Origin of the sequence: Alistipes sp. AM16-43 (assembly GCF_003435745.1) — a bacterium.
GTDB classification, from domain to species: domain Bacteria; phylum Bacteroidota; class Bacteroidia; order Bacteroidales; family Rikenellaceae; genus Alistipes; species Alistipes onderdonkii.
Map to the genome: position 1 here is coordinate 1 of NZ_QTUQ01000003.1, position 109250 is coordinate 109250.

The 109250-nt window shown below is 59.3% G+C and carries 98 protein-coding genes and 1 pseudogene; 48 read left to right on the forward strand and 51 right to left on the reverse strand.

The genetic code is table 11. The annotated features are described in order from the left end of the window. The 13 genes and pseudogenes from DW189_RS14740 to DW189_RS06065 all read right to left on the reverse strand — a co-directional run. Nucleotides 1-53: sugar phosphate nucleotidyltransferase (locus DW189_RS14740; protein WP_220398824.1), on the reverse strand; the 53-nt coding region annotated here is incomplete at its 3' end. Between the two features lie 65 nt (nucleotides 54-118). Further along, a pseudogene (locus DW189_RS06005) lies at nucleotides 119-1290 on the reverse strand (glycosyltransferase family 4 protein). Nucleotides 1291-1370: 80 nt separating this feature from the next. Further along, entirely contained in the window at nucleotides 1371-2276 is a 906-nt protein-coding gene (locus DW189_RS06010) for a hypothetical protein (RefSeq protein ID WP_117507199.1), read from the reverse strand. A 56-nt stretch (nucleotides 2277-2332) separates the two neighbouring features. Further along, nucleotides 2333-2878: a UpxY family transcription antiterminator gene (locus DW189_RS06015; protein WP_117507200.1), complete on the reverse strand. Its 546-nt coding sequence runs from the start codon at nucleotides 2876-2878 to the stop codon at nucleotides 2333-2335. 469 nt (nucleotides 2879-3347) lie between these two features. Then, nucleotides 3348-4559: a tyrosine-type recombinase/integrase gene (locus DW189_RS06020; RefSeq protein ID WP_117507201.1), complete on the reverse strand. Its 1212-nt coding sequence runs from the start codon at nucleotides 4557-4559 to the stop codon at nucleotides 3348-3350. 428 nt (nucleotides 4560-4987) lie between these two features. Beyond that, nucleotides 4988-6274 (reverse strand): YeiH family protein, encoded by a 1287-nt coding sequence (locus tag DW189_RS06030; RefSeq protein WP_117507203.1) that lies wholly within the window; start codon nucleotides 6272-6274, stop codon nucleotides 4988-4990. 23 nt (nucleotides 6275-6297) lie between these two features. After that, nucleotides 6298-7347: a porin gene (locus DW189_RS06035; RefSeq protein ID WP_117507204.1), complete on the reverse strand. Its 1050-nt coding sequence runs from the start codon at nucleotides 7345-7347 to the stop codon at nucleotides 6298-6300. A 241-nt stretch (nucleotides 7348-7588) separates the two neighbouring features. Further along, entirely contained in the window at nucleotides 7589-8269 is a 681-nt protein-coding gene (locus tag DW189_RS06040; RefSeq protein ID WP_117507205.1) for an ABC transporter ATP-binding protein, read from the reverse strand. A 41-nt stretch (nucleotides 8270-8310) separates the two neighbouring features. Further along, entirely contained in the window at nucleotides 8311-10746 is a 2436-nt protein-coding gene (locus DW189_RS06045) for an ABC transporter permease (RefSeq protein WP_117507206.1), read from the reverse strand. A gap of 5 nt (nucleotides 10747-10751) precedes the next feature. After that, nucleotides 10752-13112: an ABC transporter permease gene (locus DW189_RS06050; RefSeq protein ID WP_117507207.1), complete on the reverse strand. Its 2361-nt coding sequence runs from the start codon at nucleotides 13110-13112 to the stop codon at nucleotides 10752-10754. A gap of 14 nt (nucleotides 13113-13126) precedes the next feature. After that, nucleotides 13127-15508 (reverse strand): ABC transporter permease, encoded by a 2382-nt coding sequence (locus DW189_RS06055; protein ID WP_117507208.1) that lies wholly within the window; start codon nucleotides 15506-15508, stop codon nucleotides 13127-13129. Nucleotides 15509-15550: 42 nt separating this feature from the next. Further along, entirely contained in the window at nucleotides 15551-16813 is a 1263-nt protein-coding gene (locus DW189_RS06060; protein ID WP_055212046.1) for an efflux RND transporter periplasmic adaptor subunit, read from the reverse strand. A gap of 18 nt (nucleotides 16814-16831) precedes the next feature. Then, complete coding sequence (locus DW189_RS06065) at nucleotides 16832-18310, reverse strand: TolC family protein (RefSeq protein WP_232045712.1); 1479 nt, start codon at nucleotides 18308-18310, stop codon at nucleotides 16832-16834. A 206-nt stretch (nucleotides 18311-18516) separates the two neighbouring features. Between DW189_RS06065 and DW189_RS06070 the strand changes: the two genes are divergently transcribed. Together DW189_RS06070 and DW189_RS06075 are read left to right on the forward strand one after the other, a co-directional pair. Beyond that, entirely contained in the window at nucleotides 18517-19872 is a 1356-nt protein-coding gene (locus DW189_RS06070) for a sigma-54-dependent transcriptional regulator (protein WP_117507210.1), read from the forward strand. Further along, on the forward strand, nucleotides 19869-21173 hold the full coding sequence (locus tag DW189_RS06075) for a sensor histidine kinase (protein ID WP_117507211.1): 1305 nt from the start codon (nucleotides 19869-19871) through the stop codon (nucleotides 21171-21173). The genes DW189_RS06070 and DW189_RS06075 overlap by 4 nt, the downstream gene beginning before the upstream one ends. Before the next feature lie 126 nt (nucleotides 21174-21299). On the opposite strand, the gene DW189_RS06080 is transcribed toward DW189_RS06075, so the two are convergent. The 3 genes from DW189_RS06080 to prmA are packed head-to-tail and all read right to left on the reverse strand — an operon-like array spanning nucleotide 21300 to nucleotide 23315. Next, entirely contained in the window at nucleotides 21300-21710 is a 411-nt protein-coding gene (locus tag DW189_RS06080; protein WP_232045710.1) for a hypothetical protein, read from the reverse strand. A gap of 48 nt (nucleotides 21711-21758) precedes the next feature. Then, nucleotides 21759-22487 (reverse strand): DNA repair protein RecO, encoded by a 729-nt coding sequence (gene recO / locus DW189_RS06085; RefSeq protein ID WP_117507213.1) that lies wholly within the window; start codon nucleotides 22485-22487, stop codon nucleotides 21759-21761. Next, on the reverse strand, nucleotides 22488-23315 hold the full coding sequence (gene prmA / locus DW189_RS06090; protein ID WP_117507214.1) for a 50S ribosomal protein L11 methyltransferase: 828 nt from the start codon (nucleotides 23313-23315) through the stop codon (nucleotides 22488-22490). Nucleotides 23316-23385: 70 nt separating this feature from the next. On the opposite strand from prmA, the gene xerD reads away from it, so the two are divergent. Next, a complete protein-coding gene (xerD, locus tag DW189_RS06095) occupies nucleotides 23386-24282 on the forward strand; it encodes a site-specific tyrosine recombinase XerD (protein ID WP_022332539.1) in 897 nt (298 codons plus the stop codon). Between the two features lie 184 nt (nucleotides 24283-24466). After that, nucleotides 24467-26275 (forward strand): glycoside hydrolase family 2 protein, encoded by a 1809-nt coding sequence (locus DW189_RS06100; protein WP_022332538.1) that lies wholly within the window; start codon nucleotides 24467-24469, stop codon nucleotides 26273-26275. Nucleotides 26276-26392: 117 nt separating this feature from the next. On the opposite strand, the gene DW189_RS06105 is transcribed toward DW189_RS06100, so the two are convergent. The 13 genes from DW189_RS06105 to DW189_RS06170 all read right to left on the reverse strand — a co-directional run bounded on the left by DW189_RS06105 (nucleotide 26393) and on the right by DW189_RS06170 (nucleotide 39466). Continuing rightward, complete coding sequence (locus tag DW189_RS06105; RefSeq protein WP_117507215.1) at nucleotides 26393-27541, reverse strand: amidohydrolase family protein; 1149 nt, start codon at nucleotides 27539-27541, stop codon at nucleotides 26393-26395. Then, a complete protein-coding gene (locus tag DW189_RS06110; RefSeq protein WP_117507216.1) occupies nucleotides 27501-28328 on the reverse strand; it encodes a DUF4296 domain-containing protein in 828 nt (275 codons plus the stop codon). Before DW189_RS06110 ends, DW189_RS06105 begins: the two co-directional genes overlap by 41 nt. A gap of 2 nt (nucleotides 28329-28330) precedes the next feature. Beyond that, entirely contained in the window at nucleotides 28331-29536 is a 1206-nt protein-coding gene (locus DW189_RS06115) for an FtsX-like permease family protein (protein WP_117507217.1), read from the reverse strand. 18 nt (nucleotides 29537-29554) lie between these two features. Beyond that, nucleotides 29555-29905, reverse strand: a complete 351-nt coding sequence (gene rbfA, locus DW189_RS06120; protein ID WP_117507218.1) for a 30S ribosome-binding factor RbfA — start codon at nucleotides 29903-29905, stop codon at nucleotides 29555-29557. Nucleotides 29906-29916: 11 nt separating this feature from the next. Further along, the gene (locus DW189_RS06125) at nucleotides 29917-30723 is read right to left on the reverse strand and encodes an outer membrane beta-barrel protein (protein ID WP_055201731.1); all 807 of its coding nucleotides are present in this window, start codon (nucleotides 30721-30723) and stop codon (nucleotides 29917-29919) included. Nucleotides 30724-30727: 4 nt separating this feature from the next. Further along, nucleotides 30728-32773 (reverse strand): Ig-like domain-containing protein, encoded by a 2046-nt coding sequence (locus DW189_RS06130; RefSeq protein WP_117507535.1) that lies wholly within the window; start codon nucleotides 32771-32773, stop codon nucleotides 30728-30730. A 5-nt stretch (nucleotides 32774-32778) separates the two neighbouring features. Then, on the reverse strand, nucleotides 32779-33738 hold the full coding sequence (locus tag DW189_RS06135; RefSeq protein WP_237957299.1) for a hypothetical protein: 960 nt from the start codon (nucleotides 33736-33738) through the stop codon (nucleotides 32779-32781). A 13-nt stretch (nucleotides 33739-33751) separates the two neighbouring features. After that, nucleotides 33752-34249, reverse strand: a complete 498-nt coding sequence (gene folK / locus DW189_RS06140) for a 2-amino-4-hydroxy-6-hydroxymethyldihydropteridine diphosphokinase (RefSeq protein WP_117507220.1) — start codon at nucleotides 34247-34249, stop codon at nucleotides 33752-33754. Between the two features lie 3 nt (nucleotides 34250-34252). Continuing rightward, the gene (locus DW189_RS06145; protein ID WP_117507221.1) at nucleotides 34253-35398 is read right to left on the reverse strand and encodes an ATP-binding protein; all 1146 of its coding nucleotides are present in this window, start codon (nucleotides 35396-35398) and stop codon (nucleotides 34253-34255) included. Between the two features lie 5 nt (nucleotides 35399-35403). Beyond that, the gene (locus tag DW189_RS06150; RefSeq protein WP_022332529.1) at nucleotides 35404-35592 is read right to left on the reverse strand and encodes a hypothetical protein; all 189 of its coding nucleotides are present in this window, start codon (nucleotides 35590-35592) and stop codon (nucleotides 35404-35406) included. Nucleotides 35593-35668: 76 nt separating this feature from the next. Further along, nucleotides 35669-37138, reverse strand: a complete 1470-nt coding sequence (locus DW189_RS06155) for a lipopolysaccharide biosynthesis protein (protein WP_117507222.1) — start codon at nucleotides 37136-37138, stop codon at nucleotides 35669-35671. Between the two features lie 500 nt (nucleotides 37139-37638). Beyond that, the gene (locus DW189_RS06165; protein ID WP_018695508.1) at nucleotides 37639-38622 is read right to left on the reverse strand and encodes a CorA family divalent cation transporter; all 984 of its coding nucleotides are present in this window, start codon (nucleotides 38620-38622) and stop codon (nucleotides 37639-37641) included. 70 nt (nucleotides 38623-38692) lie between these two features. Next, nucleotides 38693-39466 carry a menaquinone biosynthetic enzyme MqnA/MqnD family protein gene (locus DW189_RS06170; protein ID WP_055201722.1) on the reverse strand — a complete coding sequence of 258 codons (774 nt, stop codon included), beginning with the start codon at nucleotides 39464-39466 and terminating at the stop codon, nucleotides 38693-38695. Between the two features lie 248 nt (nucleotides 39467-39714). On the opposite strand from DW189_RS06170, the gene DW189_RS06175 reads away from it, so the two are divergent. The 16 genes from DW189_RS06175 (at nucleotide 39715) to DW189_RS06250 (ending at nucleotide 54311) form a co-directional block, all read left to right on the forward strand. Continuing rightward, nucleotides 39715-40119, forward strand: a complete 405-nt coding sequence (locus DW189_RS06175; RefSeq protein ID WP_055201721.1) for a hypothetical protein — start codon at nucleotides 39715-39717, stop codon at nucleotides 40117-40119. Nucleotides 40120-40256: 137 nt separating this feature from the next. Further along, nucleotides 40257-41234: a hypothetical protein gene (locus tag DW189_RS06180; protein WP_055201720.1), complete on the forward strand. Its 978-nt coding sequence runs from the start codon at nucleotides 40257-40259 to the stop codon at nucleotides 41232-41234. Further along, nucleotides 41225-43585, forward strand: coding sequence for a hypothetical protein (locus tag DW189_RS06185; protein ID WP_117507223.1), 2361 nt, complete (start codon nucleotides 41225-41227; stop codon nucleotides 43583-43585). The genes DW189_RS06180 and DW189_RS06185 overlap by 10 nt, the downstream gene beginning before the upstream one ends. After that, complete coding sequence (locus DW189_RS06190; protein ID WP_022332781.1) at nucleotides 43582-43845, forward strand: hypothetical protein; 264 nt, start codon at nucleotides 43582-43584, stop codon at nucleotides 43843-43845. The genes DW189_RS06185 and DW189_RS06190 overlap by 4 nt, the downstream gene beginning before the upstream one ends. Nucleotides 43846-43848: 3 nt before the next feature. Continuing rightward, entirely contained in the window at nucleotides 43849-44724 is an 876-nt protein-coding gene (locus DW189_RS06195) for a Clp protease ClpP (protein ID WP_117507224.1), read from the forward strand. A gap of 42 nt (nucleotides 44725-44766) precedes the next feature. Further along, nucleotides 44767-45747 carry a hypothetical protein gene (locus DW189_RS06200; protein WP_117507225.1) on the forward strand — a complete coding sequence of 327 codons (981 nt, stop codon included), beginning with the start codon at nucleotides 44767-44769 and terminating at the stop codon, nucleotides 45745-45747. 2 nt (nucleotides 45748-45749) lie between these two features. Continuing rightward, nucleotides 45750-46247 carry a hypothetical protein gene (locus DW189_RS06205; protein WP_117507226.1) on the forward strand — a complete coding sequence of 166 codons (498 nt, stop codon included), beginning with the start codon at nucleotides 45750-45752 and terminating at the stop codon, nucleotides 46245-46247. Then, complete coding sequence (locus DW189_RS06210; RefSeq protein WP_032134589.1) at nucleotides 46244-47473, forward strand: phage portal protein; 1230 nt, start codon at nucleotides 46244-46246, stop codon at nucleotides 47471-47473. The genes DW189_RS06205 and DW189_RS06210 overlap by 4 nt, the downstream gene beginning before the upstream one ends. A gap of 80 nt (nucleotides 47474-47553) precedes the next feature. Continuing rightward, the gene (locus tag DW189_RS06215) at nucleotides 47554-48027 is read left to right on the forward strand and encodes a hypothetical protein (protein WP_117507227.1); all 474 of its coding nucleotides are present in this window, start codon (nucleotides 47554-47556) and stop codon (nucleotides 48025-48027) included. Then, entirely contained in the window at nucleotides 48002-48427 is a 426-nt protein-coding gene (locus DW189_RS06220) for a phage holin family protein (RefSeq protein WP_022332775.1), read from the forward strand. Before DW189_RS06215 ends, DW189_RS06220 begins: the two co-directional genes overlap by 26 nt. Next, entirely contained in the window at nucleotides 48420-48839 is a 420-nt protein-coding gene (locus DW189_RS06225) for a structural protein (protein WP_018695520.1), read from the forward strand. The genes DW189_RS06220 and DW189_RS06225 overlap by 8 nt, the downstream gene beginning before the upstream one ends. A gap of 139 nt (nucleotides 48840-48978) precedes the next feature. Next, nucleotides 48979-50457, forward strand: a complete 1479-nt coding sequence (locus DW189_RS06230; protein WP_117507228.1) for a ComEC/Rec2 family competence protein — start codon at nucleotides 48979-48981, stop codon at nucleotides 50455-50457. After that, complete coding sequence (locus DW189_RS06235; RefSeq protein WP_117507229.1) at nucleotides 50454-51605, forward strand: class I SAM-dependent methyltransferase; 1152 nt, start codon at nucleotides 50454-50456, stop codon at nucleotides 51603-51605. The genes DW189_RS06230 and DW189_RS06235 overlap by 4 nt, the downstream gene beginning before the upstream one ends. An 88-nt stretch (nucleotides 51606-51693) precedes the next feature. After that, nucleotides 51694-52998 (forward strand): YihY/virulence factor BrkB family protein, encoded by a 1305-nt coding sequence (locus tag DW189_RS06240; RefSeq protein WP_117507230.1) that lies wholly within the window; start codon nucleotides 51694-51696, stop codon nucleotides 52996-52998. Nucleotides 52999-53016: 18 nt separating this feature from the next. Continuing rightward, nucleotides 53017-53790, forward strand: a complete 774-nt coding sequence (locus tag DW189_RS06245; RefSeq protein WP_117507231.1) for a Rossmann-like and DUF2520 domain-containing protein — start codon at nucleotides 53017-53019, stop codon at nucleotides 53788-53790. Continuing rightward, nucleotides 53766-54311 (forward strand): KdsC family phosphatase, encoded by a 546-nt coding sequence (locus DW189_RS06250; protein WP_018695525.1) that lies wholly within the window; start codon nucleotides 53766-53768, stop codon nucleotides 54309-54311. The genes DW189_RS06245 and DW189_RS06250 overlap by 25 nt, the downstream gene beginning before the upstream one ends. Nucleotides 54312-54386: 75 nt before the next feature. Here the strand turns inward: DW189_RS06250 and DW189_RS06255 are convergent, their stop codons facing one another. The 3 genes from DW189_RS06255 to DW189_RS06265 form a co-directional block, all read right to left on the reverse strand. After that, nucleotides 54387-55883 carry a BACON domain-containing protein gene (locus DW189_RS06255; protein ID WP_117507232.1) on the reverse strand — a complete coding sequence of 499 codons (1497 nt, stop codon included), beginning with the start codon at nucleotides 55881-55883 and terminating at the stop codon, nucleotides 54387-54389. Between the two features lie 133 nt (nucleotides 55884-56016). Beyond that, complete coding sequence (locus DW189_RS06260) at nucleotides 56017-57024, reverse strand: GNAT family N-acetyltransferase (RefSeq protein WP_055212017.1); 1008 nt, start codon at nucleotides 57022-57024, stop codon at nucleotides 56017-56019. 22 nt (nucleotides 57025-57046) lie between these two features. Beyond that, entirely contained in the window at nucleotides 57047-57880 is an 834-nt protein-coding gene (locus tag DW189_RS06265; protein WP_022332766.1) for a hypothetical protein, read from the reverse strand. Between the two features lie 93 nt (nucleotides 57881-57973). Between DW189_RS06265 and rsmH the strand changes: the two genes are divergently transcribed. Genes rsmH through DW189_RS06305 form a run of 8 tightly spaced genes read left to right on the forward strand, consistent with a single transcriptional unit; the run spans nucleotide 57974 to nucleotide 67568 of the window. Then, nucleotides 57974-58876: a 16S rRNA (cytosine(1402)-N(4))-methyltransferase RsmH gene (gene rsmH, locus DW189_RS06270; RefSeq protein WP_022332765.1), complete on the forward strand. Its 903-nt coding sequence runs from the start codon at nucleotides 57974-57976 to the stop codon at nucleotides 58874-58876. 7 nt (nucleotides 58877-58883) lie between these two features. Then, nucleotides 58884-59399 carry an FtsL-like putative cell division protein gene (locus tag DW189_RS06275; protein ID WP_022332764.1) on the forward strand — a complete coding sequence of 172 codons (516 nt, stop codon included), beginning with the start codon at nucleotides 58884-58886 and terminating at the stop codon, nucleotides 59397-59399. A gap of 6 nt (nucleotides 59400-59405) precedes the next feature. Then, nucleotides 59406-61673 carry a penicillin-binding protein gene (locus tag DW189_RS06280; protein ID WP_022332763.1) on the forward strand — a complete coding sequence of 756 codons (2268 nt, stop codon included), beginning with the start codon at nucleotides 59406-59408 and terminating at the stop codon, nucleotides 61671-61673. Nucleotide 61674: 1 nt separating this feature from the next. Then, the gene (locus DW189_RS06285) at nucleotides 61675-63132 is read left to right on the forward strand and encodes a UDP-N-acetylmuramoyl-L-alanyl-D-glutamate--2,6-diaminopimelate ligase (protein ID WP_117507233.1); all 1458 of its coding nucleotides are present in this window, start codon (nucleotides 61675-61677) and stop codon (nucleotides 63130-63132) included. A gap of 16 nt (nucleotides 63133-63148) precedes the next feature. Further along, on the forward strand, nucleotides 63149-64393 hold the full coding sequence (mraY, locus tag DW189_RS06290) for a phospho-N-acetylmuramoyl-pentapeptide-transferase (RefSeq protein ID WP_022332761.1): 1245 nt from the start codon (nucleotides 63149-63151) through the stop codon (nucleotides 64391-64393). Nucleotides 64394-64395: 2 nt separating this feature from the next. Continuing rightward, nucleotides 64396-65745, forward strand: a complete 1350-nt coding sequence (murD, locus tag DW189_RS06295) for a UDP-N-acetylmuramoyl-L-alanine--D-glutamate ligase (protein WP_117507234.1) — start codon at nucleotides 64396-64398, stop codon at nucleotides 65743-65745. Nucleotides 65746-65749: 4 nt separating this feature from the next. Further along, complete coding sequence (locus DW189_RS06300) at nucleotides 65750-67165, forward strand: FtsW/RodA/SpoVE family cell cycle protein (protein ID WP_117507235.1); 1416 nt, start codon at nucleotides 65750-65752, stop codon at nucleotides 67163-67165. A gap of 7 nt (nucleotides 67166-67172) precedes the next feature. After that, a complete protein-coding gene (locus DW189_RS06305; protein WP_055201792.1) occupies nucleotides 67173-67568 on the forward strand; it encodes an RNA-binding S4 domain-containing protein in 396 nt (131 codons plus the stop codon). 283 nt (nucleotides 67569-67851) lie between these two features. Here DW189_RS06305 and pth read toward each other — a convergent pair whose 3' ends face one another. Both pth and DW189_RS06315 read right to left on the reverse strand, forming a co-directional pair. Further along, nucleotides 67852-68415 (reverse strand): aminoacyl-tRNA hydrolase, encoded by a 564-nt coding sequence (gene pth, locus DW189_RS06310; RefSeq protein ID WP_055201702.1) that lies wholly within the window; start codon nucleotides 68413-68415, stop codon nucleotides 67852-67854. 10 nt (nucleotides 68416-68425) lie between these two features. Continuing rightward, the gene (locus tag DW189_RS06315) at nucleotides 68426-68995 is read right to left on the reverse strand and encodes a 50S ribosomal protein L25/general stress protein Ctc (RefSeq protein ID WP_018695540.1); all 570 of its coding nucleotides are present in this window, start codon (nucleotides 68993-68995) and stop codon (nucleotides 68426-68428) included. Nucleotides 68996-69202: 207 nt separating this feature from the next. Between DW189_RS06315 and DW189_RS06320 the strand changes: the two genes are divergently transcribed. From DW189_RS06320 to DW189_RS06330, 3 genes are read left to right on the forward strand one after another with little or no spacing between them, the layout of a single operon-like run. Continuing rightward, complete coding sequence (locus DW189_RS06320) at nucleotides 69203-69763, forward strand: RNA polymerase sigma factor (RefSeq protein WP_055201701.1); 561 nt, start codon at nucleotides 69203-69205, stop codon at nucleotides 69761-69763. Continuing rightward, nucleotides 69760-70086 (forward strand): hypothetical protein, encoded by a 327-nt coding sequence (locus tag DW189_RS06325; protein ID WP_055201700.1) that lies wholly within the window; start codon nucleotides 69760-69762, stop codon nucleotides 70084-70086. Before DW189_RS06320 ends, DW189_RS06325 begins: the two co-directional genes overlap by 4 nt. Nucleotides 70087-70099: 13 nt before the next feature. Then, entirely contained in the window at nucleotides 70100-71758 is a 1659-nt protein-coding gene (locus DW189_RS06330; protein WP_117507236.1) for a GIN domain-containing protein, read from the forward strand. 85 nt (nucleotides 71759-71843) lie between these two features. Here DW189_RS06330 and galE read toward each other — a convergent pair whose 3' ends face one another. Then, complete coding sequence (gene galE / locus DW189_RS06335) at nucleotides 71844-72872, reverse strand: UDP-glucose 4-epimerase GalE (protein WP_117507237.1); 1029 nt, start codon at nucleotides 72870-72872, stop codon at nucleotides 71844-71846. Nucleotides 72873-73211: 339 nt separating this feature from the next. On the opposite strand from galE, the gene kbl reads away from it, so the two are divergent. Both kbl and DW189_RS06350 read left to right on the forward strand, forming a co-directional pair. Next, on the forward strand, nucleotides 73212-74399 hold the full coding sequence (gene kbl / locus DW189_RS06345; RefSeq protein WP_117507238.1) for a glycine C-acetyltransferase: 1188 nt from the start codon (nucleotides 73212-73214) through the stop codon (nucleotides 74397-74399). Nucleotides 74400-74410: 11 nt separating this feature from the next. Then, entirely contained in the window at nucleotides 74411-74884 is a 474-nt protein-coding gene (locus tag DW189_RS06350; protein WP_018695546.1) for an Lrp/AsnC family transcriptional regulator, read from the forward strand. Nucleotides 74885-75061: 177 nt separating this feature from the next. On the opposite strand, the gene DW189_RS06355 is transcribed toward DW189_RS06350, so the two are convergent. From DW189_RS06355 to DW189_RS06390, 9 genes are all read right to left on the reverse strand, one after another. Beyond that, a complete protein-coding gene (locus DW189_RS06355) occupies nucleotides 75062-75349 on the reverse strand; it encodes a hypothetical protein (protein ID WP_022332750.1) in 288 nt (95 codons plus the stop codon). Between the two features lie 216 nt (nucleotides 75350-75565). Beyond that, nucleotides 75566-76918, reverse strand: a complete 1353-nt coding sequence (locus DW189_RS06360; RefSeq protein ID WP_117507239.1) for a sigma-54-dependent transcriptional regulator — start codon at nucleotides 76916-76918, stop codon at nucleotides 75566-75568. Nucleotides 76919-76920: 2 nt separating this feature from the next. Then, nucleotides 76921-79410, reverse strand: coding sequence for a hybrid sensor histidine kinase/response regulator (locus tag DW189_RS06365; RefSeq protein WP_117507537.1), 2490 nt, complete (start codon nucleotides 79408-79410; stop codon nucleotides 76921-76923). Nucleotides 79411-79638: 228 nt separating this feature from the next. Further along, nucleotides 79639-80958: an ABC transporter permease gene (locus tag DW189_RS06370; RefSeq protein ID WP_032134602.1), complete on the reverse strand. Its 1320-nt coding sequence runs from the start codon at nucleotides 80956-80958 to the stop codon at nucleotides 79639-79641. 4 nt (nucleotides 80959-80962) lie between these two features. Further along, entirely contained in the window at nucleotides 80963-81133 is a 171-nt protein-coding gene (locus DW189_RS14415) for a hypothetical protein (protein ID WP_162508132.1), read from the reverse strand. Nucleotides 81134-81139: 6 nt separating this feature from the next. After that, nucleotides 81140-82060: an ABC transporter ATP-binding protein gene (locus tag DW189_RS06375; RefSeq protein ID WP_018695552.1), complete on the reverse strand. Its 921-nt coding sequence runs from the start codon at nucleotides 82058-82060 to the stop codon at nucleotides 81140-81142. 176 nt (nucleotides 82061-82236) lie between these two features. Beyond that, on the reverse strand, nucleotides 82237-84228 hold the full coding sequence (locus tag DW189_RS06380) for a M13 family metallopeptidase (RefSeq protein ID WP_055211978.1): 1992 nt from the start codon (nucleotides 84226-84228) through the stop codon (nucleotides 82237-82239). Between the two features lie 128 nt (nucleotides 84229-84356). Next, nucleotides 84357-85619, reverse strand: coding sequence for a phosphoglycerate kinase (locus DW189_RS06385; RefSeq protein ID WP_055201692.1), 1263 nt, complete (start codon nucleotides 85617-85619; stop codon nucleotides 84357-84359). A 132-nt stretch (nucleotides 85620-85751) separates the two neighbouring features. After that, entirely contained in the window at nucleotides 85752-88079 is a 2328-nt protein-coding gene (locus DW189_RS06390; protein ID WP_055201691.1) for a patatin-like phospholipase family protein, read from the reverse strand. Nucleotides 88080-88163: 84 nt separating this feature from the next. Between DW189_RS06390 and pheS the strand changes: the two genes are divergently transcribed. From pheS to DW189_RS06405, 3 genes are read left to right on the forward strand one after another with little or no spacing between them, the layout of a single operon-like run. Continuing rightward, nucleotides 88164-89189 carry a phenylalanine--tRNA ligase subunit alpha gene (gene pheS / locus DW189_RS06395; RefSeq protein WP_055201690.1) on the forward strand — a complete coding sequence of 342 codons (1026 nt, stop codon included), beginning with the start codon at nucleotides 88164-88166 and terminating at the stop codon, nucleotides 89187-89189. 12 nt (nucleotides 89190-89201) lie between these two features. Then, complete coding sequence (locus DW189_RS06400; protein ID WP_117507240.1) at nucleotides 89202-90980, forward strand: tetratricopeptide repeat protein; 1779 nt, start codon at nucleotides 89202-89204, stop codon at nucleotides 90978-90980. A gap of 5 nt (nucleotides 90981-90985) precedes the next feature. After that, on the forward strand, nucleotides 90986-92110 hold the full coding sequence (locus tag DW189_RS06405; RefSeq protein WP_022332738.1) for a murein hydrolase activator EnvC family protein: 1125 nt from the start codon (nucleotides 90986-90988) through the stop codon (nucleotides 92108-92110). A 270-nt stretch (nucleotides 92111-92380) separates the two neighbouring features. On the opposite strand, the gene DW189_RS06410 is transcribed toward DW189_RS06405, so the two are convergent. Continuing rightward, nucleotides 92381-93175: a fibronectin type III domain-containing protein gene (locus tag DW189_RS06410; protein ID WP_117507241.1), complete on the reverse strand. Its 795-nt coding sequence runs from the start codon at nucleotides 93173-93175 to the stop codon at nucleotides 92381-92383. 371 nt (nucleotides 93176-93546) lie between these two features. Between DW189_RS06410 and ybeY the strand changes: the two genes are divergently transcribed. The 3 genes from ybeY to mnmG are packed head-to-tail and all read left to right on the forward strand — an operon-like array spanning nucleotide 93547 to nucleotide 96783. Then, the gene (gene ybeY / locus DW189_RS06415; RefSeq protein ID WP_117507242.1) at nucleotides 93547-93990 is read left to right on the forward strand and encodes an rRNA maturation RNase YbeY; all 444 of its coding nucleotides are present in this window, start codon (nucleotides 93547-93549) and stop codon (nucleotides 93988-93990) included. Between the two features lie 4 nt (nucleotides 93991-93994). Further along, complete coding sequence (locus DW189_RS06420; RefSeq protein WP_141417802.1) at nucleotides 93995-94903, forward strand: hypothetical protein; 909 nt, start codon at nucleotides 93995-93997, stop codon at nucleotides 94901-94903. Next, a complete protein-coding gene (gene mnmG, locus DW189_RS06425) occupies nucleotides 94900-96783 on the forward strand; it encodes a tRNA uridine-5-carboxymethylaminomethyl(34) synthesis enzyme MnmG (RefSeq protein ID WP_117507244.1) in 1884 nt (627 codons plus the stop codon). The genes DW189_RS06420 and mnmG overlap by 4 nt, the downstream gene beginning before the upstream one ends. Before the next feature lie 97 nt (nucleotides 96784-96880). Here the strand turns inward: mnmG and DW189_RS06430 are convergent, their stop codons facing one another. From DW189_RS06430 to DW189_RS14700, 6 genes are all read right to left on the reverse strand, one after another. Further along, nucleotides 96881-97894: a branched-chain amino acid aminotransferase gene (locus DW189_RS06430; RefSeq protein ID WP_117507245.1), complete on the reverse strand. Its 1014-nt coding sequence runs from the start codon at nucleotides 97892-97894 to the stop codon at nucleotides 96881-96883. A gap of 88 nt (nucleotides 97895-97982) precedes the next feature. Continuing rightward, nucleotides 97983-100025, reverse strand: coding sequence for a methionine--tRNA ligase (gene metG / locus DW189_RS06435; protein WP_117507246.1), 2043 nt, complete (start codon nucleotides 100023-100025; stop codon nucleotides 97983-97985). 218 nt (nucleotides 100026-100243) lie between these two features. After that, nucleotides 100244-102358, reverse strand: coding sequence for a S46 family peptidase (locus DW189_RS06440; protein WP_117507247.1), 2115 nt, complete (start codon nucleotides 102356-102358; stop codon nucleotides 100244-100246). Between the two features lie 12 nt (nucleotides 102359-102370). Further along, nucleotides 102371-103312 (reverse strand): quinolinate synthase NadA, encoded by a 942-nt coding sequence (nadA, locus tag DW189_RS06445; protein WP_117507248.1) that lies wholly within the window; start codon nucleotides 103310-103312, stop codon nucleotides 102371-102373. 376 nt (nucleotides 103313-103688) lie between these two features. Continuing rightward, nucleotides 103689-104741 (reverse strand): Mrp/NBP35 family ATP-binding protein, encoded by a 1053-nt coding sequence (locus DW189_RS06450; protein WP_117507249.1) that lies wholly within the window; start codon nucleotides 104739-104741, stop codon nucleotides 103689-103691. Between the two features lie 248 nt (nucleotides 104742-104989). Then, nucleotides 104990-105202, reverse strand: a complete 213-nt coding sequence (locus DW189_RS14700; RefSeq protein ID WP_007567577.1) for a hypothetical protein — start codon at nucleotides 105200-105202, stop codon at nucleotides 104990-104992. Between the two features lie 106 nt (nucleotides 105203-105308). On the opposite strand from DW189_RS14700, the gene DW189_RS06460 reads away from it, so the two are divergent. The 9 genes from DW189_RS06460 (at nucleotide 105309) to DW189_RS06505 (ending at nucleotide 109226) form a co-directional block, all read left to right on the forward strand. Continuing rightward, the gene (locus DW189_RS06460; RefSeq protein WP_004291538.1) at nucleotides 105309-105719 is read left to right on the forward strand and encodes a hypothetical protein; all 411 of its coding nucleotides are present in this window, start codon (nucleotides 105309-105311) and stop codon (nucleotides 105717-105719) included. A gap of 161 nt (nucleotides 105720-105880) precedes the next feature. Continuing rightward, nucleotides 105881-106096: a hypothetical protein gene (locus DW189_RS06470; protein ID WP_004291535.1), complete on the forward strand. Its 216-nt coding sequence runs from the start codon at nucleotides 105881-105883 to the stop codon at nucleotides 106094-106096. An 11-nt stretch (nucleotides 106097-106107) separates the two neighbouring features. Further along, nucleotides 106108-106329 carry a hypothetical protein gene (locus DW189_RS06475; protein ID WP_004291534.1) on the forward strand — a complete coding sequence of 74 codons (222 nt, stop codon included), beginning with the start codon at nucleotides 106108-106110 and terminating at the stop codon, nucleotides 106327-106329. Between the two features lie 13 nt (nucleotides 106330-106342). Further along, nucleotides 106343-106759, forward strand: coding sequence for a PcfK-like family protein (locus DW189_RS06480; protein WP_004291533.1), 417 nt, complete (start codon nucleotides 106343-106345; stop codon nucleotides 106757-106759). After that, on the forward strand, nucleotides 106756-108087 hold the full coding sequence (locus DW189_RS06485) for a PcfJ domain-containing protein (protein WP_004291532.1): 1332 nt from the start codon (nucleotides 106756-106758) through the stop codon (nucleotides 108085-108087). The genes DW189_RS06480 and DW189_RS06485 overlap by 4 nt, the downstream gene beginning before the upstream one ends. 24 nt (nucleotides 108088-108111) lie before the next feature. Continuing rightward, the gene (locus DW189_RS06490; RefSeq protein WP_004291531.1) at nucleotides 108112-108369 is read left to right on the forward strand and encodes a hypothetical protein; all 258 of its coding nucleotides are present in this window, start codon (nucleotides 108112-108114) and stop codon (nucleotides 108367-108369) included. Between the two features lie 19 nt (nucleotides 108370-108388). Next, nucleotides 108389-108622 (forward strand): DUF3873 domain-containing protein, encoded by a 234-nt coding sequence (locus DW189_RS06495; RefSeq protein ID WP_004304291.1) that lies wholly within the window; start codon nucleotides 108389-108391, stop codon nucleotides 108620-108622. After that, nucleotides 108619-108864 (forward strand): DUF6956 domain-containing protein, encoded by a 246-nt coding sequence (locus DW189_RS06500; RefSeq protein ID WP_004291529.1) that lies wholly within the window; start codon nucleotides 108619-108621, stop codon nucleotides 108862-108864. Before DW189_RS06495 ends, DW189_RS06500 begins: the two co-directional genes overlap by 4 nt. Nucleotides 108865-108917: 53 nt before the next feature. Further along, entirely contained in the window at nucleotides 108918-109226 is a 309-nt protein-coding gene (locus DW189_RS06505; protein ID WP_004304290.1) for a hypothetical protein, read from the forward strand. The last annotated feature ends 24 nt before the right edge of the window (nucleotides 109227-109250 follow it).

Sequence of the window (109250 nt, forward strand, 5' to 3'; positions counted from 1 at the left end):
GTGATCGGGTACAACCGTGTTCCGCTGCCACCCGCCAAGATGATGCCTTTCATTTATCAGTAAGTTAAATCTATTTTATAGAAATGCGTCCCGAACATACAGGGTCGCGAACAAAAAATCAAACCTTATCCATGACCTGCTGCAACCAGAAAAAAATCCGGTACGGCTGATATGAGTCTTGTAACCCAGCCGGCGAATAACGCCCATGAATTTCGTGTCGCGGCGGATATGCCACTGCATGAAATGATACAACCCGAACGTGGCCAGAAGACCCATGCCGACGACCGCATACAGTTGGACGGAGATGGAAAAACCGGCCGCTTCGAACACCCACCAGCATAATACGACCGCCGTATTCAATCCCAAGATAGCCAATGTCGTCGCGACATGGGAACAACCCATCTCGATGAACATATGGTGCAAGTGCGTCTTATCGGGACGGAATGGCGACGAGCCCTTCAGCATACGCGTCGACATCACGCGCAGCGTATCGAACACGGGAACCGACAACACCGCCAGCGTGAACGGTACAAGCCCTACATTCGGGTCGACAACGGCTGCGACCCGCGAACCGGATTGCAGGATGGCAATTACGAAGACGGACATGACGGTGCCCATGACCAACGTCCCGCCGTCGCCGATGAACATCTTAGAGGATTTACCGAAAACATTGTGCAGGAAGAAGGGAATCAGGGCCCCGACCGAAACTACCGCCAGGATCGTCATCGCCTCTTCGCCGGCGAGATGGAAAAGTATGCCGAAGATGGTGCAGGCCATGATACAATAGCCCGAAGAAAGACCGTTTACGCCGTCCATCAGGTTGATGGCGTTGATAATGCCAACGGTGGCAAAAACAGTCAGCGGCACGGCATACCAGGAAGAGATCGGCCCGATGCCCCACAAACCGTGGAAGTCGTTTATGCAATAGCCGCCGACAAAGACCAGCAACAGCACGACGACGATCTCGATCAAAAGCCGCAGGGAAGGAGAGAGGTTCAGGATGTCGTCCATCGTGCCGGTATAGAGCATCGCCATCATGGCCATGATTACGACAGGCAGTCCGGAGCAGTCCACGACAGCGCTCATGCACCCGATCGCGATCACGACCCCGAAGAAAACGGCGACGCCGCCCAAAACCGGGACAGGCGTACGCTGGAGTTTACGGGCATCCGGATTATCCACGATGTTTTTCAACAGGGCGATCTTCACCAGTTTAGGGTGGATCCAGCCGACTAAGAAAAGGGCTATAAAGAAAGGAATGAGGACTGTGTAGCAAAGAGGCGTTGCCATACTAATTCATTTTATTATCCGGAAAAGGAAGAGGGTTTTACATCGACAGCAATCAAATGGAATTCAACAGGCTTATTCATTTATGCGATATGCCGTTCCATTTCAGCCTCCAGTCGCGCCCCGACACTTTCGGCAATATAATGTATGACATAAGAAGTGCAATAATACCATGCATCGCCGCGCACGGGCAGCGTCAGGCTGTAATCGTACATGAACCGGGCGATCCGCCGCGCTGCGGGTTTATCGACAGGGAGGGCATTGCCCTGCAATGCGACCTCGTACATCCGTCCCAGCGTACAGAGGTACCTCTCGTCGAAATTCAGGGGGTCGGCAGGGACGCGTACGCACCTGCGGTAATACCCCGCCGCCCGCCTTATCGCGGTATCATTCCCCAAGTCGGGAAACATACAGGCAACCCGGTTCATCACCCCGATGCGTTCCAACGCGACCCGGAACGACACCCCCGGCCAGCAGCCGTCAGCATCCAGGGCGGATGTCCAGCCGGCCAACTGCCGTTTCAGGAACAGCAGGTATTCGTCATCGGCAGCCGGCGCGGGATAGAGCAGGTCGGCCACGCACATGCAGACGCTCGTCTGCTGAAACAAGCTGTTTCCCGGCCGGGCACCGACACCGCCCATAAAATCCCGGACAAGTGCGTCCGCAGCCCGGTAACAACAGTTCTTCTTCCGTCGATCGGCGGAAAATACCGTTTCGCAGGCAAGCGAATACATGGCATGTACCATCCGGCTACGGATCGCTGTATCGGGCTCGTGTTCAGAGCGTTCAGACAGCACCCAGAACAAGCTGTCAATTCTGTTGCGGAAGGTTTCCTCCGTACCGAATTCCCCGGCAGGCGCCACGGACGACACCAATTCATAGCCCGCGACAAAAGCCCTTGCCAACGACACCAGGCGCACGTTCGTCGCTTGGGCGGGATCGGCATCCAGCAGCAACGGCAGCATTTTTTTCAGGTAATTCGGTGTCATGTCAGTAATTTATCGGAACCGGAACAGTTCCTTTTACAGGCTTAAAGTGCCAAGGATCATATTTTTTCGACCAACGCGGACGGAATGGAAGCGGTAGCGACCGCCGTGATGCCGTCGATCTTGACGACGACACGTCTGTCCCGGGTGTTTTTCACCCGCATGAACGTGCCTTCGACACCCATGAATACGCCGTCCGTAATCCTCACCTTGTCGCCTTTCGACAACACGACCTCTTCGGGCGAAAGGAAAATCACCGGTTCGTCGATATTGGCGGCCACGGCGATAAAATTGCGCATCTGGGACTCGGGCACGGTCATAATCTGGTTCTCGCCGTTTTGCTGATGCATCACATAGCGCAGAATCGGCAGCCTGAATGTCTTCAGGTCGTCGATAACTTCACGCGTGGAGCGGACGAAAATATAGTTGTGCACCGCAGCTTCCCGTACCCGGGAAAACCGGCCCTTGGAATCCCGGCGGCGTACGACCCTTACCGGCACGAAATTCTCGACATGCAGTTTGTCGAGATACTCCTTGGTGGAGAGTTCGCGCTGATAGGTAACCCGAAGCACATACCATTTGGTATCTGTATCCTGACAGTCCATTATTGCGATCCGTTAAGTCGGTATTCGGCACCCGAAAAGGGCGTATAGTTGAGAAAAAAGCGTTCCATGGGGACATTGAAAACCTCGTAAAACTAAGATTTTCAACCAATTATGCGCCTCCCATAAGAACACTTCCGTATTTTAAAGTGCGGTCTCTATGTAAGAGATAGTTACATCTTAGTTGCCGTCTGATAATCAATTGGATGACATATAATGAAGGGTGTTTTTTCTAACACTGCTTAACTATTGCCTGCAAATAGCCCGAATCGGATTAAAAGAGCACTGAATTCATCCACTTAGTGAGCAATTCTTGCAAACAATCAGGATAAAAACAATAAGTTTTTGATATTCAAATTTTTTTTACAGAAACAAGCGGCGTTGTAAACAAAAATATGGTTTAAAAAATTTGGGTATATACTTTATTTTTAGTACTTTTGCGAAAGTTATAAAGGTCTCTTACATAGAGACCTTACACGTATAAGGATGCTATCAGGCTCCGGTTCGCCTGGTCGATAACGGAGTTTTCGAGCGAGGCCAGGTAAATCTGCGTGGTTTTTTCCGAAGCATGTCCCATTCCCGCACTGATGACCGACAACGGAATGTTATGGTTCCGGGCAGCAGTCGCCCACGTATGCCGCGAGGTATAGGAGGAGAGCGGGACTTCGAGCCCCAGCAAACCGGACAGCTTTTTCAACCGACGATTATAATAGTCAAGGGCCGTACGGTATTGGGAAAACGCCCTGACCGGATCGTCCGAACTGAGCAGCGGAAAAACATAGCCGGATATGCGCCCTGCACCGGCATAGCGCCCGATAAGCTTCGCGATGCAGGGCTCGATACGGATAACGAGGCGCTGCCCGGTCTTGCGGCGGACATAACGGATCGTATCCCCGACGATATCCTGATTCCTCAGGAAGGCAATGTCCACGAACGCCATCCCGCGCGTACAATAACTGAAAATAAAAATATCCCGGGCCAAGGCCAGGGACGGGGAGTGCGTCAGATCCAGCCGCCGGAGCCGCACGACGACATCCTCGCCGACGGCACGTTTGCAGGTATGGTCGACACCGGTATACACATACCGGAAAGGATCGGCCTGTGGTACGATATCCTCCTTCACGGCTTTATTATAGACCGCGCGCAATATCCGCATATAAAACGAGACGGTATTGCGGACAATGCCCCGGCGCCGGAGCCAGTCGTCATACTGCCCCACAAGCCGTTCATCGACGAGCGAAAAGGGAATATCCCGTCCGCCCAGGAAATCGGAGAAACTCCCGAGTGTCCGCCGGTAGTTGCGCGCCGTCCCCAACTTCCCGTTCGCCTCGAGCCTTGCGGCCTGCGTTTCGACATAGGCGAGCACAGTGCTCCGCCGGGAGTTGCGGAACCGGTCGACAACATCCCTGAGCGAGTAGCCCTCCTGCCGGAATTCGAGATCCCGGATGATCGTATGCAACAGACACAGATCACGGTCGATCCGCTGCTGCACGGACAGCAACGCATGGGCTTCCCCCGATAGGGGCGTGATGACACACCCGCGCCTTGCATCCCACTGCCGGGGCTGGAGACGCATGGAGGTAGTTATCTGCTGCGATTTGCGCCGATGGCAAAGCTGGTAACATATTACTCCCGCTTTCCCGCCGACCGACGATTCCCTGAGCTTGACTTTTACTGTCGCCATACATTTTAGTTGTTTATGGTTAGATTTGGAATTTTTTCCGCCGCCCGAAGTACACGGATGCATGTCCCGGCGGAATCACGCCAGCAAAACTAACCATCGGACAACTTAAAAAGGCCGAAAAATATGTTATTCGGCCATAACGGCATTGCGTGCAGGGTATTCCGGACAAGAAATACCCTTGCAGCATAAGGCACAGGCAGACGGGATCAGACAGACGGGCAGACTGCAAGACAGAGCAGGCCGCAGACAAGCGGAGCCGGCAGGACAGGGCGGCAAACGCACGGAAAGGGCGGACGGGCGAATGGACGGATGAACGGGCAGGATTGGCGGGCGGCGGGCAGCGGACGAGCATTACAGCCCGGCCGGAAATATGAAAAGCCCCCGAACCTTTCGGTTTCGGGGGCAATGGAGAGGCCTCCCGCCGAGGATTATCCCAGCATTGGTTTCAGCACGCCGAACAGCACGAGCGCGATGAGGAACGTAACGACGATATTGAAAGCCTGGGCGGCGAGGAACGCCCACAGCAGATTGCGGTTCTCCCGGGAAACGATATCCTTGAGGCGCGTATCGAGCCCCACGCAGACGAAGGCCAGCGAGAAAAATACCGTCGAGAACATTTTGGCGACACCCGGCTCGGCAAGTTTGCCCCTGGCATCGGCCGTAAAAAGGCCGTTTCCCTGCAATACACTGAATACCAGCGATGCGGCAACGAAGCCGATGATGAATTTCGGGAATTTCTCCCACACGATCCCCAGCGACGGGGCCTGCCCGGCCTTATCGCCGCGGCGCGTCGAGAGGTAAAGCGCGATGAAGAACGCCACCACGCCGATCAGTACGTTCTGCGCAGCCTTGATGATGACGGCATGCTGGTTGGCCACTTCGCCCACGATCATGCTCGATGCGGCGACACCCGACGTAGTGTCGATCGTACCGCCGATCCACGCCCCGGCGACCTCCTGCACGACATGCGGATCGTCGAAAATATGCGGCAGGATCGCATGCGCCAACCACGGCATCAGATAGATCATCGGCACGACGACGATCAGCACCAGCGAAACGATGTACGAAAGTTTCCGGTCGTCGCCGCCCGCCACGCGGGCCGCCGTGATACAGGCCGACACGCCGCAGATCGACACGCCGCTCGAAAGGATCATCGCCGAGCGTTCGTCGATCTTCATGCGGCGCGAAATCCGGAAAGCGAAGAACCACACGACGGCGACCACCAGGCACGCCTGCACCAGACCGAAGACGCCCGATTTCATCACGTCGCTGAAGAGGATCGTGGCACCGAGGCACACAACGCCGATCTTGATGTAGAATTCACCCTGGATCGCGGGTTTCAGCCACGCGGGAACATGCCACACGTTGCGGATCAGCAACCCGAAGAGCACCGAGAAGAATACCGATTCGAAGCCGTAATACGACACGGAGGGGATCTTGGCAACGATCTGCGCCAGCAACGAGACGGCGAAGACGGCCACGAGCGACGGCAGGAGCCCCCTGAGCGGACGCCGCAGCATCAGGCACCCGGCATAGAGCACCACCAGCACGATGGCGAAGAGACAGGCGATATTGCTCCACGCAGCGCCGCCCAGCAACGTCGCGGGGACTTTGGGCAGCGCGGAAGGTGCGACCGCGGCCAGCGCCAGCAGGGGAATGCTCACCCAGACCACCACCCAGTCCTCGACCCGGAATTGTTCCATCCACTTTTTCATTTTTATTTTATCATTTTTTCAGGTTAAAATATGCCGGAAAGCATCAGTGCCACCACATTGCGGCCGGCGACACCCCGCGCGGTGAAATCTTCGTAGGTGTAATCCAGCTGGCAGCGCAGGTATTTCACGGGTTGCCATGTAAGCCCGGCCGTATAATTGGTCTGGCGGCTCGAACCGCGGGAGCTGTCTTCGAGAAAGGTATCGTACCGCACCGCCGGCAACAATGTCCGGGTCACGCGCCAGCCCGCTACAGCATACCATCCCTCGCTGTCGAGGCCGCCCGTCGTGCCGCAGATGTATTCGCCGCGCAGGACGAGGCGCCCGTAATCGTAGCAGGCACCGGCACCGTAACGGATGCGCTTCAGGTAATCCTCGCCGTACTCGCCCCGGTAGTACGATCCCGCGAACTGCAATCCGGCGACGGGCTTGACCGTAAGGCGCGCCACGATGTCCTTGCTTTTGTTCTTATCCTTGACGTTCAGCCCCTCGCCGTTGAAAACGCCGAAGTTGTAGTTCAGGATACTGTATCCGTCGCGCTTGAAAAATCCTCCGAACAGCTGCGCGCCCAGGTCGCGGCCTGTGGCCGAAAGTCCGCAGAGGTCGCTGAACCCCATCAGTTTGCACAACGAAAGGGGGTATTCGATGAACTCATATCTGAGCGGCACATAGTCGGTATTCTCGATCGAAAAAGGCAGCTTGTATTCGCCCAGCTGGACGTTGAGCTCATCGAACGGTTTGTAACACAAGTAGGCGTCGACGATTTTCGGCGAAGCGAATTCGATCTGGACACGGTAATCCAGTTTCGGAGCGATGACGCCCGCCAGGTTCAGACGTACGCGTTTGATAAAAAAGGTCGACGAACGGTCGCTCCATACGTAACCGGTCTGGACATATCCCGAAATTTCCGGCAGGGCGGCCAGCACTTTGTCCCAGGTGGACGTTTTGGCTTTGAGGGCCGCGATTTCCGCCGAAAGCTCCTCAACCGAAGATGTCACAGTGGTCGTGTCGGGCTGCTGCGCGCGGGCGGGTACAATCAAGCCGAGCAACAGCAATACGAGCAAAATCATTCTCATAAACAAGGTCGTTTGGGTTCACAAAAGTCGTGATTCCGGCGCAAAAGGTCAATACGCGAAAATACCTAAAATGACCCGGAACGGCTCCGGGCGGCATCCGGGGATGGCCACCGCCAGCCGTCCGCTCCCGGAAAACAGAACAGGCACCGCACAGGACACGGACAGGGACGGCACAAAAGAGGCCGGAATACTCCGGCCTCCCCACTTATGGAATGAACTTTTTATCGGTCAGGTACAGGAATCACAGTTTGTTGACGAGATCCTTGACCAGCTCGCCGTCGAACAGGTGCAGCACCCGGTGCGCGTAAGTCGAATCGTGCTGCGAGTGGGTCACCATGATGACGGTCGTACCCTCACGGTTCAGCTCCGAAAGCAGTTCCATCACCTCGCGGCCGTTCTTCGAGTCGAGGTTACCCGTGGGCTCGTCGGCCAGGATCAGCTTGGGGTTCGACACCACGGCACGGGCGATGGCCACACGTTGCTGCTGTCCGCCCGAGAGCTGCTGGGGGAAGTGCTCGGCGCGGTGCGAAATGTTCATGCGGCTCAGGATCTCGTTGACGCGACGCTTGCGCTCGGACGCCTTGACGCGCATGTAGATCAACGGCAGCTCGACGTTCTCGAAGACGTTCAGTTCGTCGATCAGGTTGAACGACTGGAAGACGAACCCGATATTCCCCTTGCGGAATTTCGTGCGGTCTTTCTCCCGGAACCCGGCGACCTCGTGGCCGAGCAGCGTATAGCTGCCCGAGGTGGGATTGTCCAGAAGCCCCAGGATATTGAGCAGCGTGGACTTGCCGCAGCCCGAGGGACCCATGACGGCGACGAATTCACCCTCCTTCACTTCGAACGTCACGCCGTTCAGTGCGATGGTCTCGATCTCTTCGGTACGGAAAACCTTCTTGAGGTTCTCAACTTTCAGCATTGACATAACAAACAGGTTTTTATTGTTGATATTGATTTGATTTATTCGGATTTCACGGATTCGGCCGGGTTTTCGTTAACGGCACGCCACGAGCGGACGGTGACGGTGAGTGCCGTGACGGCCAGCACCCCCGCCAGTGCCAGGGCAAAGACCCACCAGTACAGCGGCACGGCATAGGCGAAGCCTGCGAGCCAGTGCCTGACGGCCCAGATGCTTACCGGGACGGCCAGCACGAAACACACGGCGACCAGCATGACGTAGCGGCGGTTGAACATGGCGAGGATTTCGCCCCGCGAAGCCCCCATTACCCGGCGCACGGCGATTTCGCGGCGGCGGTGCTGCGTCTCGAACAGCACCAGCCCGAAGACGCCCATCAGGGCGATCACGACGGCCAACAGCGCGAACAGCCCGACGATGGCCGTCAGTTTGCGTTCGTTGTCGTACTCGAGGCCCAGCTCCTCGTCGAAAACACGAACGACGATATCGCCCGGCTCCGTGCGGGGATCGACCTCCGCGATATAGCGGCGGATATGGGCGGTAACAGCCGCAATATCGGCTCCGGGCGTCATCCGCACATAGACCACATGAGGCAGGTGCCAGTAATTTTCCTGCTGGATTTTCTTCGGAAGAAGATAGAAACAGAAGGGCGATACACCGTATTGCAGGGGCTTGAAGTTGAAATCGGCACAGAAACCTACAATTTGCTCGTCGGGCGACACGAAACCGTTGATACGGTCGCCGACCTGCATTTCAAATTCCCGCCGCGCCGCTTCGTTGAAAATCATCGTTCCGAGTTCCTTGTCGAAGTCGCTCTCCAGGAAATCGCGTCCGTCGGTAATCGGGATACCCATCACGCGCAAGAAATCAGGTTGTACGACATAACTCTGGAAAGCGACCTGACGGCCCTTGAACTCCCGGCCCCAGCCCATACGCCCGACCGACACCAAACGGCTCGTAGCTCCCGTAACATCCTTTACCTGAGGGTCGGATAGAAGTTTCTGCCGAAGGGCGTCATAACTTACCGCCCCACGTTGGGAAAGCCGCACGGCGAGGAGGTTTTCCTTGTCGAAACCCATATCATAGTGCATCATGTAGTCGTGTTGCAGGCGAATGAAACTGGTCGCGATGATCAGCCCGATGGAGATGAAGAACTGCACGCCCAGCAGCAGCGTACGCAGCCGGCGGCCGCTGCGGGTTCCGCCGAAGGATCCCTTGACGACCAGCGCCGGGGCGAACGACGTGATATACCACGCAGGGTAGAGGCTGGCGGCGAGCGCCATGACGAAAGCTACAACGGCTACCAGCCCCACGACTTCCAAATTCTGCGACAGCGCCAGCGATGCGGAAATGTAGCTGGCGAATTCGGTGCCCTGCAAGGCAAAGGAAACGTACCAGGCCGCCAGCAAAGCGATCAGGACGAGCCCGAACGCCTCGAACACGAAATTGAAGCGCAGCGACGAGGCGGGAGCGCCGAAGACCTTGAACGTATTGACGGTACGGATGCGCACCGGCACCAGCGCGAAAAAGAAGTTAACGAAGTTGATGAAAGCCAGCACGATAACCAACACGGCAATACCCAGCAGAGTATAGGTCGTGACAACAGACCCCTGCCGGCAGGGCGCCTGTGAATCCGACTCGAAATAGAGTTCCGATACCGGAGAAAGGCGCACGCCGTAGATACCCGATTCGTCGTCGTCATCTGCGGCGTCCCCGGCCGCCGCACGTTTCTCGGCCGCCTCGCGCTGCATCTCCTGGTTCACGTTCGTCCACTGGCGCGCAAACTCGTCGGGATCGGCACCGGGCCTGAATTTGACGAAATAATTGAAACTCCACTCCGAAGTGGTATAAAGGTTCGTTTCGCCCAGATTTTTCACCACCTCGCACTCTCCCAGCAACGAATTGTCCGGAAAGTCTTCGAAAACCGCCACGACTTCCATTGCCCCGTCGGGCTGGGGTTCATCGGTATCGACCCATATGAGGCTGCCCACGCCGACCCGCATCCGTTCGGCCGCCTCGCGGGAAACGATGACGCTCTTCGGTTTTCCGAGGTCATGCACATCGCCCTCGACCGAACGGAAAGCGAAAACATCGAGGAAAGGCAGCGATACCGAACCGCAGGAAGCAGAAAATTTATTATACCCGAACGAAGGCTCGTTGCTCGTCCAACAGGTTCCGGAGCCGAAACCGCCCCACATGCAGCCCCCGACTTCGACCCCCGCCGTCGAAGCGATGACACGCTCGGGCACCGGCCGGTTAAGCCACGACGACCATTTCCCGGGCTCGTACCAGTCCTCGTTCTCCACGAGATAAATACGGTCGGCTTCGTGCAGCGAACGGTTGTAACCCAGCTCCCACCAGACCTGCGTCATGATGACGTAGAACGCGGTAAATGCCAGCGTCAGGCCTATGACGTTCAGCAACGACGAAACCTTATAGCGCCGCAGTGTCGTTAGGAAATTGCGGAATGCGATCTTCATGGCGTTTATTCGGTTTTAATCATATCGATCGGGTTGGCATTGGCGATGCGCCACGTGCGGACGAGCTGCACGGCACAGACGATCAGCAGCACCACCGACCCGCACAGGGCGAAGAGCCACCAGCGGAGCGCCACGCGTTCGACGAAGTTGCTGACCAGCAGGTCAGCGCCCCAGCGGCTTATGGCGGCTCCGACAATGACGGAAGGAACCGCAATCCACAGCACGTCGCGCGAGAGCAGGCGCAGCACGTCGGCCGTCGAAGCCCCGTTGACCTTGCGCAGGGCGATCTCCTTGCTGCGGCGGCGCATCTCGTCGCCCAGGTAACCCACAAGCCCCATCAGGGCGATGAGCAACGTGATGCCGCTGACCGTGAAGACGATGTTGCGGAAACTGCGTATCTCGGAAAGGGTATCGCCCAGCAGATCGTCGTAGACCGTAAGCACGTGGTTATTGTCCGAAGGGTATTCCTCGATCTTGCGCTGCACGGCGGCCAGCGCCCCGGGCGACATTTCGCGCAGGCGGATCATCAGGTACCACCTGATTTTGATCTCCGGCGTATACCGGGAGAACGAAGTGTAATAATTCAGCGGATGCATCACGATCGGGTCGACCTGTCCCGTGGCGATAACCGTACGGAAATCCTTCACGACGCCGACGATGGTATAAAGGCGCGCATCGGCGCTGTCCTCATCGATGATTTGGCGCCCTACGGCTTCCCGGGGCGTCCAGCCGCGCAGGCGGACGTAGGTTTCGTTGACAATGACCTCGAACGGGTTGCTCTGCGGAACGAAATTGCGGCCGGCGGCAATCTGCATGCCCATCGCGGGCATATAGGCTTCGTTGCAGAGCGTATAACGGCACGAAAACAGGAGTTCCTTGCTCTTCTCATCGTAGCAGGGCTGGCCCGAATAACCCCAGATGGGCACATCCTCGGAAGCGCCCGCTGCCTCGACCTCGGGAAGGGCGGCCACGGCGTCGCAGATGGGGGCCATGCCCGGAAGCGGCGTCTTGAACCGGGTATAGACAATGCGGTCGTGCACGAATCCGAAGTCGCCGTTGCGGAGTTTGTCGAACTGCAGCACGGCAAGCAGCAGGAGCGTAAGGGTGAACGTACAACTGACAATTTCGACGACGAGCAAAACCTGCTTCCAGCGGCGGCGGTTGTCCGTCGCACCGCGAAACGCCAATGTCACGGGAATCGAGGTGAAAATCCGCGCCGGGACGAGCGCCGCGAGGGCGAATGCGGCGAGGATGACGATCAGCGGCACCCAGATGCGTTTCAGGGCGAAAAGCTCGGCCATCGGCGTACCAGTAATCTCCCGTACCTGATCCTGCAGGGCCCACAGCAGGAAAGCGGCCACGACGACCGAAGCGAGGGTCAGCACGGCGGTTTCGGAGCAGAAGATGCGGAAAATGTCCGAACGCCGGGCGCCGCCGACCTTGAGCATGGCGATGGTCTTCGAGCGGCTGACCAGCGTCGAAATAGATATGAGTACGTAGTTCATCGCCGCAACGAAAAGCGTGAGGGCCGCAAGCGCCATCAGCACCCACGAAATCAGCTCGACAGAAGAATCGACGCGTGACGATTCGGTGATCGGAAAGAAATACCACTTCATGCCCCACTCTTCCATCATGCCCCGCAGCTCGTGGCGGTCGATGAATGTTTCCGCCTGCGCCTCGACCTGGCCGATCTGCACGCCCTCGCGCAATTTGACATAGCTGGCGAACGAGTCGCCGCCCCGCCACGACGTGTTCATCGTCCGGCGGGCATATTCGAACGAACGAAGCATGTTGAATTTCCCGAGGTGCTGGTTGGGATCGGGATCGCGGAAGACACCCGAAACGGTCAGCGAATCGGTGCCTTTCAGCAACAACAGTTCCCCGACGGGATCTTTCTTCCCGAAGATGGTGCGGGCGGCCGATTCCGAAATCATCACCTGGTTCTCCTGCGCAAGCGCCCGGTGCGGATCGCCCTGGAGCACATCGAAGCCCAGCACGTCGAAAAACATCGTATCGGCCAGAATATATTGCATCGGAAACGAATTGTCCCCGCGTACCACATCGTCGGATGTCGTTCCCCAAAGGCGCGTCGCGGCCTCGATCTGCGGAATCTCTTCGGCCAGCGCCGGGGCGATCGGCGCCTGGAGCGACGAGGAATACCCCGTCATCTGCGGTGCATTGTAATGTACCCACAACTGGTAGATGCGGTCACCGTCGCGGAAACAACGGTCGGACGTGAGGTTATAATTGGCATAGGAGAAAATCAGCAGGCCCACGGCCAATCCCAGCGAGAGCGAAATGACGCGGGCAACGGTACCGCCTCGCAATTTGCGCAGGTAACGTAATGCGAAGAGAAAATTTTTCATACCGGGTATCTTTTTTAGTTTTTAATCGAGTCGACCGGGTTGGAATCGGCCGCACGGCTGCTCTGCCAGAAGACGGCAACGAATGCCACCGCGGCGGCAAAAGCCCCCGAGGCCAGGAAAATGAGGGGCGAGAGCGAAATCCGGACGCTGTAATCCTGCAGCCAGCGTTCGAGCAGGTACCACGCCACGGGCACGGCGATGACGAACGCTGCGCCGACCAGCCGCATGAAGTTGCCCACCAGGCGCGTGAGCACCTCACCGCGCGTCGAGCCGAAGACCTTGCGGACGGCGACCTCCTGCTCCTTTTGCTGGATGTAGTAAGTCGACATGGCCACCAGACCGAGCGCCGAGATCAGGATCGCCACGAGCGTAAAGATGCCGACGATGTGCAGGATGCGCCGCTGCTGGGCATAGTCGGCTTCGATTTCCTGCTCGATATACTCCGCCCCGGTAAAGACCGCACCGTCGGAAATACGTTCGAATACCGATTTGACCGTATTGTAGGCCGCGGTTTTGTCCCCGTGGATTTTGACCAGGATATTCCAGGGATACGCCTTTTTCAGGAATTCCTCCGGCGAGTCATAATATTTCAGCAGCACGGGTTGCAGTTCGTCGAGCGCCGAACCGAGTTGGAAATCGCGGTAGACACCGGCGATATCGTAGTTGTAGGTGTAATTTTCACCGACCTTGAAATTGGTCGCGTCTTCCGCGATACCCAACGCCTGCAAGGCATACTGGTTGACGAACAAGGCATTGTTTCCGTCCTCGCGTGTGGCGAGGTGGTTGTCGCGCAGCCGCTCCAGCCCCAGTATCCGGAAATAGGTCGAATCGCCGATGAATATCTGAAATCCGATCATCCGGTCAGGGCCATACTGCATCGTATTGTTGTTGCCCCGGTCGTGGGGCGTACCGCAGCCCAGGGCGACGGCCTCGACGCAGGGTTCGCGCAGCAACTCTTCGCGGAACTGTGCGATCTGAGGTTTTCCGGTAAAGATCTCGGTCGAGACATCGAGTATGTCGGCCGTATTATATCCCATCGGCGCAGAAATCAGGTGGCGGATCTGCAGGCCAATGGTCAGCGAGGTGGCGATCAGGACAATGGTAATGACGTTCTGGATCGTGATAAGCACCTTGCTGTAAAACATCTTGGTGCGGTGGCGGAACGATCCCCGGACGATGTCCACGGGTTTGTAGCGCGACACCATCATCGCCGGGATAAAGCCCGCAACGACGCCCAGCACCACGATAAACGCGGCATAGCAAGCCACGACGGCAGGCGTCATATCCTGCCAGACGCCGATTTTCGACCCCAGCAGCCGCGAAGCGCCGGGCTCCACCGCGGCTGCCAGGAAAAGCGCGATGACGAACGCCACAACACACAGGAATGTCGATTCGAGGATCAGTTTGAGGATGATTTCGCCGCGCGAGGCGCCCAGCAGCCGGCGGGCGGCCATCTCCTTGGCGCGAAACCCGGTCTGGGCAACCGTCAGGTTGATATAATTCATCACGGCGAAGAGCAGGATGACGGCGCCCACACCGAAAAGGATCATCACGAAGGGCCAACTGCCGTAGTTGAACCCTCCATCATTATTCTGGGATAAAAAATAGACATCGCGCAAAGGCGTAAGGGTCACATGCTGATAGACATTGCCCTTGTAGATCCAGTATATCTCTTTGAAATAATCAAGCATATCGGGTATCTTGGCCGTCAGGTCGGCACCGGGACGCGCCAGGATGAAAGTCGTCACGGCACCGGAATTACTCATATGCTCGTCATTGGCCGAATTGATATCGCAGAGGCGCTCGGCCCGCATGATGATGTCCATATTGGGAATCACCGAGCGGTCGATATCCCGCACCACGCCGCTCACAACGTACGACTTCTCCTCGTCGGGGAAGCGGATCACCTGCCCCATCGGGTTGAACGTGCCGAAAACCTTGCGGGCGAACGACTCGGAAAGCACCACGTTGTCGCGCGAGGCGAGCACCTGTTCGCGGTCGCCGTCCAGAAGCTGATAATCGAAAATCCGGAAGAAGGTCGTATCGGCAAAAAGGATCGTGGCCGAATACTTCTGCAGACCGACTTCGACGGGCTGCGTGGCGTCGGTGGACTGTCCCGACACTGCGACGGCGCAGGTCGATTCGATCTCGGGATAACGGTCGCGCAGGTATTTCTGCAGGTAATAACCGCTCGTAATGCGCTCCTCGTTGCCGATGACATAAATGCGGTCGGCCTTGGCGTGGTAGTCGTCGCACGTAAGTTGCCGAAGGGTGTAGTCGGCGATCAGGATCACGAACATCAGCGAGACGGACAACCCGAAGATATTGATGGCCGCATAGAGCTTGTTGCGCCCCAGGAAGTTGAAAAACGAGCGGAAATTGAGTTGACGGAACATATTATTCGGTTTTGACGGGTGCGGAGAAATTTCAGCAGAAAATTATTTATTGAGGATCAGCACGTCGTTCGAGCCGTAATTCTCATAGCCCGAAACGATGACCCGCTCGCCCGGCTCCAGCCCGTCGAGCACCTCGTAATACTGCGGGTTCTGGCGGCCGATGCGGATGGGGCGTTTGTAAGCCTTGTCGCCCTCGGGTGCAAGGACATAGATCCATGCGCCGCCCGTAGTCTGGTAGAACGACCCGCGGGGGATGATGACCGCCTCGGTAGGCTGCCCCAGTTCGAGGTGCAGGTAGTAGGTCTGGCCGCTGCGTATGTTCTCGGGATGGTCGCCCAGGAAGGTGAAGTCGGCTCGGAACTGGCCGCTGCGCACCTCGGGATAGACTTTGCGCAGGCGCACCTTGTAGTCGGTGCCCTGACGGTCGAAGGTGGCTTCGAGACCGGCACGCACACGGTCGATGTAGCTCTCGTCGATCTGTGCCTCGACCTTGTAGTCCGACAGGTCGTTGATCTGCCCGATCTTCTGCCCCGTGGAGACCGACTGCCCGAGCACGATGTCCAGCAGGCCGACTTCGCCGTCGATCGGCGACTTGACGTTGAGGTTGCCGATGCGCTCGCGGATGAGCTGCATGTTGCGCTTCATGTTGTCGAGGTTCTCCTCCATCTGCTCGATCTGCACCGAACGGTAGAGCGAATCCTGCACCTGCCGCTCGATGTTCAGCTCGCGTTTCTTTTCGGCCAGTTCGTAGTCCTCCTTCGACTGCAACCACTCCTCGCGGGCGATCAGGGCGTTCCTGTAAAGCTCCTCGTTCTGCTGCCAGGCCCGCTTCTTGCGCGACACGTCGAGATCCAGCTGCGCCTTGTCCTGCCGCAGCGAGAGTTTCTCCTGCTCCATCGAGATCAGCGTATTGCGCAGGATGTTCTGCTTTTCGGCCAGCTCGGCCTCGCTGTTCAAGATTTCGAGCGTGAGCGACGTGTTGCTCAGCACGACCAGCACATCGCCCTTTTTGACGGAGGTACCCTCCTCGACCACAAGCCGCTCGACGATGCCCGCTTCGAGGGGACTGAGCTGCACGGTGGTGATGGGCTGTACCTGCCCGGTGACGCGGATATAGTCGTTGAATTCACCGCGCACGACCTGCCCGACGGAAATCGTACGGGCATCGACGCGCAGCGTCGAGGAGTTGTCGCGCAACAGGAGCCACAACACGAAGACGAGGAACAGCGCCCCGGCCAGATAGGGGATGCCTTTTTTGGTAAACAGGGCGCGGATGCCCTTTTTCTTTTCGATACGGATGTCCATGTTATTTTCTGTTTTTCGTTAGCGGATCAGGGGCGCACCGTTGTAATACTCGACCATGCGCGTTTTGATAATGTATTGCAACCGTGCGCGCAACCGTTCGGAGCGGGCCTGCAACAGGTTGTTGGCGGCGGTCTGAAGGTCGAGCGCCGAAACCATGCCCCGGTCGTACTTGCCGGCGACGGCGTTGTAGGCCAGCTCGGAGGCCGCGCTTTTTTTGCTGGCCTGCACGAACTCCTTGCCGTAGCCGAGCATCTGCTGGTAGTTTTGGGCGATTTCGCTTTGCAGGGCACGCAACGTCTGATCGCGCTGCTGCTCGGCGATCCGCCAGTTGTTGCGGGCGCGGTTCGTCCTCGTGCGGCGCGAAAGCCCCCCGAAGATGGGGATGTTGAGCTGGGCGGAAAAGTAGTAACCGCGGTTATCACGGAACTGGCTCCTGAACGGCTCGTACAACGAATGGTCGTCGAGGCTCATGAAGAAATTGGTCGAGTATCCGCCGCCGACATAGACCGACGGGAAAAAGCCGCCCCGGGCGACCGAATACTGGAGCTTCGACTGCCGCACGTTATAACCGGCGCTGCGGGCTTTGGGATTGTTGTCGAGGGCATAGGCGACCACATCGGAGAAGGGCGCCGTGCCAACCGGGGTCTCGATGGCGAGAGCCGTCTCGATCCCCAGGGGACGGTCGGGCGGATAATTCATCGTTTCGGCAAGCGTGATCCTGGCCAGTTCGAGGTTGTTTTCCTGCTGCGTGAGCAGGTAGTCGTCCGAAGCGCACTGCGCCTCCTGCTCGGCCACGTCGGCAGCGCTCTTGAGCCCCAGTTCGAGCAGCTTGCGGCTCTTGGCGAGGTTGCCGGTGCTGGTTTCCAGCTGTTCACGGGCAAGGCGCACGCTTTCGGTGTAATAGACGACGTCGAAATAGGCCTGCATGGTATTGAGCGCCACCTCGTCCTTGACCCGCTGCAACTCCTCGACGCCCATCAGGCGCATCACCTTCGCGGCACGGATGGTATTGATCCCCGTAAAACCTGCGAAAACAGGCATTTGCCCCGAAACGCCGTAGTTGTTGGAAAGGTTCGAAACGTCGGTATAGGTATTGGTCTCGGGGTCGACCGAACGGCCGAAACTGGTCGTGGCGCTGACCGAGCCGCTGACCGAGGGCACGAGCGCCGCCACGGATTCGATATAGTCCTGGCGATAGTTGCGGTTGGTGTAATCCTGCTGCCGCACGACGGGACTGTGTTCGACGGCATAGGCCATGCACTCGTCGAGGGTCATACGCACGACGGGCTCGGCCGCATTCGGGGCGGGGTCGGACAGAGAATCCACGGCAGGATCCGCGACGATGACGGTTTCCGTTGCCGCAATATCTGCGGCCGAAGCCCCCACGGGAGCAACGGGCGCAGCATCCGGCTGCACAGAGGCGGCGGGCAGGGATATCTGCGCCGCGGCGAGTGTCCAAAAAATTGACAGAATGAGGAGTAATAACAGTCGTTTCATCCTTGATTAGCGGGTATTGTTCGTTCGGGACATTTCGGAGCCAACCCCGTGCCAAATGAATTAAACAACTGTATTACAAACTATTAACATAAACAAAGATCAGACAAAGTGTAAAAAAAATTTACACCCCTGTAAATTTTGTGGACACAAAGGGGCGATTTCACGATTTTAACGCTAATTTTACCGCAAAACAAACCGGAAACACCATGGCAAAAGAGGGAACACTACTGATCGTGGACGACAACCGCAGCATCCTGGCGGCATTGCGCCTGCTGCTGGAAAAATATTTCGCACGGGTGCTGACCCTCCCCACCCCCAACCGGCTGGCGACGACCCTGCGCGAGGAACAGATCGACGTGATACTGCTCGACATGAATTTCACGGCGGGCATCAACACCGGTAACGAAGGCATCTACTGGCTGAGCGAGATCCACGCCCGCAGGCCGGATATCAAAGTCGTGCTTTTCACGGCGTACGCCGACATCGACCTGGCCGTGAGGGCAATGCGCGACGGTGCGGTGGACTTCGTCGTCAAACCGTGGGACAACGACCGGCTGGTGGCTTCGCTGCGCAACGCCTACAACCTGGCGCGGTCGGCTCGCGAGGTGAAGCAGCTCAAGGAGATCAAGCGCGAGCTGGCCTCGGAGCAGCCGATGTTCTGGGGCGAAAGCCCCGCCATGGCGCGCATCCGCGAGATCGTGGAGAAGGTTGCGGCCACGGACGCCAACATCCTGATCACGGGGGAGAACGGCACCGGCAAGGAGATGCTGGCACGCGAGATACACAACCGCTCGGCGCGCAGCGGCGAACTGATGGTTTCGGTGGATATGGGAGCCGTACCTGAAACGCTGTTCGAGAGCGAACTGTTCGGCCATGTCAAGGGAGCCTTCACCGACGCCCGGGCCGACCGCGCCGGGAAATTCGAGGTCGCCGACCACGGCACGCTTTTCCTCGACGAGATCGGCAACCTGCCGCCCCACCTGCAATCGAAACTGCTGACGGCCATCCAGGGCGGGCGTATCTTCCGCGTGGGCAGCAACACGCCCGTAGCGGTGGACATCCGCCTCATCTGCGCCACGAACCGCGACCTGTTCGGGATGGTAGCGGGGGGGGAGTTTCGCGAAGATCTGCTCTACCGCATCAACACGATCCATATAGACTTGCCGCCCCTGCGGCAGCGCCGCGAAGATATCCTGCCGCTGGCGGAAATGTTCCTCAAACGCTACGCCACGAAGTACAACAAACCGATCGAGGGTTTCGACCAGGCGGCGGTGCGCGAAATGGACGAATACCCCTGGGCGGGTAACATCCGCGAATTGCAGCATACCGTCGAAAAAGCCGTCATCATGAGCGACGGAAGGCGGATTACCCCCGCAACACTGCTGCTGCGGCCGGCTCCGGAAGTAGTGCAGGCCCCGGCATTCTCGACGCTCGAAGAGATGGAGCGCGGCATGATCGGGCAGGCGATGGCACGTTACGCAGGCAACCTGACCGAGGTGGCGCGGCAGCTGGGCATCACACGCCAGACACTCTACAACAAAATCAAACGCTACGGGTTATGAAACGCGAAGGAATAGCCTACGGCCCCGTAATCGGTTACACGGCGTTGCTCATCGCCGCTTCGGGAGCACTCGGATGGGTGGTAACGGGGTCATGGTACCCGCTGGCGATCCTGCTCGTCCCGGTGATCGGGATCGCGGCATACCGTCTCATAGGGCTTTACAGCGATTCGATACGCCGTGTAACCTTCATGTTCAACGCCATCGACAACGACGACTTCACGTTCCGCTTCCATGAAGACCCGTCGAAAGTGGACAACGGCATGCTCAACGCCGCCCTGAACCGTATCAAGGAGATCCTGGTGCGCGCCAAGGTACGCGTCGAAGAGCGGGAACGCTACTACCAGCTGATCATGGAGTACGCACGCACAGGGCTTATCACCATCAACGACGCGGGGAGCGTCTACCAGGCCAACGGCGAGGCGCTGCGCATCTTCGGGCTGCCGCGCTTGACCCACATCCAGCAACTGGAACTGCCCGCTCCCGAGGCATACCGGGTACTGACGACGATCCGCCCGGGCGAAAAGCACCATGTGTCGTGCGTGACCGAAACGGGCGAAATGGGCCTGTCGCTGGGATGTTCGGAGATCGTACTCGAAAAACGCCGGCTGCGCGTGGTGGTCGTGAGCGACATCAACAGCGAGCTGAGCGAGATGCAGATCGAATCGTGGAGCAAGCTGACGCGCATCCTGACGCATGAAATCATGAACTCGCTCGCGCCGATCACCTCCCTGAGCGACACGCTGCTGCATATCGACCGGACGATGAATGCCGATGTGGCGCACGGGCTGGATACGATCTCGGCCACGAGCCGGCGGCTGATGGCCTTCGTTGAGAATTTCCGCAGGTTCACGAAGATCCCGGCGCCCCAGAAAGCACCCTTCGAGGTGCGGGAACTGCTGGAGCACGCCATGACACTGATCGCTACGGAGGGCATCCGCATCCGGCTCGACGTCGAGCCGGCGGACACGATGATCTATGCCGACCAGATGCTGGTCGGACAAGTGGTGGTGAACCTGCTCAAGAATGCCCGCGAAGCGGTAGGGACGCGGCGGGACGCCTGCATCGAAATCACATCGCGCATAGACCCGCAGGAAAACGTGGTTATCGAGATTAGCAACAACGGCGGGGCAATCCCCGCCGAAGTAACCGAAAATATCTTCACGCCTTTCTTCACGACCAAGCCCGACGGATCGGGCATCGGCCTGAGCGTCTCGCGCCGTATCATGCAACTGCACAAGGGTTCGCTGCGCCTGACGGCCAACACGGACAACCGGGTAACCTTCACGCTCCTGTTCGGATAGGTGCCTGCAATACGCCTCGTATTGCCGTCCCGGGGGACTTCCAGTTCACGGAACCATCAGGAAACTGCGCCCGCCTAAACGAAGTGCGGACGGGACCGGCATTCCTCCGGAACGGGCAGCAACACCCTACCGCGGCAGGGGCATCGAGATCGTCCGCGCATCGAGGAACGCATCGGGGAAGGAACCGTTGTTCCAGGCCTGACCGTTCGAGATGGTGAAATGGCGTCCCAGACGCAACGTATTGTTGTCGATCACCGTAACACGTGACGGCAGGTTTTCCTTCTGGATCACTACCACCGAAGTCATCGTAACCGAAGGCTTGACCTTCATCTTTCCCTCGGCACGGTAATCGGGTTTCCAGGGCGACAAATGCGCCAGCGAGTCGGGAAGCTCGAACTTGTTACGGAGCGAATCGGGAAGCTCATACTTCCCCGAGCGGGGCGAATCGGTTTTTTTCAGCCCGAACTTATTGGGTTCCTGCGCCGAAATCGCAAGGGCCGCAAGCAGGGCAGCCGCCAAAATAAACATCCTTTTCATAACTATCCCTCCTATCTTTTATTTGGTCTCTCCAAAATTACAATTCCCTTAGAACACTTCCCGCAGGATCCGCACCGACTGCACCGCGCTGATGGCATCGAGGTGATAGCCGAAATAGACCAGCACGGCATTGAGAAACTCGACGCGCTGCGTGCGGTTGAGGCCGATTTCGGCCAGGCAACGCACGTCGCACTCCATCATATCGCGCAGAATACGCGTACATTCCTGTGTCATAAAACTAACGTGCTGCGGCCGAGTTTTGGTATAAAGTCCCTCTCGGATATCGAACCAATCGCCGGCCGAGTAGTCGTTGCCCGGGCAAAAACCCAGGAAACGGCTCAGGTTGGCCAGGAACCAGAGGTGAAAATTGGCCACCCCCTCGTCCATCGAATCGAGCGCCCCGACACAGTTCCACACAAAATCGAAAAGCGCCTGGTTGGGTTCGTCGTATTCCCTGACGAGGCGGTACAAAACCTCTGCCATGAAGAGCGCCATGGTCGATTTGCGCACGTCGAACGGCAGGCTTTGCAGTACGAAGCCGCCCTGCACCTCCTTGAAACGGTGCATCTGCTGACGCGACGATTCGAGCCCTTCGAACTCGACCGGGAACATCGGCTGGAAAAGTGCCAGCTTCGAGCCCCGCCCGTTGCGGCTGCGGACGCCCTGCACCATGTAGCTGCGGCGCCCCCCGGTGTCGGTCAGCAGGTAGATGACCATCGACGAGTCGCCGTATTTGAGCGTATGGAGAACGACCCCGCGCCCTTTGTACGTCTTCACCTACCCTTTGCGCACGTGAACCATCATCCACCCCTCCCTGGCAGCGGTCGCCACCGGGCGCAGGCCCAGTTCCCCGGCACAGGCGACTATCGCCGGGACGTCCTGTTCCAGGAAACCGCTCATCACCAGGTCGCCGCCCGGCTCCAGCGCTGCGGCATAGGCCGGCATGTCGGCCGTGAGGATATTGCGGTTGATATTGGCCAGGATAAAGCCGTAATGCCGTCCGGCGATGCGGCGCACGTCGCCCAGCATCGGTTCGATGCGGTCGGCGACGCCGTTCGAAGCGATGTTCTCGCGGCAGTTGGCGTCGGCCCAGTCGTCGATGTCGACCGCATCGACATGGGCGGCATCGCATTTGGCGGCGACGATCGACAGCACACCCGTACCGCTGCCCATATCGAGCCCGCGGCGGCCTGCGACACCCAGGTCGAGCACGGCACGCGACACGAGCCAGGTGGTCGCGTGGTGCCCCGTGCCGAACGACATCTTGGGCATGACGACCACCTCCATCACCCCTGCGGGGGCAGGCTCATGGAACGGTGCCCGAATCAGCAGGCGCCCTTCGACGTCCACAGGCGGGAAATTGCTCTCCCAGACGGCGTTCCAGTTCTGCGTCTCGATGGCGATATAGCGTCCCTGCACGCCGTAATGCGCCAGCAAGGCGTCGACCTCACCCTTACAGTCAGCCAGCTGCTCCTGAGGGATATAGGCCTTGAGCGTCCCCGCATCGGCCTCGAAACTCTCGAAGGGATAGTCGGCCAGCTCGGCGGTCAGGATCTCGGCCTGCAGGTCGTCCGAAAAGGCAATATTCAAGGATATATAGTTCATATTATGTAAAATTTACGTATCTTCGCCCGTACAAAGTTAACGATAATCTCGGAAATAAGGCAGGAAAAGGATGGCAGAAAACACGAAAAAGTGGGAAGAGACGGGACGTCGTTACCGTACTTATATCAAACTCGAAAAACGCCTCTCGGAGAATACCGTCGAATCGTATATGCGCGACCTGCGCCAATTCGCCCATTTCATCCTGCGCCAATACGACGTGACGCCCCGCAAGGTCGAGCGGACGATGATCGAACGCTACATGGGCTGGCTTTTCGAGCGCGGCCGCGAAAAAACCTCACAGGCCCGCTGCCTGTGCGGCATCCGCAGCTTCTTCAATTTCCTGCTCATAAGCGACCAGATCGAGGCGTCGCCCGCCGAATTCGTCGACACGCCGAAATTCGGGAGGCACCTGCCCGACGTCCTCACCACCGCAGAGATCGACCGCATCATCGCCACCGTGGACACGCGCACGACCAAGGGCATACGCGACAGCGCCATGCTCGAAGTGCTCTATTCGTGCGGGCTTCGCGTCTCGGAGCTCACCTCGCTACGGCTTTCCGACCTCTTTTTCGGGGAGGGCTACATCCGCGTCATCGGCAAGGGCGACAAGCAGCGGCTGGTGCCGATCAGCACCGTCGCACGCGACAAGATACAGCGCTATCTCGAAGAGCGCCGCAGCGCACGTTCGGGCGAAGAGGTCGTATTCCTCAACAACCGGGGCGGGCAGCTTACGCGCGTGATGGTCTTCACGATCCTGAAACAGGCCGCCCAACGCGCCGGCATCGACAAACACATCAGCCCGCATACGTTCCGGCACTCGTTCGCCACGCACCTGCTCGAAGGGGGCGCCAGTATCCGGCAGGTACAGGAGATGCTCGGACACGAAAGCATCCTCACCACCGAAATCTATACGCACCTCGACAGCGACCACCTGCGCCATACGCTCGAAGAGCACCTCGGGATATAGGGGAGCCGGGGCCCCGAGGACGAAGAAATGTGCCCCGCATGAAAAGTCCGTAAAAATGCAGTTCAAACCGCATTTCCAAGCATAAATATACTTTTTGTGCATATATGCGGACTGTTTTCCGGATAAGATGGCTTAATTTTGTACGGATTTGAAATACAATTTTAACCTAATAATAACCCGAAGTATGAAGAAAAACATTCTCCTGACCGCTGCCGCCCTGGTGACGACCCTTGCCGGCGTAGCGCAATGGCAACCCGCGGGCGACCGTATCCGCACCCAGTGGGGCGAAAAGCTCGATCCGCAGAACGTATTGCCCGAATACCCGCGTCCTCAGATGGTACGCGGCGACTGGCAAAACCTCAACGGCCTGTGGGACTATGCGATCCTGCCCATAGGACAGACCCCCGACAAATTCCAGGGACAGATCCTCGTGCCGTTCGCCGTGGAGTCGAGCCTCTCGGGCGTAGGGAAAAGCCTGGGTAAGGATAACGAACTCTGGTACAACCACAGCTTCACGGTACCCGCGAAATGGAACGGCAAGCGCGTGCTGCTGCACTTCGGCGCCGTAGACTGGAAAGCCGACGTCTGGGTGAACGGCGTCAGCGTAGGCAGCCACACGGGCGGCTATACGCCGTTCGAGTTCGACATCACGTCGGCCCTGAAAAAGGGTGCCAACGACATCCGGGTTCGCGTATGGGATCCGACCGACGACGGCTACCAGCCGCGCGGCAAGCAGGTGAACCGCCCCGAGGGCATCTGGTACACCCCCGTGAGCGGCATCTGGCAGACGGTATGGCTCGAAGCAGTGCCCCAGCAATATATCAAGCAGGTGAAGACAACGCCCGACCTCGACCGCAAGTCGTTCCGCATCGAGGTTCCTGTTTGCGGCGCACAGCCCGAAGACCGCATCGAAGTGGCGCTTTTCGACGGCGACACGCAGGTCGCCAAGGGCAGCTCGCTCAACGGCGCCGCCGTGGAACTGTCCGTCGCCGAGCCCAAACTCTGGAGCCCCGAGTCACCGTTCCTCTACGACATGAAGGTAAGCCTGGTACGCAACGGCAAGAAAATAGACGAAGTGGAAAGTTACACGGCCATGCGTAAATTCTCGATCGGCCGCGATGCCGACGACATCGTCCGCCTGGAGCTGAACAACGAGCCGGTATTCCAGTTCGGCCCGCTGGATCAGGGCTGGTGGCCCGACGGCCTCTACACGGCCCCTTCGGACGAGGCGCTGGCATTCGACGTCATCAAGACCAAGGATCTGGGTTACAACATGATCCGCAAGCACGTAAAGGTCGAGCCCGCACGCTGGTACTACCACTGCGACAAACTCGGCATGATCGTATGGCAGGACATGCCCAGCGGCGACCGCGGCCCGCAGTGGCAGATGCACAACTATTTCACGGGCGAGGAGAAGCACCGTTCGGCAGAATCGGAGGCCAACTTCCGCAAGGAGTGGAAAGAGATCATCGACTACCTCTACTCGTCCCCCTCGATCGGCGTATGGGTTCCCTTCAACGAGTGCTGGGGACAGTTCAAGACCCAGGAAATCGTAGAGTGGACGAAGGCTTACGATCCTTCGCGCCTGGTCAACCCCGCCAGCGGCGGCAACCATTACCTTACGGGCGACATCCTCGACACGCACCACTACCCCAACCCGCGCCTGACGCTGCTCGATACCAACCGCGCAACGGTGCTGGGTGAGTACGGCGGCATCGGCTTCGTGATGAAGGGGCACCTCTGGGAACCCGACCGCAACTGGGGCTATATCCGTCTCAACTCGCCCAAGGAGGTGACGGACGAATACGAAAAGTATGCGGAAATGCTCTACAAGCTGATCGGCCGCGGATTCTCGGCAGGCGTATACACGCAGACTACCGACGTCGAAATGGAGGTCAACGGACTGATGACCTACGACCGCAAGGAGATGAAGGTCGAACCGGAACGTATCCGCAAGATCAACCAGAAACTCTGCAACGCACTGGGTAAATAGGCATCCGGCCTCAAAATACGAGGAGCTTCCCGACGGGGGAAGCTCCTTTTTGTTTTCATCTACCGGCGGCAAGCATCCGCACGATAACCACGCATACGGGGAGGGAAAGTATCCCGGTCAGAGGATGCGGCGGATCTGCGACGCCGGGGTCAGGCACAGCGTGCCGTAATCCAACCCTGAAATGACCGTGAGGCCGCAACGACGGCCGGGAGCTATTTCGCCGAGTGCATCCTCCATACCCAATGCCTGTGCACCGCCCCCGGCAGCCCAGGCGAGCAGTTCGGGAAGCGGGATGCCGGGGAACATACGCATTTCTTCGAAAACCGAAAGCCGGTCGTTCGAAGCCAGCGAGTCGGTTCCGAGGCAAATATTGAGGCGATTGCGGCGTAACAGCTCCACAGGGGGTTCGAGGCCGGAGATATAGCGGTTTGAACGGGGGCACAGGCACCACCATACGGGCGCCGTAAAATGGCCCATAACGATGTCTATGTCGCGCTGCGTTATGCAGCAGTCATGCACCAGGGTCACGCGGCGGTCGTGCGGCACGCAGGCCACGAGACGTTCGGCCGGGGAGCCGTAATGCAGGAAATCGCAGGAGAAACCGGCCTTCGCGTACCACTCCCACAGCGGGCCGCGGTGTTCGAAGAGCGCCGCTTCGCCGGGAGATTCCATGAAATGGATCGAAAGCGGGGCATCGCCCCGGGCAGCGATCGCACGCAGGGGGGCATCCTGCACCGAATAGAGCGAATGGGGGGTCAGCGAGGTTTGCGGATGGCGGAGCAGAGGCAGCAGGTGCTCGGCCGAAGCGGCGCGCAGGCCGAAAAACTCGACGAAAGTACGGTAAGCGATACGGCTGCGCGATTTTACGGCGAAAGCGGTATCCCCGTTCGAAATATCGCCTACGGCTTGGATCCCGGCCTGCCACATGGCGGCATCGGCGGCTTCGACGGCTTGTACTCGCTGTTCGGCGGAGAAGCGCTCCCGCACCTGCGACATGGCACCGGCAAACCCCGCAAAACCACACCGTTCGGGGATCGCCCCCAGCAAATAGGAGAGTTCGAGGTGGCAGTGGGCATTGACCAGCCCCGGAGCGAGCACCCCGGCATAGAACTCGGTGCCGGGACACCGGTCGGGCTCGGGACACGTCCCGACGGAGAGGATACGGCCGTCGGCCGCAACCCCGACCAGGGGATTGCGGAGCAGACCCTGCGGTGTCCAGAGCAGGTTAGAGCCTATCCGCCTGGATGGCTGCGCGGAGGAATTCATCGGCAAAGATTCGCAGGTCGAGTTGTTGCCGGTAAAGGCTGTCGACGGCAACGGACGTCGTGGGGATGTAGTCGATTTCGAGGCCGGTCACCGTCACCGAGGGACGCAGGGGTTTCTCGCGGAAATCCAGGAAATCCAGGTGCAGGCGCCGGTGGGTAGTATCGACCGTGAAACGGCGGGTGAAATTCTCCGTCCGGTTACGGCGCAGCGTCGTGGAATAGACGCTACTGCGCCCGCCGTCCCGGTTTTCGAGCCAGACGACGCCCCTCAACCCCTTCTCGTTCCGGTCGAGCGAGTCGACGAGGTATTTGAGCCGCAATTCGTACTCGCCGGGCTGCACATCGACGGCGATCCGCAGGCGCGCCGTATCGCGCAGCGACCCCACGCGGATCAGCGAATCGGCATAGACCGTACGCGTGAAAGTACGGCGGGCCACGTTGTCGATCGTATCGAGCACGGCAACCTCACGGTCGTAAAATTTACCCTCGGCTTCGAGTTTATCGATCGCCATCTCGACGACGTCGCCCAGACGGGCGCTCTTGCGCTTCGAAAAGTTCCCGATCGTATAGTAGACATCGCGGGTCGTATAGCCATAGCGGGCGAAGATCGGTTCGTAGATGTTCAGCGAGTCGATATTGACCCGCACGTCGCCGATATAGGCGTTCGTGAGGAAGGCGTCGTGGAAGATCTGCGCCAGTTTCTCATCGGGGATAATCTTGTGGCGGGTACAGGCGGCGCCTGCAAGCAGCAGGAACGCGCAGAGCGATATACGGAAAATGCGTTTCATAATCAGGCATTATGTTTCACCATGCTGCGCACGGTAATGTTCGAAATAACATAGGCGACAAGGCCGAAGGCCACCAGCACGGCCAGCAGGTCGCCCGGGCGGAATTCGACGGGATAGCTCTTGGCAAGAAGCGTTTCGGCCGGGATTTCGATCAGGCCGAAGTGCTGCTGCAAAAGACTCAGCCCGACGCCCAGCAACGCCCCGCACGCAGCGCCGAGGCCGCAGATGAGCAACCCTTCGCTGCGGAAAATAGCCCGCACGAGCGACGTGTCGGCTCCCAGCGCACGCAGGGTCACGATGTCGCGCCGCTTGTCGACGATCAGCATCGCCAACGCCCCGACGACCGCGAACGACGCGATGACCAGTACCAGCAGCGAAATGAAGAAAATACCCCATTTCTCATAGGTCATGATCCGGTAAAACGAGGCCCGCAGTTCGTGGCGCGTGCGGACGCGGTAATCGTCACCCGACAGCCGCGCCAGGGCCCGGCGCACCTGCTCCGCATCGGCGCCCTCGCGCAGGCGGACGACAAGCCCCGAAACACGGCCGGGATGGCTGAAAAGTTCCTGTGCCAGCCGCAGCGACGCCAGGACATACGTCCGCTCCGTCTCCAGGTCGAGCGAATAAACCCCGCCGAGGGGCACCGTCCGCCGCGTATAGTTGTCGAAAGGCAGCAGCGAGGAGAACGAACCCCGGCGCACGGCGTAGACATTGACATCGGCATCGGCAAGCGAGCGGATGCCCAGCATATAAGTCATCGACTGCCCCATGACGAGGCGTTCGATATCCCCCAGGCGCACCCGGTATTCGCCCGCGGAAACGACGCTGTCGAGCGGAAATACCGCGGCATACGCATCGTCGACGCCCCGAACCGTCGCCGTAGCCTGGCGTCCGGCATGTTCCAGCAGGGCGCTCTGTTCGAGGACGAACGAAAACGCTTCGACCCCGGGAATCCGTGCCACGGCGGCCGTATCTATCGCGTCGGCAGGAAAAGTCTGCCCCAGCCGCGCCGAGACGGTCAGGTCGGCGTCGAAGGCCGAATACATCGACTTCACGAGGCTTTCGAAACCGTTGAAGACCGAAAGCAGGATGATCATCGCAGCGACAGGCATCGCGACGGCTACCACGCTCAGTCCCGAGATCAGGTTGACGACCGAACGGGATTTGGGCGAGAAAAGGTAGCGGCGGGCGAAAAACTGCGGCAACATGGCGTCGGGAAGCGGGAGCTATTCGGGCTTGTCGCTCTTGAGTGCCTCTTCGATATGCTCGATGTATTCGAGCGAATCGTCGAGGAAGAACTGCAACTCGGGCACATTCTTGACCTGGTTGCGGATCCGCTGCCCGAGGGCTCTGCGGATAAACCAGTTCTGATGCTCGATCTCCTTCATCGTCGCGGCACTCCGGTCGAAGGGGAAGATGCTGACGTAGACCTTGGCATAGCCGAAATCGGGCGAGATACGCACGGCCGTGACCGTGACGAGCGCCCCGCGGACGATGCCGGCCCCCTCCTTCTGGAAGATCTCGGCCACGTCCTTCTGTATCTGTTTGGCGATTTTTTGCTGTCGTGTGGTTTCCATGGCTTGAATATTTATAATCCGTATTTGAAGACTTCGCGGTTCTTTTCGCGTTTGGGACGCGGTTTCCAGGTCGAGAAGCCCTCCTTGTTGAAGCGGTAGCTCAACCCCACCGAAATAGTGAGGTTGTCCAGCGGCGAGCGCATGGGCGTCGTCCAGAACGGGTTTTCGGAACCGTCGATGCCGTTGTCCGCATACTTGTTGCGGTTGCGGACGACGTCCGAAAGCCCGAAGTAATAACGGGCGCGGACATTGATCTCGAAGCGGCGTATCAGAAAGGCGATACCGCCGCCGCCCGCAAGCCCGTAGCCCCAGCGGCTGTCGCGGGCCGTCTTGTAGTTGTAATCCCCCTTCCAGTCGGCCATTCCCGATGCCTTGGCACTCTCATCCTCGTAATCCGACGAAAGCTGGTAGGAAAAGGTGGCCGCAGCTTCGAGGTAAACGCGCACACGGTGGCGCAGCATATAGATATGGGGCTGCCAGACGATAGGCAACATGACCGAATTGATATGGCGCGTATAGTAACGGAAATCCTTCGGCTCCTCGACCAGCGAGGCATTGGTCGCAAAGGAGAAGCCCTGCTGCAGGAATTCGAGGTCGATACCGAAACCGCCCACGAAGCGTTGCGTACCATAGTAGCGCCAAGTAAGGCCGGCGGTATAGATACCCCACATCCCCTTCATCTCCTGTTTGGGGTCGAAGCGGGCGCTGGCCATGCCGTAACCGGCCGTAAAACCGAGCGTATGTTGCGCCGAAGCACCATGCCAGCAGCATACGGCAGCCGCGAACAACAACAGGTTTTTGAATCGTCTCTTCATCATCGCGCTATCGGAAATTATTGAACATGCCGCCCGTGGAGTTCATGCTGTTGTTCATGCGGTTATTATTCTGGTTGTTATCGTGGCTGTGACCCTTCTTCTTGGGTTCCTTGGCGCGTTTCTCGGCCTCGCGGCGCAGGCGCTGGGCCTCACGTTCCTCAAGCGTGCGCGAAAGCGACTCCATCGTCACGGGAGCGAACAGGGTGTTCATGTCGATCGAGAACTCGACCTCCCAGTTGGCTTTCGTGGCAAAGGTGTCTTCGCCTTCGTCGTTGGCATAGATTTCGGCGCGTTCGGGCTGGCGGCGTTCGACCACATTGCCCGTGTCCCACTTGCCGTTGCCGTTCTTGTCCTCGATGACACGGAACTTAATTTCACCGGCCGGGACGAAATTGAACTGCCAGTCGCCCGTGGTAACGTCGCGCTTCTCCTGTTTAAGGGCGTTGTTGCCGTCGAGCAGCTGGAGTATGTACTTCGAACTGTCGTCCTTGCCCGTGACATGGATCTTCACCGTGGCGAACTTCTCGGGGTCGAGCACCGTATACTTGCCGATGATCGAGTCGTTGGAAAATCCCGCCACATCGGTAATGGCCCCTTCGGGGATGGTGAGGGTATATTGCCCGCCGGTTTTCCAGGGCGCACGAATGTAATAGCGGCGCAGTTGCGCCGTATCGCGCACCAAACGCACGGGAATATCCTCGATGCTGTTGTCGGGATGCGTAAGCGTGAGGAGCATGGCGGCCGAATCGAGCTTCGTAAGCGGATAGTCGAAATCCATCGTCAGATGGTTCTCGGGGTTCACCTCGCCCGACAGCGGGAGTTTGTAGGCAAAGGGGTTCTCTTTCTTCGGCTCGACCCACTCCTCGCCCGCGGCCTCGGCCTTGCGGCGGTCGCGTTCGAGCTTCTCGCGCTCCTTCTCCTGCTCTTTGGTTTCGATGAACCTCCAGGCCAGCTTCAAGGGCTCGGTGACCGATTGCAGGACATTGACCGTATCGTGCTTGAAATAGGTGATCTCGCCCTTGATCGTATCGGGGAGTGCCGACGAAGGCATGTTGAACCACAGGGCGATGGTGTCGCGCCCGACGGTCTGCGGGTCGAAAATGACCCGGTCTTCGGGGATGCTGTCGAAACGGATACGCTCGATCTGCGGGTGTGCGGCCGCGAAATAGAGCATCGCCTTGTGTTGCAGGGGCCGTTCGGACTGCGAAAGCACCTGGCGCCGGAACGCCTTGTCGGTAAACATGCGCAGGTAGAGCTGCGGTTCGGCCACGACATATTGGCGGATCGAATCGTACCACATGGCGAAATCGGGTTGCTCGCGGGGGTTGTAGGTACCTTCGAGGAAGCCTACCTGGTCGGAACCGGGTTCATAAATCTGGTTGTCGTTCTTGTCCTGGACGGCATAGACGCGGTAAGCGATCGGCTTGAGGTTCTGGGCGATGAAGATACCGTTGTTCTCGGCGCGGGCGATGGCAGCCGGCTTGTACTTGAAGATCGTCGAGTCGTATTCGGCGACGTTTTCCACCGAATCGGCGGGGAAGAACCAGATGAAGCTCTTCGACACGGAGTCGGCCTTATAGCTGTCGGCCGTATAACCCGACATGACCATCGAGTCGATCTCGGGCCCCGTCGAGAAGACATAACGCATCGAGTAGAGCGGGTTGCCCTCATTGTTATCACGGATGGCGCTGCCGAAGTTGAGCGAATAGGTCGTATTCGCCTCGAGCGTATCGCGCAACTGGATGACGACGCCACGGCCACGCAGCGAAACGAGCGGTTTCTTCTTCATCTGCGGCGAGGTGAAGAACTCCTTTTGCTGATCCTTGAGCTGCACGAACTCGTCGAACTCGATGTAAATCTTCTCATGGTTCACGAGCGGCCGGTTGGTCGAAAAGTTGTCGGGCGTCATGTTCACGATGACCGGGGGCAGCGAATCGCGCGGCCCACCCGTGGGGGTCATCATGCTCGCGCAACGGCTCAGGAAAGCCGAAACGAAAAGCAGCAGCACGGCGGCACGCAGCGTGCGGACGATATGTCTTTTGCGGATATCCATCGTTATCATTTAGTTGTATCCGAACCCTCCTGTTCCGGGTCGGCGTTCTTTTCATTGACCACGCGCCAGCCCTCCTCGACATAGAGGTATTCCGGGCGCCATGTGCGGAAGACGATCGGGAAGGTCACGGGCTCGCCGTCGAGGTCGACCTCCTGTTTCGAATAGGCGTAAACCTCGTTGGTCTGGTCGACCACGACCACCATCAGCGTCGGACTGCTCACTTCCATGCCGTAAGCGCCCGACTCCTCTTTCGAGGCAGTGAAATTGGGGTTGGAACGGGTTTGCGACGGGTCGTTCTTCGAGGTGATGACTCCGGCCGCGGCGTCGATGTACGAGGCGATCCTCCACGCCGTCGTATCGACGGCATAGGCATAGGCCTTGAGTTTCGAAGGCTCGGTCGTTTCGCCGCCCTCCTCGGCCTGCACCGAAGGTGCGATGTAACAATCGAGATAGGTCGGAGGCACATAGAACTGGTTGCGGAAAATCCAATTGCCGTCCTTGTATTCCGTCCCCTCCTTCCACGGCTTGAAGACGACGGAAACGTAGAGCTTGGGGAAATTCTCGGCGATCTCCTGTTGGGTATAGCCGTAAATCCTGTGCTCGGTATCGACCGCAACGACCATCACCGACGGTTTGTCGATCCGCATCGACAGCCATCCGGCAATTCCTTCCTGATCATAAGGTTCGGCCGTCACAAGCGGCACGGTCTGCTTTTCGGACGGGTTGTCCCGCCGCGTAATGATCCCGGCCAGGGCGTCTTCGTAAGAAGCGACCTCCCAAAAGACCGTGTCGGCAGCATGGGCAAAAGCCTGCGCCTTCCCCTCGGGAAGCAATTGGGCGACATCGCCCGAATTCTCCTGCACAAGCGGCTTGAGCACATAGTCCGTCCTGTACGAAACCTCCTTGAAACATCCCGCGAACAGCACGACGGCCGTGAACAACGCTATTAATCGTCCCCTTTTCAATGTTCTCTCTTTTTTAATTTTCGTTCGGGCGCAGGGCCTCGTACATCTCCTCCATAGTCTGCCCCGTGACCGGGTGGCGGCGCTGGCGCATGATTTCGCACAGCGGAGCCAGGGCGAATTCCCGCTCGGAGAGAAGCGGGTGGGGAATGGTGAGCCGCTCGCTTGCGATCACCTCGTCGTCGTAGAAGAGGATGTCGATATCGATCGACCGCGAGGTGTAGGCCACGCCCGTACGGGCTTTCTCGACCGCTTCGGCCGCGCGGTTGCGGCCCAGTTCCTGCTCGATGGCCTGCACAGCCTCAAGCACCTCGAGCGGTTGCAGATCGGTGGATACCTCTAGCGCCTGGTTCGAGAAATGCTGTTCGGCATCGAAGCCCCACGGCTTGCTCTCGTAACGATGCGAACAACGCAGCACGGCGCCCACGCGGGCGTTGATGAGTTGTTGCGCAGCCTGGAGCGTCCGTTTCACGTCGCCCGTATTGCCGCCGGTAAGAAGTACTACACGTGCCATAAGTCAGAGTCGTTTTATCATTTTGCTCACCGCAAGGGCAAAATGGGTGAATACGATCGTCGGATTGCCATTCTGCGAAATCTGCGCCAAAGCGCTTTCGATCTCGCCGATGAGCGGTTCTATGTTCTGCGATCCGATAAAAGGGGCGAATTTGGTACAGAAAGCCAGCTCCTCGCCCCAGAGGTAGCAGACTTCATTGATGCCCGCATGGAGCATGTAACTCTCGCGCAAGAGGCGCGCGGCATCCCGCAGGAAAGCACGCTGCTGCTCGCGCGAGAGCTGTGCGGCATCTTCGGCCCAGGCGACGAGTTCCAGATGCTTGTCGTTGTAGCTTAGCCGCATAAGCCCGCAGAAGAGGTCGAAATTCTCTTTCCGCAAGGCATCGCTCTCGCCGGCCACGAGGTGTTTCAGTTCCAGCAGATCGCCCCCTGCAAGACGGGCCATGTTACGGGCTTTCACCGGATCGGCGATCCCCCGCTCGCGGGCCACACGCTCCAGAACGTCGGGTGCGATGCGCGGCACGGCGACCTCCTGTGTACGCGAGAGGATCGTCGGCAACAGGCGGTCGGGCTGCTCGGAAACCAGCAGGAAAAGCGTCTTTTCCCAAGGCTCCTCCAAGATCTTGAGGATCTTATTAGCCGCCTCCTCGTTCATCGCTTCCGGGAGCCAGATCAGCATTGTCTTATAGTCGGCCTCGAAACTCTTGAACGAGAGTTTGCGGATGATTTCGTCGGCCTCACGGGCTGCGATCATGCCTTTGAGCGTCTTGCCCAGGTCGAGGCGTTCGTACCAGTCCTGCGCCGAGAAATAGCCGCCGTTTTCGGAGAAAACCGCGCGGAACAGCGGCAGGAACTCATCGCTGCGCATCACCTCGCCGGATTTCTTCCCCTGCTTGTTGACCGGGAAAACCAGGTGCAGGTCGGGGTGCGCCAACGCAGCGATCTGCCTGCAGTCGGGACACTCGCCGCACGAATCGCCGTCATGGCGATGGTGGCAGCAAAGGTATTGCACATAGGCCACGGCAAGGGCGAGGGCACCCGCACCCGCCTGCCCTGTGAAGAGTTGGGCATGGCTCACCCGCCCTGCATCGACACTCTGCACCAGATGCCGTTTCAGATCCTCCTGTCCCGTTATGTCTGCAAAACGCATATCTTCTACTCCTTTTTCTTCTTCAAACTCCGTATCGTCTGCCGGGCGGCGATAGCCAGCAGCGCCAGCACAACGAATACCAGGACGATCGTACGGCCGTTGCCGCGATCCATCGAAAGCGCAAATACACCTCCCATGAAGAGCACGAAACTCATCGCCAGCACCACGGCCTTCTCTTTCACCTTCCGTTTCATAGCCATATCATTTCCCCACCGGGTTCACACTCGCCCCGGCAAGCACGGTTCGGATATACAGGTGTCTCGGCATTGTCTATTTCCGTTTCAGCGCCGCTCTCAGCATCGCCCCGACATCGATCCGCTCGCGGCGGACGAGGTAGACGGCATAAGCCGCAAACAGCACTATATTAAACGCATAGGTTATCAATTTATTGCCGTCGAAGGCCGTTACTGCTTCGCAGGCCGCAAAGACCGCAAGCGCCACGGCCACATACTCGCCGATGCGCCCCCAGTCGTAGGGCGTCGGGTAAAACCGGCGGTTGAGCCACCAGCTCACACCCACCATCGCCGACTCGCTCGCCAGCCGGGCCCAGGCAGCCCCGTAGTATCCCCACAGCGGGATGAACCAGAAACCGAAGGCCATCATGGCGACGAGCCCGGCACCCGTAACGACGATCGCCAGCGAGGTTTTCTCCTCGCGTTTATACCAGAACGAGAGGTTGAGCCACACGCCTGTCAGCACGTTGGCCCCGAGCACGACCGGGAGGATGAAGATCCCTTCGCGGAAATCGCGGCCCACGATCAGCGCGAACAGGTCGCGGAACAGGGCGATGCCCAGGAAGATCAGCATCGAGGCCATGACATAGTATTTCAGCGCCGCGGCGTTCATCTGCACGAAATCGGACTTTTTGAAGTTTGAGAGGAAGAACGGCTCGGCGGCAAGGCGGTACATCTGGTAGAAAAGCATCATCACCACGGCGATCTTGGTGATAGCGCCGTAAACCCCCAGCTCCGCCATGGCCCCCTCGGGCACGAGGTATTTGATCAGCTGGCGGTCGATGAACTCGTTGGCCGTACCCGCCAGCCCGCCGATAAGCAATGGCAGCGAATAGGCGAAAACGGCGGCCAGCAGGGCCCAGTTGATCTTCGGCACGGTACGATCGACGGTGGCGAGGATTACCAGCCACGTCAGGGCACTGGCGACAAGGTTGGCGACGAAGACCCAACCCACGCCGAACCCGGTGGAAAAAAGCCCGGCGAGGCCGAATGCCACGGCCAGGACGACATTGAGCACGACGCCCAACGCCTTGAGTCCGACGAACAGCAACGCCCGTCCCTGCTCGCGCAGCCGTGAGAAGGGGATGCATGACCAGACGTCGAACAGGATGATGAGCCCTACCCAGACGATGTATTCGGGGTGTGCCACATAAGCCTCGCCCATCAGGTGCGAAATCCCGTCACGGAAAAAGGCGACGACGACAAAGAAAACGGCCGCGGCAAGCGAGGTGACGCCCCATGTCGTGGCGAAAAGCCTGCGTTTGGCGGCCTTCACATCACCGCCCGCCTCCTCGGCCTTGGCCGAAAAGCGGAAATAGCTCGACTCCATGCCCATCGTCAGCAGCGTGAGCGCCAGCGGGATCAGGGCGTAGATATCCGTGACGATACCATAGGTCTCCTGCCCGAAAATGCGGGTATAGTAAGGCGTGAGCAGATAGCTCAGGAACCTTACGGCAATAGTACTGATGCCGTAGACGGCAGTCTGTTTTGCAAGTTTTTCGAGCATGGACACAGCTTATAGCCTGCAAATATACGAAATTTGCGGGGAAAAGGCCACATTCTCTTTCTTTCTTAAGAAAGAAGAGAAAACCCGAGCGGGAAAGCGTGGAACGGGGAGCGCCGGAAAACGGATGCGCGAGGAGGAAAACGGAAGGGGCGAAAAGGACAGAAAAAGCGTGCCCCCGGAAACGGAAAAGGGAACCGGAGCCGAGGGGAAAGGCCGGATACCGGGATGGAACACCAGGCACGGAACGCCGGAAGCGCTACCGCATGAAGCCGCCGGGAAAGCGGTCGCACCGATTACGGAGACAGCGCTCCGGCCGGACACCAAAAATCCCGCCCCCGACAAGGGCGGGATAAATCCGCAAATCCGCGGGGTGCGGAGATTCCGCATACGGAACGGCGTGCCGTGTCGCAAACAGCCGCAGGACACGGGCCGCGCATGGAGGACGCTCCGCATGGCGGGGGAGGGCTGTCAGCTGCAGAACGTCGATTCGGCCAGTTGCATTACAGCCACTTTTTGTATTTGAAATACCAGATGGTCAGCGCCGAGCAGAAGATCATCAGGCCGATGGCAAAGATATAGCCCAGGGGGATGTTCCAGCCGTTTCCGAGCGTCAGCGTCCAGTCTAACTCGGGCATGAATTTGAAGTTCATGCCATAGATCGACGCAATGAGCGTCGCGGGCATGAAGATCACCGCGGCCACGGAGAAAATTTTGACGATCTCGTTCTGCTCGATGTTGATAAGACCCAGCGCGGCGTCCTGGATATAGTCCAGTCGCTGGAAGCTGAAATCGGCATGGTTGATCAGCGAGTTGACGTCCTTGATCATCAGCTGCAGGCGGGGGTAGATATCGTTCGGGAAGCGCTCGGAACGCAGGATGCCCGACAACACGCGCTGGCGGTCGAAGATATTCTCGCGCAGCGACATCGTGCTCTCCTGCAGGGCGCTGATGCGGTGCAGAACGGCCTTGTCGATCGAGTCCTCGGAGTTGATGTCCTTCGAGAGCGCCGCGACCTGCTTGGCGATCAGCTCCACCAGGTCGGCGTCGAAATCGATGCGCACCTCGAGCAGCGAAATGAAAAGGTGGTAGCCCGTCGAATAGCTGCGGTAGTTCATCTGAAGGCGTTTTTCCGTTTCACGGAAGGTGCGGAACTCGGCGCTGCGCACCGAAACCAGCACACCCTCGTTGGAGATGATGAACGACACGGGTTCGACGATGAACGTATCGCCCGTCGGCACGAAGAAGTTGGAGTTGGAGATGATGGCATTCTCGTTCTCCGAATATTTCGACGTGGACTCGATCTCCTCAACCTGCTGTTTGGTCTGGAGGCTGATCTCCATAAAATTCTCGACGGCCTTCTGCTCCTTAATGGTCGGCAGGAGCATGTCAATCCACAGAATGTCGTCGTAACCCAGCTCGTCGAAGAGCTTCGTATCGGCATTCCGGATAATCTTGTTGTACTGCTTGAGGTAAATTGTAATCATAAAACGCTCTCCTTCTTAAAGTTAAAAATCCTGTTCGGCAGAGAGGCGGATCGGCTGTCCGCTAAGCTCTTCAGCCGGGATTGGCCCTCGGGGTTACCTTGATACCCGAGTCCCAGAACTTTTGCAGCGCTTTATGCTTCTGATTGTCGAAAATATAGTCGATATTCTGCGTAAGGTAGGCATACGCATCGTACGGTTTGTTGTCGAAACCATGTTCGAGAATTGCTTCGTAGGTGTGCTCGATACCGAAAGTCAGCGCATGCTGCAACCCCTCCGTGAGGTCGGGGGCGGTACCCTTGCGGGCGACCCAGACGGCGAACGCAAAAGGCAGCCGCGTGGCCTTTTTCCACTCGGCGGCCAGGTCGTACGAGTATGCGAAACGTCCTTCGTGGTCGAAGACCTTGTCGCCGATCAGCAGAAAGGCGTCGCCCGGCAGGGCGTGCCCCAGCTGCGCATAATCTTCGAGCGTATAGTATTCGGGGGTGACTTTCCAGTGCTTCGCCAGCAGGTAGCCGGCCAGTTGCACCGAAGTGAGCGAATGAGCATCGAGAAATACGCGGCGCGCCTTTTCGATCGGCTCATTGCTCAGGAGCACCACCGTCCGCACGGGGCCGGCGGCTCCGATGCAGTATTCGGTCACTACCTGCGCATCCGCCAGCGACGGCACGGCTGCGGCCGGCACCAGTGCGATGTCGGCTTTGTGTTCGGCGAAATTCTTTGCACAGAGGGAAGGCGGAGACAACAGCAGTTCGGCACGGAGGTTACCTTCGTGCTCGATACCATAGATGAACGGTATCGTATTGAGATACGACACGGCCGCTATACGTGGAACTATGACCATCATCCATAAGGGTATAAAACTGTTGGTTCGATGTTGCAAAGGTAATCAAAATTCGGGAGTTTTTCCACAAATTTTAGAAAAAGTGCTTCCGCCTCTTGACAAGGGGGTATACGCCGTCGTATATTTGCCACACAATTCACACCGCACGGTGCACAGTGCACAAGTTATCGACATCAGGACAGAACTCACTGCCAGTCGTTTACGAATTGTTATTCTCGTTTTTCAACAACCTTTCAACCTGTTTATCAACAATGAATCGCACCCACCTCGAGGGTGCGGCGGAAAAGCTCACGGCACAACGGGGTTACACCTTCTACACCGGGCCGGAGGGCGACATGGGCCACACCGTGCGGAATTACCCCGCGGCATGGCTGGCACCCCCGGAACTGCACGCCGTCGAAGGGCGTACTCACGGACGGGCGACCTATGACATGACGCTGCACCTGCTCCGCCCCGGAGCACGCATCTCCCCTGCGGAGCGGCGCACGGCACTGGCCGAAATGGAGACGCAGATGCTCGAAATCTTCGCGGAGCTCTCGCTCTACGAACGCATCCTCGCCGTCGAAGGGCTCTCCGTCCGCCCGCGCTCGTTCTCGCTCACCCCGCACGGCGAAATTTCGCAAACCGCCACCGCCCGCATCGTAACGTGGTTTTAGCACGGCGTACCGTCGCCGTCCGCACGGCCGCAACCCGGCCCGGGTTACGGGCACGCAACAGAAACGCCGGCACGCTGCAGCCGGCGACGGACACCCTCCTGCAATCCGCCGCAACAACACCCCAAACATCCATCCAAATGACATTCACACAAATTCCGCCGGAGTACGCCCCGCTCAGCGGGGAACTCCGTTACACCGTCACCACGCAGGAAACCGCCACCCTCGACCTGCGCATCGCGGATGCGGGGAACGGCACGCTGATCGGCGCCAAACGCTTCGCCGGAGTCACGTCCGCCTCGTTCGATGCCGCCCCCTACCTGCGGCGCACCGTCGCGTTCGTCCCGACGACCGGAAGCACGGGATTCCGCATGGCAGACGGGCGTACCGTGACGGCCTACATCGAGGCCCAAGCGGCACAGGCAACCGGAACGGCCCCGACCGTCCACTCCCCGCTGCGGACGTTCCTCCCCTGCCGGACAAACGTAACGGCATTCGCCCTGCTGACCTCAATGCCGCTCGTCCGCCTGATCTCGCACGGCGAGAGCGACGAACTGACGCTCTTCTCGGACGAAGCCGTCACGGTAACCGTCACGGCACAATCGGGGACGACCACGACCGCCGAAAGCTACCGCACGGCCACGGGAGGATTGCATGTCTTCCGGCTCGACACGCGCGACTTCCCCGAAGCCGAAACACTGACCGTAGACGCCGGAGCCTGCGGCTCGGTCGCCTACACGGTCATCTCCGCCCCCACCGGAGCCCGGCGGCTGGCCTGGCGCAGCAGCGCGGGAGGGATCGAACATTACACCTTCCCGGTCGAAAAGTCGGAGTCCGTCGAAACAATCAGGCAACGGGCATACGGAGCCGAAGGGCATCTGGTCGCCCGAACCCGTGCCGAACGGCGGACGGTACTCGTGTCGGCCTACGAACCCCGGGCGACCCTCGAAGGGCTTTCCGAAGTCCTCTCCTCGCCCGACGTCTGGCTGGCGGAGGACGACGGCTACACGGCGGTCGACGTCGTTACGGAAAAGAGCGTCCTGCACCGGCATGGCGCCGTGACCTGCCTCGAAATCGAAATCCGTCCCAAACGTAAAACCGGGATGCCATGGAACTGACGATCGACTCGAAGCCCTGCGACCTGGCCGGGGAGCCCATCGCCGTCGGGGGTTACGCCGCCGCGGAACTCGCGGACGTGGAAGCCGCACGGGAAGGCCGGTCGCAGGAGTTCACGCTCCCCGCGACGCCCCGTAACGAGGCGCTTCTGGGATTCGCCCGCGACCCGCATACCTCAGGGCGGTTCAACGCCTCGCTCCACAGGGCTGTGCTCTCGGCCGAAGGGGCGAAGTTGCTGGCCGGGACGGTACGGCTGCTCAAGGTTTCGGACGAAGGGTACCGGATCGAAATTCGCGAAGGCGGTGCCCGCTGGGCGAAAAATGCCGCCCGACGGGTGTTCAGCGCCCTGGGCATCGATTATCATGCGCGCCTGCTCCCGTCGACCGTCTCGGCCAGCTGGACGGACGATTCGCCCGTAAAGTTTTTCCCGATCCGCCGCGACGAATACCCGCAACAGAACAGCCCGTCGGATCTGCTGCCCGCCGAAAGGATCCTCTCGGTGGACGACTACCATCCCTTCCTGCACGTGGCGACGCTCGTCGAGACGATCTTCGCAGAGGCCGGCTACCGCATCGAAAGCAATTTCACGGGCAGTCCGGAGTTCCGCTCGCTTTACATGAGCGGTGCCTACCCGTCGCGCGACACGGCGGCGCTTGCTGCGCGGATGGGCTTCTACGCCCGCAGGCTGGCTCCGGCCACCGCACAGGGCAACCACCTGGGGCGGGTGTCGGCCAACCCGAGCACAACGGCCAACAGCGTGGGCAACATCGTCGAAACGGCCACGCCGCAGACGCTCGACACCGACGGGGAGCCGATTCCCGAACTTTGCAACAACGGCAACTGCTTCGGGTTCGACAAGGGGCGCATCGTCTTCACCCCCACGACCGAAGTGAGTGTGGGCTTCGAATACTACCTGAAATACACCACCGACCACCGTATCCTGACGCGTGAGCGGCTCCGGGGATTCGACTCGGTTTACCTCGGGACGGGCGCCGACATGCCCTTCACGCTGGCGAACCGATATGAAGACCGCCGGACGGACATCTCTCCCGGGCACCGTTACCTGGCTATCGTGTTCGACCACACCGACGGGGCACAATACCGCCTGGCCTACACGAAGGATGGAGTGGCAGAGGCTCTCTGGACGGAGTTTTCGGCGCGCACGGCGCAGGTCACGACCCCGGCCTCGGGCACCGTCGCCGACCCCGTGTTGCTCATCCGCAGCGGCACCCGCTGGGTACGCTATGCGGGCGACTGGGCGCTGTACGACGGATACGTCACCGAATCGGGACGGACGACCGTCGAGCTGCGGGTACGAACCGCCCCGGAACGCATCGCCCCCGCATCACCCAAATTCTTCGACCGGATTTATTTCTACGGCGCAGAGGAGGGAATGTCGCTCACGCTCCACAAGGAGTGTTCACTCCGACCGCGGTTCTCGTCGGCACCGGGTTACGGCTCCGCAATCACTTTCGCCGACGTCGCCCGGCACCCAATCCGGCAGTCGGCACTGCTCGAAGCGCTGCAACACCTCTTCAACCTGAGGTTCCACACCGAGGAGGAGACCAAGACCGTACGCATCGAACCCGCCGACGAATTTTTCGGCAGCGGAACCACGGCCGACTGGCGTGACAGGAGCGATTTCTCGCAGCCCGTGGTGCTGGCCGACATCGCCCCCGAAATACACGAAAGCCGCACGTGGGGCTACCAGGAAGGCGACGGCGCCGTGAACCGTTTCAATGCCGGAGCCGGGAGCCCCTTCGGGGAGTGGAGCGTCCGCACCGATTCCTATGCCGCACGAGAGGGCGACCAAGTATTGCGCAACCCCCTCTTCCGGCCCACGCTCAGCGAGGCAGGGCACTATGCCAACGCCCCCTCGGCGCAGATCATGCAGGTCGGCGACCGGGATGACGTGCAGGAGGACGGCACCAACTTCACGCCCCGTATCGTGCGCTTCGCCGGGCTGCACCCGCTGCCCGCGGGCGAACGCTGGGGGTATCCTTCGGGGCTGGCGGAATACCCGCTCGCGGCATTCCACTTCACGGGGGACGCAGCGACGGAGGGCTTCACGCTCTGTTTCGAAGACCGCGACGGCATCCGCGGCCTGCACCATCGCTACGACCGCCAGGCAGCACAGGAAGCCACCTGCCAGCGCATCACCCTCTCGCTGCGGCTCGCGCCGCACGAATTCGAAAGCCTCTTCACGCCCGGCACCGGGATGCCCGACCTGCGTTCGGTATTCCGGCTCGACACCGGGGGCGAGGAAATCCGCGCCACGCTCCATGCTATCGAAAGCTACGACCCGCAGGCGGCATCGGCCAGATGCACCTTCACACGCCTGAGCGAAGGATGATGACACGGCACGAAAAACGGCTCGCCGAAGTGTTGCTCGGCGCAATAGGCGGCCTGGAAGGGGAGCAGGCCGTCGAACGGCTGTTCGGACTGGGACTGGTCAACCTGCGGGCCTGCGAACAACGGGCCGTACGGGCACGGGTCGACCGGCTGGCAGAGGAAGGCGTACCCCGCTGCGAGGCCATGCACGTCACGGCCGACGAATTCTGCTGCTCCTACGAAAAGGTGCGCAGCTACTATTACAACACGTACAAATCCTGAAACATGAAATCGGAAATCCAAATCAAAAACAGCGCCGGCGTCTGCCGCATCGAGATCGAAGGCACCATCGGCGTACCGGAAGAGTGGCAGTTCGACCAGCCCGAAGCGCGCGTCGCAACCTACGAGAAGTTCCGCGACACGGTGCAGCGCATCGCCGGGATCGACGCCCCGCAGATCGTGGTCGACATCCGCTCGACGGGCGGCGACGTCAACGACGCACTCCTGATCCACGACGCACTATGCTCGCTCGATGCGCACATCATCACCCGCTGTTACGGTTACACGGCCTCGGCGGCGACGATCATCGCACAGGCCGCATCGCCCGGCTGCCGCGAAATCTCGGCCAACGCCCTCTACCTGATCCACACGGCCATCTGTGCCGCCGAAGGCAACGCCGCAGAGATAGCGGGAAAACTCGACCTGCTCCGCCAGACCGACACGCGCATCGCCGCGGTCTATGCCGCCCGTTCCGGTCGCCCGGCCGGGGAGTTCGAGGCGCTGATGGCCGAAAACAACGGCAACGGCCGCTGGCTGTCGCCCGAAGAGGCCGTCGCAGCAGGGCTCGCCGACACGGTGACCGACAACGGGGAGCGCACGGCACCCTCGCTGGCAGGGAATATCGCCCGCGGCTGGGAGCGGCTGCTCGCAGGCATCGGGCTCAACCGCCGCGAGGAGCTTCCCGCCGACCGCAATGTACTGCTCACCGCGGGAGAACGGCAGGAGTTGCTGCGCCGCTCGGCCACGGCCATACGGCAAGCGCAGCAGAACGCCTCGCCCACCTGCACCAAACCGCGCGAAGACCCGTCGTACGGCGACACGGTGCGGACGGCGAACCAACGCGCCTACGCCGAAGACGTCAAACGCTTCAAAGGCATCTGACATTCACACACGACATAACCCAACACCAAAAACAAATCAGCCATGAGTTTCTTAGAAAGTGCAAAACAGTACACCGGTTCCGACCTCGAAACCATCTTTTTCCGTCCGATCCTGAGCGGCGACTCCGCCCGCGAACTGGGCGTGCGGGTACTCTATAACATGCCCGTACCCACGACCATCCAGCTCTGGGACGGACAGCGCAACGTCCTCCAGAAATACTCCGCCGCCGGATGGACGGGCGGTAACGCGGCGACCAAGCTGCAGAAAACCATCAGCCTGGGCCGCGTGAAGGCCGAATTGGGATTTTCGGCCGCCGACTATTTCTCGCTGGTCTATGAAAAGATCGCCGCACGCGCCGACGTCAACATGGACGACCTGACGGGCACCGAACTCGAACAGGCCGAGACAGCACTCTTCAAACAGGCCGTCGCCGAAAGCATCCGCGCCACGATGTGGGTGGGCGACACCTCGGCGGCATCGGGTTACAACACCTTCGACGGGTTCCTCAAGACCGTGAAGGCCGGAGCCATGCAGGAGAAGTTCTACAACTCGATCTGCCAGGCTGAGGATTTCTCCGATCCCGGGAAGGTAGTCGCCGTCCTCGACGACCTCTGGATGAACGCCGACGAGCGTGTCAAGGACATGAAGGCCGACGGGCAGCTCGCCTTCTTCGTCACGTCGGACATCTACTACGCTTTCGAGAAATACCTCGACGGCAAGAGTGCCGATGCCGCCTACATGGCGACCACCGAAGGCCGTCCGAGCCTCGCCTACCACGGCATACCGCTCGTGGACGTGCGTCTGGGTTCCTACCTCGCCAGTACGTCGCTGCACAAGTCGTTCTGCCTGCTGACCGACCGCCGCAACCTGGTACTGGCGGTCAACACGGCCGATTTCCCCGGCAACGAAGTGCGCATGTGGTACAACCCCGACCTGATGGAAAACCGCCAGCGTGCCGTCTTCATGGCCGGGTGCGACGTGCTCGACGAGACGCTGATGACCTACGCCTACAACCCGGCATAACGATGGCAGACTCCACACCCCGCAAACCGGCTGGGGGCGTCGCAGCCGTCACGGTCACCCCCGCAGGAAACCTCCTGCGGGCGGCGGTGGCGGCGGACGGGCGCGCCGAAGCGATTTTCCGTGACGCGACGCAGCTCACCGCCCTGCCGCTCGCCGAACAACGCTCGTCCTATGCCGAACGGCTCGACACCGACGCCGGGCCACAGCGCGTGCGCCACACGCTCACGCTGGTCGTGAACCGCGAGGCGTTCCGCAAGGCTTTCACCCCGGCACTCCGCCGTGCGGCCGAGACCGAAGGGCTCATAGCCCTGGTCACGATGGCCTCGGGCGAGCGGCTGCTGGCGGGATGGTCGGCACGCTTCGGCACCTCGCAACCCCTGCGCCCGGACTCCTTCGCCATGGAGTCGGGCATCAAACCCCTCGACGGCACGCCGGCCGTCCTGACGCTTACGAGCGAGGACACCGACCCGGCCGCCGAGCTCAAAGAACAAGAAGCATGAGCAGAAAACAGAAATTCAAGCCGGCCGTAGCGGTCGCCAACCGTGCGGACGACCCATATATCACATCGGGCGCGGGGAGCGTCCAAAGCGACAAGTTCTGGCGCTGGGGCGACGACAATCTCTTCCCCAATGCCCTGGCGCTGATGGCCCGGCGTTCGGTCACGCACCGCCGCATCATCAACGACAAGGCCGACTACATCTCGGGCAAGGGGTTTTCCTGCGACGAGGGGCATGAACCCCTGCTCGCGGCCTTCATCCGCCGTGTGAACGGCGACGGGGAGAGCCTGCGGCAGGTGCTCAACAAGCTGGCCTTCGACAAGGCCCTGTTCGGCAACGCCTTCCTCGAAATAGTGACCGACGTGGAACACTCGTTCCTCGCGTTCCACCACCAGGACGCTTCGCGCTGCCGCGTGGCCCGCGATTCGGCGCACATCCTGCTGCACCACGACTGGGCGGCCTTCAACGCCGCCGAGGCACGGACGCTGCCCCTCTACCCGGCCTTCGAACGACAGGAGGACGGCACGCTGCGGGCCATGATCCACTACAAGGACTACGAACCGATGTTCGAGCACTACGGCGTACCACCCTATATCGCCGGGTTCAACGTCTCGGCCATCGCCTACAAGACCGACAAATGGAACATCTCGCGGCTCGACAACTCGTTCCAGCTCTCGGGCGTGATGATGCTCGACAGCACCGTGGACAACGAATCCGAAGCCGAGCGCATCGTACGGCTGGCCGAACAGAAATTCGCAGGCAACCCCGGGCAGGTGATGTTCGTCATCCGCGACGGCGGCGAGAGCGACAATTCGCGCTTCATCCCCATCGCGTCGCAGAACGAAGGCGACTGGCAGGCGCTGCACGAACAGGCCGTGTCGGACATCGTCGTGGCACACTCATGGTTCCGGACGCTGAGCGGGCTGGACTACGCCTCGGGATTCAGCGCCGAGCGCATCCTGCACGAGTACGAAGTGGCGCTCAACACGGTCATCCTCGGCGAGCAGGCCGAACTGACGGAGCCCGTGCGCGAGGCGATCACGTCCATCCTGGGGATAGACGCCTCGTCGTTGCAGGTCATCAACCGTCCGCCGACGCGCTCCAAACCCATCTACATGAAGGTCTGGGAAGCCCGCAAGGCCGACGGGCTGGATTACGACCCCGACGACGAGCGCCAACAGGCGTTCCTGTCGGAGATCACGAAATACAACATACGAAGCATAGAATAAGGCCGGTTCTCCGGGCCTTTCGAAACTTGCCGTTCGCCGCCTCCGGCGGCACTCGAACACTCATTTCAACCACGACAATCATGAACACACTGATCACCCCCGCACAAGCCGTCGCATTGGCCTTTACGGACGGGGAGTACCTTGCGCCGGAAGCCATCGGCGAAGGCGACATCGCAGCGGCCGAACAGCGCTACATCGTGCCCGTCATCGGACGGGCACTCCACGAAACGCTGCTCGCAGGCCTCCATGCCGGCTTCACGGCCGAATACCTCGCAGCCCCGGTAGCGCTCTTCACCCGCATCGCCGTACAGCCGCGGCTCGACATCCGCACCGGACAATGCGGCACCGTAGCCCCCAAATCGGGTTCCTACCAGCCGGCCGACGCCCAGTCGCTGTGCGAACTGCAACGCAGCCTGCGCCGCCAGGCCCGCACGCTCCTGCGCCGCGCCGCAGAACACCTCGAAGCACATGCCGCGGAGTTTCCCGAATACGATCCCGACAACAACATCCTCAAACGCTGCACGATCGATGGAAACCTTATACAGACTCGTTAGCGGCCTCACGGCGGGTTTCATCGCCCTGTTCGCCCCCATAGGCCCGCTGGTGGCATGTGCCATGGCATTCATCGGCATCGACTTCCTCTCGGGCGTAGCCGCCAGCCGCGCCGCTGCCCGCCGCAAGGGGCACACCTGGTATTTCGAAAGCTGCGAGGCCTGGCGCACGGTGCTCAAACTGGGACTTACGGTCACGGCCATCGCCATGGCCTGGCTGATAGACAGCTGTGTCTTGGACTTCATGCAGCTGAACGTGGCACGGCTCTTCACGGGCTTCACCTGCGGCGTGGAGCTGTGGTCGTTCCTCGAAAATGCCGCACAGCTCTCCGATGCACCGCTGTTCCATTGGCTGCGCCGGTATGTCCGCCGCCGTATCCGAAAGGAGGCGGGCGATGAGTAGGGGGCTGCAAAACTGCAACCCGGGCAATATCCGCCAGTCGAAGGTGCGCTACAAGGGCGAAGTGCGCCCCTCGCGCGACCCGGCGTTCAAACAGTTCGAGTCCCTTGCATGGGGCTACCGCGCGATATTCGTACTGCTTGACACCTACCGGATACGCTACGGGCTCGACACGATCCGGGGCATGATTTCGCGGTGGGCGCCGCCTTCGGAAAACCACACCGAAACCTACATCCGCGCCGTGGCCGACGCCGTCGGAATCCCGGACGGGCAACCGCTCGACACCCGCGACCGCACGACGATGCTACGCATGGCTGCGGCTGTATCGCGTGTGGAAAACGGCGCCGCGGCCGACATGGGCGAGGTGGAACTGGGGTGGGAACTGTTCGTCCGCGACAAGCCCGCATCCGGCTGACCCGCCCGGCGGGCGACGAAAGGAAACAGTAAACGGAGGCGGGTTGCGAGGATCCGCAAAGAGCCGGCAGCAGACCAAAAACCGGGACACCCCACCCGGATGTCGCACAAAACAATCCGAATTTACTATCTTTGCAGAGATGAAAGCCGCCTCCCTGTCCGCACGACTCGACCGTATGCCGATGGTAAAAGCCGTCGCACCGTTCGCCGCGGGGATTCTCGCCGCGGACTGCTTCACACTGCCCCTGTGGTTCCTCGCAGGGGCTTTTTTGCTGTCCGGGACACTGGCGCTGTTGCTGCACTCACAGTCCGGCGCACTCGTAATGCTGCTTATGGCCGGGTTCGCCGCCTCACAGCTCCGCGACACAGCGCACACGCTGCCCCGCGGTATATACACGACTTACGAACTCACGGTCGAGGGCATCCCCTCCGACCGCGGACGTTACACCTCGGCCGAAGCGACGGCCGTAGCGTGGCGCGATCCTTCACACGGAACCTGGCACGCCTCGGGTGACCGCATAATGCTCTATGCCGACAGCCTGACGGCCCTCTACCCCGGCGAGAGAATCCGCTGCCGGGGTTCGGTGCGGCCGTTTCGCGGCGGAGCGGAAAGTTACCGCCGGCTGATGGCACGCCGGGGGTTCGCCGGAACGTTGTGGCTGTCGGAGCGCACCCTCATCGAGCGCCTGCCCGGACGAAGCAGCGCCCTGCACCTGCACGCCGTCGAGCGGATGCAACGGATCGGATTGCAGGGCGATGCGAGCGCCGTCTGCCGCGCCATGGTCACGGGCGACCGGAGCGGCATCACGCAGGAGTTGCGCACGGCCTATTCGCGCAGCGGGCTGTCGCACCTGCTGGCCGTCTCGGGACTGCACACGGGCATCGTCTTCGCACTGGTCAACCTCATGCTGTGGTGGCTGCCGCTGCTGCACCGCGGGCACTTGGTGCGCAACCTGCTCGCAACGGTCTGCATCTGGCTGTTCGTCGCGGCGGTCGGATTCCCGCCCAGCGCCGTGCGGGCGGCCGTGATGTGCACGATGCTCCAGTTCGCACTGGCCTCGGCGTCGGAGTACGTCGCACTCAACGCACTGGCGGCCGCCGGCTTCGGGATGCTGCTGTGGAACCCCGCCTGGCTGGGCGACATCAGTTTCCAGCTCTCGTTCATCGCCGTCGCGGCCATCCTCGCCTGGGGCGTGCCGCTCTGCCGACTGCTCCATACCCGCCGGCGGGCGCTCAACCTGCTCACGGACGCCCTCGTCATCAGCCTCGTGGCGGGCATCGCCACGGCACCCCTCGTATCGCACACCTTCGGCACAGTCCCGCTGGCGGGGCTGCTCGTCAATCCCGTGGCGATCCTCGTGGGAAGCATCGTCGTGCTGGGCGGCACCGTCTGGATGATCCTTCCCGTAAACTGGCTCGCCCCGACCTTCGACGCCGTGCTTTCGGGCACGGCCGGCCTACTCAACACGCTGGCCCGAGCTGCCGCAGCGCTCCCGGGCGGATATGCCGAATACACCCTCGGCGGCGGGGCGACGGCGGGCATCTACCTGTTTTTTCTGCTCACCACCCTGGCTGCATGGTCTTTCGAGCCGAAAAAAAGCGTACATTTGCCGGCATGATAACCCCCGGGGAATATACGCTGCTGCTGACGGACGAATTGCAGCGGGCCATCGCCGCCAACCGCGGCCGCGACCCGCTGGAGGTGGCCTTAGACCGCAACACACCCCACGCCCGGCTGGTCGCCACGCAGGTCAAGTACCTCGCGCGGGCGGAGGCGAAACTCCCCTCGTACGCCTCCGCACAGTGCATCCTGCCGCCGCTGGCGTTCGAACAGGCATCGAGCGAAGCCTGCGCCGCCCACAAGCGGATCGCGGGCGGGGCCGTCCTCGACCTCACCTGCGGGCTTGGCGCCGACGCCTTTTTCCTGGCGCGCCGTTTCCGCCGCGTGGTGACGCTCGAACGCGACCAGACGCTCGCCCGCATCGCCGCGGAGAACTTCCGGCGGCTCGGCACCGCGAACATCGAGGTCGTCAATACCTCCGCCGAAACATACCTCGCACAGCCCGGACTGCATTTCGACTGGGTCTATGCCGACCCCGACCGCCGTTCGGGCGACGGACGCAAAATGGTACGGCTCGAGGATTGTTCGCCCGACATACTCTCCCTAATGCCGCTCATCAGCAGGGCTTCGGGACGACTGTGCGTCAAAAACTCCCCGCTGTTCGACATCGGCGAGGCGCTGCGGCTCTTCCCCGGAGCCCGCGTGGAGGCCGTATCGCTGGGCGACGAATGCAAGGAGGTCGTCATCTACGCCGACGGCACGGGCCCCGGCATTACCGCGACCGCCCTCGGACGCGGCTCGTTCACGGCAACGCCCGCCCAAGCCGGCGCAACCCCGCCCCCGGGTGCGTTCGAACCGGATCGTTACCGGTGGCTCGTGGTACCCGACGTGGCGTTGCAGAAAGCGCGGCTGGCACGGCTGCACCTGCGCGGCAAAGCCGACATATGGAGCGAAAACGGGTATGGTTTCGCCACGGAGCGGCCAGAGGGGATAATTGGCAAAGTATTCGCAATCGAACGTATCGAGCCCTACGACCCCCGGCGGCTGAAACGCGCGTTCAAAGGCCGCGGCGCGGAGTTGATGAAACGGGATTTCCCGTTCGCCGCAGAAGAGCTGGGACGGCGGCTGGGCGTACATGCCGGCAACGACGTTCGGCTGGCCTTCACGAAAATCGGGAGCGGTTTTTGGGTTGTACGGCTGGAATAGCTATATTTGCACGACTGGGACAGCGTCCGCCCCGACGGCACACGGGCCTCGGCACGGCGCCTCCGGGTTACGGGAACGGAAACGGCTTATGAAAATCAGCGAAATATTCACCTATTTTACGGACACGATCTTCCGGCGCGACATCCGCGAATGGCGCAACCCGGTGATCCGCTGGCTCGTGCAGCAATACCGGCTGCTGTTCTACACGGCGCGGGGCCTGCTCGAACACGGCACCATCGTCCGCAGCGCGGCACTCACGTTCTACACGCTGATGTCACTGGTACCGATCGTCGCGGTGGTCTTCGCCGTCGTCAAGGGCTTCGGGCTGGCCGACGGGCTGGTGGAAAACCTCTACGCCCTCTTCCCGCAGAACCCCGAGATCGTAGACTACATCGTCACGTTCGCCGAAAAGGCGCTCGCCCGTACGCAGGGCGGCGTGGTGGCCGCCGTGGCGCTGGTCATGCTCTTCTGGGCGGTGATCCGGGTCTTCGGCTCGATCGAAAGCGCCTTCAACAACATCTGGGAGGTCAAGGTCGAACGCAGCCTCACCCGCCAGTATACCGACTACATCGCCGTGGTGATGATCGTCCCTGTGTTGTGGATCGTCGCCAATGCCGTCGGCAGCTACGCCCAGCAGATGCTGGGCTTCGACGGCAGTTGGTATTTCACCCTGCTCTCGCACCTGGCTTCAATGGTCATCATCTGGATCATGTTCACCATCCTGTATATCATCATCCCCAATACGAAGGTCAAATTCAGGAGCGCCCTGATGGCGGGCATCGTCGCCGGCACGCTTTTCCTGCTTTTCCAGTGGGGTTATCTCTACATCCAGCGGTGGATGACCTCCTACAACGCCATCTACGGCAGTTTCGCAGCGCTGCCGCTGTTGCTCATCTGGCTCCAGACCTCGTGGCAGATCCTGCTGTTCGGCGGCGAATTGTCGTTCGCCTACCAGAACATCGCCCGTTTCGGCGAAGAGCGCGAATCGCTGCTCATCAGCTACGACCAGCGGCGCAAGATCCTGCTGGCCGTGATGCTCACGGTCGTGCGGCGCTTCCGCGGCCAGGGCGGCGCCACCCCGGCCGACGAGATCCGGGCACAACTGGATCTGCCCACGCGCATCGTCAACGACATCCTTTACCAACTCGTGCAGGCCGGACAACTGATCGCCGTGCCCTCGGGCGACGGCGAGCGCGAAGTGGCCTTCGCCCCGGCGCACGACCCCCAGTCGATGACCGTTTACGGCATACTCGAAGCGGTCGAAAAATCAGGGCAAACGACCGTCGACCTGACCCAGAGCGCCGAACTGACCCGCATCGATCAGGAACTGGAAGCGCTCAAAGAGACCGCCCGCAAATCGCAGGACAACGTCCGGCTGGTGGATTTACTGTAAAACGATATGGAGAGACCTTTGGAACGCGTAGTGATCGTCGGCAGCGGAAACCTTGCCGAAGCATTGGCACAGGCCGTCGCCCGAAGCGGCCTGCAACTGGTACAGTTGTTCGCCCGCAACGCCGCACAGGGGGAGGCTGTCGCCGCACTCGCCGGAACGCAGTGGACGGCAGACCCGGCACGGCTGGCCGACGCGGACATATACCTGATCTCGGTGAGCGACAAGGCCGTCGGGGAGGTAGCCACGGCGCTGCCCCTGCCTGCAGGAGCCGTCGTCGCCCACACCGCGGGGAGCGTGCCGCTCGATGCGCTTCCCGCCCACGCACGCCGCGCCGTTTTCTATCCGCTGCAAACCTTCACCAAAGGGCGCAGCGTGGATTTTTCGCAAATCCCCCTCTTCCTCGAAACCGACGACTCCCCCCTGCGTCCCGCACTCGAAGCCTTCGCCCGCCGTCTTTCGCACACGGTGGTGTGGGCCGACTCGGCCTGCCGCGCCAAGGTGCACCTCGCGGCGGTTTTCGCCTGCAACTTCGTCAACCACATGTACGCCGTCGGCGAAGGCATCGTCCGCAGCGCGGGCCTGCCCTTCGACGTTCTCAAACCGCTCCTGGCCGAGACCGCCGCCAAGGCACTCGACGCCGCCTCCCCGGCCGACGTGCAGACAGGCCCCGCCGTGCGCAACGACCTGCCCACGATGGCACGCCACCGTGCACTGCTCGCCGCCGACCCCCGACTCGAAAACATCTACTCGATAATAAGTAACAACATATGGGAAATTTCAAAGAAGATATAGCCCGCACCGAAGCGTTTATCTTCGACGTGGACGGCGTGATGACCGACGGCGGCATCATCCCCACGCTCGACGGCGATTTCATCCGCCGCTACAATGCCAAGGACGGCTATGCGCTGGGCTACGCCGTCAAGATGGGCTACAAGGTCTGCATCATCACCGGCGGACGCGGCAAGACGCTCGAAAACCGCCTGCGGATGCTGGGTATCAACCGCTACTACACCGACTGCATGGACAAAATCACGGCCATGCGGGAATATTTCGCCGACGAGGGCATCGACCCTGCGCACGCGATCTACATGGGCGACGACATCCCCGATCTGGAGTGCATGCGCGAGGTGGGCATCCCGGTCTGCCCGGCCGACGCCGCGGCCGAAGTGATCGAGGCTTCGCGTTACGTCTCGGAGTTCCGGGGCGGCGAAGGGGCCGTGCGCGACATTGTCGAGCAGGTGCTCCGCGCCCGCGGCGACTGGGCGAAAAACTCCGAGGGCGTCACCCCGTCGTCGCTGGCGGCGTCGCGGTAAACCCGCCACGAAAAGGCCACGAAAAAGCCGGGCTTCCTGCGAAGCCCGGCTTTTCCATATACTGCCTAAAGGCACCTATTGCATCCATTCCACGTCCGTCGCGTCGCGGAACAGAATGTTGAGCGGTCGCGCCATGCTCTCGGCATTCGCGGCGAAGATGAACCGCACTTTATCGAGGGGCACCGTCAGGAACACCGTCGAGGGGTAGCCGCCGATCATGTCCACGCGGTCGATCAGCGCCCACACGAATATCTCGAACGGCATTTGGCCGGGCAGCAGCGTCAACCCCGGGAACTCGGTCTCGTAACCGGCCGACGAGGTATCGGCGGGGTGGGGCTTGAAGAAGATGTCATACCCCTCGCCGTACTGCTCCACGATCCGTGCGACATAGTCGCGCTGTTGCCGTGCGCTCTCCTCGCTCCCGTGGCTGGTACCGATGATAACCAGGTTCTTTTTCGGGGAAGCGTCGAACAGGGCCGCGAATTCGTCGTAATCGAATCCCGCCATGTCGTAAAACCGCTTACGGGCGGACTCGGGCAACGCCGAAAGCATCTCGTAAGGCTGGATACTTTCGATCTCCATCTCCCCGAGCTTTTCGGTGATGAACGGACAGGAACTTTCCAGCAGCGAACCGTCCTGCACCACCAGCCGGTAGTCGGGGCGGGTGGAAAGGTAATAGGGCCACGTATAGCTTTCGAACTCGGGCAGTGAACGGGTCTCGGGATAACGTCCGCCGTGGTTCCAGTCGAGTGCCTCTACCTCGGCGGCATAGGTATCCCAGTTCTGTTCGGCCGTCGCCGCGTCGCCGAAGTAGTTGTAGAAATTGTTATAAGTTCCCGTACCGTCGGAAAGCATACTCACCTTGACCCGTGCCGAGTCGATCCCCTGCGCCACGAACCAGTCGTAACCGATCCGGCAGCGGAGGTCGTCCACATAGAGGCCGAAGACGGCCGTCGGGTCGGCGCTGTTGATCTCCAGGATACGGCGCTTCATTTCGCGCGCCATTGCTTCCATTTCGGCCTGCGTGGCATCGGCCGTTCGGTCTGCGGCGGTCGTAACCTCGGCACGCCCCGGGAACTCCGCCGGGTCGAACGTCCTGGAGCGCGAATAGAATACGTAGCTGGGCTTGTCGTGCGAGAGCAGGTGAATGCCCGCATACAGGGTAGGCATCGTCCCGAACGTCACGTAGAAATAATAATCGGGGGAGTCATAGCCGGCCGACAGGGCTCCCTGCGACAGGCGGAAGGGTACGATCGCATCCCCGCATGCAAAGGCGAGCTGGGCGCTGCGTGCGGCACCCGGATTCTCGTCGAGGCTCAGTTCGACCTCGGAATATCCCGCAGGGCCCTCGGTCGCGGAAAGCGTGAACCACGTGTCTCCCGCAGCCTTCGTCACACGCCACGGGGCGGGAGCCAGCACGGAAATCTTGCCTGCGCGGGCCAGTCCGTCGAGCGACAGGAAATGTTCCCCGCCGTTGATTACGATCAGGTTCTGCGATACTTCGTCATCACTGCACGCCGCGGTGCCCGAAAACAGCGCCAGGCAAAGGAAGAGCCGGAATAATTTTTTCATAAGGCGAATTGTTTTATGATACTGCCTATATAAACGCCGCGAATCCCGTTTTACTGCGTTCCCGCGGAAAATAACAGTAAAATTTAAGCCGCACGGGTTGTCTCCGTGCGGCTTTGTCATTGAAAACGAGGAGTTAGCCGTTTCTTTTCTTCTTGATCCGGTCGAAATGCCCGCGGATGTGCTCGCGGAATAACTCCCGCCGGTATTTCAGATCGGCCTGCCAACCCAGCCAGCGGGTATAGCGCTCGCGCTTTTCAGGATAAATATCGCGTATGGTCACCAGGATGCCCGTCTCCTCCACGCCGCCGAAATCGGGGTTCGACACCGTATCGAAGACCCGCATCGTGGGCGAAAGGTTCATATAGGCATTTATCAGCGGCGGTATATTCTCGTTGAACTCGCGGATCTTCTGGATCAGTATCCGGTAGTTCTCCTGATAGGTACGCCCCGTGAAAAGCTGTTCGTAATAGGGGTCGTCCAGGTCGAGCTTCAACGGGTGTATGCCCTCCACGAGGTTCTCGCGGTCGGGGAAATAGCGGCGCAGGAACCAGATCAGCGCATTGCGCGCCACGGCCTTGTAGGTCGTATACATCGTCACCTTGCCGAAAAGGTATTTCGCATTCGGATCCAGCACGATCAGCGCCCCGAGGCCGTCCCAAAGGTTATCCAGCGCATAGATGCTCTTGGCGTTGCCGCGCGCCTGGTAGGAGGGCTGCACGAACGAGCGTCCCAGCTCGATGGTGCGGGGCAGGTACTTGCGACGGAACTTGTCGCTGAAACGGAAATAGTGTTCGGTCGAGAGGTGGCGGGGATATTCGTCCGTACAGATGATGAAACGGTAGCCTCCGACGATCTCCCCGGCCGCCGGATCCCAGACGATCAGCTGGTAATACCCGTCCTCGGCCAGGTCTTCGGCATCGATATCCACCTCCCGGCCCGTACCGCCGCCGGCGCCGCGGAACGCGATCTCGCGCAGCCGTCCGATTTCACGCATCAGCGCCGGGCACTCCGACGCCGGGAAGATATAGATCTCGTTCCCGGCCTTCTTCGTGTCGCGCGCTTTGCGCTCGGGCGTAAGCTCGGCGCGGAGCAATTCCCGGTCGACGGGAGGTATGATAGGTTCCATTTCTCGTGCTTGCATAACTTGGGACAAAAATACCGATTTACCCGTTATTTTCCGCCGGGAGGAGCATATTTTCCAAAAAATACGCTTTTTTACGTACGTAGTCCGCCTGGTCGCGGAGGGCGCCGTAGCGTTGCAGCTCGGCGACGGGGATGGGGTCGCCCACGAGGATGCGAAAATGCTTGCCCTTCTGCGAAAACATCTCGTCGGACAACCACAGCATCTCGATATTGAATTTCACGCCCAGCATCCGGCGGATACGGTCGACGCGGTAAAAGAAGTTCGACAACCGCCCCTCGACGAACACCGGCACGATCTGGCGCTGCGAGGCATAGGCTTTCTTCAGGAAATTGGTCTTCCACGGCAGGTCGGTCACCTCGCCCCCGATGCAGCGCGAGCACAGCCCGGCGGGGAAGGTGAGGATGGGCAGCTCGCCAAAGAACTCCTCGTCGAACTTGCGGGCGTAAAGGCTGTTCTGCGAACCGTGTTTGTTGACCGGGATCCACAGCGGGCGGAGGGGTTCGAGGTGCATCAGCAGGTCGTTGACCACCACGCGCGCATCGCCGAAGCGGTCGATCAGCTTGTCGGCCAGCATCATACCATCCATCCCCCCGAACGGGTGGTTCGAGGCGAAGAGGTAACGGCCTTTGGGATCGAGTTTTTCGAGCCCTTCGACCGAATAGGTCACCTGCCATTCGCGGAAACAGGCGCGGATGAACTCCTGCGGCGGCAGGTTCCAGTAATGCTCGAGGATGTAATTGATTTCCGGCTCATGGATCGTACGGCGGAGCCAGCGGAGGACGAACCCGGGAACCCAGCGGGCCAACCGCGGGGCTTTCTCGGCGAGTACCGCTCCGATATCTATTCTGGGCATAGGGATGTTCAAAAAATTATATCCGCAAATATAGGTATTGTTTTTCGAAAAATCCCTAACTTTACACCCAAATCGACCTCATCGGCAACGAATATGTCTCAGTACCATACACCTGTGCTTTTGAAAGAGTCCGTCGGTCTGCTCGGCATCGACCCCGCAGGCACCTACGTCGACCTCACTTTCGGCGGGGGCGGCCACTCGCGCCGTATCCTCGAAGAGCTGGGGCCCGAAGGGCGGCTCTATGCCTTCGACCAGGATCGCGACACGCTCGCCAACGCCCCCGCCGACGGACGGTTCCACTACGTCGAAAGCAATTTTCGGTTCCTGCGCGGAGCCCTCAGGCTGCGCGGGGTGACCGAGGCAGACGGCATACTGGCCGACCTGGGAGTCTCGTCGCACCATTTCGACGCCGTGGAACGGGGTTTTTCGTTCCGGGGCGAGGCGCCGCTGGACATGCGCATGAACCAGCGGGGCGGGCTGACGGCGGCGAAGGTCGTCAACAGCTACCCGGCCCAGACGCTGACGCAGCTGCTGGGGGACTGGGGCGAACTGGACACCCCGTGGAAGGTCGCCAACTGCATCGTCCGGGCGCGGGAAACGGCACCGATTCAAACCACGGCGCAGCTGGTCGAGGCCGTCCGTCCCTGCACGCCGAAGAAAGACGAGTCGAAGTTCCTGACCAAGCTCTTCCAGGCACTCCGCATCGAGGTCAACGGCGAGATGGAGGCACTCAAGATGGCGCTCGAACAGAGCCTCAGGGTATTGCGCCCCGGCGGACGGCTGGTCGTCATCTCCTACCACTCGCTCGAAGACCGGCTGGTAAAGAATTTCCTGCGCAGCGGCAATTTCGCGGGCGCGGTGGAAAAGGATTTCTACGGCCGCGCCCTCACGCCATTCGAAATCCTCACGCGCAAGGCGGTCGTCCCCTCGGACGAAGAACTGGAACGCAACCCCCGGTCGCGCTCGGCGAAGCTGCGCGCCGCCGTAAAACGATGACCCGGCCATGTATCCCGACCACGAATTCGACCCCATAACCCCCGAAGAGGAGGCGCAGCGCGCACAGGAAGCGGAATTCGCCCGCCGCGTGCGGCGCGAGGTACTGCGCATCGAACGGGGCGAGGCCGAGGAGGAGATCCGCGCCGACCTGGAACGCGAGGCAGCAGAAAAGGCCGAAGCCGAGGAGCGCGAACGCAGGGAGCGCCGCCGCAGGGCCAGCACCTTCTGGCAGCTTTTCTCGGGCACGATCCTCGTACGCGAAGGCGTATCGAAATATTACCCCTACATGCTCTCGATCGCGGGCATGTTCTTCCTGAGCATCGCCGTCATGTTCACGGCGCTGCACCTCGACATGAAATACACGCGCCTCGAACGCGAAGTCCAGATCCTGCGCGAACGGTCGATCCGCCTGCAGGAGCAGCGTTACAGCCGTACGACCCACTCGGCCATCGTCGAGCGGCTGCGCGAACGCGGCATCGACCTGAGCGACCCCTCCGCCCCGGGCGAAATCATCGAAAACTAAACGGCGATGAAACAGGAGCGTTCGAAGATCAAAAGCGACATTCTGCTGCGGGTACGGCTGCTTTACGTGCTGTTCATACTCGCGGGGCTCACCGTGTTCGCACGCCTGGTCTGGGTACAGCTTTTCAGCGCCGAAGTGGCCTACAACGCCGATCGGCTCGCCAGCCGCATCTTCACCGAAGAGACCATCCCGGCCCAGCGGGGCAGCATCCTCTCGCGCAACGGGGCACCGCTGGCGACCTCGATCTTCCGCTACCAGGCGGCCTTCGACTTCGCTTCGCCCGGCCTCGATTCGCTCAAGACCTTCCGCGAACAGAGCGACTCGCTCGCCAAGCTGCTCTCCGCCTTCTTCAAGGACAAACCCGCCTCGGAATACGCCCGCCGCTTCCGCGAGGAGCACGCCCGCCGCTACCGGCTGGTCAACGGCCGCGACACCTCCTACCTGCGCTCCGAAGGGTGGCTGTCGCGCATGATGGATCGCCTGCGGGGCGAGGAGTACGTCACCCGGAAAATCTACGACACGATCCGCGACCACACACCCGTCAACATCTTCCCCCGCGAGGTGGACTATGCCGAATGGCAGACCCTGCGGCGTTACCCGATGCTGAACTGGAACATGGGCATGGTCTACCGCCTCGTCGAACGCGACCAGCGCATCTACCCGCAGGGCGAACTGGCGCGCCGTACGATCGGGCTCACGGGCGACAAGGGCAATTACGGCATCGAGGAGGCCTACCGTGAGGAACTCGCGGGACGGGACGGCAAGGCGCTGCGGCAGCGCATCGCCCGGGGCTTCTACGGCCGCGTGGCGGGAGCCGGGCATGAAGACCCGGTGGACGGGTACGACATCGTGACGACACTCGACCTCGACCTGCAGGACGTGGCCGACAAGGCGCTGCGGCGCCAGTTGGAAGCCCAGAACGCCATCTGGGGCACGACCATCGTCATGGAGGTGGAGACCGGCGAGATACTCGCCATGGCCAACCTGGGCCGCTCGGGTTCCTCGGGCGGCAGCTATTACGAAAGGGAGAACTACGCGCTGGGACGCAGCATGGAGCCCGGATCGACCTTCAAGCTGGCGACGATGCTCACGCTGCTCGACGACGCCGGCATGTCGCCCGAGACGACCTACGACACGCACAACGGCGACCCCGTGACGGTCGGCCCGGCCCGGAATATCCGCGACTCGCACCGGGGCGACCATGTCATCGGCTTCCGCCGCGCCGTAGCCTCGTCGTCGAATGTCTATTTCGCCAAGGCGATCTGGGATCGCTACGGCATCACGGGCAAAAAACAGGAATACAGCGACTTCCTGCACGAAAAACTCCACCTGGGCAAGACCGTCGGGCTGGAACGGCTCGGCGAACGCGCCCCGTCGATCACCGCCGACTGGAAAGTACCCGACCCGGGCGTCATGCTCGTCAAGATGAGCTACGGCTACCGCGTGCGGCTGGCGCCGATCCAGATGATCACGTTCTACAACGCCATCGCCAACGGCGGGAAGATGATCTCGCCCGTGCTGATCCGCGAACTGCGGCGCGGCGACCGCGTCGAGGAGCGGTTCGAGACGCAGACCATCGCCTCGTCGATCTGCTCGCGCGCGGCATTGCGCGAAGTGCAGCGCTGCCTCGAACTGGTCTGCACGCAAGGTACCGCAAGCCTCTATTTCAAGGACTCCACGCGCCTGCGCGTGGCCGCCAAGACCGGCACGGCGCAGATCACCGACGCCCGCAGCCGCGAGGGGCGCTACTACCTCGGTTCGATGGTCGCCTATTTCCCGGCCGACAATCCCCGCTATACGGTGCTGACAACCATCGAAACCCGGGCGCAACCGGGCAAAGCCTACTATGGCGGGCCGCTGGCGGGCCCCGTGGTCAAACGGATGGTCGATTACATTTACAACCGCAACCGCGACTGGTACGGCCGCGTGGAACGGCACGGCGGCCGCTGCTACCCGGGGCACGTCAAGGGCGGCGACATCGCCCAGATCCGCCGCGTGGCCGACAAGTTCTCGCCCCGCGCCTCGTTCGACCAGCGTACGGGCTGGGGGCGCGCCCGGGTCGATAGCCTCTCGAACGTAATCATCACGAGCCTCCCGCCCGAAACAGGGACGATGCCCGACGTGCGCGGCATGGGGCTCAAGGATGCACTGTTCGTACTCGAAAGCCGCGGGCTGAAAGTCCGTTTTTCGGGCGCGGGCGCCGTAACACAGCAAAGTATCCCCGCCGGAGCCCGCATCACGCCTGGCTCGACGGTCGGCATAACACTGAAATAAGATGAAAACACTGAAAGACCTACTCAAAGATACGCCCGTCACGGCGCTGCACGGCGACGGTTCCACGACGGTGGCCGCCCTGGCCTACGATTCGCGGGCCGTGACGCGGGGCGACTGTTTTTTCGCCACCCGCGGCACGCAGTCCGACGGGCACGACTTCATCCCCGACGCCGTCGCAAAAGGCGCCTCGGCCGTCGTCTGCGAGCAGTTGCCTGCCGAAACGGCCCACGGGGTGGCCTACGTCGTCGTCCCCGACGCCGCAGGAGCGCTGGCCGACATGGCCGCAGCCTTCTACGGCCACCCGAGCCGCGAACTGAAACTCGTGGGCATCACCGGCACCAACGGCAAGACCACGACCGCGACATTGCTCTACGACCTTGTGCGGGCACTGGGCTACAAGGCCGGGCTGGTCTCGACGGTCGTCTACAAGGTCGGCGAACGCATCGTCGAGGCGACCCACACCACGCCCGACCCCGTGCGGCTGAACGCCATGATGCGCGAGATGGCCGACGAAGGGTGCGAATACTGCTTCATGGAGTGTTCGTCGCATGCCATCGTGCAGCAACGCACGCGGGGACTGCATTTCGCGGGCGGCATCTTCTCGAACATCACCCACGACCACCTCGACTACCACAAGACCTTCGCCGAATACATCCGCGCCAAAAAACTCTTCTTCGACTCCCTCGCCAAAGATGCCTTCGCCCTGACGAACGCCGACGACAAAAACGGCCGCGTCATGGTGCAAAACACCGCAGCCGGGGTACACACCTATTCGCTGCGCACGATGGCCGATTTCCGCTGCAAGATCGTCGAGATGCACGTCGACGGCATGCTGCTGCGCATCGACGGGCAGGAAGTATGGGTTGGGCTCGTAGGACGCTTCAACGCCTATAACCTGCTGGCCGTCTACGGCGCCGCGGTGCTGCTGGGACTCGACCGCGCCGAAGTGCTGCGCGCGATGAGCATGCTCCATGCCGTGAGCGGGCGCTTCGAATTCGTGCGGGCGGAGAATGGAACCACGGCCATCGTCGACTATGCGCATACGCCCGACGCACTGGAAAACGTCATCCAGACCATCCAGGAGATCCGCACCCCGACGCAACAATTGATCGTCGTCTGCGGCTGCGGCGGCGACCGCGACCGCACCAAACGGCCCGAGATGGCGCAGATCGCGGTGAAATACGCCGATACGGCCATCTTCACCTCGGACAACCCGCGCCACGAGTCGCCCGGGGCGATCCTCGACGAGATGGCCGCCGGCCTCGACCCCGGCGCCCGGTTCCTGCGCATCGTCGACCGTGCCGAGGCCATCCGCACCGCCGCAATGCTCTCCCGGCCGGGCGACATCCTGCTCATCGCGGGCAAAGGGCACGAAACCTATCAGATCATCGGCGACGTAAAACACCACTTCGACGACAAGGAGGAGGTCGGCAAGGCCTTCGGCACACTCAGAAACTAAAAACCCGACATACGACATGTTCTATCACATTTTCAAGTATTTAGGCGAATATTACGACATCCCGGGCTCGGGTATGTTCCAGTATATTTCGTTCCGCGCGGCGGCGGCCATCATCCTCGCGCTGCTGATCGTCATCATCTTCGGCCGCAAGATCATCGACTTCCTGCGCCGCAAGCAGATCGGCGAGGACATCCGCGACCTCGGGCTCGAGGGACAGCTCCAGAAACGCGGCACCCCCACGATGGGCGGCGTCATCATCCTGCTGGCGATCCTCGTCCCGATCCTGCTCTTCGGACGGCTCGACAACATCTACATCCAGCTGATGATCGTCTCGACCGTCTGGCTGGGGCTGATCGGCGGGCTGGACGACTACATCAAGGTCTTCCGCCACAACAAGGAGGGGCTCAAGGGCCGCTTCAAGATCGTGGGCCAGGTCGGGCTGGGCATCATCGTCGGCACGACGATGTGGCTTTCGCCCCAGATCATCGTCCGCGAGAAGGTCACGCAGCCCGTGCAGACCGTCTACCTGAACCCCGACGGATCGGTGATCGAAAGCGTGCAGCGGAACGTCGTCCTGAGCTCGGAAAGCACCAAGACCACCAAAACCACCATCCCCTTCGTCAAGAACAACGAATTCGACTACGGATGGCTCACGGGCGAGGACAGTGCCACGACCTGGCTGCTCTACGTGCTGGTGGCGATCTTCGTCGTCACGGCCGTCTCGAACGGCGCCAACCTCACCGACGGCCTCGACGGGCTGGCCACGGGCGTCTCCGTCCCGATCGTGGCCGTACTCGGCGTGCTGGCTTACCTCTCGGGACATATCGTCTACGCCGACTACCTCAACATCATGTATATCCCCGACAGCGGAGAGCTGGTCGTCTTCGCGGCGGCCTTCGCGGGCGCGCTGGTCGGCTTCCTGTGGTACAACTCCTTCCCGGCGCAGATCTTCATGGGGGACACCGGCTCCCTGTCGATCGGCGGCATCATCGCCGTCTTCGCCCTCTGCATCCGCAAGGAACTGCTGCTGCCGCTGCTGTGCGGCGTGTTCCTGGTCGAGAGTTTCTCGGTGATGATGCAGGTCGGCTACTTCAAATACACCAAACGCAAATACGGCGAAGGGCAGCGCCTGTTGCTGATGGCCCCCGTACACCATCATTTCCAGAAAAAAGGGCAGTTCGAAACCAAGATCGTGCTCCGCTTCTGGATCATCTCGCTGCTGCTGGCCGCCATCACCCTGGTAACGTTAAAGATCCGGTAATCATGAAAAAGATAGCAGTCCTGGGCGGAGGCATCAGCGGTTACGGCTCCGCGATCCTCGCCAAAAAGAAAGGGTTCGACGTATTCCTCTCCGATATGGGGAAGATCGCCGACCGCTACAAAGCCAAGCTCGACGAGTGGCAGGTTCCCTACGAGGAAGGCGGCCACACCGAGGAACGCATCCTTGCGGCACACGAGGTCGTCAAGTCGCCAGGGATCCCCGAAACGGCCCCCATAGTGCGGAAAATCCGTGCGGCAGGCATTCCCGTCATTTCGGAAATGGAGTTCGCGGGCCGTTACCTGGGCCGGTCGAAATGCATCTGCATCACCGGCTCGAACGGCAAAACCACCACCACGTCGCTCATCTACAAGATCATGCGCGACGCCGGGATGAACGCCGCCCTGGGCGGCAACATCGGCGAGAGTTTCGCCTACTCGGTGGCCACGGGCAACTACGACTGGTACGTGCTGGAATTAAGCTCGTTCCAGCTCGACGGCATGTTCAGGTTCCGCGCCCATATCGGCGTGCTGATGAACATCACGCCCGACCACCTCGACCGCTACGGACACTGTTTCCAAAACTACGTCGATTCGAAGATGCGCATCACGCAGAACCAGAACTCGCGCGATTATTTCGTCTATTCGGGCGACGACGAGGTGATCTGGCAGCAGCTTCCCAGGTACGACCTGCGCATGAAGCAACTTCCCTTCGCCGCAAAGAATGCCGTGGCGAGCGGTGCCGGCGACGCCTTCCTCTGCGACGGCAAATTCACGGCGGCCGTCGGGAAGGCCTCGGTCGAGATCGACACGGCCAAGATGCAGCTCAAAGGGCTGCACAATGCCTATAACGCCATGGCCGCGGCTCTTGCGACCCTTGCGGCAGGCGTCGCGCCGGCCTCGATCCGCCGCTCGATCTACGGCTTCGCCCCCGTCTGCCACCGCCTCGAACCCGTCCGGGAAGCCAACGGCGTACTGTGGATCAACGATTCCAAGGCCACCAATGTCGACTCGGTATACTATGCGCTCGAAAGCATGACACGCCCCGTGGTATGGATCGCCGGGGGCACGGACAAAGGCAACGACTACGAACCGCTGAAGGCTTTCGCCCGTACGAAGGTACATACGCTCGTCTGCATGGGCGCGGACAACACCAAGCTGATCGAAGAGTTCACGGGTGTGGTGCCCGATGTGGTCTCCACCGGCTCGCTCGACGCCGCGATGGAGGCCGCCAAAGCCGCCGCACAGCCCGGTGACGCAGTGCTGCTCTCGCCCGCCTGCGCGAGCTTCGACCTCTTCAAGAACTACGAAAACCGCGGCGAGCTGTTCAAGGCGTGGGTAAACGAAAAGGCATAGCACGATGAAGCTCGGCGAACGGAAATACACGCAGGATGAAGGGCCGGCACAGGAACCCTGGACGGAAGCACCCGGCAAATCCCCCCGCGCAACGGACGGAAAGGCCGGGGCACAGGACGCGCCGCGACGCCGCGGCGTGCGCGGCACCGATGCCGGGGAGAGCGCCTGCGAAACCCCCGAAGCCCCCGAAAAACACAAGTTCCGGCTCTTTACCGGCGACCGCGTCCTGTGGATCATCGTCGCGGCGCTGGCGGTGATTTCCGTGCTGGTGGTCTACTCGTCGACGGCCAAGATGGCCTACGACGCCCACACGGCGCGTACCACGGCCCATTTCCTGCGCCAGCAACTCATCATCCTCGTCGTCAGCCTCATCATCCTGGTTGCCGTGCAGAAGATCAACTGCCGGATTTACAACCTGTTATCCCGCCCCGTCTATTTCCTTTCGGTCGCACTCACCGTCGCCGTCTATTTCATCGGCGCCACGACCAACGGCGCCGCCCGCTGGATACCCCTCGGGCCGTTCCAGTTCCAGCCCTCCGAGGCGCTGAAGGTGGCCACGGTGTTGTTCCTGGCCCGGCAACTGGCCGGGCGGCAGTCGAAGATCGACAAGATACGCATCGTCCCGTCGCTCAAATTCTGGACGTGGCGTTCGTCGCGCGAACAGCGCCGCATCTGGCGCGAGGGGACATGGCCGATCCTGATGCCCGTCGTGGTCTCGTGCGCGGTGATCTTCCCGGCCCACACCTCCTCGGCCGTACTGGTTTTCATGGCCTCGTGGGTCATGATGCTCATCGGGCGCGTCCGCCTGGGCGAACTGGTGAAACTCATCGGGCTGGCCTGCATCGGCATCGTCTTCATCATGACGCTCAACCTCGGGCGCAGCGAGACGGCCGAAGGGCGCGTCTCGACATGGATCCACCTCTGGACGCGCTCGCAGACCGAAAAACCGATCGAGCACCTCACCGACACCGAGCGGTCGATGATCGCCATCCATAACGGCGGGGTCTTCGGCGAAGGCGCCGGACAGAGCGCCATGCGCGTCGAGATGATCCATCCCGAAAGCGACTACGCCTACGCCTTCTTCGTCGAGGAATACGGCATCGTACTGGCACTGGCCCTGCTGATGCTCTACCTGTGGATATTCTTCCGGGGCATCGAAATATTCCGCCGCTGCGGGACAGCATTCCCAGGGCTGCTGGTACTTGGGCTCGCCCTGCTGATAACCTGCCAGGCGCTGCTGCATATCATGGTGACCGTCAACCTGATCCCCGAAACGGGGCAGACGCTGCCGCTGATCTCGCGCGGCGGTTCGTCGACCATCTTCACCACCATCGCGCTGGGCATGATCCTCAGCGTCAGCCGCCAGAACGACGAACAGTCGCACGATACGCCCCGCAGCGAATCCATTTACGAAAAATAACATGGCCATGGACGACATAAGACTCGACAAATACCTTTGGGCGGTGCGGGTGTTCAAAACCCGCAGCGACGCCGCGGATGCCATCCGCAACAACAAAGTCACGGTAAACGGCTCCGCCGCCAAACCCTCGCGCGAAGTGAAGATCGGCGACGTGATCGCCGTGCGCAAGATGCAGGTGACCTACTCCTACCGGGTGCTCGACTTCGTGTCGAGCCGCCAGCCGGCCAAGAACGTCCCCCTGTACTGCCTCAACATCACCCCGCAGGAGGAGCTGGACAAGCTCAGCAGCCCGCGCGAAACTATCTTCGTCTTCCGCGACCGCGGTACGGGGCGCCCGACCAAAAAGGAGCGCCGCGAACTGGACGGGCTGATGGACGGAATCTACTACGACGGGGACGAGTAGGCCAGTATGTCCTGCGCCTCCCCATACGAACTCCCGACCTTCGCGGCGGCGTCCGCAGCAGCCTCGTTCTCGGGGCCTTGCGTAGGCACGAAGCCCCGAACCGTCCGGTCGGAATTACGCCTTCGCTACGCCCATGGCACGGGGCGTGATTTCTGCGGCGGAACTGACGAACACTTGAGAATCCCTGCGGGAGATAAAACGCCGAAACGGACAAAATATCATGCAAGCACGATAAATCGTCCGTTTCCGTGTTTCGAGCCTACGGCTCTTTTCAACTATTCGCCTATTTCTTGTTGAAAAAATTCATCGTGCGTTCCAGCCCGATCGTCGTGAACGAAAGTATCGCGTCGCCGAACACCTTGAGCCGCTCGGGCAGCGCCTTGCGCTCCTCGTCCGACCACTCCCCCAGCACATAGTCGACCTGGTGGCCCTTGGGGAAATCCCCGCCCACGCCGAAGCGCATCCGGGCGTAGTCCTCCGTTCCCAGCAGCTCGGCGATATTCTTCAGCCCGTTGTGCCCCCCGGCACTCCCCCGGGGACGCATACGCAGCGTGCCGAACGGCAGCGCAATGTCGTCCGAAACCACCAGCAGGTTTTCCGGGGCGATCTTCTCGGCCTCCATCCAGTAACGGACGGCTTTGCCCGAAAGGTTCATGTAGGTCGAGGGTTTCAGCAGGATCAGCGTACGCCCCTTATGCTTCAACTCGGCCACATCGCCGTAACGCGCCGTCGTAAAAACAGCGTTGGACGCCTCGGCGAGGGCGTCCAACACTTTGAATCCGATGTTGTGCCGGGTTCCGGCATATTCGGCGCCGATATTTCCCAACCCAACAATAAGGTATTTCATACGCTACCGATTAGGCTTGTGCCGCCGCACCGCGCGATGCACGGGTTACGCGCACTGCGCAGACGGCCGTCGAAGCCGGAGTGACGAATTTCAGGTTCTCGAATGCAAGGTCGCCTACGAAGATGGTCTTGCCGACACCCAGTTCGGTTACGTCCACGACCAGTTCGTCGGGCAGGTTCTCGACCAGCGCGCTCACGACGAGCTTACGGGCCGACAGCGTCAACTTACCGCCGACCTTCACACCTTCGGCGTTACCCGTCAGGCGTACCGGAATGGCGATGGATACGGGTTTACCCTCGGCAATGCGGTAGAAATCGAGGTGGAGGATCTGCTCGCGGATGGGGTGGAACTGCGCCTCACGCAGCACGGCCTGCTCTTTCTTGCCGTCGAAATCGAACTCGACGATGTAAGAGTTGGGGGTGTAGATCAGGGCCTTGATCTCGCGGGGGTCTACCGAGAAGGAAACCGACTCGCCGTTGCCCGACAGTACGCAGGGTACCATGCCCTCGCGGCGTACGGCCTTGGCCGCTTTCTTGCCGTACTCATCACGCTTAACGGCCTTTACAGAGATAGTTTTCATAATACGTTTGTTTTTTAATGTGTTACCACCGGCGGTTCTCAGCCCGGCCACGCAAGCCACGCCCCAATTCCGCCTGTTTCGGATCGCAAAGATAAGGTAAAATATCAAGAATCGAAAATCAACCGTAAAAAATTCGTTTCCGGGCAAAAAAATTTCGGTTTGGGATTTAACTTTTGCAACTTTAACGCGTCTTACAGACAAACCCTCATGGAAGCGACCCGCGACATACCCGCAGAAGAACTCTCGGCGCTACGCGATCCCGCCACCCGGCGCGGGGCGTTCGACCGTCTGGTCGGGACATACCTGCGGCCGCTTTACTGGCACGCACGACGGCTGGTCGTCGTCCACGAAGATGCCGAGGATGTGGTACAGGAAACCTTCATCCGCGCCTACGACAAGATCGGCACCTTCCGGGGCGGAGCCGGGGAACTGGGGGCATGGCTCTACCGCATCGCCACGAACACCGCACTGACGATGCTGCGGCGGCGCAGGCCGGGGCTCTTCTCCTCGCTCGACGACGTAAGCCGCATCCTGGCAAGCCGCGTGGCGGAGGAGTGCGGCGAGGATGCCGACCGGACGTTGGTACGTTTCCAGCAGGCGATCCTGGAGTTGCCGCTCAAGCAACGGCTGGTCTTCAACCTCCGCTACTACGACCGGATGCCCTACGGACAGATCGCCCGCGTGCTGGGGCAGCGCGAAGAGACGCTCAAGGTCAATTACCACCATGCGGTACAGAAACTGAAAGAGAAACTAACACGGGAACTATGAACCACGAATTCGGAAATATCGGCAGGCGGCTGCCTTACGACCTGCCTGAGCATCGCCTCGAAGCGTTGCACGAACGCATCCTGCGCAATACGGCGGCACGGCCCGCACCCGCTGCCCGCACCCGCCGGCTTTACCTGGCGGCAGGGGTGAGTGTCGCGGCAGCCCTCCTGGCAACGGGCATCCTCCTCTCCGGACACCTCAGCCACCGCGCCGAGGCCCCGCTGCCGGACATCGAGCAGATGCTCGCCACGACCCCGACCGAAACCCTGCAACAGGCTGCGGCGGAGAACTACGACGACATACTCTACAACCAGCAACTTTAAAATTCCATGCGCTATGAAACAACTCCTCACTTTTCTTTGCGCGCTCCTCTTCGCCCTCGCAGGCAAGGCCGCGCCCGCCGGTGACGAACTGAAACAGCTTCTGGCCGAAGCCCGGGCTATCGTCAACACGGCCGACAACGCGGCCGACCGGGAGGTCTCCCGGGCCTTGTCCGAAGCGCGCCGCGCCGTAAACGCCACCGACCGCCAGATCGACCGTGCCATGGCCGAGGCCCGCAGGGCCGTCGGCGCCTCCGACCGCGAGATCGACCGCGCCATTGCCGAAGCGCGCGCCGCCATCGACGCCGCCGAAACGGCCGCCGTCGCCAACCAGTCGATCGAAGAGCTGAACAAGGCCGCCCGCGAGCAGGTCGTGCGCGAACTGGGGCTTACCTCGCGCCAGCGCAAGGAGTTCGAACCGCTCTACAAAGCCTACCGCGAGGCGCTCGACAAGGCCGTCAATACCCCGGATGCGGGAACGGACGAGGCCGCTCAACGGCAGGGACTCAAAACCAAGCTCTCGAACATCGCCGCCACGGCGCAGGTCAAACGCGACTACGTGGACAAATTCGCCGCTGTGCTCACCGCCGAGCAGATCCGCCGCCTCTACAACACGGAGGGCGAAATCGGCACCAACATCAAACGTGCCGCCGTCGACCGCCGCCGCAACCAGAACACGCGGCTGAAAGGCAGCGGGCGCATGGTGACGCAGGACTGGGGCAAGGCGGGCGACTACACGGGCATTTCGGCCGCGGCGTTCTTCGACGTCACGGTCAGCCCCACGGCCCGAACCATCAGCGTGACGGCCGACGACAATGTGATCGACTACCTGGTGCTCGAGCGCGACGGCGGGACGCTGAAATTCCGCGTCAACGCCAACAATACGGAGAACATTTCGGTTTCGGTCGTCGTTCCCGCGTCGGCCGCCCTGCGCCAGATATCGGCCGGCTCCTACGGCAAGGTGACCTGCAAGCTGCCGCTGAAAGGGCCCTCGGTCGCGGTTTCCGTTTCGAGCTACGGATCGGTCATCGCCGACATCGACACCCCGGGTACCGCCCAGCTCAACGTGTCGAGCTACGGCAAATTCTCGGGCTCGGTACGCTGCAACGACTGCGAGCTGCGGGTTTCGAGCTACGGGTCGGCACAGGCGCCCGTCGACTGCCGCAACAACTGCCAAGTTACGGTCGGGAGCTACGCCAAGTTCTCGAACGACATCAAAGCTTCCGTCCTGACGCTCAAGATCAGCAGCGGCGCCAGTGTCAGCAGTACGCTGTTCTCGGATGCACTGACGCTGAGCGTCGACAGCTACGCCAAATTCTCCGGCGCGGTGACGGTGAACAGCCGGCAGGCGAAACTGACCGTCAGCAGCGGCGGCTCGTTCAGCGGCACGTTCAGCGGGAATTCGCTCGAGGCGGAAGTCGGCAGTTACGGCAAGATCAACCTGAAAGGGTCGGCACAGGTCGCCAGCGCCGCGGTCAGGGTATCGTCCGGAGCCGTGTTCAGCGCCCCCGAGCTGCGAGTCGCCGATTACGACCTGACCGTATCGAACTATGCCAAGGCCGACGTGTGGTGCTCGGGCACCCTGCGGATAAATGCTTCGACAGCCGCCCGGATAACGTACGACGGCCCTTGCAGGGTCGAATCGCTCACCGACAACATACGGCGCAGAAAGTAAATACAAACACCATAAGCGTATTTACGGGAAAGGGACGGAATCCGGTGCGGATCCGTCCCTTTCGGGTTTGCGGCAGTGCATTGCGCTATTCGATGCCGCGGATATGCTTCTCCCATTTCCAGGCTGCCGCGAGTGTCTCGTCGAGCGAGCGCTCGGCCCGCCAGCCCAGTTCGTTGTTGGCATACGACGGATCGGCCCAGATGGCCACGATGTCGCCCGCACGGCGGCCGACGATCTTATAGTTGAGTTTGAGGTGGTTGACCTGCTCGAACCGGTGCACCAGCTCCAGCACCGAAACCCCGCGCCCCGTGCCGATGTTGAATACCTCGTACCGGGCCTTGTTCCTGTCCTCGATCATGCGCCGGATCGCCGCCACATGCGCCTTCGCCAGGTCTACCACGTCGATATAGTCGCGGATGTTCGAGCCGTCGGGCGTCGGGTAGTCGTCCCCAAACACCGACAGGCATTCGCGGATGCCGGCGGCGGTCTGCGTGATGTAGGGCACCAGGTTCTGCGGCACGCCGCGCGGCAGCTCGCCGATCAGCGCCGACGGGTGCGCCCCGATCGGGTTGAAATAACGCAGCGCAATGCCTTTCAGCCCCTCGTAGGCGGCCAGCGAGTCGCGCAGGATATCCTCGCACATCTGCTTCGTGTTGCCGTAGGGCGACGTGGCGGGCTTGCGGGGCGTCTGCTCCGTGACGGGCAGCACGTCGGCCTCGCCGTAGACGGTGCACGACGACGAGAAGACGATGTTCTGCCGCCCGTACTCGCGCATCAGGCCGATGACGTTCATGAACGACATGAGGTTGTTGCGGTAATATTCCAACGGTTTGCTCACCGATTCGCCCACGGCCTTCGACGCTGCGAAGTGGATTACCGAATCGAAGTCGTATTTTTCGAACACCCTGGCAAAGGCGTCGCGGTCGCAGCAGTCGGCTTTTTCGAACGGGACGTCGACGCCCGTGATCCTGCGCACACCCTCGACTGCATCCATGTCGCTGTTCGAGAGATTGTCGACGATCACCACGTCGTACCCCGCACTGATCAATTCCACGGCGGTATGCGAACCGATATAACCGGCGCCGCCGCTGACCAAAACACACGATTTTTTCATAAGTTGACGGTTTTTATTCGAACTACAAATATATCAAAAAAATACGCTCGTCCGCCAATTAGCCCCGAAAACCTCGGCCGCCGCCGGAAAATCCTTTCCCGGAGGGCTTCCGGCCTGTCCCGCGGCCGCGGCCGGGACATGCGGCGGGACGCCGAACCCGGGGATCGTCCGAAGGCCAGCCGGGGGCGGGGGAAAGTCCGTCCCGGCCACGGAGCTAACAAATTGTAACCGCGACATGGAAAAAAGCACGGGAGCAGTGGCTATTTTCAAAAATTAATCGTATATTTGCTAACAGATTGACACCTCACACACCGGAAATTCATCAAAACATTAACGGATATGTACGGAAAAATCAAAGAACATCTGCAGCAAGAACTTGCTGAAATCAAGGCTGCAGGGCTCTACAAGAGCGAACGGGTCATTACTTCGCCGCAACGTGCGGAGATCGAAGTTGCAGGTCGTAAGGTGCTAAACTTCTGCGCCAACAACTACCTTGGGCTTTCGGACAACCCGCGCCTGGTCGAGGCGGCGAAAAAAGCCATGGACAGCCGCGGCTACGGCATGTCGTCGGTGCGCTTCATCTGCGGATGCCAGGACATCCACAAGGAGCTCGAAAAGGCCATTGCCGACTATTTCGGCACGGAGGACACGATTCTCTACGCCGCCTGTTTCGATGCCAACGGGGGTGTCTTCGAACCGCTCTTCGGCGAGCAGGACGCCATCATCTCCGACGCCCTGAACCACGCCTCGATCATCGACGGCGTGCGTCTCTGCAAAGCCGTACGTTACCGTTACGCCAATGCCGACATGGCCGACCTGGAGGAGTGTCTCAAGAAGGCGCAGGCACAGCGTTTCCGCATCATCTGCACCGACGGCGTGTTCTCGATGGACGGCAATGCCGCCCCGCTCGACAAAATATGCGCCCTGGCCGAGAAATACGACGCCCTGGTCATGGTCGACGAGTGCCACTCGGCAGGCGTGCTGGGCAAAACCGGCCGCGGCATCACGGAACTCTACGACCGGCGCGGCCAGGTCGACATCCTGACCGGCACGCTGGGCAAGGCCTTCGGCGGTGCCGTAGGCGGCTTCACCACCGGCCGCAGGGAGATCATCGACATGCTGCGCCAGCGTTCGCGCCCCTACCTCTTCTCCAACTCGCTGCCCCCCGCTGTCGTAGGTGCCGGGATCGAGATGTTCCGGATGCTCGCCGAGAGCAATGAACTGCACGACCTGCTGGTCGCCAACGTCGAGCACTTCCGCGAGGGGATGATGGCCGCAGGCTTCGACATCAAACCCACCCAGTCGGCCATCTGCGCCGTGATGCTCTACGACGCCAAGCTGTCGCAGGACTTCGCCGCCAGGCTGCAGGACGAGGGCGTATTCGTCACGGGATTCTACTATCCCGTCGTGCCGAAAGGCCAGGCCCGCATCCGCGTACAGGTATCGGCAGGCCATACCACCGACCAGCTGGATCGTTGCATCGCAGCCTTCACCAAGGTCGGCAAAGAATTGAATGTCATCAAATAACTAATCCTTATATGCCTAAGACCTCATTAGACGCAATCGACCGCAAGATCCTCAAATACCTGATCAAAAATGCGCGCATGCCCTTTCTCGAGATCGCCCGCGAATGCGGTATTTCGGGTGCTGCGATCCACCAGCGCATCCGCAAGCTCGACGATTCGGGCGTGATCCTGGGCAGCCGCCTGATCGTAGACCCCAAGATGATGGGCTTCGACGTCTGCGCCCACATCAGCATCACGCTCAAAGACCCGCAGCTGCTCAAGCAGACCGTGGAACAGCTCAAGGAGATCCCCGAAATCGTGGAGGCACATTTCATCACCGGATCGGGCAACATCCTCGTGAAACTCTACTGCGTGGACAACGAGCACCTCATGCGTACGATTTTCGACGGTATCCTGCGTATCCAGGGCGTCGCCTCGACCGAGACGCAGATCTCGTTGCAGGAGGCGTTCCAGCGCCAGGTGAACATCGACTTTATCGAGGAGTAGTCCGCACGACGCCCCTTTCACAAAGGCGAAAGCCGGGAATCCCGGCTTTCGCCTTTGTGTCCGTACCTACCGGTGCGCAGGCCGTCCTGCCGGCCCCGGCGGTACAAAGAAAGTACCCCGCCCATACAGGCGGGGTACCCGGCAAACAATCGTTTAACTGATGATTATCCCGGAAGCTTACTTAGAGGTAGCCGAAGCTTCCGATGCGGAGGAGGAGTTGCCCTCACTTGTGCTTGTACTCTCAACCTTGTTCTCCTCCTTGGCTGATTCTCCGGCAGTCGAATCAGTCTTATCCGCATCGCCGGACTCCGATTTCTCCTGTCCATCGGTAGCCGGGGACTCCGTTGCGGGAGCCGCAGCTTCGGTCGCCGCGGAGGCGTCCTTCTTCTCGGGTTGCTGTGCGCATGCGAATGCGCTCCCAGCCATCAGCATCAAAGCTGCCATCGTTACAATTGTCTTTTTCATAGCTCTTAATGATTTAGGTTCCACTTCATTTCTTCAGGTTCGTAATTTGTCCCGTCGACCTTTCTGACTTTGGAAAGTCCAAGAGGCGTGCCATGCGGACAGAAAACGGAAAACCGCTGAATTACAGCGGTTAACAAAACGTGCCACAATCGGCGGTATGTGGAAAAGTGTGGAATCGCGCCACAGGTATGTGGAAAAATTCCACACGCAGGCGCATCACTCGATCCCGTAGAGGTGCAATTTGTTGTAAAGGGTCTTGCGGTCGATGCCGAGCAGTTTGGCGGCCTGCGACTTGTTCCCCCCGGCCAGAGCCAGGGCACGGCGTATCTGCTCCTCCTCGCCGGCCGGGTTGCGCAACGGCACCGCAACCGCACCGGAAACCCCGGCGATTTCGGCCGGCAGTTCGCGGCAGGAGATATAATCGCCCCGGCAGAGCAGCGTCGCCGACATCACCGTGTTTTTCATCTGCCGCAGGTTTCCCGGCCAGTCGTAACGCACCATGGCTGCAGCGGCTTCGCCGTCGAACCCGACGATATGCTTGTCCAGCTGGCGGTTGGCCTGGTCGAGGAAAAAATCGGCATACAGCATGATATCCTCGCGCATTTGCCTCACTTCGGGCATACGGAGCGTAAATTCGTTGATCCGGTGGTAGAGGTCGGCCCGGAACGTCCCGCGCGCGATCGCCGCTTCGAGGTCTTCGTTGGTCGCAGCTACCAGCCGGATGTCGACCGCAACTTCACGGTTACTGCCCACGGGACGGATGCGGCGCTCCTGCAAGGCCCGCAACAACTGCACCTGGGTTTCATAGGTAAGGTTCCCCACCTCGTCCAGAAAGAGCGTGCCGCCGCTGGCCGCTTCGAAGGCGCCCGTCTTATCGCCGACAGCCCCCGTGAACGACCCCTTGACATGGCCGAAAAACTCCGAAGCAGCCAGGTCGCGCGGAATGGCGCCGCAATCGACCGCTACGAACGGCTTTCCGGCACGCTTGCTCTGGCGGTGGATCAGCTGCGCCACATGCTCCTTGCCCGTGCCGCTGGCACCGTTCACCAATACCGACATGTTCGTCGGCGCGACGAGCCGCACATATTCGTAGAGCTGCCGCGCGGCATCGCTCTGCCCCTCGATATAGTTGGGCATATCCCCGCCCGCAGCCCGGGAAGTCTCCGGCGCCTTTTCCGGCGTTACCGGGGGGACATCGCCTACGGGCGCCGGGGCATCAAGCGCCTCGCGGATCTTTTTCAGCAATTCGTCGGGATTGACGGGCTTGGCGACGTAGTCGCGGGCGCCGAGTTTCATGCAGCGCACGGCGTTCTGGATCTCGGCATAGCTCGTCATCACGATCACGGGCACTTCGATCCGCTGCCCCGACATCCACTGCAAAAGGGCGATTCCGTCCTCGTCGGGCAACCGCATATCGCTCAGCACGAGCGAGTAGCCTCCTTCCGCAAGAGCCGTCCGGGCTGCCGCCGCACTGGCTGCGGTCTGTGTCCCGAACCCTTTTTTCGAGAGCCAGGTCTTGAGCATCAGGCCGAAGGTGATGTCGTCGTCTACGATCAGAATCCGTTCCATATTCACGACAAAGATACCTTTTTTTGCGCTTCCGCGATAATCGCGCGGATATTTTCTGCCGCCGTGCGTACCTCCCGGCCTAACGTGTCGGTCAGGGGGCCTTCCCAGTTTTCCGCCGTCCGCAGCGCCGCCGCCACCTGCACGGCCCCGAGCATCGTGAAGATCGGCGCCATCTTGTGCGCCACGGCTTTCAGTGCCGCCGCATCGCCTTCGTCCAACGCCCGCTCCAGCAGGGCACAGTTGGTCGCGCCCTGCTCCGCGAAGGATTCCAGAATTCCCCGTGCCGCCGCCGTGTCGTCACCCGCATAGGCAGTCAGGGCGCTGAAATCCACTCCGTCCGCCTGTTCCGCCCCGGCCGCGGAAACCCCGCCCCCGGCGGGCGGCACCGCGGCATCCGCGCCGCAGACGGTGTTCAGCACGGCAACCAGTTCATTCGCCGTAAACGGCTTGCGCAGGCATCCCGCGAACCCGCGTGCCGAGAAATCCCCGGCATCCATCTCCCCACGCGCCGAAACGGCCACCACGGGAATTGCAGGGTCGACCCCGCGCACCGCGGCCAATACGCTGAACCCGTCGGCCGACGGCATCTGTATATCGGTAAAAACAGCGTCGAACACCCCTTCGGCCACCAGTTTGGCGGCATATTCGGGATACTGGCAGCACTCGGCAGCCACCCCGGCCTGGCGGCACATCCCGGCAGTCATCTCCAGTTGCAGCGGGTCGTCGTCGATCAGCAGCACCTTCAAGTCCGGACGGACGGACGTGCGGGCAGGCTGCGGCGGGCCGCCGGGGTTCTTCCCGCTGCTGCGGCCTACCGGCACCGAGACAATGAACTTACTGCCCTCGCCCAGGCGGCTTTCGAGCGAGATGCTGCCGCCGAGCAGTTTTACCAGACGGTCGACAATCGAAAGCCCCAGCCCGAACCCGTCGACGCCCTGCGCCGAACGCAGGCGTACGAACTCTTGGAAAATGCGTTCTTTCTCCTCGCGGCCGATGCCCCGCCCGGTGTCGCGCACGGAGAATACCAGCCGTCCGTCCACGACGTCGGCCCGGATCGTCACACTGCCCTCGTCCGTAAATTTCAGCGCATTGGATATCAGGTTATCGGCAACCTGGCGGATCCGGAAAGGATCGCCCATCACCTCGTCCCCGGCCCCCGGCCCGGCTTCGAGCACAAGGGCGATGCCCTTTGCATCGGCCATGGCCGCAAACCCCTCGCGGATCGTCTCGAACAGTTGTGCCGGGCAAAACGCCACGTTGTCGACGTCGACCTTGTTGATATCGAGCCGGTAGAAGTCCAGCAGGCTGTTGACCAGCGCCAGCAGGTGCTCCGACGACTCCTTCATATTGTGCAGGTAAAGTCCCTCGCGTTTGCCCGTGGTGAGGCGCGAAAGCAGGTCGATATACCCCATCACCGATCCCAGCGGCGCCTTGATGTCGTGCGTGATGGCCAGCATCAGCTTCTCACGCGCTGCCAGCAGCGCCTCGTTGTCGCGGTTGGCCCGCTCGAGCGCCCTCCGGTAGCGGGTGCTGCGGTTGATATCACGCAGCAGGATACCCACGAACAGCAGCATCAGCACGACGGCGACGATGGCGATACCGCCCAACACGTACGACGACCGGCGGCGGATAGCCTCCGTCTGGTCGATCTTGCCCAGCAGGAACGCCGTATCCTCGGCTTCGAAATCCATGATGAGGCGGTAGATCTTCGTATTCACCAGTTCGTTGCTGTAGCGGAGGCGCATCCCTTCATCCCACGCCCGGTCGTAAATGCCGATGCGGTCGCTGGTCACCCGATCCTGCAACGTCCTGAGGACGATGGCGATCGTATCCTTCACGGCCGTCGCGGGGAGCGAATCGACGACCCGCTCACGGTGAGAGATCACGATGCTCGAATCCTCTTTGGGAGGACTGAACAGGTCGGCGAAACGGCGGAAGAAATTGCGCTTGCGCCGCGGCACCGCCACGGACAGCGTATCCTGCACCACCGTACGCACCGACACGCTGTCGCGCAAAACCGCCACGCTGTCCACACTGTCCGCCGGGCCGATCAGCTCGCGGATATTCTTGTCCAGCAGACTGGCCGTAGCCGCCGAACGGATCGTCCGCCGCAGGTTCATCGTCCGCCGTTCCTTGTCGCCCAACAGCCTCACGATGCTGTCCAGGCGCATCGTCTGGAGCGAATCCTGCTCCCCGGTCAGGATGCGCAACGAGTCGATATAGCCGCGCACGGTGCGCAATTCGCGTTTGTACCGCGCCTCGTAAGACTTGTATCCGGCGATCATCAGCTGGCCGTAACTCTCGGCCTGGTAGAGGTGGTAGAGGGTTTGTCCCACGACATTGCGCTTGGTGTGCAGCAGCGAATAACTGCCGTCGGAGGTCGAAAAACGCACCACCGCACGGTAAACATACCCGACTGAAAGGACGCAGACGGCAATCAGGATGACATAGCCCGCGACGATCTTGGTTTTGACGAATTTCGACTCTTTCATACCCCCAAAGATAGTAAAAACCGGGGAAATACCGGCACCCGCCGATTTCGCACCCGCACGCCCGGGCAGCACGAGCCGGCCGCCGGCCCATCCGCCGCGGGACGTCCCGCGCACAACACCGATCCCGGACAAGCCGATCCCGCACGGGGCGGACGGCCCGGCAGCACGAAAACAAACCGGGCCGCACGACAACGTACGGCCCGGTTATTCCGCGTTTCGCGGTGCGGACTAATACTTATACCGCATCCACTTGTACAGCTCCTTGAACGTCGGCTTTTTGCCGTACATGAAGATACCCACGCGATAGATCTTCGCCGCAAACCACACCATCGCCGTAAACGAGGCGTAGAGGATCACCAGCGAGAGGATTATCTCCCACAGGGGGATGCCGTAAGGGATACGCGCCATCATCACCACGGGCGACGTGAAGGGGATCATCGAGAACCAGAAGGCCATCTGCGAGTTGGGGTCGTTCACGACCGATATCATCACCAGCAGGGCGAGGATGATCGGGATCGTGATCGGTGTCTGCAACTGCTGCGCGTCCTGGATGCTGTCTACGGCCGATCCCACCGCGGCGAACATCGCCGAGTAGAACAGGTAACCGCCGAAGACGAACAGCAGCAGGTAGGCGAAGATGCGGAGGATAAAGCCGAAGTCCGTAATGGCCGCTATCACCTGCAACATCTCCGGGTTCACGTCGATCGCAGCCGCTGCGCCGGGAACCCCCTGTTGCATGGCCTGCACGCCCTCCATCATTTCGGGCGGCATCATCTGCGCCACCGCAAGCGCCCCTACGACGCACAGCGCGCCCCAGATCAGCACCTGCACGACGGCAACCGACGCCACGCCGAGTATCTTGCCCAGCATCAGGTCGAAGGGCCTCACCGACGAAACCATCACCTCCAGCACGCGGCTGTTCTTCTCCTCGATCACGGACTGCATGACCATCGAACCGTAGATCAGTAGGAACATGTAGAGGATCATGCCCAGTACGAAGCCCGTCCCCGTGGCTACCACCGACGATTTGGCGTGCGCCTCCTCTTCCTGCGACTCGTCGTTGCGGAAAGTCTGCATACCGACGCGGGTCTTCACCTCCTGGAGTATCTGCGACAGGTTTTCGATGTTGTACGATTTGAGTTTCTCGGCCTCTATGATATCCTCGATCTGCCCCGTGATGTTGCTTTCGACCGACAGCGACGACGACGAATTGGCATACAGTTTCACGTTGTTGGGGTTGGTGAGGATGTCCGAACCGATGTAGAGCACGCCGAACTTGTCGGTCAGCTCCTTACGCGCGGCCTCGGTCGAAAGGTCGGTGGGCTCGAATATCAGCTCCTTGCCGCTTTGCAGCCTGGGGGCTATCAGCCCGCTCTCGTCGATCACGGCGATATGTTTCTCGTCGCCGCCCGAATACTTCATGATGAGCATTGGGGCGAACATCAGGCCGACCATCAGCAGCGGCATCAGCAGCGTGGTGATGATGAAGGATTTTTTGCGGACGCGCTCATTGAATTCGCGCCCTATGATGATACCTACTTGTGACATGGTTTTACTTGTTTTTATGAGTTTTGTTCCCGAAGAGATTGATCAGCTGCGCCGCGACGAGCAGCCCTAAGCAGAGGTAGACCCACGGCGCAACCCGCTCCCCGGCACAGACGTCGTAAAAGAGGATGCCCAGCGCCACGACGGCGAAGACGGAGCTGACGATCTTGCTGTTCATGGCCGGCTAAAGGTTCCCGCTGACGGCGCGGATGAATATGTCGTTCATCGACGGGATGATCTCCTGGAACGAGCGCAGCTCGACGGCGTCGTTCACGGCGGCGATCACTGCGCGCACCTCCTCGTCGCGCTCGACATGGAGTTTGAGCGTAGCGTATACCGACTTGTCCTGCGAACCTTCGAGGATCTCGCAGCGGCCTTCGACGGCACGGCGCAGCGCCGCCTCATCGCCCCGGTAGGCCACTTCGAAGATGTTTGCCCCGTGCCTGCGGCGTATGTCGTCGACACACCCCGAGAGGATGTTGCGCGACTTGTTGATCAGCGTGATGTGGTCGCAGATCTCCTCCACGGACGACATGTTGTGCGTCGAGAAGATGATCGTGGAGCCCTTGTCGCGCAGGGCGAGGATCTCCTCCTTCAGGAGGTTGGCATTGATCGGGTCGAAGCCCGAGAAAGGCTCGTCGAAGATCAGCAGTTCGGGTTCATGCAGCACCGTGACGATGAACTGCACCTTCTGAGCCATGCCCTTCGAGAGCTCCTCGATCTTCTTGTCCCACCAGTCCTGGATACCGAACTTCACGAACCACTGCTTGAGCCGCACGACGGCTTCGCGGCGCGAAAGCCCTTTCAGGCGTGCGAAGAAAACGGCCTGTTCGCCGACCTTCATCTTCTTGTAAAGGCCGCGTTCCTCGGGCAGGTAACCGATACGGTAAACATCCGCAGGCGTGATCTCGCGATCACCGAACAACACGCGGCCGCTGTCGGGCGCCGTGATGCGGTTGATGATGCGGATCAGCGTCGTCTTGCCGGCCCCGTTGGGGCCAAGCAACCCGTAGACCGAACCTCGGGGGATTGCGAGCGATACGTCGTCGAGGGCCTTGTGCCCGGCGTATTGCTTGGTGACATGTTCTACTGTGAGTAAATCCATGGTCGCTGAGAGTTATTTTTAGGGTTTGTTCGGCGACAAATATAACAACAATTTTTGAATATCAAAAAATATTTATCGTTTTTCGATATAATCAACATAGCAACCCGCCCGGCAGGGAAACAAAAAGGCGGCAGGGATTACCCTGCCGCCGGCATATCGATCGGGGCGGCACCCGCCTACCAGATAACCACGCGCTCCTCCTCGGGCATGAACATCTCCCCGTCGGTCATACTGAACGCATCGTAGAAATCCTGCAGATTACGCAGCGTGGCGTTCACACGCCATTTGCCCAGCGAGTGTACGTCGAGCTTCGTAAGACGTGCGATCTCCTCGTCGCGGATATTCTGCGCCCACAGCGTAGCGTAAGCCAGGTAGAACCGCTGGTCGGCGGTGAATCCGTCGATCGGCGCGGGCTCGGTGCCGTTCAGCGAGTTACGGAACGCCGTATGGGAAACGCGCAGGCCGCCCTGGTCGGCGATGTTCTCGCCCAGGCTGAGGGAGCCGTTGGCCATAATCGCAGGCTGGCCGTCCTTGGCGGGCAGCACCTCGATCGCGTCGAACTGCTTTACGAGGATGTCGGTCTTGGCCTTGAACGCAGCAGCGTCCTCCTCCGTCCACCAGTTGTTCATGTTGCCGTCCTTGTCGAAGTTGCGGCCCTGGTCGTCGAACCCGTGGGTCATCTCGTGGCCGATCACCACGCCGATGGCACCGTAGTTCACGGCGTCGTCAGCCTCGGGGTTGTAGAACGGCGGCTGGAGGATGGCTGCCGGGAAGCAGATCTCGTTGGTCGTCGGGTTGTAGTAGGCGTTCACCGTCTGGGGCGACATGTGCCACTCGTCCTTATCGACAGGCTTGCCGAGCTTCGAAATATTGTCGGCCGTATACCAGAGGCTGGCATTCACGATGTTCTCGAAATAGCTCTTCGAGGGGTCGATCGCCAGCGTCGAATAGTCCTTCCACTTGTCCGGGTAACCGATCTTCACCGTGAAGGCCGCCAGTTTTTCCTGAGCCTTGGCCTTCGTGGCGTCCGACATCCAGTCCAGCGCCGCGATATGCTGCCCGAGCGCCGTCTGCAGGTTCTTCACCAGCCCGAGCATACGCTCCTTGTCCTTTGCGGGGAAATATTTGGCGACATACATCTCGCCCACGGCCTCGGAAAGGATGCCGTTGGGCACCGACATGGCTCGCTTCCAGCGGGGTTTCATCTCCTGCTGGCCGGCCATCGCCTTGCCGTAGAAATCGAACGATGCCTGCTGGAAATCGTCGCTCAGGTACGACGCGGCATCGTCCAGGTACTGCGCCGCAAGGTAGTAACGGATATCCTCCAGCGGAGCGTTCTTCATCAGGTCGTTGGCGTTGGCGATCGACGATTTCGTCGTCACGATGATCGTGTCGAAGTCGCCGATGCCCATGGCTTTATAGTAAGCGGGCCAGTCTATGGCATCGTAGGTCTTCTCGAACTCGGCCTTCGCCGTGGGGTTGTACTGTGCCGGTATGTCGCGCAACTCGGTGTTCGACCAAGACTTCTCGGCCAGTTTCGTCTCGATGTTCATCACACCGGCCACGGCTTTCTCGATGTCTGCCTCAGGAATGCCTGCAAGACGGAAAAGCTTGCCCAGATACTCCTTGTAGGCCGTCCGGATATTCTCGTTCTCGGGGTCGAGGTAGTAATCGCGGTCGCCCATCGTGAGGCCCGACTGCGAGATATAAAGGGCATTGATATCGCTGTTCATCAAGTCAGCCTGCACACCCACGGAAAAGAAGGGGTTGGCGATCGCCGTGTGGAGTCCGGCAATGGCACCGGTCAGCTGTGCACGGTCGCCGATGGCGAGGATCTCCCCGACGGCGTCCTTCACCGGGGCTACACCCTCGGCGTTCAGGCGCACCGAATCGAGCCCCATCTTATAGAGGTCGGAAATCTTCTGCTCGATGCTGCCGGGCTCGGCCTTCATCTTGGTCATCTCCGAGAAAAGCTCGTTGATACGCTTTTCGTTGTTGTCGCGCAGGATATCGAACGAACCGTAGCGCGAATATTCCGGTTTGAGGGGGTTGTTCTTCTGCCAGCCGCCCGTGGCGTACTCGTAGAAATCGGCGTTCGGGGCTACCGAAAGGTCGAAGTTGGCCAGGTCGATGGCCGGGGTTTTGGATGTATTCTGACAACTTGCCATACAAGCTATTGTTGCAGCGAAAAGAATGATTTTTTTCATTGTGTTCGGGTTTTTTAGTGACGACAGGGGTGTCCGACCATGCCGGAACACCCCTTGTCTTTATTTCGGATCTGGATCGGAATGTCGGCTTATTTGCGGATCGCCGCCACACCCGGAAGCACCTTGCCTTCCATGTATTCGAGCAGGGCGCCGCCGCCGGTCGAAACATACGAAACCTTGTCCGCCAGGCCGAACTTGTTGATGCACGCCACCGAATCGCCGCCGCCGATGAGCGAGTAGGCACCCTTCGAGGTAGCCTCGGCAATAGCCTCGGCCACGGCGCGCGAACCGGTTGCGAACTTGTCAATCTCGAACACGCCCACGGGGCCGTTCCAGAGGATCGTCTTGCACTTGAGGATCTCCTCGCGGAACACCTTCTTGCCTTCCTCGGCGATGTCGACGCCTTCCCAGCCGTCGGGAATATTGTTGGCGGGAGCCACATCGGTGTTGGCATCGGCCGAGAATGCGTCGGCGATCAGCGCGTCGGGCGACATCACGACCTTCACACCCTTCTGCTTGGCTTTGGCCAGGATATCGAGTGCCGTCTGGAACTGGTCGGGCTCACAAATCGAATTGCCGACCTTACCGCCCTCCGCAGCCGCGAAGGTATAGGTCATACCGCCGCCCAGGATGAGGACGTCCACCTTCTCCAGGAGATTCTCGATGATGGTGATCTTGGTCGAGACCTTCGAACCGCCCAGGATGGCGCAGAACGGGCGCTGCGGGTTGAGCATAATGCCGTCGATGGCCTTCAGCTCGTTCTCCATCACATAGCCGAACATCTTGTCGTTGGGGAAATAATCGGCGATCAGCGCCGTCGAAGCGTGTGCGCGGTGCGCCGTACCGAACGCATCGTTGATGTAGCAATCGGCATACGAAGCGAGCCGCTTGACGAACTCTTTCTGCGGGCCCTCTTTGAGCGCCTTCTTGGCAGCCTTCTTCTCCTCGTCGGTAGCGTCTTCGGCCAGGCCGCGGGGCTTGCCCTCCTCCTCGGCATAGAAACGCAGGTTTTCGAGCAGCATCACCTCGCCGGGCTTGAGGTTTGCAGCCATCTCGGCGGCCTTCTCGCCCATGCAGTCGCCGGCAAACATCACCTTCACGCCCAGGCGTTTCTCGATGGCGGGGACGATCTGCTCCAGCGAGAACTTGGGATCGGGATTCTTCTTGGGACGCCCCAGGTGCGACATCAGGATGACCGAGCCGCCCTTTTCGAGCACCTTCTTGATGGTGGGGATCGCCGCACGGATGCGGGTATCGTCCGTTACCTCGCCCTTCTCGTTGAGGGGCACGTTGAAATCCACGCGGATGATCGCGCGCTTGCCTTTGAAATCGTAATTGTCGATTGCGAACATAGCTCTTTGATTTTGAATTATTTTGTTGAATTGATCTTTCAAATACGCATTACCGGGGCAAATTTATGAAAATAATTTAAAAAAGTGTTATTCCGATAACAGAAAAAATAATGCGCCCGGCGCCACGGCACGCTAATAGAACGTCCCCTTGGGCGCGAAGATCGCGTACCCGAAATTGAACGTCAGGTACATGTTCTTCCAGTTGCGCAGGTCGTATTTGGTCAGGGCCAGGCTGACCGGGCCGATCGGCGTATGGTAGACCAGCGACGCCTCGGCGATATAGTGCCAGCGCTTATCTTCCACCGGGCCCGACACCCCGGGTACGAAACTGCGTTTCTCGCGGAACATGGCGTAGAAACCCGTGCGCAGGAAGAAGTTGGGCATCAGGTCGAAAGTCGGCATCACGCCGCCCGCCGCGAACCGCTTGCCCCGGAAGTCGGGCATGTAAATCATCTGCGCGTGAGGCACCGGCTCGTAAGCCGGCATCGACATCACCGTGGCCCCCTCGGTCGTGAACTCGGGATGGTTCGTGATCACGCCGTCGACGTTCAGCCCCAGCGAAAACCAGCTGCAGCCCGGCATGTCGAAATACTTGTCCCACGTAAGCCGCGCCCCGACCCACTGGCGGGACGTCCGCGACAGGAACTTTTCGGCATCGAACGGCTCGTATTTATCGCGCCCCGTGACGAAGATGCCCGACAGTTTCAGGTCGGAACCCCGGCGGGGATAGAGGAACTTGTCGAGCGTATTACGCGCCAGCTCGGCCTTGATCCCGAAGAACGAATAGCGCGAATGGTCGGTATCGTCGGCGAAAAGCTCGTCGGAATCGTACCGGTAATTGACATGCCCGCCGTTGGCGCGGATCAGGAAGACGCCGCGGTGGGCGAGGGGCATTCCGGCGGCCACCGAGAAGAAACTTTCGCTGTTCTTGACCTGCCGCGTGTTGTCGATTTTGGTGATGTTGCCGAATGAACCGTGGCGGAAATTCCGCACGGCGAAATTGTAGGAGTAATCCAGGAACACGGGTTTCCACATGTAGAAATCCGTGCGCCCTCCGATCGTACCCCACGTATAGATCGGCCCGAGGTAGAGGTCGGCGCCCAACTGCTGCCCCACACGGCCGATCGTCTGGTAATTGACGCCGATGTAGGCCTGGTTGAAGGCCGTCGAGGAGACGTTGCCGCCGATCGTGATCTTGAAGTTGGGTTTGGTATGGAACTTTGCCCGGAACGAATAGCGCTCCGTCACGGTGTCGTATGCCACGTGCGGGAAATCCATCGTGAAATCGCCATCCGCAAGCACCGCGTAGAGGTTGTCGCGCAATTCGGAAAAACCCATCGGGCGCTGGCGCCCGGGGGTTCGGCGGTCTACCTTCACGAAGTCGCGGATATAGGCCTCGGGCGCCGAGGAGAGCCCTTCGAGCTTATAGTCGTTGAAGACCAGCGGCGGGCATTTGGCGCGGAACTCCTCGCGCCGCTCGGCATAGCGCCGGGGTGACCAGCGTTCGGAAACCCGCTCCAGGATCTGCGGCATGACGGCCATCGCATCTTCATAACCGGCATCCATCACGGCCACGGCGCTGTCGAAATCGAGCATGTTGACATCCACGGCACGGCGAACCGTGACGCTGCGCCCTTTGGGCAGGTCGTAATCCGTATCGTGCATCGCCAGCATGAAAGCCTGGTCGAGGATGTTGATGTCCTCGCCCGGCGGGGTATTGCCCGCCGTGCAGATACTGCCCACGATCAGGTCGGGACGGAACCCCACGTCGAGCGGACGCCACGGGAAGTTGTCGTAAATACCGCCGTCGTAGAGCAGCATCGAATCGACTTTCATCGGTTTGAACACCAGCGGGATGGACATCGACGAGCGCACGGCTTCGCACAGGTCGCCGTTGCGCATCACCACCGGCTCGCGGGCGTTCATATCGCTCGACACGCAGAGGAAAGGCACCATCAGACGGTCGAAGTCGCCGCCGGCAGCCGCCGAGGCCGGCGCGAACAGCTCCGTAAGCGCCATCTCGATCGGCGTCGAAGAAATCAGGTTCGTCACACGGAAACGCTTGCCCGAATTACCCAGGTTCAGGCGCACGCTGATAAACGACGGGTTGTGGCCGATCTGCCGGTAGTAGGGGGTATAACGGGGGTCGATACGCCCCGACACCCACTCCTTGACCACGCCCGAAGCGACGATCTCCCGCATCTGGGCGGGGGAGTAGCCCGCGGCATACATGGCCGCGATGATCGAGCCCATCGAGGTGCCCGCCACGTAATCGATCGGCACGCCGTTCTCCTCGAGGGCTTCGAGCACGCCTATATGGTAGAGTCCTTTTGCGCCGCCGCCGCTCATCACGACGCCCACCGAGCGGGGACGTGCAGTCCCGTCGTCGGGGTTCTGCGCCCCGGCGACCGTCGCAGCGAGCAACAGCACCGAGATAAATGAGAGGGTTTTACGCAACATATCTCAATTTTTTTATAACTTTGCACGTTATACTTAACGTAATAAGACGGGTAAAAATACGGAAAAAGCGTAAACAATCAAAATATGACCGACAAAATCAATGAACTTCTCCGACGTGTCGAAGAGTTCAAACCGAAGGCAGCGGCCGAGATCGAGGAGTTCCGCATCAAAGTCCTCGGCAAGAAGGGCGAACTGAACGCCCTGATGGAAGAGTTCAAGACGGTGGCCCCGGAGCTCAAGCGCGAAATGGGGCAGCAGCTCAACAAACTCAAGGTCACGGCCCTCGACCGCATAAACGCCCTGCGCGAGCAACTTCAGGACGCAATCGCCGACGACGGCGCTGCGACCGAAGACATGACCCGTCCCGGTTCGGCCGAACAGTTGGGGTCGCGCCACCCGATCTCGATCGTCAAGAACCAGATCGTCGAGGTCTTCTCGCGGCTGGGCTACACCGTCGCCGACGGCCCCGAGATCGAGGATGACTGGCATGTCTTCTCGGCGCTCAACTTCCCGCCCGAACACCCTGCGCGCGACATGCAGGACACGTTCTTCATCGAAAAGGATCCCGACATCCTGCTGCGCACACATACCTCGTCGATCCAGGTACGCACCATGGAGCACCAGAAACCGCCCATCCGCGTCATCTGCCCCGGCCGCGTGTTCCGCAACGAAGCCATTTCATACCGCGCACACTGCATCTTCCACCAGATCGAGGGCCTCTACATCGACGAAGGGGTGTCGTTCGCCGACATGAAACAATCGCTGCTCTACTTCGCCAAGGAGGTCTTCGGCGAGCAGGCCGTCATCCGCATGCGCCCGTCGTACTTCCCCTTCACCGAACCTTCGGCCGAGGTCGACGTATCGTGCAACCTCTGCGGGGGCAAGGGCTGCCCGGTGTGCAAGGGCACCGGCTGGCTCGAAATCATGGGCTGCGGCATGGTAGACCCCAACGTACTCCAGGCAAACGGCATAGACCCCGAAAAATACTCGGGCTTCGCCTTCGGCATGGGTATTGAACGCATCGCAATGCTCAAATACGGCGTGAAAGACCTGCGCCTCTATTTCGAGAACGACGTGCGTTTCCTCCACCAGTTCGACACGGCACTCTAAAACACCGGGCCCATGAAACGTCTGACAGCGATCACGGTACTGTGCGTGCTCTTCCTTTCGGCCTTCGCCGCCGGGAAAGGCCCCGCCGGCGTGCCCGGCTATCCCGATTCGCTGCGCAGCGTGTGGCTCTATACCGAAGGCATCAAACAGAATGCCATTGCCCGAGACACCGTCCGGGCGCGGGAATTCTTCGCCGAGGCCATCCGCAACGACTCGACCTTCGCACCGGCCTATTACGAAATGGCCGCCAACGGCATGTATTCCACGCCCGACGAGGCGGTGGATCTGGCACGCACGGCCTTCCGGCTCGACACCGCCAACAAGTGGTACCACCAGTTCCTCGGGCAGGCACTCATCTACGCCCGCCGTTACGACGAGGCGCTGGCCGTCTACCGCCGCCTGCGCAGCGACGAGCCGCAGAACCCCGACAACTACCGGATCCTGGCCGCCCTCTACGAGCAGGCGCAGCAGCCCTTCTCGGCCATCGCCACGCTCGACTCGGCCGAAGTGCGCTTCGGCCGCATCCCGGTGCTGAGCACCATGAAACGGCAGCTGCTGGTCGCTACACGCCAGATGGACAAGGCCGTCGAAGAGGCCGAGGCCATGGTCGAAGCGGTGCCTTACGAGGCCGAACACCACGTCGTGCTGGCCGACCTCTACGGCATTCTGGGCAAGGATTCGCTGGCCAAGGCCGAATACGACCGGGCATTGCAGATCGACTCGACCGACGTGGGGACGCTCATGTCGCTGGCCGATTTCTACAACGGCCGACACGATTACCGGGCGGTGCTGGACGTTACGCAGCGGCTTTTCGAGTCGGACAAGATGCCGCTCGACACGAAGATCAAGCGTTTCGGGATCTTCACCTCCGACATGCGTTTCTACCGCGAATATTACCCCCAGCTCAATACGCTGGCCTCGACGCTTGCCGTCCGCTACCCGCAGGACAGGCGCGTCGTGGAACTTTATGCCAAACACCTGATCGCCTCGGGCGAGCTGGAACAGGCGCTGGCGCTCTACAAGCTCCACCTCGACGACCAGCCGCCCGTCGAGGAGTATTTCCGTTCGGTGATCGACATCGAGAGCTATCTTCAGCATCCCGACTCGGTGAACCGTTATATCGGGCGCGCCCTGGAGCTCTTTCCCGGGCAGGTCGATTTCCACCTCTCGAAAGGGCACACGCTGAATTATTCCAAACAATACCCCCAGGCGATCAAAGCCTACAAACAATCGCTGGGCTATGCCCGGACAGATTCGCTGCGCAGCGTGATCTGGGGATTTATCGGCGACACCTGGCACCAGAAAGCCACCGCCGGCGAACAGGACATCGACGACGATTTCGCCCGGGCTGTCCGAAAAGGTTCGTTCCGGGCGGATATGAAGCAGTGCTACAAAGCCTACGACCACAGCCTGCGCTACGATCCGGATAACGCCATGGTACTCAACAACTACGCCTATTTCCTCTCGCTCGAAGGGCGTGAACTCGAAAAGGCGCTCACGATGTCGAGCCGCGCCATCGCCCTCACGGACAACAACCCCACATACCTGGACACCCATGCCTGGGTGCTCTTCAAGCTGGGACGCACGGCCGAGGCCAAGAAGGTGATGCAGCAGGCCATCGCCCTCGACGGGCAGGAGAGTGCGGCACTGCTGGTTCATTACGGGGATATCCTGCATGCCATGGGCGAACAGTTCATGGCCGAAATATACTGGCGCAAGGGACTCGAAAAGGGCTACGACGCCGACCAGATCACCCGCCGCATGGAACAGGGCAAAGCCGAAAAAGAGTGACCGTGATGAAGCCCGCCCGCATACTGACCCTCCTTTTCCTGTTCGCCGCCTTTACCGCTGCGGCGCAGGGGGGCCGCGATGCCATCGAAGAGCAGAAACGGGTCATCGCCGCCCTGGAAAAGAGGATTGCCGACGAGGAACGCGCGATCTCGAAGATACAGGAAGGCCGCGCCGCCACCGAGGAACGGGTTCGCCGCCTGGCGCGCCAGCTCGACTCCCGCAACCAACTGCTCGAAGAGACCGAGAAGCAGGCGCGCCTGCTTCGCAAGGAGATATCCCGTACGGACAGCGTCGCCGGCGATCTCAGCTCGGCCCTGGAGCGCAACCGCACGCAGTATGCCGAGATGGTACGCGAGGCCTACCGCAACTATAAGCACAACAATTACCTGACCTACATTTTTTCGTCGCGCGACTTCACCGACGTCGCGAAAAAGATCACCAACCTGCGTGAAGTGGCTTCGATGCGCGAACGCAAACTGCACGACATCGCCGCACTTTCGGAACAGGTCGCCCACGAGAAGGCGCAGCTCGACCGCCGCAAACGCTCGTTGGACTCGGTGACGCAGAACCTCACCGCCCAGAAACAGAAGCTCCAGCGCGATTCGCGCAACGCCCGGGCCAATATTCGCCAGATGTCGCAAAAGGAGAAACAGGCCCTGCAACGCAAACTGTCGCAGGAACAGCAGCTCGACGTGGCCATCAGCGAGCTGCGCAAACTCACCAAAGGCAATACCGAGGGTGCGTCGTTCTCGACCAAGACCACGGGGCTGAGGCTTCCCGTCACGGCCGGTTCCGTAAAACGCTACAAGGAAAACATGGCCGAGATCTCCGGCCCCAAGGGTGCGCACGTCATTTCGATCTACGACGGAAAGGTCGTCGAAATCAAGCGCAACCGCATCACCAACAAATACGACGTTTTCGTGGCTCACGGCGAATATATAACCTCCTATGCCAACATGGGGTCGATCTGCGTCGAAAAAGGCCAGAAAGTGGCAAGAAACGAACAGTTGGGCACCATCGGCTCGTCGGTCAACATCATGACGATGGAAACCGAGTACAAACTGGTATTCGGCATCTACCCGCCAAACCCCGGCGAGAAGCTCCGCGCCGAAAACTGTTTCAAACGGTAAACCCCGGCAATAAACACCGGATCGGGAATCCTTCCGAACGGTAACCCCGGACACGCCACGCCGAAAAACCGTTTCGGGCGAAGGATAAATCCCATCAAATATTTTTGGCAACGGCGGGCAGAAATCCCCCTCTAAACCTGGCTAGCTCTCCCGTCGACCTTTTCCGGATCAAAAAAACCTTTTCCGCAGCCCTGTATCTGGCCAGAACGGAATACAACAGCGGGATCCCGCAAAAACAGGATCCCGCTTACCAATTATTCCGGAAAGTCGTCAGACCTCCGGCGAATCGAGGATAATCACCGGGTCGCCTATGTTGGCGGGGATTTCGACCCAAAACCAGTTCAGGTCGCCCGGTTTATCGGCCGCATCCACGCCCACGACATAGTAGAAGAGCTTGTCCCCGGCCTTGAACCCGGCGCCGTTGTTATTGAACTTGTGCCCGGCCGTGTCCATATAAACACCCGGCACACCGTCCTCGTAATCCATCAGGATATACCCGATCAGCGTCTTTTCGTCATCATACCCTTCGCCGATGACATTCACCGTCTCGGTACTCGAATAAAAATGCGCACACTTGACATTGGCTTTGTTGGTGACACGCAACGTCCCCTTTCCGCCGACCGTCTCGTAAGAAAACTCGACATCGACCCACGGCGACGTCACGACGACCGGCTCGTCGGCTGTCGTCGTCGAAGCCTTTGCCGGATCCGAATCGGTATATCCGGGGGCGTCTCCGGCCAGCGCAACGACTTCGAGCGTATATTCCGTAGCGGGTTTTAGCCCCGAAAAAGAGACTTCCACGGCATCATACGAAGCGATCTCAGCCACGACGACCTCCTGTCCACCTTCAGTCGTCAGCAGTTTATAACCGAAAGCCGCAGCATGCTCCACGGCCGTCCACGAGGCCGCGAACGACGTGGGTTTGACGTCCTTGAAGACAATCCCGGGCGAAGCGAGTTTCACAGGCTGCGGATCGGGTTCGGATCCTTTGTCGTCATCACATCCCGAAAACAACGCCACGGCAAAAAAAGCCGCAAGCGCGGTAAGCATTTTGAAGATTTTCATTTTGAGAGATTTTTGGGTTAATACTTCGTGACGAGGTAAATATAACGGTTTTTCCGTATCGTTATTCGCCCCGATATATCAATAAGAAATTGTATATCAGAACAATATGAAACAAAAAACCAGGACATGGCGGCAATGTATCCCCGGTTCGGAAATAAAAGTTACGATCCGTAACTAAAACCGCTCCCTTTCTGAAAAAATATTTTTTTTAATTTTCCGGAATTTCCCTGCGGGGAAGGCAGATGCAGCTTCGGAATGCCACCCGGATACGGACAACGAGAAAAAGCCCGCCGGGACATTTTCATCTGTATTATTTTTGTACTTTTGCAAAGATTTACAGACTGATTACGGCTTCGGGCCGTCCTTCAAACATGGCAATACGATACTATAACGACGATTGTACCTTCCGGCTGCCGCAGAAACGCCTGACGGCGGCATGGCTGCGCGAAGTGGCCGAAGCGGAAGGGTATACGCTGGGCGATGTGAGCTACATTTTTTGCTCGGCGCAACGGCTCCTGGAGATGAACCGCCAGTGGCTCGGGCACGACTATTTCACCGACGTCATTACGTTCGATTACAGCGACCGCAAAGGCGAACGCATCGTTTCGGGCGACATTTTCATCGACGTCGAGACCGTAGCCGACAATGCCCGGCAATACGGCTGCACGACGCTCCAGGAAATGCGCAGGGTCGTCGTACACGGCGTGCTGCACCTCTGCGGCCAGGGCGACAAGACGCCCCGCACCAACGCGCAGATGCATCGCAAGGAGGATAAATACCTTAAATTCTGGGAGAACCCGGAGAATAATACCTGAATCCATGAAAACACGACTGTTGATTCTTCTTATCGGATTACTGTCCGCCGGCTGCCTGGGACGCAGGACAGCGAATGACAACACGGATAACAACGTTACGGCAGCCTTGCCTGCCGCCGATTCCGCCGTCGCCGAAACGGCCGTCGCCCCCGTGTGCGATTCCATCCCCGAAGCAAACCCGGAAGCCCGGAATTTCGAACGGCACGGGCCTTTCGTGGAGAACGACACGACGTTCCTTTACCAATCATCGGTTTACGATCCCGAACACGACCGCACCTCGCATTGCAGGGCATATATCGAAATGAACCGGGAATCGGAGTCCTACCGCCTGCTCGCCTCGTGCACGACACCCGGTTACAACGATTGGAACAGGGATAGTTTCGCGCAATACCTTGAATTACTCAAGGAGCAGCATCCCGAACCGCTCCCGGTCTATTCGCTGCAGGAGTGTCCCCGGGCATGGATTCCGATATGTTCCTACCGGGGCAAGTATTACGTGGACATGCTCTACTGGTATCCGATATGGATCACCGAATCGCTGTTCGTCCGGCAAATGATGGACGGCCCTTTTCCTTCGATCATCGACGCTTTCGAGCGCATCGACCCCACGCACTACTGCTTCCGGACAACGGCGGGTTATCTGGATATACAGCAGGTAGACGTCTACATCGTGGATCCCGTGCGCAAAATCGCCGTTTTCGCGTTCAGCGGAGAGGAGCCGGAAAATCCCCGGTACCTCGGTCTTTATGCCCCGCCTGAAACAGTCCGCGAAATGGATCTTATCGAATGGGATTTCACGGAGTCGCCCGACGGAGACGAAATCGATTGGGACGAGCCTGATTACGAGGCCCTGATCGCCGGGAGGAACAGCGGCAGCGTCGATCTGCAGACAGAAAACAAACCAGAAGAATGACACTCGACTACGATATAATCGTCATCGGAGGCGGACATGCCGGCTGTGAAGCGGCCTCGGCCGCCGCACGCCTGGGGTCGCGCACGCTGCTGCTCACCATGGACATGGCCAAGATGGCTTCCATGTCGTGCAACCCGGCCGTCGGGGGAGTAGCCAAAGGACAGATAGTCAGAGAAATAGATGCTTTGGGAGGACAGATGGGACGCATTACCGACCTCACCGCTATCCAATTTCGGATGCTCAACCGTTCGAAGGGTGCGGCCATGTGGAGCCCCCGTGCGCAATGCGACAAAACCCGTTTCTCGGAGGAGTGGCGCCATACGCTCGAAAACACGCTCAACCTCTATATCTGGCAGGACGCCGCCACCGAACTGCTGTTCGACACCTCGGCAACCAAACCGCGCGTGACTGGCGTGCGGACGCGTATGGGCATCGAATTCGCCTGCAAGGCCGTCATACTTACCGCCGGTACGTTCCTCGACGGGCTGATGCACTGCGGCACATCGCACGCCGAGGGCGGCAGGGCAGGGGACGCCGCTTCGCACGGGATCACGGAATCCCTGCGCGCAATCGGATTCGAAACCGGGCGTATGAAAACCGGGACACCCGCACGCCTCGATGCCCGCACGATCGACTTCGAAATACTCGAACCGCAATACGGGGACAAAAAACCATCCAAATTTTCATTTTCCCCTGATACACAACCGGTTAAAGACCAACTCCCTTGTTTTCTGGTCTACACGTCGGCCGAGGTGCACGACATCCTGCGCACAGGGTTCGACCGCTCGCCGCTGTTCAACGGGACGATAACGGGAATCGGGCCGCGCTACTGCCCGAGCATCGAAGACAAACTGCGTACATTCGCCGACAAAGACCAGCACCAGCTCTTCCTCGAACCCGAAGGACGCAGCACCAACGAATACTACCTCAACGGTTTTTCTTCGTCGCTGCCCTGGGAAATACAGTTGGAAGCACTGCATAAAATCCGGGGATTCGAAGACCTCCACATCTATCGCCCGGGCTATGCCATCGAATACGACTATTTTCCACCCACACAATTGCACCATTCGCTCGAAACAAAACTCGTTTCCGCCCTTTATTTCGCCGGGCAGGTCAACGGGACGACCGGATACGAAGAGGCCGCAGCCCAGGGGTTGATGGCCGGGATCAATGCACACCGGATGCTGAAAGGGGAGGAGGCCGTCGTATTGCAGCGCGACGAAGCCTATATCGGAGTGCTGATAGACGACCTTGTGACCAAAGGGGTGGACGAGCCCTACCGCATGTTCACCTCGCGTGCAGAATACCGCATCCTGCTCCGGCAGGACAATGCGGACATCCGGCTTACTCCTGTCGGATATAAAATCGGGCTTATTACCCAAAAAAGATATGACTATTTCGTCAAAAAAAATACGCTCGTAGAATCGCTTATTTCTTTCACTCGCCAACAGAGCATCAAAGCAGCCGAAATTAACGACTATTTAAAAGCAATAAATTCCGAACCTTTATCACAGGGAAGGAAGCTTTACGACATACTAATGCGGAATAATGTTTCGTTCGATTCGCTGCAAGCCGTCCTGCCGAAACTCCGAAAATTCATCGAAACGAACCGGATGGAGGAAGAGGTGATCGAAGAGGCAGAAATCCAAATCAAATATAAAGGGTATATTGAGCGCGAAAAATTCATTGCAGAAAAACTACATCGGCTCGAAAACATACGAATTCCCGCGGATTTCGACTTTCACTCGATGAATTCCCTGACTATCGAGGCCCGGCAAAAACTATCCCGAATTCGGCCTGAAAACATCGGGCAAGCCTCGCGCATACCCGGAGTTTCTCCCGCAGACGTAAATGTTCTTTTAGTAAAATTCGGAAGATAGGGTAGTGTTCCACGTGGAACATATATATAAAACCCTTAAACACAAAAAAAACAAAAGAGGCCGCTGTATAGCGGCCTCTTAACAATATATTCGTATTCTACAAAACAATCGTACACCAATTATATTTATCCTCAGCTCGTCCGTACTGAATATCCTGCAATCGGGTATATAATTCCAGAGAAATCTTACCAACCTTATCACCATAAGAGTAGGTTTTCTCCGTCTGCATGTCATAGATAGTGCCGATAGGGGAGATCACGGCAGCCGTTCCGCAGCCTCCGCACTCCTCGAAAGAGGCAAGTTCTTCGACCGGAATTTTTCGGTCTTCTACCTCAAGCCCCATATCGCGGGCCAGCTGGCGGAGGCTCATATTGGTGATCGACGGAAGCACCGAAGAGGATTTCGGAGTGATATATTTGCCATCCTTGATGCCGAAGAAATTGCATGCACCGCACTCTTCGATGTATTTATGCTCCGCAGCGTCGAGATACATGATATTCGAATAGCCCATTTTATGCCCTTTTTCACCCGACAAAAGGCTGGCCGCATAATTTCCGCCGACTTTCACATCGCCTGTTCCACGTGGAGCAGCACGATCCTGCTCTCGGTCAATGGCAACCAGGATCGGCTTGATTCCCTCCTTGAAATAAGCACCCACAGGTGAACAGTAGACAATCAGCAAAGCATCCTTTGCAGGTTTGACCCCCAGGCCGGCCGTCGTGCCGAACATCACCGGACGCAGATAGAGCGAAGCCCCTGTTCCGTAGGGGGGAATATAAGCTTCATTCCGCCGAACGACCTCGACGCAGGCATTAACGACCATTTCGACGGTCGGCAGCGGAAGGCAAAGACGTTCGGCCGAAGACCGGAGGCGGCGGGCATTGTCCTCGACACGGAACAGGCGGACTTTCCCATCGACTCCACGAAAGGCCTTGAGACCCTCGAAAAGTTCGATGCCATAATGCAGGCACGAAGCCGACATGTGCATCTTGATGTACTCGTCGCTCGTAACCTCCATATCACTCCATTTACCATCCGTAAAATAATAACGGACGTTGACGTCGGTCTTGTGATAGTCGAACCCCAAGGCACTCCAATCAATATTTTCCATTATAGTAAAATTTAAAGGTTTTTCTAAATTATCCCCACAGCAAAGTAAACCGGGCAAAAACAAACCTTGAACCGATCCTTTCCTCGCATTATCCTACGATAGCACCGTTATTCGTATTTCCGTCGGGGCCCAGCAGCAGCAGTTTCCCCGAAGCATCTTCAGCCATCAGGATCATACCCTGCGACAAGATCCCTTTCAGTTCGCGGGGAGCAAGGTTCACAAGAACCAGCACCCTGCGCCCTATCAGCTCTTCGGGCGTAAAATATTCCGCAATTCCAGAAACGATCGTCCGCTGGTCGATCCCCGTGTCGACCGTCAATTTCAGCAATTTCTTCGTCTTGGCGACCTTTTCGGCCGCAAGGATCGTAGAAACCCGGATATCCATTTTCTGGAAATCGTCGAATTGTATCGTATCTTTCTGAGGTTCAATATTTTGCAAATTTTCAGCAGCAAGGTTTGCCTCTTTCGTCGCCGCAAGCTTGTCCAACTGGCGCTGGATCACGTCGTCTTCGATCTTCTCGAAGAGCAACGACGCCTCGCCGATCTTATGCCCGGCAGCGATCAGATCCATCGCCCCGAGGCGCTCCCATCCGAATTTCTCCACGGCGAGCATCTTCAGGATCTTCGACGCCGAGAAAGGCATGAAAGGCTCGATGGCAATCGCCGTATTGGCCGTAATCTGCAACGCGATGTTGAGAATCGTTTTCACGCGCCCGGGATCGGTCTTGATGACTTTCCACGGCTCGGTGTCCGCCAGATACTTGTTGCCGATACGTGCAATGTTCATGGCATCCTTAAGGGCTTCGCGGAAACGGTAGTTCTCGATATTGGCCTCGAGCGAACCCTTCACGGCAGCTACTTCCGTAACTGTCTGACGGTCATAATCATTCATCTCTCCACAGGCAGGAACCTCGCCGCCGTAATATTTCTGCGTAAGCACCAGCGCACGGTTGACGAAATTTCCCAGCACAGCGACCAGCTCATTGTTGTTGCGGGCCTGGAAATCCTTCCATGTAAAGTCGTTATCCTTGGTTTCGGGGGCATTGGCACACAGCACATAGCGCAATACGTCCTCCTTTCCGGGGAACTCCTCCAGGTATTCATGCAGCCACACCGCCCAGTTGCGCGAGGTCGAAATCTTATCGCCCTCAAGGTTCAGGAACTCGTTGGCCGGCACGTTCTCGGGCAGTATATACCCCCCGTGCGCCTTGAGCATCGAGGGGAAGACGATGCAGTGGAACACGATATTATCCTTGCCGATGAAATGCACCATCTTGGTGTCTTCCGACTTCCAGTACCTTTCCCAATCGGGCGTAAGGTCTTTCGTGGCGGATATGTAACCGATCGGAGCGTCGAACCACACATAGAGCACCTTCCCTTCGGCACCCTCCACGGGCACGGGGATGCCCCAGTCGAGGTCACGGCTCACGGCACGGGGCTGCAATCCGCCGTCGAGCCAGCTCTTGCACTGTCCGTAGACATTCGTCTTCCACTCCTTATGCCCATCGAGTATCCACTCGCGGAGGAAACCTTCGTATTGATCCAGCGGGAGATACCAGTGTTTCGTCTCCCTTTTGACCGGAACCGACCCCGACACGGCGCTATGCGGGTCGATCAGCTCGTCGGGCGAGAGGGTAGACCCGCATTTCTCGCACTGGTCGCCGTAGGCACGGTCGTTCCCGCATTTGGGACAAGTGCCGACGATATAACGGTCGGCAAGGAACGTCTGCGCCTCCTCGTCGTAATACTGCATGGTGGTCTTCTCGATGAATTTCCCCTCGTCGTAGAGTTTGCGGAAAAATTCCGAAGCGGTCGCAGCATGGGTCGCCGACGATGTCCGCGAATAGATATCGAACGACATTCCCAACCCCTCGAACGACTTTTTGATCAGGTTATGGTAACGATCCACGATCTGCTGCGGGGTCACCCCCTCCTTGCGGGCCTTGATGGTGATGGGCACGCCGTGCTCGTCCGATCCGCAGACCGAAATCACGTCGCAGCCCTTCAGCCGCAGGTAACGCGTGTAAATATCCGAAGGTATATAAACTCCCGCCAGATGGCCGATATGCACCGGGCCGTTGGCATAGGGGAGAGCCGATGTAACGAGGTAACGCTTGAACTCTTTTGCCATATTGAGATATACAGTATTACTAATTTCTGTCAAAATTAGTAATTTTTAGGGAAAGAAAAAGCAAAGCCCCATTATTTGTTTACAAACTACAAGGGGGCCCCGCCATAAGAAAACAAAACGGAAACCGCGCGAATGAATCGGCCCGCATTAAGCAGCGGGTAAAAATATGCCCCGGCGTAGTCCGGGGCATATTTCCTAATTATCGGCGGTCGGAATCGTTATTCGAACACCAGCTCGTCGAGCAGCCATCCTGCGCCCGCGTACTTGTCGATGATGAACAGCACGTAGCGGATGTCGACCGATATCGTGCGCTGCAGATCGGGCTCGAAAGCCACATCGCCCGACATGGCTTCCCAGTTGCCGTCGAAAGCCAGCCCGAGCAGTGCACCCCTGGCATTCATCACGGGCGAACCCGAATTGCCGCCCGTAATATCGCAGTCGGCAAGGAACGCCACCGGAAGTTCGCCTTCGGCATTGGCATAACGGCCGAAATCGCGCGCCGCATAAAGTTCCTTGAGTTTTTCGGGCACGGTAAACTCCGTGGGGTTCTGCGGATTTTCCTTCTCCATTACGCCCTTGAGCGTCGTATAGTAGTTGTATTCGATGCCGTCGGCAGGCGAATAGGGCAGCACGCGGCCATAGGTCAGGCGCAGCGTGAAGTTGGCATCCGAAGCCCACGCCTTTTTCGGGTTTTGGAGCATCAGCCCCGCCACGTATTTACGGCTTCCCTCGTAATATTTCTCCACGATCGGCTTGCGTGCCTGAGAAAGCGCATTATACTTCTCCCACACCGATTTCACAAACGGGGCAATGGGGTCGGCGGCATATTTATCGGCAGAAAACGAACCGATCAGCTCATCGACCTTTTCCTGCGATGTAAAGAGCGAATTATCGAAAATATAATCCACATAGGCATCCGTATCGCCGTTGAATTCCTTATCCACGATCTCCGTATAGAACGACGGCAGGTCGGTCATGTGCTCGCGGGCGATCTTCAGCATGCGCTTGGCCACCTTCCGGTCGGTCGGGGCGTTGTAATCCTTATACCAACCGGCCATCGCCTTTCGGGCCTCTTCGGGATACTTTATCTCCGTCCGCCCGTCGAACATTTTTGCGGGGGTCAGTATTTCGACCGCACGCAGGAAAGCCTCTTCCAGATACTGGCGGTTATCGTCGATGCCGGCCAGCCCCTCGATCGCTTCTCGGATTTTCGGCAGCGCGTCAATATACCCTTCCTCGGGCAGCGTATTCTTCTCAGCCCACGCCTGGAAGGCAGCTTCCTGCTGCTGCTTGCGCTCCTTAACACCCAGTTTGAGGATGCCGCGAGACTTGCCGATCGAATTCTTCCAGTAGTTCGACGACGTGGCGTATTTCGAAGCATACTGGATACGTACCTTGTCGCTGGCAGCCATGTCCTCCTTCAGGATCGCCTGGCGCTCGCCGCGGATAAAGATCCGGTTGGGATTCGAAACGTTCAGCATGTCGTCGATCTCATACGAAGTCATATAACGCTGCGTGGAACCCGGGAACCCCATGATCATGGCGAAATCCCCCTCCTTGTAACCGTCGAGCGAAATCTTGAGGAACTTCTCGGCCTTGTAAGGACGGTTTTCGGGCGAATAATCCGCCGGCCTGTTATCCTGTCCGGCATAGACGCGAAACACCGAGAAATCGCCTGTATGGCGCGGCCACATCCAATTGTCGGTATCTCCGCCGAACTTGCCGATCGACGTAGGGGGCGTTCCCACCAGGCGCACGTCGGTATAGACCTCGATTACGAAGGCAAAATACTGGTTCCCTTCGAAGAAGGGCTTGACCTCGACCACCATGCCGGGGTTGGCCTCCTGCAGCGAAGCGGTCAGGCCGGCGATATTCTCCGAGGTGATCCGTTCGTACTCCTGCTGCCCGGCCGTGGAAGGCACGTTGCCCAGAATATCCGCAGTCACATCGCTGATCGAACGGATGAAACGCACCTTGAGCCCCGGGGCAGGAATCTCCTCCTGCCGCGACATGGCCCAAAAGCCGTTCTTCAGGTAGTCGTGTTCGACCGACGACAGGGATTGTATCGACCCGTAGCCGCAGTGGTGGTTGGTGAACAGCAGGCCGTCGGGCGAAACGATCTCGCCCGTGCAGCCGCCGCCGAAAATGACGATCGCATCCTTGAGCGAAGATTTATTGATGCTGTAAATATCCTCGGCCGAAAGTTTGCATCCGCGCGCCTTCATGTCCCGGATATTCATTTTCTGCAGATAAGGCAGCATCCACATGCCTTCGTCGGCCACAGCAGTCAGCGACATGCACGCCGCTGTAATCAGTAAAAACAGTTTCTTCATATATATAAACGATTATTTGATGTTGATCATGTTCAGGATCGAACGCTCGGCCTTGCGGCGCACCTCTTCGTCGAGCACGATCTCCGGGGCCTCCCGCTCGAGGCATTCGCAGATGTTTTCCAGCGTCACCATCTTCATGTACTTGCAGTTGTTGCAGCCGCATGTCTCGTCGTCCGGGGGCGCCGGGATAAAGGTCTTGTCCGGATAGCGCCTCTTCATCTCGGCGAGGATGCCCGATTCGGTGACGACGATGAACTCGTCAGCTCCGCTGCGGCCGCAATAGTCGAGGATCGCAGCCGTCGACCCCACGAAATCGGCCACCTCGATGATATAGGCCCGGCATTCGGGATGCACGACGATGCGGGCTGCGGGGTGCTCCTTTTTGAGCCGGAGCAGTTTTTCGAGCGAAAACTCCTCGTGAACATGGCACGCCCCGTCCCAGATCACCATATTCTCGCGGCCGGTCAGCTTCCTGATGTAAGCGCCCAGGTTGCGGTCGGGCGCGAAGATGACGGGGCGGTCGGCCGGGATCGACTCCACGACTTTCAGGGCATTCGACGAAGTGCAGCAGATATCGGTCAGCGCCTTGACCCCGACGGTCGTGTTGACATACGAAACCACCGTATGCCCCGGGTACCTGGCCTTGAAGGCCGCAAAGTCGCGGGCGTCGCACGATTCGGCCAGCGAGCACCCCGCCTCGGGACAAGGTATGAGCACCTTTTTGCCGGGGCATAGCACCTTGGCGGTCTCGGCCATGAAATGCACGCCGGCGAACAGGATGATTTCCGCATCGACCGACTGCGCCCTGACCGACAGCGCGAGCGAATCGCCCAGGAAGTCTGCCACCTCCTGTACTTCGGGCAGCGTATAGTAATGGGCCAGTATGACGGCATGTTTCCCGCGTTTCAGTTCCTCGATCCGATTCCGGATTTGCGCGGAGTTATCAACCTTCATTTTTTATTTTTACTTTTTAATTTAATTTTAATAAGAAATAAGAATAGAAATAATAGCTGTTGATACTGTTCACAAGTTTCCCTGGAAAATATCTTTCAACATTTTATTCCCATGCTTTTACCTATTCTTCGTTACAACCGGTTCGTATTCAAAGATATGAAATTATAATCAACAATTGTCAAAAACCGTTGTCAACATTTCGACAGCCGTTTGTTGTGAACAATCTGTTCCGTTTTCCGGGGTTCGGGGCTGACTATAATTTCCCATAACTTTTTTTGGTTTCCGGAAAATCTTGTATATGCCCGCCCTTTTCGGGATTTGCAACTCTTCCGGCCGGAAAGTTATCATTAGTTATCGTAGTTTATCAACACGTTTCCTAACACGATTTCATCACCTTTTCGACAATCTTTTCCGCGATTCCGCGGTACCATTTTTCGACGCGCGGATCTATTCCCGCAGCAGGCCTCCCTTCGTCGGATCCTTCCATGATCGACTGTACGATAGGTATTTCCCCCAGGAAATCCACGCCGTGCTCTTCGGCGAACCGGCGTGCGCCGCCTTTGCCGAAGAGGTAGTAGCGGTTTTCGGGCAGTTCCTCGGGCGTGAACCAGGCCATGTTTTCGATGATTCCCGCCACGGGGATGTTGACGTTTTCGTTGCGGAACATCTCCACGCCGCGCACGACGTCGGCTACGGCGACCTGCTGGGGCGTCGAGACGATCACCGCGGAATCGATCTTCAGCTCCCCGATGATCGAGAGGTGTACGTCGCCCGTTCCGGGGGGCAGGTCGGCCAGCAGGAAGTCGAGCGTCCCCCATTTGGTCTGATGGATCATCTGTTTCAGGGCGCTGACGGCCATGGCTCCGCGCCACAGCAGGGCGTCGGTAGGTTTGATGAAGAACCCGATCGACATCAGCCGGATGTCCATCGGCTCCGCAGGGACGATGTGGTCTGCGCCCTCTTCCTGCACGGCGTCGGGCAGGTAGCCTTCCACTCCGAACATCTTGGGCTGCGAAGGCCCGTATATATCGGCGTCGAGGATGCCTACGCGGAATCCCATGTTCCGCAGGGCGACCGCGAGGTTGGCCGTGACGGTCGATTTGCCTACCCCGCCCTTTCCCGATGCGACGGCAATGACCTTGGCGATGCCGCCCGTGGTCGTCTTCAGCTTGGGTTCGGGGCGCGGGGCGGCGCCGCCCTCCTTGATGACTACCAGTACCGTTTGATCGGGGAATTCGCGTTTGAGCAGTTCCTCGGCCTGGTTTTTGATTTTCACTGCGAACGGGTCGCGGGCCTTGGCGAAGCGGAGTACGACGGTGATTTTTCCGGCTGCCGAGGCGATATGCTCGATAAAACCGCTGCTGACGATATCCTGCCCCGTTTCGGGATGAACGAGCGACGCGAGCAGATGTCTGATTTTTTCTTCCATATTTGTGTAGTGACTTTCCTTGCAAAGATAACGTATATTTTACAGAATAAATATAGGTTACCCTTCTTTTTTATCGAAAAACGATAAATTTTATTTGTTTTTCATATAATTTCTGTATATTTGCGAAAGGAAGTTACGAAAAGAGTGTAATTTATTGGAAATGAGCGTAGGTTAATTGCTCTTGATAGTAATAGGTTACGATTTAGTTAGTTATCTACTGCATTATCCTTCTGCGCGTTGCGTAACCTTCAAAGAACTCTTCGTATGCAAAAGTAGCTATTTAATTCGAGATTTTGATATAAACTCCCGTTTTTTATCCCCTCATTCATAAGAATTTTCCGTAAAAGCGGTATTGTCCGTCGGCACACCATTGCCCAAAACGAGTTTGGAACAAACGTGTGCCGACTACCGCATAGCTGGAGAAAAGGGCATTGCCTCACGCCTAAACGATGTTTAGACAGATGAAGCAATGCCCCTTTCTTTTGCGCCTATGCCAAGAGGTGCTTTTACGGGTTTTCAAATGATTTTTCTTTTTTCGCTGTCTCTTTTGCCGGAAGCGGAAAGTGAATGCAGAGTGTGTCAGCCTGCCCCATGAATGAAACAGGCGCCCACACACAGCCGGACAAACCGGGAAGAATGATTGTTGCCACCCGGCTGAACAAGTTCCGTCGGATCGGAAACAATCATACTTCCTTTGTTGTGGTTTGCCCTTTTCACGCTTCCGGTGATGTCTTTTTCCTTTTGGTGATTCTTTTTTTTACGGATTTTCCCCTGAAGTTTTTTTCTACACAATCTGCCTCTGTTTTCGTTTACCTCCATTTTGCGCCTTTCAGTAAGCCGCATCAGTCAGTCATTTTCGTTCTGGGCGCAAAGGTAATTCCGGGATTGGACGGGAAAGCAAGGTCAAGCCTCCTGTTTTCGGTAAAAATCTCCAGCCCTGCGGGTAGTATTTTGACCGAAAAACCTTGCATTCCCTAATCCCTACCTTTTCAAGCACCCGAAACGAAAACGACCGATGCGACAGAAAGACGCATAAAAAAAATGTCGGATAAACGAGAGGCAGATAAGATAGTTTGAAACTCAACTCCCTCAGCTCTTGAATCCGCATTAAAAACAAAAAAATCAAAAACAGCGAAGATATGACGGCAACGGCAAATTTCAGACAAATGGCGCAACACATCGGGTTGGCGATATGCGGCTTGATGATGCGCACCGCCTTCGGGGTGTTCGGCATCCTTTGGGGCATCATCAGAGAGATTGTAAACGGAGTGTTCCGAGTGGCGATAGGTGTAATCGTGGCTATCCTTTCCACCATTGCCTTCTTTGGCTTCATCCTTTGGTTATTCACCCTTTAACCCTTACCGACATGGCAAAAAGAAACAGCAAGACGGCAGCGCAGCAGTGCAGATATTACGAGGTGGACAACATCTTCGTGTATATGGTGGAAACGTACATCAACGGCAATTTTGAAACTTTCCGAAGATTGTACCACGAACTGAACAAGGACGCACGGAGGGATTTCATGGACTTCCTTCTCAGCGAGGTAGAGCCGACCTATTGGAGAGAGATACTGAAACAGATAATCTAAAAATGACAGCGATATGAAAGGAACAGACCATTTCAAGAGAACGATATATATGTACTTGGAACAGCGTGCGGAGGAAGATGCGCTATTTGCAAAGAAGTACCGCAACCCTGCCAAGAACATGGACGAGTGCGTGACCCACATTCTGAACTATGTGCAGAAAAGCGGTTGCAACGGTTTCACGGACGGAGAGATATTCGGGCAAGCCATCCACTACTATGAGGAAAACGAGATAGAGGTGGGCAAACCGATGGACTGCCAAGTGGTTGTGAACCACGTTGTGAAACTCACGGCAGAGGAAAAGGCGGAGGCACGTCAGAACGCTGTCCGCAAATACCAAGAGGAGGAACTCCGCAAGTTGCAGAACCGCCACAGACCGTCAGCGAGAAAAGAAAACCAACCCCAACCCTCATTATTTGATTTAGGCTTATGAAACCGAAGACCAAGATACAGAAAGAGGTGGCAAGACTTTCCGCCAACCTTCGCCCCATATCAGCGACACAAATAGATTGGGCATACCGCCACTGCGTTGAGCATATCGGCTACCGCACCAAGAAAGGGAACATCACCTGTTCCGACTGCGGTCACGAGTGGCACAGCGACAGCGGACTATGCGACACCCTTGAAGGCTGCACCTGCCCCAAATGCCATGCCGAACTCAAAGTGCAGGACACACGCAGACGCATCTACAAGGAAACGCAGAATTTCAGCGTGATAACCACCTGCAAAGGGTATCAGGTAATCCGCGTGGCGCAGGTCAGATGCGAGAGCAGGAAAGGCGAACCGATGCGTTTCTACTGCCACGAGGTCGTGCAGCGTTGGATTTCACCCGACGGCAAGGTTACGGACATGGCGTTGCTCCGTGGCTTCCTTTTCTGCTATTGCGATGTGTGGGCATTAGGCAGCGATATGGAGGTAAGACCGCACAACAGCCTATACGATGATGTGGTGGCAAGAAGCTGTGCATATCCAAAGATGAGGATATTGCCCCAACTCAGACGTAACGGCTTCAAGGGCGATTTCCACGGCATCTCCCCCGTGCGTCTTTTCAAAGCCTTGCTTTCAGACCCAAGAATTGAAACCCTTATGAAAGGCGGTGAGATTGAGGTCATGAAACACTTTCTTTTCAATACCCGTACTGCCGATGAATGTTGGGCATCATATCTGATTGCCAAGCGTCACAAGTATCAGATAGACAACCTCTCAATGTGGTGCGACTATCTGCGTATGCTCAAAAAACTCGGTCAAGACCTCCGTAACCCGAAGAACATCTGTCCCGAAGATTTCATGGCGGCACACGACAACGCAACCCGAAAAATTGAAGCCATACACGAGAAGGAAAGAGCCGCAGAGCAACGCCGTTGGGAGATTGAAAGGCGTGAGCGTGAGCAACAGCGACAACTCCAACGAAAGAAAGATGCGGAGGATTTCATCGCCAACAAATCCAAATTCTTCGGCTTGGTAATCACGGACGAGGAAATAATCGTCAAGGTGCTTGAAAGCATAGACGAGTATTACAACGAGGGCAAGACGCAGGGCATCTGCGTGTTTGGCAGTGGATACTACAAGAAAGCCGACACCCTCATACTATCGGCAAGGATTGGCGATGAGATTATTGAAACCGTAGAGGTGGACTTGCGAACCCTCGAAGTGGTGCAGTGCCACGGCAAGCACAACCAGGACACCGAATATCACGAGCGCATCATAGACCTTGTGAACAAGAACGCCAACCTTATCCGTGAGCGGATGAAAGCGGCATAGCATAACCCCTAAAACAACATTGATATGGAAGTAAGAATTGAAAGTATGATTTGTGTGTGGGATGATGCAATCCCCACGATGTTCCTTGAATTTGTGAACCTCCTCACTCTCACAACGAGTGAGGGGGAATTGAGAAAGAGCGTAAAGGAGTTTGCCGAGAAGCACGAACTTGACAAGTTTTTCCTTTACGGCTTCGGCTCACACCATTTCTACCTGCACCAACGCTACACAAGCAACCCCGAAATGGTGATGAAGAACAGAGTTCTGTCAGTACATTTTTAACCATCTAAAAAGCAACATTATGACAACACGAATGACCATCAACGGAGTAAGCACCTGCGCGGAAGCAGGTACGGAGAAATACGAGCGTTTCCAATCGGGTATCGGAAGACGCAGGCGGACACTTGTGCAGTACGACTACCGCCACCCCATAGACAGAGAATTGTTCTCTTGTGTCAAACCCACGTTGGACGAGTGCCGAGCCGCACGGGACAAGTGGCTGAACGCAAAGAAGGGAAAGGAGGACAGACTATGAACACGACCTATCAAACGCTGATAGTCAAGTTCAGCGAACCTATCACGGCATTGGACGGTATCTTTGACGATACCGGAGCGTGGGGAACGGACACCCTCAAGGGGTGGATAGATGATTACGAAAGCACACGTTTCACCGCCACCGACAGCCATACGGCAGTCATCACGAGCGAGTACAATATGGAATGTGTGAAAGAGTGGCTACAACGGCAGACCCCCATTTCCGAAATGCGAGAATTTTGAACGGGATGGCGGTGTCCGCACCGCCAATACTTAAAACCCTAAAAACAAAAGATATGATAGCCAAGACGATATTACAGCAGATAGGCGGAAAACGCTTCACCGCCATGACAGGTAGCCGTGATTTCATAGATATGGGCAACGGCTTACGGATGAGCCTTGCAAGGAACAAAACAAGTGCCAACCGCCTTGACATCATCTATGACGAAGGGGCAGACCTCTACAATATGCGCTTCTACCGCAGGACGTTCAGCAAAAAGACCTTTGAGTGCAAGACAAAGGACATTGCCGTACACGAGGGTATCTATTTTGATATGCTGGAGGAAATGTTCACGATGGTGACGGGACTTTACACACGCTTTTGAGTGGCGGGGGGGGGGGGGGGGCCC

What these genes read in the sequence shown, in the direction of transcription:
- DW189_RS06010 (WP_117507199.1), bottom strand. Translation starts at nt 2,276, where the DNA reads ATGACACCGAATTACCTGAAAAAAATGCTGCCGTTGCTGCTGGATGCC.
- DW189_RS06015 (WP_117507200.1), bottom strand. Translation starts at nt 2,878, where the DNA reads ATGGACTGTCAGGATACAGATACCAAATGGTATGTGCTTCGGGTTACC.
- DW189_RS06020 (WP_117507201.1), bottom strand. Translation starts at nt 4,559, where the DNA reads ATGGCGACAGTAAAAGTCAAGCTCAGGGAATCGTCGGTCGGCGGGAAA.
- DW189_RS06030 (WP_117507203.1), bottom strand. Translation starts at nt 6,274, where the DNA reads ATGAAAAAGTGGATGGAACAATTCCGGGTCGAGGACTGGGTGGTGGTC.
- DW189_RS06035 (WP_117507204.1), bottom strand. Translation starts at nt 7,347, where the DNA reads ATGAGAATGATTTTGCTCGTATTGCTGTTGCTCGGCTTGATTGTACCC.
- DW189_RS06040 (WP_117507205.1), bottom strand. Translation starts at nt 8,269, where the DNA reads ATGCTGAAAGTTGAGAACCTCAAGAAGGTTTTCCGTACCGAAGAGATC.
- DW189_RS06045 (WP_117507206.1), bottom strand. Translation starts at nt 10,746, where the DNA reads ATGAAGATCGCATTCCGCAATTTCCTAACGACACTGCGGCGCTATAAG.
- DW189_RS06050 (WP_117507207.1), bottom strand. Translation starts at nt 13,112, where the DNA reads ATGAAAAATTTTCTCTTCGCATTACGTTACCTGCGCAAATTGCGAGGC.
- DW189_RS06055 (WP_117507208.1), bottom strand. Translation starts at nt 15,508, where the DNA reads ATGTTCCGTCAACTCAATTTCCGCTCGTTTTTCAACTTCCTGGGGCGC.
- DW189_RS06060 (WP_055212046.1), bottom strand. Translation starts at nt 16,813, where the DNA reads ATGGACATCCGTATCGAAAAGAAAAAGGGCATCCGCGCCCTGTTTACC.
- DW189_RS06065 (WP_232045712.1), bottom strand. Translation starts at nt 18,310, where the DNA reads ATGAAACGACTGTTATTACTCCTCATTCTGTCAATTTTTTGGACACTC.
- DW189_RS06070 (WP_117507210.1), top strand. Translation starts at nt 18,517, where the DNA reads ATGGCAAAAGAGGGAACACTACTGATCGTGGACGACAACCGCAGCATC.
- DW189_RS06075 (WP_117507211.1), top strand. Translation starts at nt 19,869, where the DNA reads ATGAAACGCGAAGGAATAGCCTACGGCCCCGTAATCGGTTACACGGCG.
- DW189_RS06080 (WP_232045710.1), bottom strand. Translation starts at nt 21,710, where the DNA reads ATGAAAAGGATGTTTATTTTGGCGGCTGCCCTGCTTGCGGCCCTTGCG.
- prmA (WP_117507214.1), bottom strand. Translation starts at nt 23,315, where the DNA reads ATGAACTATATATCCTTGAATATTGCCTTTTCGGACGACCTGCAGGCC.
- xerD (WP_022332539.1), top strand. Translation starts at nt 23,386, where the DNA reads ATGGCAGAAAACACGAAAAAGTGGGAAGAGACGGGACGTCGTTACCGT.
- DW189_RS06100 (WP_022332538.1), top strand. Translation starts at nt 24,467, where the DNA reads ATGAAGAAAAACATTCTCCTGACCGCTGCCGCCCTGGTGACGACCCTT.
- DW189_RS06105 (WP_117507215.1), bottom strand. Translation starts at nt 27,541, where the DNA reads ATGAATTCCTCCGCGCAGCCATCCAGGCGGATAGGCTCTAACCTGCTC.
- DW189_RS06110 (WP_117507216.1), bottom strand. Translation starts at nt 28,328, where the DNA reads ATGAAACGCATTTTCCGTATATCGCTCTGCGCGTTCCTGCTGCTTGCA.
- DW189_RS06115 (WP_117507217.1), bottom strand. Translation starts at nt 29,536, where the DNA reads ATGTTGCCGCAGTTTTTCGCCCGCCGCTACCTTTTCTCGCCCAAATCC.
- rbfA (WP_117507218.1), bottom strand. Translation starts at nt 29,905, where the DNA reads ATGGAAACCACACGACAGCAAAAAATCGCCAAACAGATACAGAAGGAC.
- DW189_RS06125 (WP_055201731.1), bottom strand. Translation starts at nt 30,723, where the DNA reads ATGATGAAGAGACGATTCAAAAACCTGTTGTTGTTCGCGGCTGCCGTA.
- DW189_RS06130 (WP_117507535.1), bottom strand. Translation starts at nt 32,773, where the DNA reads ATGGATATCCGCAAAAGACATATCGTCCGCACGCTGCGTGCCGCCGTG.
- folK (WP_117507220.1), bottom strand. Translation starts at nt 34,249, where the DNA reads ATGGCACGTGTAGTACTTCTTACCGGCGGCAATACGGGCGACGTGAAA.
- DW189_RS06145 (WP_117507221.1), bottom strand. Translation starts at nt 35,398, where the DNA reads ATGCGTTTTGCAGACATAACGGGACAGGAGGATCTGAAACGGCATCTG.
- DW189_RS06150 (WP_022332529.1), bottom strand. Translation starts at nt 35,592, where the DNA reads ATGAAACGGAAGGTGAAAGAGAAGGCCGTGGTGCTGGCGATGAGTTTC.
- DW189_RS06155 (WP_117507222.1), bottom strand. Translation starts at nt 37,138, where the DNA reads ATGCTCGAAAAACTTGCAAAACAGACTGCCGTCTACGGCATCAGTACT.
- DW189_RS06165 (WP_018695508.1), bottom strand. Translation starts at nt 38,622, where the DNA reads ATGATTACAATTTACCTCAAGCAGTACAACAAGATTATCCGGAATGCC.
- DW189_RS06170 (WP_055201722.1), bottom strand. Translation starts at nt 39,466, where the DNA reads ATGATGGTCATAGTTCCACGTATAGCGGCCGTGTCGTATCTCAATACG.
- DW189_RS06175 (WP_055201721.1), top strand. Translation starts at nt 39,715, where the DNA reads ATGAATCGCACCCACCTCGAGGGTGCGGCGGAAAAGCTCACGGCACAA.
- DW189_RS06180 (WP_055201720.1), top strand. Translation starts at nt 40,257, where the DNA reads ATGACATTCACACAAATTCCGCCGGAGTACGCCCCGCTCAGCGGGGAA.
- DW189_RS06185 (WP_117507223.1), top strand. Translation starts at nt 41,225, where the DNA reads ATGGAACTGACGATCGACTCGAAGCCCTGCGACCTGGCCGGGGAGCCC.
- DW189_RS06190 (WP_022332781.1), top strand. Translation starts at nt 43,582, where the DNA reads ATGATGACACGGCACGAAAAACGGCTCGCCGAAGTGTTGCTCGGCGCA.
- DW189_RS06195 (WP_117507224.1), top strand. Translation starts at nt 43,849, where the DNA reads ATGAAATCGGAAATCCAAATCAAAAACAGCGCCGGCGTCTGCCGCATC.
- DW189_RS06200 (WP_117507225.1), top strand. Translation starts at nt 44,767, where the DNA reads ATGAGTTTCTTAGAAAGTGCAAAACAGTACACCGGTTCCGACCTCGAA.
- DW189_RS06205 (WP_117507226.1), top strand. Translation starts at nt 45,750, where the DNA reads ATGGCAGACTCCACACCCCGCAAACCGGCTGGGGGCGTCGCAGCCGTC.
- DW189_RS06210 (WP_032134589.1), top strand. Translation starts at nt 46,244, where the DNA reads ATGAGCAGAAAACAGAAATTCAAGCCGGCCGTAGCGGTCGCCAACCGT.
- DW189_RS06215 (WP_117507227.1), top strand. Translation starts at nt 47,554, where the DNA reads ATGAACACACTGATCACCCCCGCACAAGCCGTCGCATTGGCCTTTACG.
- DW189_RS06220 (WP_022332775.1), top strand. Translation starts at nt 48,002, where the DNA reads ATGGAAACCTTATACAGACTCGTTAGCGGCCTCACGGCGGGTTTCATC.
- DW189_RS06225 (WP_018695520.1), top strand. Translation starts at nt 48,420, where the DNA reads ATGAGTAGGGGGCTGCAAAACTGCAACCCGGGCAATATCCGCCAGTCG.
- DW189_RS06230 (WP_117507228.1), top strand. Translation starts at nt 48,979, where the DNA reads ATGAAAGCCGCCTCCCTGTCCGCACGACTCGACCGTATGCCGATGGTA.
- DW189_RS06235 (WP_117507229.1), top strand. Translation starts at nt 50,454, where the DNA reads ATGATAACCCCCGGGGAATATACGCTGCTGCTGACGGACGAATTGCAG.
- DW189_RS06240 (WP_117507230.1), top strand. Translation starts at nt 51,694, where the DNA reads ATGAAAATCAGCGAAATATTCACCTATTTTACGGACACGATCTTCCGG.
- DW189_RS06250 (WP_018695525.1), top strand. Translation starts at nt 53,766, where the DNA reads ATGGGAAATTTCAAAGAAGATATAGCCCGCACCGAAGCGTTTATCTTC.
- DW189_RS06255 (WP_117507232.1), bottom strand. Translation starts at nt 55,883, where the DNA reads ATGAAAAAATTATTCCGGCTCTTCCTTTGCCTGGCGCTGTTTTCGGGC.
- DW189_RS06260 (WP_055212017.1), bottom strand. Translation starts at nt 57,024, where the DNA reads ATGCAAGCACGAGAAATGGAACCTATCATACCTCCCGTCGACCGGGAA.
- DW189_RS06265 (WP_022332766.1), bottom strand. Translation starts at nt 57,880, where the DNA reads ATGCCCAGAATAGATATCGGAGCGGTACTCGCCGAGAAAGCCCCGCGG.
- rsmH (WP_022332765.1), top strand. Translation starts at nt 57,974, where the DNA reads ATGTCTCAGTACCATACACCTGTGCTTTTGAAAGAGTCCGTCGGTCTG.
- DW189_RS06275 (WP_022332764.1), top strand. Translation starts at nt 58,884, where the DNA reads ATGTATCCCGACCACGAATTCGACCCCATAACCCCCGAAGAGGAGGCG.
- DW189_RS06280 (WP_022332763.1), top strand. Translation starts at nt 59,406, where the DNA reads ATGAAACAGGAGCGTTCGAAGATCAAAAGCGACATTCTGCTGCGGGTA.
- DW189_RS06285 (WP_117507233.1), top strand. Translation starts at nt 61,675, where the DNA reads ATGAAAACACTGAAAGACCTACTCAAAGATACGCCCGTCACGGCGCTG.
- mraY (WP_022332761.1), top strand. Translation starts at nt 63,149, where the DNA reads ATGTTCTATCACATTTTCAAGTATTTAGGCGAATATTACGACATCCCG.
- murD (WP_117507234.1), top strand. Translation starts at nt 64,396, where the DNA reads ATGAAAAAGATAGCAGTCCTGGGCGGAGGCATCAGCGGTTACGGCTCC.
- DW189_RS06300 (WP_117507235.1), top strand. Translation starts at nt 65,750, where the DNA reads ATGAAGCTCGGCGAACGGAAATACACGCAGGATGAAGGGCCGGCACAG.
- DW189_RS06305 (WP_055201792.1), top strand. Translation starts at nt 67,173, where the DNA reads ATGGACGACATAAGACTCGACAAATACCTTTGGGCGGTGCGGGTGTTC.
- pth (WP_055201702.1), bottom strand. Translation starts at nt 68,415, where the DNA reads ATGAAATACCTTATTGTTGGGTTGGGAAATATCGGCGCCGAATATGCC.
- DW189_RS06315 (WP_018695540.1), bottom strand. Translation starts at nt 68,995, where the DNA reads ATGAAAACTATCTCTGTAAAGGCCGTTAAGCGTGATGAGTACGGCAAG.
- DW189_RS06320 (WP_055201701.1), top strand. Translation starts at nt 69,203, where the DNA reads ATGGAAGCGACCCGCGACATACCCGCAGAAGAACTCTCGGCGCTACGC.
- DW189_RS06325 (WP_055201700.1), top strand. Translation starts at nt 69,760, where the DNA reads ATGAACCACGAATTCGGAAATATCGGCAGGCGGCTGCCTTACGACCTG.
- DW189_RS06330 (WP_117507236.1), top strand. Translation starts at nt 70,100, where the DNA reads ATGAAACAACTCCTCACTTTTCTTTGCGCGCTCCTCTTCGCCCTCGCA.
- galE (WP_117507237.1), bottom strand. Translation starts at nt 72,872, where the DNA reads ATGAAAAAATCGTGTGTTTTGGTCAGCGGCGGCGCCGGTTATATCGGT.
- kbl (WP_117507238.1), top strand. Translation starts at nt 73,212, where the DNA reads ATGTACGGAAAAATCAAAGAACATCTGCAGCAAGAACTTGCTGAAATC.
- DW189_RS06350 (WP_018695546.1), top strand. Translation starts at nt 74,411, where the DNA reads ATGCCTAAGACCTCATTAGACGCAATCGACCGCAAGATCCTCAAATAC.
- DW189_RS06355 (WP_022332750.1), bottom strand. Translation starts at nt 75,349, where the DNA reads ATGAAAAAGACAATTGTAACGATGGCAGCTTTGATGCTGATGGCTGGG.
- DW189_RS06360 (WP_117507239.1), bottom strand. Translation starts at nt 76,918, where the DNA reads ATGGAACGGATTCTGATCGTAGACGACGACATCACCTTCGGCCTGATG.
- DW189_RS06365 (WP_117507537.1), bottom strand. Translation starts at nt 79,410, where the DNA reads ATGAAAGAGTCGAAATTCGTCAAAACCAAGATCGTCGCGGGCTATGTC.
- DW189_RS06370 (WP_032134602.1), bottom strand. Translation starts at nt 80,958, where the DNA reads ATGTCACAAGTAGGTATCATCATAGGGCGCGAATTCAATGAGCGCGTC.
- DW189_RS14415 (WP_162508132.1), bottom strand. Translation starts at nt 81,133, where the DNA reads ATGAACAGCAAGATCGTCAGCTCCGTCTTCGCCGTCGTGGCGCTGGGC.
- DW189_RS06375 (WP_018695552.1), bottom strand. Translation starts at nt 82,060, where the DNA reads ATGGATTTACTCACAGTAGAACATGTCACCAAGCAATACGCCGGGCAC.
- DW189_RS06380 (WP_055211978.1), bottom strand. Translation starts at nt 84,228, where the DNA reads ATGGCAAGTTGTCAGAATACATCCAAAACCCCGGCCATCGACCTGGCC.
- DW189_RS06385 (WP_055201692.1), bottom strand. Translation starts at nt 85,619, where the DNA reads ATGTTCGCAATCGACAATTACGATTTCAAAGGCAAGCGCGCGATCATC.
- DW189_RS06390 (WP_055201691.1), bottom strand. Translation starts at nt 88,079, where the DNA reads ATGTTGCGTAAAACCCTCTCATTTATCTCGGTGCTGTTGCTCGCTGCG.
- pheS (WP_055201690.1), top strand. Translation starts at nt 88,164, where the DNA reads ATGACCGACAAAATCAATGAACTTCTCCGACGTGTCGAAGAGTTCAAA.
- DW189_RS06400 (WP_117507240.1), top strand. Translation starts at nt 89,202, where the DNA reads ATGAAACGTCTGACAGCGATCACGGTACTGTGCGTGCTCTTCCTTTCG.
- DW189_RS06405 (WP_022332738.1), top strand. Translation starts at nt 90,986, where the DNA reads ATGAAGCCCGCCCGCATACTGACCCTCCTTTTCCTGTTCGCCGCCTTT.
- DW189_RS06410 (WP_117507241.1), bottom strand. Translation starts at nt 93,175, where the DNA reads ATGAAAATCTTCAAAATGCTTACCGCGCTTGCGGCTTTTTTTGCCGTG.
- ybeY (WP_117507242.1), top strand. Translation starts at nt 93,547, where the DNA reads ATGGCAATACGATACTATAACGACGATTGTACCTTCCGGCTGCCGCAG.
- DW189_RS06420 (WP_141417802.1), top strand. Translation starts at nt 93,995, where the DNA reads ATGAAAACACGACTGTTGATTCTTCTTATCGGATTACTGTCCGCCGGC.
- mnmG (WP_117507244.1), top strand. Translation starts at nt 94,900, where the DNA reads ATGACACTCGACTACGATATAATCGTCATCGGAGGCGGACATGCCGGC.
- DW189_RS06430 (WP_117507245.1), bottom strand. Translation starts at nt 97,894, where the DNA reads ATGGAAAATATTGATTGGAGTGCCTTGGGGTTCGACTATCACAAGACC.
- metG (WP_117507246.1), bottom strand. Translation starts at nt 100,025, where the DNA reads ATGGCAAAAGAGTTCAAGCGTTACCTCGTTACATCGGCTCTCCCCTAT.
- DW189_RS06440 (WP_117507247.1), bottom strand. Translation starts at nt 102,358, where the DNA reads ATGAAGAAACTGTTTTTACTGATTACAGCGGCGTGCATGTCGCTGACT.
- nadA (WP_117507248.1), bottom strand. Translation starts at nt 103,312, where the DNA reads ATGAAGGTTGATAACTCCGCGCAAATCCGGAATCGGATCGAGGAACTG.
- DW189_RS06450 (WP_117507249.1), bottom strand. Translation starts at nt 104,741, where the DNA reads ATGGAAGAAAAAATCAGACATCTGCTCGCGTCGCTCGTTCATCCCGAA.
- DW189_RS06460 (WP_004291538.1), top strand. Translation starts at nt 105,309, where the DNA reads ATGCAGAGTGTGTCAGCCTGCCCCATGAATGAAACAGGCGCCCACACA.
- DW189_RS06470 (WP_004291535.1), top strand. Translation starts at nt 105,881, where the DNA reads ATGACGGCAACGGCAAATTTCAGACAAATGGCGCAACACATCGGGTTG.
- DW189_RS06475 (WP_004291534.1), top strand. Translation starts at nt 106,108, where the DNA reads ATGGCAAAAAGAAACAGCAAGACGGCAGCGCAGCAGTGCAGATATTAC.
- DW189_RS06480 (WP_004291533.1), top strand. Translation starts at nt 106,343, where the DNA reads ATGAAAGGAACAGACCATTTCAAGAGAACGATATATATGTACTTGGAA.
- DW189_RS06485 (WP_004291532.1), top strand. Translation starts at nt 106,756, where the DNA reads ATGAAACCGAAGACCAAGATACAGAAAGAGGTGGCAAGACTTTCCGCC.
- DW189_RS06490 (WP_004291531.1), top strand. Translation starts at nt 108,112, where the DNA reads ATGGAAGTAAGAATTGAAAGTATGATTTGTGTGTGGGATGATGCAATC.
- DW189_RS06495 (WP_004304291.1), top strand. Translation starts at nt 108,389, where the DNA reads ATGACAACACGAATGACCATCAACGGAGTAAGCACCTGCGCGGAAGCA.
- DW189_RS06500 (WP_004291529.1), top strand. Translation starts at nt 108,619, where the DNA reads ATGAACACGACCTATCAAACGCTGATAGTCAAGTTCAGCGAACCTATC.
- DW189_RS06505 (WP_004304290.1), top strand. Translation starts at nt 108,918, where the DNA reads ATGATAGCCAAGACGATATTACAGCAGATAGGCGGAAAACGCTTCACC.